Raw genomic sequence first — 115343 nt, forward strand, 5'->3', positions numbered from 1 at the left:
CAGGCCTGTGGTGTTGAAGTCGAGCCGCCCGGCAATATGCAGTTCCTGCTTATCCGGTTCTTGCAGCAGATCCAGGACCGTCGGGTGGTGAGGGTCGGTGGTGGCGCTGACGCAGCCCGGTGGCTTGTGCAGCATGAAATAACGGGCAGATTTGCCCGCTTGCAACACCTCGCCATCGACTGCCACGCGGCTGAATTCGCGCACTTCATGCAGCGGCTCGCGGACGGTGGTCCCGTCGACCGTGACCCGGCCTGCGAGCAGTGCCAAGCGCACGTCTTTGCGGCTGAAACGGGGCAGATTGCTGAGAAAACGGTCGAGGCGCATGGCAGTCAGGTGCAGAAAAGCCGCATGGTACGCCGACGCACCGATCCTTGGAGAGCGAATTCTCACCCGAAAGTCCCCGAGGTTGACGCCGGCGTGAGGCATCGTTGCCTGCGACGAGTGATCCTAACACAGCGTCGGCAGGGAAGAGTGCGCGGTCAGGGGCCAGAGGGCTTTACTTCTTCAACCAGCCCTGCGCAGCGGGGGCACAGGCAGGATTGACCTCGGACGTCATCCGGCAAGTTTGCCAGCACCGCCGGGTCGAGGGTTTCAGTGAAACACCAGCAGGCGCGGTCCGCTGTGCGTGGGTCGGCCAGGGTGCAGTGATTGCGTTGGCCGCACACGGGGCACGTGTCAGGGGTGATCTCAGAGGCGCTCATGCCGGCTCCACGCTTTCAGTGCATACCCGGTTGCGGCCGCTCTGCTTGGCACTGTAAAGCGCCTGGTCCGCGCGGGCGATCAGGCTTTGCAGGGTGTCGCCAGCATGCAGTTCGGTGACGCCGAGGCTGACGGTGACTTGCAGGGCTGCCCCCCCGAACACGTAAGTATGCTGTTCGGCCAGCAGGCGAATCTTCTCGGCGACGCGTCGGGCACCATTTGAATTGGTGTCCTTGAGCAGAATGATGAACTCCTCGCCACCCCAGCGGCAAATGATGTCGCTCTCTCGCAGACAGCGACGGACATCGTCGGCAAAACCGATGAGTACTTCGTCACCTGCCAGATGACCGTAGGTGTCGTTCAACCGCTTGAAGCGGTCAAGGTCCAGCAGCATGGCCGAGAGCGATTTGCGCTCACGACGCATTTCGTCCATGGCACCCAGGGCGATCCGGTCAAAGCCTCGGCGATTGGGCAGGCCGGTCAGGCTGTCGACCATGGCCTGGGTCTCAATGCGTATCTGGAAGCGGCGAACCACGCGGTGCAGCAGGTACAACACCAGCAGCATCACGGCCAGGCAGATCGACAAGTTCAGGTACAGCGAGCGGCGAATGTCTGTCATCGCGCCGTCTTCGCGCTTGTCGACGAACAGATACCAGTTCAACTCAGGGATGTAGCGCACGTTGAGGAAATGCTCGTCACCCAGAGAAGCGTATTGATAGCTGCCGCTTTGAGGCTTGGGCATCTGCTTTTGCAAATCTTTCAGGTTCGGCAGGTCGCGCAGCGCCTGGCCTATGGCCGCGCCTTGCGGGCCGCCCTCTGCACCAGTCAATACCAGGCGCCCGAACGTGTCGACGAAATACACGCTGCGCTGGTAACGCTGTTGGTAACGGTCAATCAGCTTGATGACCGCGTCGACAGTCAGCCCGACGCCGGTCGCACCGATGAAGTTGTCGTTGTAATCGAAGACCTTGTAATTGATGAAGAACGTCAGGTTGTCCTTGTTCGCCAGGTCTGGGTCGACGTTGATTTCATAAGGCTCAGCCATGTCCCGCACTCGGTAATACCAGACATCGCGAGGCTCGTCCGGGCGAATCTTCTTCAATACGCCTTTGGCCTGGTAATAGGTCAGGCTCTGATTGGATACGAAAAAAGAGGTGTAGGCACCGTAGTGATCCATGACCTCCTTCAAGTATCGGGTCATTTGCTGCGGATCTTTTTCGCCAGCCACCACCCAGTCGCGTACGAATGTGTCGCGCGCCATCATCGAGGAAATCAGGACTGGGCGGACCAGGTCTTTCTGTATTTCCGAGTAGACCGTGTCCGACGTCAGCGGTAGCTCGGTATTGACGATGCTGTCGCGAATGGCGTCCCGCGAAGCGAAATAGCTGAGCAGGGAAGTTGCCAGAAAGCCGCTCCCCAACAGGATCACCAACGTCAACAGCAGGGAGCGTTGTGAATGTAGTGTGGAACGAAGGGGCATGACCAGTCCGCTTGAAGAGGTAATCCATCAGCCAGACATGCTAGCCTGCTGCCACCCCGAAGCGCCATGGGCCGCTGCTGTTTAACGTCCGGATTCGATGCGAAATGGGCCGGTCATTGGGCGATGCGTCACGCACACCGCCCTCTCGTCCCGTCAGCCAGCGGTGTCCAGTACCACCACTCGCTGGCCAGCGCGCACGGCCGATCCCGGTTGGACGCGGACGTCCCGAACCACGCCCGCCATGGGGGCCGTCACTGGAATTTCCATCTTCATCGACTCCAGTACCACCAGTGTCTGCCCGGCCTCCACGCGTTGGCCGATGTCCACCTGCACTTGCCACAGGTTGCCTGCGATGTGGCTGTCGATGCTGATCTCCCCGACCTCCAGCGTCGCCTCTTCAGTGATATCGGGGGTGGCCTCCTCGCTGTCGAACGTGGCTTGGCCGTTGGCGATCCATCGCTCGCGTTCCGCGTTGAAGGCCGCCTGCTGCTGGGCGCGGAACGCGGCGATGCTCGGCGCTTCCTCGGCCAGGAAAGCCTGATAATCGGCCAGCTTCAGCGTGCTGTGTTCAATCTGCAACGGATAGCGGCCCAGCGGGAAATCACGACGGATCTTCAGCAGCGCATCGGCGCTGACCGGGTAGAACCGGATCTGGTCGAAGAAACGCAGCAGCCAAGGCTTGCCGTCGAACGCTTCGACCGCGCGGTAACGGTTCCACATCTGCAAGGTGCGCCCGACGAACTGATAGCCGCCAGGCCCCTCCATGCCGTAGACGCACATGTAGGCGCCGCCGATGCCCACCGAGTTTTCGGCCGTCCAGGTGCGCGCCGGGTTGTATTTGGTGGTGACCAGGCGGTGGCGCGGGTCCAGTGGGGTGGCGACCGGCGCGCCGAGGTACACGTCACCCAGGCCCATCACCAGGTAGCTGGCGTCGAACACCGTGCGCTGCACTTCGTCCAGGTTCGGCAGGTCGTTGATGCGACGGATGAACTCAAGGTTGCTTGGACACCAAGGCGCATCCTTGCGGACCGTGGTCATGTATTTTTCGATGGCCAATTGGCACGCCGGGTCCTCCCAGGACAGCGGCAGATGCACAATACGCGAGGGCACTTGCAGGTTGTCGCTGGCGCACACCCCTTGCCACGCTTGCTCTACGATGGCCAGAAGCTCGACGAGGGGCAGCCGTTCGGGTTGGTAATGGACCTGCAACGACCGGATACCGGGGGTGAGGTCGATCACGCCATCCAACTGCCGTCCTTCCAGTGTTTGCATCAACGCGTGCCCGCGGAAGCGCAGCACCAGGTCGAGTTCCGGCGCGCCAATCTCCAGCAGCAGGTGGGTGTCGCCAGACAGGCGGGCGACGAGGCGGGTGTCGTTTTCGCCGATATCCAGAATCACCGGAGATTGGAGGGGCGCGCTTGCCCGCGATTCCGGTGTGTCAGGCGCGACATTTGTGTCAGGCAGCTCGCAATCGCGGGCAAGCGCGCTCCTACGGAAGAGTGTGCGAGCCTGCTCGACGGTGACCGGTGCGAATCGCACCTTGTCCCCCGCTTTCAACTGCCCCAACTGCCACAGGTCAGCCTCGATGATGGTCACTGGGCACACGAACCCGCCCAGGCTCGGCCCGTCAGGTCCGAGGATCACCGGCATGTCGCCGGTAAAGTCCACGGCCCCGATGGCATAGGGGTTGTCGTGAATATTGGAGGGGTGCAAGCCAGCCTCGCCGCCATCGGCGCGCACCCATTCCGGTTTTGGCCCGATCAGGCGAACGCCGGTGCGGCTGGAGTTGAAATGCACTTCCCAGTCAGTTGAAAAGAAGGTCTCGATGTAGGCTTCGGTGAAATATTCCGGCGCGCCATGGGGGCCGTAGATCACACGAATGTTGCGCACGGCGGGCAACTCCGCAACCTGTTCGACAGCCAACGACTGACCGGCATTGCGGTCCGTCAGCGCAGCGACATGCAGCACATCGCCCGCGCGCAAGGCACGACCGCCATGCCCACCAAACTGACCTAGGGTAAAGGTGCTTTTGCTGCCCAGATAATCCGACACATCCAGCCCGCCACGCAGGCACAGGTAACTGCGCGCACCGGCTCCGGCGATGGTTCCCAGGGTCAGCGTCGAGCCTGCTTTGACCAGCAGTGATTGATTCATCGGCTGCGCTTGACCATCGATGCTCAACGGAATCACTGCGCCGGTCACCGCCACCACGGCATCCGTATTGAAGCGCAGCGTCGGCCCCGTCATGGTGATTTCCAGCGCCGCGCTCCCTTCGGGATTACCGAGCAGCCGGTTGCCCAGACGCAGCGAGCGGCTGTCCATCGGTCCCGACGGCGGCACGCCAACGGCCCAATAGCCGAGGCGCCCCGGATAATCCTGCACGCTGGTCTGCGTGCCACCGCTCAACACTTCGAAGGTGTCGGCGTGATACACCAGCCCCTCAAGGCAGCGGGTCCACGGCTCGCCGCTGGCGAAAGGGGCATCGACGATGATTTGCCGCAGGTAATCGCGGTTGGTTTCCACGCCGTACAGACGGCTGGCATAGAGGGCTTGCTCGAGTGCCTGCGCCGCTGAGGCACGGTCAGGCGCCCAGGTGATCACTTTGGCGATCATCGGATCGAAAAAGGGCGGGATCTCGCAACCGGCTTCGACCCATGTGTCGATGCGCAGCGCTTTACCGTCAGCGGCAGGGAATTGCACCGACGTCAGTAGCCCCGGGCTTGGCTGAAAGTCGCGGCCCGGGTCTTCGGCGTATAGCCGCGCCTGAATCGCGTGGCCGTGGGGTTGCAGCCCGGCGCGCAATTGGGCCAGTGGCGGCAGGTCTCCGGCGGCCAGTTGCACCATCCAACTCACCAGATCCACGCCCCAGACCTGCTCGGTGACGCCGTGCTCGACCTGCAGGCGCGTGTTGACCTCAAGAAAGTAGAAGCGCTGGTCGTCGCTGTCGAACACGAACTCCACGGTTCCTGCACTGCGGTAGGCCACGGCCTTGGCCAGCGTGATCGCCGCTTCGCACAACGCTTCGGCCATGCCTGCGGGCAGGTTCGGCGCGGGCGTTTCTTCAAGGACTTTCTGGTTGCGTCGCTGCACCGAACAATCGCGAACGCCGAGGGCGATCACCTCGCCGCGACCGTCGCCGAAGACCTGCACTTCCAGATGACGAGCGCGCTGGATGTATTTTTCGATGAACACGCCCGCGTCGCTGAAGTTATTCTGGCCCAGGCGTTTTACCGCCTCGAACGACTCACTCAATTCGCTGGGGCTGCGGCAGACCCGCATACCGATCCCGCCGCCACCGGCCGTACTCTTGAGCATCACCGGGTAGCCGATGGATGCCGCGGCGTCCAGAGCGGATTCGGCGCTGTCGAGCAGTTCGGTGCCTTCGAGCATCGGCACACCGTGTTGCTTGGCCAAGGCTCGCGCCGTGTGCTTGAGGCCGAACACCCGAAGTTGCTCGGGCGTCGGGCCGACGAACGCGATGCCTGCGTCCTCGCAGGCTTGCGCAAACGCCGCGTTTTCAGACAGGAAGCCGTAACCGGGGTGAATCGCCTTGGCCCCGGACGCTTTAGCGATGGCGAGTAGCTTGTCCACCGCCAGGTAGGTGCCTGCCGCTCCCCCCTCACCCAAGCTGTGGGCCTCATCGGCTTCGAGAATGTGCAGACTGGCGGCGTCGGCTTCGGAATAGACCGCCACGCCTTTGACCTGCAAGGCGCGCAAGGTGCGCAGGATGCGGCAGGCAATGGCGCCGCGGTTGGCGATCAGCAATGTGTCGAACATGTTCTTACCCCTGGGATCGCGCGGGGCGTTCCCCAACCGGGTAGCGGGCCGTCCCGCTGTTGTACGCGTTGCACGAAGGCCGTCCCTCGCGCCAGAACCTCATTTCAGACAGCGCGAGGCGCTCAATCCCACACCAGCAGTTCGGCAGGCGTCGGGTTGTAACCGTTGCAGGGGTTGTTCAATTGCGGGCAGTTGGAGATCAGCACGATCACGTCCATCTCCGCGCGCAGTTCAACGTATTTGCCCGCGCCGGAAATCCCGTCCTCGAACGTCAGCCCACCTTCGGCCGTCACTGGCACGTTCATGAAGAAGTTGATGTTCGGGCTGATGTCGCGCTTACCCAGGCGACCATCGTGGGCACAGGCGCGCAGGTAGTTGTCGCGGCAACTGTGCATATGGCGTTTCTCGAGGGCGTAACGCACGGTATTGCTCTCTTGCGCACAGGCGCCCCCTAAGGTGTCGTGACGCCCGCAGGTGTCTTCGACGATGGTCAGCATGGGGCGCCCAAGGTTGGAATACAGCACGCTGCCTTTACTGAGGTAGACGTTGTTCTGCCGACGCAGTGTGCGTTGCACGTCGTAGCGTTCGCGAGGGTTGGCCAGGCTGTAGAACAGCGTGTCGACGGCCTGATTGCCTTCCAGATCCAGCAGGCGCAAGGTCTGCCCGGCCTTGAGTTCGGTCAGTGAAGGCTCACCGGCCGGAATGCGGGTGATGGACACGGGGGCAAGCGTGTGGTGGTGGGCGGGTGCAGTCGTCATGGCGGGCCTCCTCAGGCGAACAGTCGGTCGGTGTTGATGAAGCCGCGTACGTTTTCTTCGCGGGACGTGCGGCAGTGTTCGGCGACGCTGGCGTCGGCCTTCATCCAACTCAGCTTGACCGGCTGAGGTGCGTACACAGGGTTGGGGTCCATCGGGTGTTGCAAGGCGGTCAACACCACCAGCGTGTCCATGGGGGCGTAGAGCTCGATGTAATCCCCGGCTTGCGAATTATCCGCAGCGAACGCCAGCGTGCCGTTATCGTCGACGTCGACCCGGCTGAACAGGTTGAGGGTCATCAGCAGGTCAGGCAGGCCCAGGCCCCATTTGCCCATTTCCACCAGCAGGTTGTCGGCGCCGTTGCGGAAAAAACCGTTGCGCAGTTCCTGGTAGCGACCCTGGCCATATTTCTGTGCCACTTCATCGGCGCACAACACGCCACCGATGCTGTCGCTCCAGCCACAGGTGTCTGCGGTGATCGCCGCCAGCACCCGGCCCATGTCCGAGTACAGGCAATGGCCACGGGTGAGCTTGGCGGTGTGCTGGCATTTGAGGCTGTCGGGCAGGTTCAAACGCTCGGTTTTCTCGTGGGCGTTGAACATCGTCAGGCTGACGTTGGCGTTGCCGTTGAGGTCGGTGAGGCGCAGCAGCTCCCCGCGCTTGAGCACGAAAGACAAGTGACCGCCGCCAGGTAACACATCTTCAGCGAATACGGGAAATACAGAGGTGGAATCAGTCATGAGGAAATCCTTCAGGCCGTTTGCAGCGATTCAAGGGCCGCACGGGCGGCGCGGCGGTCGCTGTTCAGGGGAATGTCGTAAGTGATGCGGGCGCCGTAAGCACCAGGCGCATGCGGATCGTGGCGGACTTTGTCGAACACCATCAGGCGCGTGCCCAGGTTGAAGCCTTCGGAGAGGTCGTGGGTGACCATGAACACCGTCAATTGCGTCTCGCGCCACAGCTCCAGCAGCAGGGCGTGCATATCCTTGCGAATGCCTGGATCCAGCGCGCCGAACGGTTCGTCGAGCAGCAACACGCGAGGCTGCATGATCAGCGCCTGGGCGATGGCCAGGCGTTGTTGCATGCCGCCAGAAAGCTGGGTGGGGTATTTGTCCAGAGCGTGCCCCAGGCCGACTTTGTGCAGCAGCGCTGCCGCCTGTTCCCGCGCCTCGCGCTTGGCTTTGCCGAACAGGCGGCCGAGGAACGCCGAGCGAGGCAGCTCCAGGCCCAGCGCGACGTTGTTCAGCACGGACAGGTGCGGGAACACCGAATAACGCTGAAACACCACGCCGCGACTGGCATCGGGTTCGTTCGCCAGGGGCTGGCCATCGAGCAGGATCTGGCCCTTGCTGGGTACTTCCTGGCCCAGTAACAGGCGCAGAAAGGTCGATTTACCGCAGCCCGATGCGCCCACCAGCGTGCAGAATTCACCTTCGGCAATGCTCAGGTCCAAGCCTTCCAGGACCACTTGGTCGCCGTATTGCTGCCAGACGTTTTTGACCGAAATGAAGCTCATGGCCGCGCCCCCTCGTACCAGGGAAAGGCTTTGCGGGTCAGCGCCTTGAGGCCCCAATCCATCAGCCAGGCGAGGAGGGTGATCCACACGACGTAGGGGACAATCACGTCCATCGCCAGGTACCGACGAACCAGGAAGATCCGATAACCCAGACCGTCCGTGGACGCGATGGCCTCGGCCGCAATCAGGAACAACCACGCCGACCCCAGCACCAGACGCAGCGAAATCAACAGCCGCGGCAGCAGTTGCGGCAAGACCACCCGAAGAATCAGCGTCCAGGTCGAGGCGCCCAGGGTCTGCGCCTTGATCAGCAACTCAACGGGTATTTCCCGGGCCCGCTGCTCCAGGTCTCGGGCCAGCACGGGGGTGATGCCAATGACGATCAGCATCACTTTCGACAACTCGCCCAGCCCGAAGACGATGAACAGAATGGGCAGGATAGCCAACGGTGGCACCATCGACAGCACCGTCAGCAGCGGTGACAGTGGCGCCCCGAACAACGGCAGCACGCCCGAAGCGATGCCCAGGCAAAGCCCGACGACGGCACTGATGGCCAGGCCGACGCCCAAGCGTTGCAGGCTGGAGGCGGTGTCCTGCCAGAGCAGGTACTCACCGGTGCGTGTATCCGGAACGACCGCCACACGTTTGATCGCTTCCGTCATTTGCACCGCGCTGGGCAGCAGCTTGTCGTTGGGGTTTTCCGTCAGCCGTGTTGCCGAACCCGTGAAGTACGCAAACAGCAACAGGGCGAACGGCAGGATCACCAGGATCAGGCGGCTGGCACCGTCCGGACGGCGGTTAATTAGGCGCATCTGTAAATACCTGTATGAAGCCAATATTTACAACTTGCCGTCAGCAGCCATCTGCACGTAGCTCGGGTCGAAGTGCAACTTGAGGTTGCCCTTGTCGCCCTCGGTCGCGTTATTGGCGAAGGTCATGCCCACGGCGCTGGAATCCTTTGCACCTTCGCCGAGCAGGCCGTGCTCGAACGAGAAGTCCGCGACCTTGCGCATCGTCGTTTGCAGTTCCTTGCTGGTGGCGAAGGTCAGCGCCTCTTGCGGGGTGGCGAACAGTTTGGTGGTGTCCAGTTGCGACTGGAACCCGGCCAGATCGGTCCCTGAAGCTTTCGCCATGTGCTCCAGCGCTTCCTCGGCCTGGGCATTCTTCGCATTCATCAGAGCCACGACTTCGAACCAGGCGCCGGTCAGCGCTTTGCCCAATGCAGGGTTGTCCTTGAGGGTCTGCGTGTTGACCACCATCATGTCCATGATCTCGCCCGGGATCTTGCTGGAGTCGAACACCTCGGTGACGCCAGGCTTGGCTTTGATCTCCGAGAGCATCGGGTTCCAGGTCGTGACGGCCTTGACCTGCGGCGTGTCGAACGCTGCCGCGATATCGGCGTCGGAGGTGTTGACGACTTTCAGGTCTTTTTCGGTCAGGTCCACCGAGTCCAGCGCGCGGGCCAGCAGGTAGTGGGAAACGGACAGCTCTACCAGATTGACGTCCATGCCCTTGAGGTCGGCGACCTTCTTGCCTTCTCCTTTGAGCACGATGCCGTCATTGCCATTGGAGAAATCGCTGACCACCAAGGCCGTGCTTTCTACGCCACCGGCGGCCGGAATGGTCAGCGCGTCCATGTTGGTCATGGTGCAACCATCGAACTGGCCAGCGGTGTACTGGTTGATCGATTCGACGTAGTCGTTGAGCTGGGTGACTTTGACCGTGATGCCGTATTTCTTGGCCCACTTGTCGACGATTCCCTGAGTGCCTGCGTATTCCCACGGCATCCAGCCCGCATAGATAGTCCAGCAGACGTTGAAATCTTTTTTCGGGGCGGCGACGGCCGACAGGCTGATAACAGCAAAGGCGCTCGCGGTGAGCAAACGGACCAGACGGGACTTGTGCATGAATAACCTCCAGTAGCGAAAAGGGCGGGCAGGAGCACGGCGACACCACTGGTGTCCTGTCTCCCGGGCTTTTATCCCGCCGTGTAACCTCTACTGGAGGTCGCCGACTCTCGGACCAGCCACCTGCTCGTTCGAACAGGCCGGAACCCTAGTCGGCTATTGCAAATTGTGGTGCCGCGAACCTGAAATGCTCCTGCACGGCAACTGCCAAGCGAGAGACGTGCCAACCTCGCAGCTCGCCGGTTTTCAAGGGCTGCGTCGCTGATTAGGATGACATCGATTGGCCGTCTGCATTCGACTGGTGCGCTGCGCCTCTTAACAGTGCGTCAGGCGTGCGTCCCATTGCCTCCTCAACTCGCTGGCAGAGCATCGTTAAATCCAATAACTGTGGCATCGTTTGATTTTGTATTGTTTTTTTACAATGTTTTGCTTGATTGATAGTTATATGACACTTCGTCCGATCATTCAGCCAATGAGGCACCCGGTGTTCTTTTTACTGTCTTAAAGTTTGTCCTCTCACTTGTGTTGGAGGACGCCGACCAGCGCCGCTGGTTCGAGCGCCACCGCGGTCCAGGAGGCCGCCATGTATCGACGAAGCTTGCTCACCGTATTGATGACCTTGTCTCTGGCAGGATGTTACGGAGGCTATTACGAATCGGAGACCTATACGCAGCCGGTCTATAGCAGTGGCTACAGCAGCGGATATGTGTACGACGGCTATCGCACCTATGGGGCGCCCGGGGTTTATGGCTCATCGGTCTACTACGCCTCGCCACGCTATTACTCGGCGCCCCGTTACTATTCACCGCCTCGGTATTACGCGCCGCCACCTCGTTATTACGGGCCTCGCCCCGGTTACGGCGGACCTCGTCCGGGCTATGGCGGGCCTCGGCCTGGCTACGGTGGCGGTTATTGGAATGGGGGCGGCTCCGGTTACAGGCCGCCACCCGGGCCAGGTCCTCGCCCTGGTGGCCCCGGTCATGGCTGGAATGGTGGTCCCGGTGGCCGTCCGGGCGGACCCCCGGGCAGACCTCCGGGAGGAAACTTTCGCCAGGACGGCAACTTCGGCCGCGGTGGTCACGGCGGGCCAGGCGGTGGAAATCGCTGACACATGACCGTTCGGCGCTCTGAGGAGCGCCGTTTTCGTTTAGAGCATTTGCCTGGCCTGGACCTGTCCTTTCGCGTTTCATCCGTTTCCGTATCAATACCCCGACAGATCTGCCAGCGGATGTCGGCCTTCCCACACCTTTTCGAAATGGGCCTCGACCACTGCTGATGGAATTTTTGCCACGTCCTGCCAATGCCAGTGGGGGTGATGATCCTTGTCGATCAATCTGGCGCGGACACCTTCGGCAAATTCCGGGTGACGACAGCAATTGAGGCTCATCGTGTATTCCATCTGGAATACCTCGGCCAATGACAGGTGCCGAGCCCGTCGGATCTGCTCCCACACCAGCCTGGCCGTCAGCGGGCAGCCTTCGGTCAGGGTTTTGGCGGCTTTGGCGATCAGCGCGTCCTGCGCGTGCAGTTGCTGCTTGAGTGCCTCCCACGCGTTTGCGGCGTCGGCCACATCCAGCCATTCATCGATCTGTTGACGACGTGGCAACCATTGCGCTGCAGGCATTTTGCTGTGCGCCTCACGGTGCAGCGCCTTGAACAGGCTGTTGAGCTGCACGCCTGTCTGTTCTTGCCAATTCAGCTGCAACAGACGATCGATCATTTCGTCCTGTTGCTCGTCGAGCAGGAAGCGATCGGCCAGGTCGAGGTCCAATGCGTCACGGCCATTGATGTGGGCCCCTGTCAGCCCCAGGAACAACCCCAACTTGCCGGGCAGTCTGGACAGAAACCAGCTGGCACCCACATCGGGATACAGGCCGATGCTGATCTCCGGCATTGCCAGCCGACTGCTCGGCGTGACGACTCGAATACTGGCGCCCTGCAACAGCCCCATACCGCCGCCGAGTACGTAGCCGTGCCCCCAGCAAATGAGCGGTTTGGGGTAGGTGTGCAGTGCGTAGTCCAGCCGGTATTCCGCGGCGAAGAATGGGCCGGCGAGGGGCGGGACCTTCCCCGGTGTGTTGCGTCCCGCCTCCACCAGCGCACGCACATCACCGCCTGCACAAAAAGCCTTCTCGCCGTTGCCTCTGAGCAGCACGCAAACGATCTGTGGGTCGCTGGCCCAGGCATCGAGACGATCCTGCAGAGCCAGAATCATCGGCAGGGACAGCGCGTTCAGTGACTTTTCCGCGTCCAGTGTGGCGATCCCCAAACGCGCTCCGTCGGTTGCAGTCAACTCTTCGAATTGCAAGTTCATCGTGACCTCGTGTGCATGTGGCAGACGTGCAGCAAAGCTGTGAGTCCGAACCTCGGCGGGAAGTTGCACTCCGTCGTGTGCACTGGAGTGTAGGAAAGGCGCCGGGTGCTGCGCTGGAAATAATTCGCCGCAGCCCCTAAAGTCCGCGCATTGTTTTTCCGGATAAGACCATGACCGACGACGACCGCATCAAGCTGGAGCCCAGCTGGAAACAGGCTCTGCGCCAAGAGTTCGAAAAACCCTATATGGGAGAACTGCGTGAGTTTCTGCGCCAGGAACATGCTGCCGGCAAGGAAATTTATCCGCCAGGCCCGCTGATCTTCAACGCATTGAATTCGACGCCACTGGACCACGTGAAAGTCGTCATTCTCGGTCAGGACCCCTATCACGGTCCGGGCCAGGCCCACGGCTTGTGTTTTTCAGTGCAGCCAGGGGTGCCTGCACCGCCATCGCTGGTCAACATCTATAAAGAGTTGAAACGCGACCTCAACATCGACATCCCCCCTCACGGCTACCTGCAATCCTGGGCCGATCAGGGCGTCCTGATGCTCAACACGACCTTGACCGTGCAGCGGGCGAACGCGGCGTCTCACGCAGGGAAGGGGTGGCAGCACTTTACGGACAAGATCATCGAAACCGTCAGCGCCCATCAGCCGCATTTGGTGTTTTTGCTCTGGGGCTCGCATGCCCAAAGCAAAAAGAAGCTCATCGATGCGTCCAAGCACCTGATCTTGACCGCCGTCCATCCATCGCCCTTGTCGGCGTACAAGGGCTTCATCGGGTGTGGGCATTTCGGCATGGCCAACAAGTTTCTGCAACAGAATGGGCTGACGCCGATCGATTGGCGACTGCCGGAGAGCGTTTGAAAGGCATTGACGTGTAGGGAGCGCGTTATAGAACCGGCTTGCGATTCCAATTGACGTGTAGGAGCGCGTTATAGAACCGGCTGGCGATCCCAATTGATGTGTAGGAGCGCGCTTGCCCGCGATTGCGGTGTGTCATGAATGAAGACGTTGGCTGACACCCTGCTGTCGCGGGCAAGCGCGCTCCTACAAGGGTCCCGTCATAGAACCGCCTGGCGATTCCAATTGATGTGTAGGAGCGCGTTATAGAACCGGCTTGCGATTCCAATTGACGTGTAGGGAGCGCGCTTGCCCGCGATTGCGTTGTGTCATGAATGAAGGCGTGGGCTGACACCCTGCTGTGGGCTGACACCCTGCTGTCGCGGGCAAGCGCGCTTCTACAAGGGTTCCGTTATAGAACCGGCTTGCGATTCCAATACCGGAACAGCGGCTCGGCCAGGAACAGCACGAACAGCAACCGCATCACCTGCATGGCCGTCACCAATGGCACCGACAGCTGCAACACCTCTGCCGTCAGGCTCATCTCGGCAATGCCGCCTGGCATCATCCCCAATGTGAGCGAGCGCAGGTCCAGGTGTGTCGCCAGGCTGAGCAGCCAGGCGCACACTGCGGCAATGCTCATCGTCAGCGCGGTGCCCACCAGTGTGCGCGCAAGGAAGGACGGCGCGCGACGAAAGAATGCGCGGTTGAAATGACAGCCCAGTCCGCTCCCGATCAACCACTGGCCGATCTGGCTACCACCATTGGGCAGGCCGATATGCAGGTCGAAACCGATACTCACGATCGCGCTCACCAGCAACGGGCCGAATAACCAGGGGTTGGGTTGCTTCAAGCGCTGCCAACCCCACGCGACGAGCGCGCCGAGCGGGAACAGCACCGCCAGCCATGACCAGTCGACGGAAGTTGCGTGGGTGGCTGGGCTGCCATTGCCCATCAGGTATTTGAAGATCGCCGGGACGCAGAGCACGACCGCCAGGACCCTGAGGCTCTGGCCGGCCGCCACGTTGCTGAGCACAGCGCCGTTGCGGGCCCCCAGATTGACCATCTCACCCGAACCTCCGGGCATGCTGGAGAAAAATGCCGTGGCGCGGTCTTCGCCGGTGCGCAGCATCAGCCATACGCCAACAACGCTGGAAACGCTGGTCACCAGCGCGCCGATGAAGATCAGGCCGAAATGGGAAAGGACTTGTTCGATCACGGTAGGGGTGAAGTGCAGACCGATGCCGATCCCGACCACCCACTGGCCGCATTTGCGACCGCCCGGAATTTCAGCGAGCTGCCATGGGGTCAGGCAGCGAACCAGAATGATGGCGAGTAACGAGCCCACCATCCACGGTAAGGGCCAGCCGACCTGGCTGGCGAGGAATCCCCCCAGCAGGCCGACCAGCGGCGTTCCCCACCACGTTCTGAACGGGCGGTCAGGCATCGGCCAGAGCGCGACGCTGAAGCGAGCGCTTGCGCCAGATGCGCAGCAATGGCAGCACCAGCATGAACAGGGTCACCACCCACACACCCAGGGTAATCGGGCTGGACCACAGGATGTCCATCGAGCCGTTGGAGATGGACAGCGCGCGACGCAGGTTCTGCTCCATCAGTCCGCCCAGGATGAAGCCCAGCAGGATGGGTGACAGTGGGAAATCCAGCTTGCGCAGGATGTAGCCGAAGATGCCGATGCCCACCATCAGGAACAGGTCGAAGGTGGTGGCGTGGACGGCATAGACACCAATCCCCGTAATGATCGCGATGACCGGCACCAGCGCCCAATTCGGCACGGCCAGGATACGGGTGAAGATGCGGATCATCGGAATGTTCAGGATCACCAGCATGATGTTGGCGACGAACAGCGAAGCGATCAGGCCCCAGACGATGTCCGGCTGCTGTTGGAACAGCAACGGGCCGGGCGTGATGTTGTAAAGCGACAGTGCGCCAATCATCACCGCCGTGGTACCCGAACCTGGGACACCCAGGGTCAGCATCGGAACCAGTGCGCCGCATGCCGTTGCACCAATGGCGGTTTCAGGTGCCGCCAGGCCGCGCATGTCGCCTTGTCCGAATTTACCGCTCGCACCGGCGATGCGCTTCTCGGTCATGTAGGTAACCGCGCTGGCCAAGGTTGCACCGGCACCCGGGAGCACACCCATGATGAAGCCCATCAGGCCGCAGCGGATATTGACCACGAAGACCGAGCTGGCTTCCTTGAAGTTGAACAGCATGCGCCCGGTGGCCTTGACCGCTTCCTGACCGCGATGGGTTTTCTCCAGCAACAGCAGGATTTCGCTGATCGAGAACAGGCCCAGGACCAGCACCACGAACTGGATGCCGTCTGCCAGGTGGATGTTGTCCCCGGTGAAGCGATACACGCCGCTGTTGGCATCGATCCCAATGCTCGACAGGAACAGGCCAATCAGCGCCGCGATGAACGTCTTCAGCGGCCGGTCACCCGCCATGCCACCCAGGCAGACGATCGCGAAGACCATCAGGACGAAATATTCGGCGGGCCCGAACGCAATCGCCCATTTGGCCAGAAGTGGGGCGAACATCACCATGCCGCAAGTGGCGATCAGTGCACCGATGAACGAACTCCATGCCGACAACGACAGGGCGACCCCCGCCAGCCCTTGACGGGCCATCGGATAACCGTCCAGCGCCGTCATGACGGTGGAGGCCTCGCCCGGAATATTGAGCAGGATCGAGCTGATGCGCCCGCCGTATTCGCAGCCCAGGTAAACGGCGGCCAGCAGGATCAATGCCGATTCAGGCGGCAGGCCCAGTGCAAACGCGATCGGGATCAGCAGCGCGACGCCGTTGATCGGCCCAAGGCCTGGAAGCAGGCCGACGATGGTGCCGATCAGAGTGCCGGAAAGGGCGGTCACCAGGTTGTACGGGGTCAACGCGACGCCGAAGCCCTGGCCAAGATAACCAAGCGTATCCATATCAGTTCTCCAGAACGTCGAGCAGGCCAAGAGGCAAAGGCACATCCATCACTTTGTCGAAGAGCACGTACAGCAAAATGCTCATCAGCGTGGTGATGACGATGCTTGGCAACCAGCGCCCACCATAAAGCCGGGCCATGGGAATGCCGATCAGGATACTGCTGAGGACGAAGCCCAGCGGCTCGAACAACCCCGCGAACACCAGCAGCAACAGTATGCAAATGCTGATCTTGATCAGCGTCGGACGGTCCAGCGGGGGCTCGTCTTCGGAGTGCTTGATGGGCGTCGGACGGAACAGCAGGTACAGCAGTGAGATGCCCATCAAGCCCAGCATCAGCAGCGGAAACGCACGCGGGCCGACAGGTTCATAGGAAAACGGGGCCTGATAGGGCCAGGCCATGAGTGCCAGGCCAACACAGGCCAACAGCAGCACGAAGGCAAACAGTCGTTGCAAGACCATGGAAAACTCCCGGGTGGCGCCACCGCGCAGGCGGCGCACCCTTCAGTCAGTCAATAGAGAGCCGGTCGTTGAGGTCAATCACTGAATCAGGCCGAATTCCTTGGCCAGCATCTTGTATTGAGCGACTTGCTTCTTCACGTAGGTATCTAGTTCCGGGCCGGTCATGGCGAACGGGAACAACTCGCGTTGATCGCGCAACTTGGCGAAGTCTTCCGAAGCCAGCAGCTTGTCGAACGACGCTTTCCACCATTCGTAGTCTTCATCGGAGACTTTCGGGCCCAGGTAGAAGCCGCGAACCACTGGCCAAACGATGTCGTAACCCTGCTCTTTGGCCGTCGGAATGTTCTTCATTTCCGGCTCGTCCAGGCGCTCCTCGGAGAACACCGCCAACAGGCGCATGTCACCGCTCAGGATGTGCGGCATGGAGTCGGAGATGTCGGTGGAACCCACTTGAATGTGGCCGCCAAGCAAGGCGGTGGCGATTTCGCCGCCGCCTTCGAGGGCCACGTAGCGCAGGTCGCGAGGGTTGATGCCCGCGGCTTTGGCGATCAGGGCCGTTTGCATCCAGTCTTGGCTGCCGACGGTGCCGCCGGAACCGATCACCACCTTGCCTGGGTCGGCTTTCAGTGCCTTGACCAGGTCGTCCAGGGTTTTGTAGGGCGAGTCGGATTTCACGGCGATCGCGCCATAACTGGTGCCGACGGCTGCGAGCCAGCGCACTGCGCTTTCATCGAAGCGACCGAACTTGCCCTGCGCCAGGTTCAGCAACGAACCGCTGGACCAGGCCACTAGCGTGCCGGCGTCCGCAGGGCGCTGAGCGACCACGGCGTTGTAGGCCACGGCACCCACGCCACCCGGCATGTAGGTGACGCGCATCGGTTTAGTCAGGATTTTCTCGTTGACCAGCGCGCTTTGTGCCAGCTTGCACGTCAGGTCGAAACCGCCGCCTGGCGAGGCCGGGGCGATGCATTCGGGACGGTTGGGCTCCGCAGCCCAGAGTTGAGTGGCGACCAGCATGCAGCTGGCAGCGACGCTGAAACGGCGCAACGATAGGTTCATGGTCAGTCTCCGACGGAGTTGTTTTTGTTTAGGCGTTCGGTGGTCGATCAGGCAGAGGGTCGGCAGCGTGAGTCGCTTGCCGGGATCAGGAACGGGGACGTGACGATGCACTGCGCTACGCGGCAGCGAAGTGTACTTAAAACAGAACGGGATTCGGACGGCGCGGTGGCCGAAGATTGCAGTGATGGCATCACTCAGGACTCCGATATTGTTTTTATTGTTGAAAACGCATCGAGGCGTTTTTCGTCACGACCCTGGGGTTAAGAAAGCGGCAGAACGCGCAATCGTAACGAGTCGTAACTGAATGCTAAGCCGTGAAGCTTTCATCAACCTTTCAGCTACCTTTCATGAAGCTTTCATTAACGGTTTTTTGCGCGGCATGGGCTGTTTTCGACGGGTTCCAGGCCTTCACAGACGGCGCCGCGCCTGTAAACTCCGCCACCACCCAAGCCTCAATCGGGAGAAACCGATGCGTGTCCTGCTCGTCGAAGACCATTTGCAACTGGCTGAAAGCGTCGCGCTGGCGCTCAAGAGCAGCGGCCTGAACGTGGATGTTCTGCACGACGGCGTGGCCGCCGATCTGGCGTTGAGCAGCGAGGAATATGCGGTAGCGATTCTCGATGTCGGCCTGCCGCGCATGGACGGTTTCGATGTACTGGCCCGACACCGGGCGCGGGGGAAGAACACCCCCGTGCTGATGCTGACCGCCCGCAGTGACGTGAAGGACCGGGTCCATGGCCTGAACCTGGGCGCCGACGATTACCTGGCCAAGCCGTTCGAGTTGTCCGAGCTGGAAGCGCGGGTCAAGGCGCTGCTGCGTCGCAGTGTGCTCGGGGGGGAGCGTCAGCAGCGTTGTGGTGTGCTGGTCTACGACCTGGACACGCGCCGCTTCACCCTGGGCGAAGAGACCATGGCCCTGACCTCCCGCGAGCAGTCTGTACTGGAGGCGTTGATCGCCCGTCCGGGACGGGTCATGAGCAAGGAGCAACTGGCGTCCCAGGTCTTTGGCCTGGACGAGGAGGCCAGTGCCGACGCCATCGAAATCTACGTTCACCGGCTGCGCAAGAAACTCGACGGCCATCCCATTGCAATCGTGACATTTCGCGGTCTGGGCTACTTGTTGGAAAGTCGTGATGCTTAACCCTTTTCCTTCCGCGGAGAACAGCCTGCGTTGGCGTCTGCTCTGGAACCTGGGGTTGCTGTTGGTGATGCTGATGATCGCCAGCGGGCTGAGCGCCTACTGGAACGGGCGGGAAGCCGCCGACACCGCGTACGACCGCACCTTGCTGGCCTCGGCACGTACCATCGCGGCGGGTTTGTCGGAGCGGGACGGCACCTTGAGTGCCGATGTGCCTTACGTCGCCCTCGATACGTTTGCCTACGACAGTGCCGGGCGGATTTATTACCAGGTCAACGACATCAACCAAAAGTTGATTTCAGGCTACGAGAACATTCCGCCGCCCCCGCCCGGGACACCCCGCACCGATGCTTATCCCGCGTTGGCCAAGTTCTACAGCGCGCGCTATCAAGGTCAGGATGTGCGTGTGGTCAGTTTGCTCAAGGCGGTGAGCGAACCGAACATGAACGGCATCGCCGAGGTTCGTGTGGCCGAGACAGAAGAGCAGCGGGTGAACATGGCGCGCAGCCTGATGGCCGACACGCTGTTGCGCCTGGGCATGTTAGGCAGCGGCGCGTTGTTGTTGGTGTGGTTCACGGTCAGTGCCGCGCTGCGCCCGCTGGATCGCCTGAGCGCGGTGGTGGAAGAACGCCAGCCCGACGATCTGCGCTCCCTGCCCATGGTTCAGGTTCAGCACGAACTGCGTCCCCTGGTGAGTTCGCTCAACCACTTTACCGAACGGTTGCGCCTGCAGTTCGAGCGCCAGGCGCAATTCATTGCTGATGCGGCCCATGAGCTACGCACCCCGTTGGCGGCGCTCAAGGCGCGGCTGGAACTGGGGCTGCGAGATCAGGACCCCGCCATGTGGCGCGCCACGCTGGAGAACGCGGCTACTGGCACCGATAAGCTCACGCACTTGGCCAACCAGTTGCTTTCTCTGGCCCGTATCGAAAACGGCGCTCGCGCCATTGCCGAAGGCGGCGCACAACGGCTGGACCTCAGCCAACTGGCCCGTGAACTGGGCATGGCCATGGCGCCCCTGGCCCACAAACGCGGCGTTGCCCTGGCGCTGGAAGCGGACCAGCCGGTGTGGCTGAAAGGCGAACCGACATTGCTGAACGAACTGCTGAGCAACCTGGTCGACAACGCCCTCGCGCACACACCGCCTGGGGGTAACGTAGTCCTGCGGGTGTATGCGCCTTGCGTGCTGGAGGTGGAGGACGACGGGCCGGGTATTCCGCTGCACGAGCGTGATCGGGTGTTCCAGCGTTTCTACCGGCGCAACCAGCAAAGCCAAGGGGCAGGCTTGGGATTGGCGATCGTGGGCGAAATCTGCCGAGCGCATCTGGCGCAGATCACACTGCACGATGGCGCGCAGCGCGGCCTCATGGTTCGTGTGAGTTTCACTGCCGGGGAGACGGGGGTCACGTAGGCCTGCGGGTGGGCGTTGTCACGGCGGGCGGATGCGTTGGTGGCTAAATGGAAGGCTTGGCCATGCCCTCAGTAGAGCAGCGTCATGGCCTCGTTCATCTGCCCGATCAACCGACCATCCACCATGTCCAAGCCGAGTTGGCTGGCCGCAGGCATCCTGATGACGTCCAGATTGGGATAGGCCCTTCCCGTCGCTTCATGGACATGCACGGTGGCGACCTGCACCAGATCCACATAATCGGCTTGTTCTGAAACACGGTCGAAGTTTTGAAACTGCCTTGGCACGATTGCCAATGCTTCCGGGAAATCCCATGAGTGCAACAGTCGTTCGCCGATGATCGGATGGATGCGCTCGATGACGTGATTGAGGCTGATCGGGTCGGCGAGCAATTCGAAGTTGTCTTCCGCGTAGGTCAGGATCGGTAGCACCCCGATCAGGTGAATCAAACCTGCAAGCGTCGCTTTGTCGGCTTTCAGATGTGGGCGGTGCGCGCTCAGGAAATTGGCGACGCCCGCCACCTGCAGGCTCAGCTTCCAGATGTCGCGCATCTTGGTTTCGACCACCTCCGACTTGGCGTGGAACATCTGTTCCACTACCAGGCCGATCGCCAGGTTGCAGCTGTAATTGACACCCAGCCGACGTACCGCGGTCAGCACGTCGCTGACTTCGAAATTGGGCCGCAGAAGGGGGCTGTTCACCACTTTGATCAGCCGGGCAGACAATGCGGTGTCGCTGCCGATGACCTTGCTCAACTCGGCAATGCTAATTTCCGAGTCTTCCGCCGCAAGGCGGATTTTCATCGCGACTTCTGGAAGCGTTGGCAGAAACAGAGTGTCCTTTTCGATCGCCTTGGTCAGGTCCGTCTGCACCTTGTCAGCCATACTGCTCATATAGGGTCTCTGAAAGTGCGTTCAGGCCAATCCCGCGCCGCAGGGCGGCACAGGGCAGACAAGATGGGGTCAACGCTGCGTTTCAAGCTTTGCGTCCAAGGTATAGGGCAGCTCGTCCAGACGCAGTTTCGGGCCTTGTGCCGTACCGAGGTGGACGTTTCCGTCTTCAACCGCATCCGCCTGCAGCACTGCCAGCAATTCGATGTGCGAGCCTGCCTTGGCCGCCATCACGACGTTGCCGACCGAGCTGCCGTGCACCGGCGAGAACAGCTCGACGCCCGGTTCCGGCACTTCGGTGCCTTCCAGCGACAAGCGGTACTGACGACGCTTGAGCTTGCCCAGGTATTGCATGCGCGCAACGATTTCCTGACCGGTATAACAGCCTTTTTTGAAGCTCACGCCGCCAACGGCTTGAAGGTTGATCATCTGGGGGATGAATTCTTCACGGGTCTGCAGGAACACTTGGCCGATGCCGGCACGGATCTGCCCCAGCAGCCAGTCGTTCAGCGAGCCTTCCGGTACGTCGGCCGCCAGGCGGCCTTGGATGTCGGCAGCCCGCTCGGCAGGGGCCCAGAGCTCGACACGGGAAGGGGAGACGCGAATGGCAATCAGGCCGTCGGCACGCGCTACGGCGTCAGTGTCCGGTGCCAGCGCCAGGCCGAAGCGGGTCAGCGCGGCGTCCGCATCGCTCAGGCCGAAGCGCGCCCAGGCGCTGCTTTCGTCGGTCAGTTTCGATTTGGAAAACACCGCGTATTTGCGTAAGTCGAGCAACTGCGGCTCGATCAGTTCCCGGGCCATGGCCAGCACAACCCCGTCGCCTTCCAACAGGATGCGGAAACTGGACTGCATGCGACCCTTTTGGGTGCAGCGGGCGCCGAGCGAAGCCTTGGCATCACTCAGGTAATCCATGTTGCAGGTCAGTTGGCCTTGAAGAAACTTGCTGGCGTCCGCGCCGCGAACGGCGAGCACACCTTCGTGGGAGAGTGGGCAGAAAAAAGCTGAGTCGGCCATGAGTCATCGCAGGGGATAGAAGTCTGGGGCACCATCATAGTGCCCAGTGGGGGGAAATGGGTATATCCGAATGCTGATATTGGAGCGGCGTAAAAACCTGCGACTAACTGCGAGTACGCCGCGGCACGATGCGCCTGTATACTCGCCGGCACATTTGAGGAGCCTTCCATGGTCGAAGAAATTGAACTCAACCGTCTGTTCTGGCATAGCCGTCGCGGCATGCTGGAACTGGACGTTCTGCTGGTACCGTTCGTCAAAGAAGTCTACCCCTCGCTAAACGATGTCGACCGCGCGCTCTATCGTCGCCTGCTGGAATGTGAAGATCAGGACATGTTCGTCTGGTTCATGCAGCGTGGCGAGTCGGAAGATGCCGAGCTGCAACGCATGGTTCGCATGATTCTGGACCGTGTCCAGCCGAAATGACCGTTTCGAGTGCCATTGGCAGCCTTCCAAGGCGCTGCTGACGGCCTATCTCGCCACCCAGGGGCTGGCATTGGTCTCGCTGGGTTTTCTGGACATTCCGCCATGGGCCAGACTGGTCGGCGTTCTGCTGTGCCTGCTTCACGGCCTGCGAACCTGGCCATCGCTGGTCGCTAGCGAGCAGGCCTTCATGGCCTTGCGTCGCGACGGTGCCGGCTGGCACCTGTGGAGCCGACAGGGGGGGTGGCAGGCGGTTCAGCTGCGTCCCGACAGCGTCGCATTGCCAGGTCTGGTGCTGATCAGGTTTCGCCTGGTCGACCAAGGGTGGCTAGGTCGACGGTGGGTCAGAAGCGTCTGCATTCCGTGGGACGCCATGACGCCGGACGATCACCGACGCCTGCGATTGCGCCTGAAGTTCAGCCGCAGAAGGTGGGCGGTACCAGAATAGTGTCCAGTGCTTCTGGCAGCTGCGCAGGGTAGTCCAACGTGTAATGCAGCCCGCGACTTTCCTTGCGCGCCATGGCCGATGCGATCATCAACTCGGCCACCTGGGCCAGGTTGCGCAACTCGATCAGATCGCGGCTCACCTTGTAGTTGCTGTAAAACTCATCGATTTCATCCAGCAACAAGCGCACGCGGTGCTGCGCTCGCTGCAAACGCTTGTTGGTGCGAACGATACCGACATAGTCCCACATGAAGCGCCGCAACTCGTCCCAGTTATGCGCAATGATCACGTCTTCATCCGAGTCGGTCACCTGGCTGGCGTCCCACAGCGGTAACGCGGGCCGTCGGGTCACGGCGGGCAGGCGGTCAACGATGTCGGCGGCGGCCGATCGGGCGTACACGAAACACTCCAGCAACGAATTGCTGGCCATGCGGTTTGCACCGTGCAGCCCCGTAAAGCTGGTTTCGCCGATCGCGTACAGATTGGGCACATCGGTACGTCCGTGCTGATCGACCACCACACCGCCACAGGTGTAGTGCGCTGCCGGCACCACCGGAATCGGCTGGCGCGTGATGTCGATGCCAAAGGTCAGGCAGCGTTCGTAGACCGTTGGGAAATGCGTCTTTACGAAGGCTTCGGGCTTGTGGCTGATGTCCAGATAGACACAGTCGACGCCCAGTCGCTTCATCTCATGGTCGATGGCCCGCGCGACGATGTCGCGAGGCGCCAGTTCCGCGCGTTCGTCAAAACGCTGCATGAAGCGCTCGCCATTGGGCAGCCTCAGATAGGCTCCTTCACCGCGCAATGCTTCGGTGATCAGAAAGCTCTTGGCTTGGGGGTGATAGAGGCATGTGGGATGGAATTGATTGAATTCCAGGTTGCCCACGCGACAACCGGAGCGCCATGCCATGGCGATGCCATCGCCGCAGGCACCATCGGGGTTGCTGGTATAAAGGTAGACCTTCGCGGCTCCCCCCGAAGCAAGGACAGTGAACCGTGCGCTGTGGGTGTCGACTTCGCCGGTGTTTCGATCCAGCACATAGGCGCCCACGCAACCTGTGCCGTCCAGTCCCAGCCGCCGTTCGGTGATCAGATCCACCGCCACGCGCTGTTCGAGCAACTCGATATTCGGCCTGCCTTTGGCCTGCGCTAGTAACGTGCGGAAAATCGCAGCACCGGTGGCGTCGGCCGCGTGAATGATGCGGCGATGGCTGTGGCCCCCTTCGCGGGTCAGGTGGAATTCGAATCCACCATCCACGACGGCTGACGAATCGTCTCGGGTAAAAGGAACGCCCATGTCGATCAGCCATTGAATGGCCGCTCGGCTGTGCTCGACGGTGAACCTAACGGCCTCTTCATTGCACAGGCCGCCACCGGCGTTGAGGGTATCTTCAACGTGGGACTGCACCGTATCGGCGTTATCGAGGACCGCTGCCACACCGCCTTGTGCCCAAAAGGTCGAGCCGTTGGCCAGGTCGCCTTTGCTCAATACCGCGATGCGCAGATGGTCGGGCAGGGTGAGGGCGAGGCTCAACCCTGCCGCGCCGCTGCCGATGACCAGAACGTCATGCTGAAAATGTCGACTCATTATTGTTTTTCCGGCTGCTTAAAGGCCACTAGTATCCAGAGAGGGAGAACGGCACAATGGCTGGGATTTTATGGCAATTGTGAATCACAGCGGAGGCGGATTGTGCGCTACTCCGCCACCTCGTGCACGCCGTTTGGCGGCGGTTTCGACAACGGAGCCTGCCGCAATCTGGATCCCGTGAATGCGTTGATACGTGTCTTACGCTCTGAATTGAAATGTGGGAACTTTTCTTCAAGCCCCACGTTCAATAGAGGGTTGCCGATAAAGGGACAGCGTCGGCGCTGTGCCGGGGGCGTTCAAACGCCCGGGCATGCGCATTTGACGACAAGATTATTCACGCAGCCGACCTGGTTCGAGCTGCGTTTTTCGTGCGGGCTGACGACGTTCGCCGGAAACTTGCTTGAAGGGGGGAGAACTTTTGCGAAAAGCCCGAGTCTATGGTTGCGAGTCTGTGAAGCAGCCTCTGCAACACTCCTTTGAGCTCTATGAGGAGTGTTCATGCTAACCCAGGAAGAGGATCAGCAACTGGTCGAACGCGTACAGCGCGGCGACAAGCGAGCCTTTGATCTGCTAGTGGTGAAATATCAGCACAAGATTCTTGGGTTGATCGTGAGATTTGTCCACGACACCCATGAAGCCCAGGATGTCGCGCAAGAGGCTTTTATCAAGGCTTACCGTGCACTTGGGAACTTCCGCGGCGACAGTGCGTTTTATACGTGGCTGTACCGGATCGCCATCAACACGGCGAAAAACTATCTGGTGTCGCGAGGTCGGCGGCCGCCGGACAGCGATGTCAGATCTGAAGACGCGGAGTTCTACGACGGCGATCATGGCCTCAAGGACATCGAGTCGCCGGAACGTGCATTGTTGAGGGATGAGATCGAGGGCACTGTCCATCGAACCATTCAGCTACTGCCAGAAGATTTACGTACAGCTTTAACTTTGCGTGAGTTTGACGGTCTGAGTTACGAAGACATTGCGAGCGTGATGCAATGTCCGGTTGGTACCGTGCGCTCTCGCATCTTCCGCGCTCGGGAAGCCATTGATAAAGCCCTGCAGCCTTTGTTGCAGGAAACCTGAGACAGCGGCGATAGCCAAAGAGAGGAACCGCCATGAGTCGTGAAGCCCTGCAGGAATCGCTGTCCGCGGTGATGGATAACGAAGCGGACGAATTGGAATTGCGTCGAGTGCTCAATGCAATCGACGATCCGGAGACACGGGCCACGTGGTCGCGTTATCAAATTGCTCGCGCAGCGATGCATAAAGAACTGGTCATGCCTCACCTGGACATCTCGGCTGCCGTGTCGGCCGCGATTGCCGACGAGGTCAGCCCGCTGAAGGCCGGTCGTGGTCCTTGGCGTACCTTGGGTCGTTTGGCAGTGGCTGCATCGGTGACCGTTGCCGTCCTCGCCGGCGTTCGCTTGTACAATCAAGACGAGATCGCAGGTGCTCAGTTGGCACAGCAGTCGGCGCAGCCTGCCAACATCGCCATGCCTCAGGTGAAAGGGCCGGCAGTACTGGCCGGTTACACCGAGAGCGAGCCGGCGCCTGGCCCAATGGCCAGCGGCGTGCTGCAAAACCAGGCCGGGGACCAGCGTCTGCCAGGGTACCTGCGTCAACATGCTCAGCAAGCTGCGATGAAAGGCACTGAAAGCGCGCTGCCCTACGCACGTGCTGCCAGTCTGGAAAACCGTTAAGGAGGATCATGCGCGCCATCCCTCTAGTGCCGCTTCTGCTTGGTGGATGGCTGGTCCTTCCAGCTCATGCCGATGATGCGCAAGACCATCTCAAACGTCTTGCGCTGGCTGAGCAGAAGCAGAGCTTCCAAGGCACTTTCGTCTACGAACGCAATGGAAGCTTCTCCACTCATCGAATCTGGCATCGCGTCGCCGACGGCAAGGTTCGTGAACATCTTCTTCAACTCGACGGTTCCGCCCTGGAAGTCCTGCGTGTCGATGGGGTGACCCAATGCGTCAGCGGCACCTTGGAAGCGGGCGTCTCCAATCTCCCCGATTCACCTGCCCATGCTTTCGATGCGAGTAAGTTATCGGCTTGGTATGACATCAAGGTCGCCGGCACCTCTCGGGTGGCAGGGCGTCCGGCAACCGTGGTTACGTTGATTCCAAAGGATCAGCATCGCTACGGAATGGAACTGCACCTGGACAAAGACACCGGTCTGCCGCTCAAGTCGCTGTTGCTCAGTGACAAGGGGCAGTTGCTGGAGCGCTTTCAGTTCACTGATCTTCAGACGGATGCCCCCACCGATCAAATGCTCGAGCCTAGCGCTGACTGTAAGCCTGTCTCGGTCGCCAAGGGCAAGTCTGAGCCGCAGAAGCAACAGGTTGCATGGCGTTCCGATTGGTTGCCCCCTGGCTTCGAGCTGAGTAGCGCGGCAGCGCGCCGGGATCCTGATTCCAAAGCGTTGGTGACCAATCTGATGTACGACGATGGTCTTGCCCGTTTCTCTGTGTTCATCGAACCGGTCAGCGGATCGGATGCAACGGATATTCGCACTCAGTTGGGCCCTACGGTGGCGGTGTCCCGTCGTCTTTCGACGCCCAAAGGGGATGCGATGGTGACGGTCGTGGGCGAAATCCCGATCGGTACTGCAGAGCGCGTCGCGCTGTCGATGCGCAACGATGCAGCCGCGCCTGCGGCGAAGAAATAATCGGGTTGCGGAGGGAGCGCTCACTATGAAAAAGGTTTCATATTGGGCGCTTCGGCTTTTCAAGCCAGAGAATGCGGGCCTCGAGCAGAAAATTGAAATGTTTCGTGAGGTTTGCAGGTTGCAAACGCATCCTTTTTTTTCTATAGGTCAGAGCCTCGCACCTCTGGCCTTTATTGTTTTCAGCATTCAGAAAGCTGGATGAGCGTAAAACTGGCCAAGGGCGGTGCAAGCAAACGCAGTATTGCGTTTGATGGATGCTCCTCGAACCTGTCGGTTCGTACCGCTTAAACATGCTCGTTGTGAACGGGAGCCGTATGTCGATACCACGTTTGAAAACTTATTTGTCCTGGATGGCTGCCGTGCTCATGCTCGGTCAGGTCCTCACTGCGCAGGCCGAAGCCCTGCCGGACTTCACGACGCTTGTGGAACAGGCGTCTCCCGCCGTCGTAAACATCAGTACTCGCCAGAAATTGCCAGATCGTTCTGTCGCACAGGGTCAGATGCCCGACCTCGAAGGGTTGCCGCCGATGCTGCGCGAATTCCTCGAACGCAGCATGCCGCCAGGTTCGCGTTCCCCGGGCAAGGGCGATCGCCAGCGTGAAGCGCAGTCTCTGGGCTCGGGTTTCATCATTTCTGCGGATGGCTTCATCCTGACCAACAACCATGTGATCGATGGGGCTGACGAGATCCTCGTACGCCTGTCTGATCGCAGCGAAATGAAAGCCAAGCTCATCGGCACTGATCCGCGCACCGACGTCGCGGTGCTCAAGATCGACGGCAAGGACCTTCCAACCGTCAAGCTTGGCAATTCCGACAAGTTGAAAGTGGGCGAGTGGGTGCTGGCGATCGGCTCGCCGTTCGGTTTTGACCACTCGGTCACCAAAGGCATCGTCAGCGCCAAAGGCCGCAGCCTGCCGAACGATACTTACGTGCCGTTCATTCAGACCGACGTGGCGATCAACCCGGGCAACTCGGGCGGGCCGCTGTTCAACATGGCAGGTGAAGTGGTGGGTATCAACTCGCAGATCTTCACCCGCTCCGGTGGCTTCATGGGCCTGTCGTTCGCTATCCCGATCGATGTGGCCATGGACGTCGCCAATCAACTCAAGGCCAATGGCAAGGTCAATCGTGGCTGGCTAGGCGTCGTCATCCAGGAAGTGAACAAGGATCTGGCCGAGTCGTTCGGGCTCGACAAGCCGGCGGGCGCGCTGGTCGCACAGGTTCTGGAAGACGGTCCGGCAGCCAAGGGCGGCCTGCAGGTCGGTGACGTGATTCTCAGCGCCAACGGCACGCCTATCGTCATGTCTGCCGATCTTCCTCACTTGATCGGCAACCTCAAGGACGGCAGCAAGGCCGAGCTTGAAGTGATCCGTGACGGCAAGCGCCAGAAGCTGACCGTGACCGTGGGGGCGTTGCCCGCAGAGGGCGAAGAAATGGGCGCTACCGACTCGGGTGTCGAGCGCAGCAGCAACCGTCTGGGCGTTTCTGTGACCGACCTCAGCGCAGAGCAAATGAAGTCGCTGGACCTCAAGGGCGGTGTGGTCATCAAGGATGTGCAGGATGGCCCGGCGTCGCTGATCGGCTTGCAGACCGGCGATGTGATCACCCATTTGAACAATCAGGCCATTACCTCGGCCAAACAGTTCACCGAAGTGGCCAAAGGCCTGCCGAAAAACCGTTCGGTCTCTATGCGCGTCCTGCGTCAGGGTCGTGCCACATTCATCACCTTCAAACTCGCGGAATAAGCCGCCAGACGGGAGAGGAGCGGCCAGTCCGCTCCTTTTTTGTGCCGGTCGGACCATCGGTTGCCAGGCCTCGCGCGCGAGCGTGACGCCCCGCTGTTCCTTCAGGTACAATTCCCGGCTATTTTTGGCGGGCAGCCTGCCTGCACCCTTTTTCGAGTGTTGATCCGTGAGTGATTTGAGTCATATCCGCAATTTCTCCATCATCGCCCACATTGACCATGGCAAGTCGACGCTGGCTGACCGTTTCATCCAGATGTGCGGTGGTCTGAGCGAGCGCGAAATGGAAGCCCAAGTGCTTGATTCCATGGACCTGGAACGCGAACGCGGGATCACGATCAAGGCTCACAGCGTCACCCTTCACTACAAGGCGAAGGACGGAAACACCTATCAGCTCAATTTCATCGACACCCCCGGCCACGTAGACTTCACCTATGAAGTCAGCCGTTCGCTGGCTGCCTGCGAAGGTGCGCTGCTGGTGGTGGACGCTGGTCAGGGCGTGGAAGCGCAATCCGTCGCCAACTGCTATACCGCCATCGAGCAGGGTCTGGAGGTCATGCCGGTCCTGAACAAGATGGACCTGCCCCAGGCCGAGCCCGAGCGCGTCAAGGAAGAAATCGAGAAAATCATCGGCATCGACGCGACCGATGCCGTGGCATGCAGCGCGAAAAGCGGAATGGGCGTCGACGAGGTTCTGGAGCGCCTGGTTCATACCATTCCGGCCCCGACCGGCGATATCGAAGCGCCTTTGCAGGCATTGATCATTGACTCCTGGTTCGACAATTACCTGGGCGTCGTGTCTTTGGTGCGTGTGCGCCACGGACGCGTCAAGAAGGGTGACAAGATTCTGGTCAAGTCCACCGGCAAGGTTCACCTGGTCGACAGCGTGGGCGTCTTCACCCCCAAGCACACTGCCACCGCCGACCTGAAGGCGGGCGAAGTGGGCTTCATCATCGCCAGCATCAAGGACATTCATGGCGCGCCAGTGGGGGACACCCTGACCCTGTCTTCGACCCCCGAGGTCGAGGTGCTGCCTGGTTTCAAAAAGATCCAGCCTCAGGTCTACGCAGGCCTGTTCCCGGTCAGCTCCGATGATTTCGAAGATTTCCGTGACGCGCTGCAGAAGCTCACCTTGAACGATTCTTCCCTCCAGTACCTGCCGGAAAGCTCAGACGCACTGGGCTTCGGTTTCCGATGCGGTTTCCTGGGCATGTTGCACATGGAGATCATTCAGGAGCGTCTGGAGCGTGAGTATGATCTGGACCTGATCACCACCGCGCCGACGGTAATCTTCGAGCTGTTGCTCAAAACCGGTGAAACCATCTACGTCGACAACCCGTCCAAGCTGCCGGATATTTCCGCCGTCGAAGACATGCGCGAGCCGATCGTGCGGGCGAACATTCTTGTGCCTCAAGAACACTTGGGTAACGTCATTACCCTGTGCATCGAGAAGCGTGGCGTCCAGCGAGACATGCAGTTCCTGGGTGGCCAGGTGCAGGTCAGCTACGATCTGCCGATGAACGAAGTGGTGTTGGACTTCTTCGATCGACTGAAGTCCACCAGCCGAGGCTACGCCTCGCTGGACTATCATTTCGATCGTTACCAGTCAGCGAATCTGGTGAAGCTGGACGTATTGATCAACGGTGACAAGGTCGACGCCCTGGCGCTGATCGTGCACCGGGATAACGCTGCCTATAAAGGTCGAGCGTTGACCGAGAAGATGAAAGAACTGATTCCTCGTCAGATGTTCGACGTGGCAATCCAGGCTGCCATTGGTGGCCAGATTATCGCGCGTACCACTGTCAAGGCGCTCAGAAAGAACGTACTGGCCAAATGTTACGGCGGTGACGTAAGCCGTAAGAAAAAACTGCTCGAGAAGCAGAAGGCCGGTAAGAAACGCATGAAGCAGGTCGGTAACGTGGAGATTCCACAAGACGCCTTCCTCGCTGTGCTCAGGTTGGAATAAACAGGCCCTATGTCACTCAATTTTCCGCTGTTGTTGGTTATCGCCGTACTCGTGTGCGGCGTGCTGGCGTTGTTCGACCTGATCGTCCTGGCGCCGCGCCGGCGCACCGCGGTCGCGAATTATCAGGGCAGCGTGAGTCAGCCGGATATCGCGGTCGTTGAACAACTCAACAAGGAGCCTTTGCTGGTCGAATACGGCAAATCGTTCTTTCCGGTGTTGTTCATCGTGCTGGTGCTGCGGTCCTTCCTGGTGGAGCCTTTCCAGATCCCGTCCGGTTCGATGAAACCGACGCTGGAGGTGGGTGATTTCATTCTGGTCAACAAGTTCTCCTATGGCATCCGCTTGCCGGTGATCGACCTGAAAGTGATTCCGGTCAGCGATCCCCAGCGAGGCGACGTGATGGTCTTCCGCTATCCAAGCGACCCGAACGTCAACTACATCAAGCGTGTGGTCGGGCTGCCTGGTGATGTCATCCGTTACACCAATGACAAGCAGTTGTTCGTCAACGGACAGTTGGTTGCCAAGCAACTGATCGGCTCGGAGCCGGGAACGCTGGGCAGCGCCGAGTTGTACAACGAAAAGCTGGGCGAGGTTCAGCACCTGATCCGCCAGGAAATGAGCCGCTACCGCGCGCCGCCCGATCATGAATGGACGGTGCCAGCCGGGCACTACTTCATGTTGGGTGACAACCGCGACAACTCAAACGACAGTCGCTACTGGGATGATCCCAGCATTCCCAAGGACGAGCTGGGCATGGTTCCCGACCGAAACATCGTCGGCAAGGCTTTCGCGGTGTGGATGAGCTGGCCGGAGCCCAAGCTCAGTCACTTCCCGAACTTCTCGCGAGTCGGTCTGATCAAGTAACACCGATGCGGCGCTGTCTTATACAGCGCCGTATGTCATTTCTGCAGGCTATGCTGCAAAGCGGACAGGGCACGCAACAGGGAAAGACTGATCTTGAGGGCACACATGACATCTGTCGGTTCGCAAAAGGGCTTGTCGTTCATCGGATGGCTGTTACTGCTGGCCGTGCTGGCCTTCGCAGCCACGACCGCCGCCAAGTTGGTGCCGCATTACCTCGACTACCTGTCGCTGAAGAAAATCATCGAGGCGGCAGGGACTGACCGAACGGCGGATGTCAGTTCGAGTGACGATCTCTACGACTATGTGGCCAAAGGCATGCAGGTCAACAACATTCGGGATGTGGATTTGAAGAAGGCGTTAAGCGTGACGACGGAGAACAACCGGTTCCTCGCTCATTTGAAATATGAACAGCGCGAGCCGCTGATCCAGAACATCGATCTGGTGGTCAAGTTCGACCACGAATTCAGCGTAGGTAAACCGTGAGCGTTTCATTGAGTCGTCTGGAGCGTCAGCTCGGTTACACCTTTCAGAACCAGGAGTTGATGGTTCTGGCCCTGACCCACCGCAGTTTTGCCGGACGCAACAACGAGCGTCTGGAGTTTCTTGGTGACGCCATTCTCAACTTCGTCGCGGGTGAAGCGTTGTTCGAACGTTTTCCTCAGGCGCGTGAGGGGCAGTTGTCACGGCTGCGTGCGCGGCTGGTGAAAGGCGAAACCCTTGCCTTGCTCGCCCGCGGCTTTGATCTGGGCGAATACCTGCGCCTGGGATCGGGGGAGTTGAAAAGTGGCGGGTTCCGTCGCGAGTCCATTCTCGCCGATGCACTGGAAGCGCTCATCGGCGCGATCTATCTGGATTCGGACATGCAAACCGCGCGCGATCGCGTGTTGTCCTGGCTGGCCAGCGAGTTCGACAGTCTGACGCTGGTGGACACCAACAAGGACCCGAAAACCCGGCTGCAAGAGTTTCTGCAGTCCCGCGCCTGCGAGCTGCCACGATACGAAGTGGTGGACATTCAGGGCGAGCCGCATTGCCGAACCTTTTTCGTGGAATGCGAAGTGACTTTATTGAACGAGAAAAGCCGAGGACAGGGCGTCAGCCGCCGCATTGCCGAACAGGTAGCCGCCGCGTCAGCCCTTATCGCCCTCGGTGTGGAGAATGGCAATGACTGATTCATCTGCAACACGCTGTGGCTATGTCGCCATCGTCGGCCGGCCAAACGTGGGCAAGTCGACGCTGTTGAACCACATCCTCGGTCAGAAACTTGCGATCACCTCGCGCAAGCCGCAGACCACACGCCACAACATGTTGGGCATCAAGACCGAAAACGGGGTGCAGGCGATCTACGTCGACACCCCCGGGATGCACAAGGGCAGTGACAAGGCGCTCAACCGCTACATGAACAAGACGGCCTCGGCGGCGTTGAAAGACGTCGACGTGGTGATCTTCGTCGTGGACCGCACCAAATGGACCGATGAAGACCAGATGGTGCTGGAGCGTGTGCAATACGTGACTGGCCCGCTGATCGTCGCGTTGAACAAGACCGATCGCATCGAGGACAAGGCCGAATTGATGCCGCATTTGTCCTGGCTGCAGGAACAGTTGCCCAACGCGCAGATCATTCCGATTTCGGCGCAGCAAGGCTATAACCTGGAGGCTCTGGAAAAGGTCATCGCGGACGAGCTCCCGGAGAACGATCACTTTTTTCCGGAAGACCAGATCACTGACCGCAGCAGCCGTTTCCTCGCTGCCGAACTGGTGCGCGAAAAGATCATGCGCCAGTTGGGGGCGGAGTTGCCTTACCAGATCACGGTCGAGATCGAAGAATTCAAGCAGCAAGGCAAGACGCTGCACATCCACGCGTTGATTCTCGTCGAGCGGGATGGCCAGAAAAAAATCATCATTGGCGACAAGGGCGAGCGCATCAAGCGCATCGGCTCCGACGCCCGGCGTGACATGGAGGTGCTGTTCGACTCCAAAGTCATGCTCAACCTCTGGGTCAAGGTCAAAGGTGGCTGGTCCGACGATGAACGTGCCTTGCGCTCATTGGGTTACGGCGATCTCTGACGCCACGGCGACCTGTCCAGAAACGGGAGCGAGCGCGGCCGCGAACGCCGCGTGACACTGAGTTGCGGCGGGCCGTGACATCGCCCTTTCCCATGGGGCTGGTCCCACCGCCGTTTCCGTTCGACGCCCAGTTGCCGCTCATCGAGAAGCCCATGCCTCAGTCTCCCCCGGTCAGCCAGCCTGCCTATGTGTTGCACAGTAGGCCCTATCGCGAAAACAGTGCGCTGGTGGACTTCATCACACCTGAAGGCCGGTTGCGTGCGGTCTTGCGCAGTGCCAAGGGCAAGGCAGGTTCGCTCGCGCGTCCCTTCGTCCCGTTGGAGGTGGAGTTTCGCGGTCGAGGTGAGTTGAAGAACGTGGGTCGGATGGAGAGTGGAGGCATCGCCGCGTGGCTGGAGGGGGAGGTGCTGTTCAGCGGCCTGTACCTCAATGAATTGCTGATTCGGCTGCTGCCTGCCGAGGACGCGATTCCCGGCATCTTCGATCATTACACCGCAACGCTGGCCGCACTGGCGGCAGGTCGTCCGTTGGAGCCGCTGCTACGATCGTTCGAGTGGCGTCTGCTGAACGACTTGGGTTACGGTTTCGCCCTGGATATGGACGTCAACGGCGACCCTCTGGCGGCGGACGGGATGTATCGTTTGCAAGTGGATGCCGGGCTGGAGCGTGTGCATCTCTTTCAGCCTGGTCTTTTCCAAGGTGCAGAACTGCTCGCCATGTCCCAAGCCGACTGGAGTGCCCCGGGGGCGCTGGCGGCGGCCAAACGGCTGATGCGCCAAGCGCTGGCGGTGCATCTGGGGGGGCGTCCGTTGGTGAGCCGAGAGTTGTTCCGCAAGCCTTGACCACACGAATTTTCAGTCTGCAGCAAGCGGTCGACGCCTGCTTGGACGTTGCTTTCAGGAGACCAAAGTGACTCACAGTACCCGCATTCTGCTCGGCGTTAACATCGACCATGTGGCGACCCTGCGCCAGGCGCGCGGCACTCGCTACCCTGACCCGGTGAAAGCGGCACTGGACGCCGAGGAAGCGGGCGCCGATGGCATTACCGTCCACTTGCGCGAAGATCGTCGGCACATCCAGGAGCGCGATGTCCTGCTGCTCAAGGACGTGCTCCAGACGCGCATGAATTTCGAAATGGGCGTCACGGAAGAAATGATGGCGTTCGCCGAACGCATTCGGCCGGCTCATATTTGCCTGGTCCCCGAGACTCGCCAGGAACTGACCACCGAGGGCGGTCTGGATGTCGCCGGGCAGGAGGCGCGGATCAAGGCGGCGGTAGAGCGTCTGTCGGCGATCGGCAGTGAAGTTTCCCTGTTCATCGACGCCGATGAGCGCCAGATCGAAGCCTCGGCCCGTGTCGGCGCGCCGGCGATCGAACTGCACACCGGGCGATACGCCGATGCGCATACCCCGACTGAGGTGGCCGAGGAGTTGAAGCGGATTGCCGACGGTGTCGCATTGGGCCTGCAGCAAGGGCTGATCGTGAACGCAGGGCACGGGCTGCATTACCACAATGTCGAAGCGGTGGCGGCGATAAAAGGCGTCAACGAGCTCAACATCGGCCATGCACTGGTAGCCCATGCGTTGTTCGTGGGTTTCAAGGCGGCAGTGTCCGAGATGAAGGCACTGATCGTCGCGGCGGCCAAGGGGTAACGCCGCGAGGCTTTTCTAAGCGTGAGGGTGACCGTGATCGGAAGGCGGGATCACGGCTTGCGTGCAACGATGACCGCGCGGCGAGGCGCGGGCAGGCCTTCGACGGTCTTGCTGTGATCCTCCGGATCGAGGAAGTCGCTCAACGATTGGTATTTCATCCATTCGGTACTGCGCTGCTCCTGGACCGTGGTGGTGCTCACGTCCACGCAACGCACGTCCACGAAACCTGCGCGGCGCAGCCACAGTTCCAGTGCGGGCACCGAGGGCAGGAACCACACGTTGCGCATTTGCGAATAACGGTCTTCCGGCACCAGCACCTGATGCACGTCACCTTCGATCACCATGGTTTCCAACACCAGTTCTCCCCCTTTGACCAGGCAGTCCTTCAGCGCCAGAAGATGGTCGATGGGGGATTTTCGGTGATAGAGCACGCCCATCGAGAAAACGGTGTCGAAGCCTTCCAGTCGGGAAGGCAAGTCTTCCAGTGCGAAGGGCAGGTGCCAGGCGGGCAGGTCGGGCAGGTAGCGCTGCATGGCCTGGAACTGGCAGAAGAATAACCAATTGGGGTCCACGCCGATCACGCTGTCTGCCCCGGCACCCAGCATGCGCCACTGGTAGTAGCCGTTGCCGCAGCCCACATCCAGGACACGCTTGCCTACCAGATCCAAGTGAGGCGCGACCCGCGACCATTTCCAGTCCGAGCGCCACTCGGTGTCGACATGCACGCCAAACACGTCGAACGGGCCTTTGCGCCAAGGAGACAGGCCCATCAACGCCGCGCGGGTGCGGTCGCGAGTGGCGTCGTCGCAATCGGCATCGAGTGAGAAGCGGTCCTTGAGGTCGACACGCGTGGCCGCCAGGTCAGGCAAAGCATTCAACGCGCCTTGCCAGCGCTCCAGATCACCGTGGCCTTTTTCCATCTTCGCGTCGAGCTGCGCCTGCAGACCTTGGGCCCAGGTGTACAGCGGGGTGCCCGCCAGGCGGCGGACGAGTGGGGAAAGATCGATCATGGCAGGGCAATCAGAGAGGCAAAATTAAGACATTGGAACCAGGGGACGACGCTGGAGAAACCTGCGGCCAGCAACCGCTCGCGATGTTGTTCGAGGCTGTCGGGTTTCATCACGTTCTCGATGGCGCTGCGTTTCTGCGCGATTTCCAATTCGCTGTAGCCGTTGGCGCGTTTGAACGCCACATGCAAGTCAGTCAGCAGCACCTGCTGGTCATCGTCCTCGAAGCGAAGTTTTTCGGACAGGATCAAGGCACCACCGGGTAGTAAGCACTGGCGGATCCTGGTCAGCAATTCCAGGCGCTGTTCCGGTGCGATGAATTGCAGCGTGAAATTCAATGCCACGACCGAAGCGGGCTGGAAGTCCAGTGCGAGGATATCGCTCTCGATAACCTCTACCGGGAGCAACTCTTGGTGCATCGAGTTCTGCGCATTGAGGTACTCGCGGCAGCGTTCGACCATCGCGGCAGAGTTATCGACGGCGATCACCCGACAGTCGTCGGTGCGCACATGGCGACGCAGCGCTTGGGTAACGGCACCCAGAGAGCTGCCCAAGTCATACAGCACGCTGTGGGGCTGAGCGAACTGCGTTGCGAGGACCCCAAGGTTCTCGACAATGGTCGGGTAGCCCGGCACCGAGCGCTTGATCATGTCCGGGAACACCCGCACCACGTCTTCATTGAAGGCGAAGTCGGGCACCTGGGCCAGTGGCTGGGCGAATAGGCGGTCGGGTTCTTGGCTCACGGTGGTTCCGATGGATGAGGCGAAAAGTGCGGCATTTTAGACAAATGTGCCGGGATGCTGAAACCTCATCTCATCGCAGCATCGCGCATTGGATCAGCACCGGGTGCCAAGGAAACGACAATGACCTTATTTCACCGTGATTTGGCAGTCGAAAGTGCGCTCCGGGCGAACCTCTGGCGCCCAGGGCTGCTGGTAAACCATCATCAGGTGCCCAGTGCCCGGGTTGGCGGCCCTGTAGCGCCACACCGACTGACCCGAGGTCCCCACCATGCCGACATCTTCCGGCGTGTTGAACACCTCCGGGCCGAGCGCATTGAGGATCGACGGCGCAGGGTTCTGCATGAGCCAGCGGTGCCCGGTGGTGGGGTTGCTTGGCAGCATGAGCATGAGGGTCTGACCGGTCGTGAGGGTGATCGGGCAGTCGTTCTGATCTTCAAGGGAAACGATCTGTTTCGGTTGTTGAGCGCAGGCGGCCAGCAGGGCCATGCTCAGAGGGACTAGCAGACGGGCGGCGATCATGAAGGCTCCGGTCGTAGGCGGTTTGAGTCCGAGCATAACCGAAGATTGTTGATCGTTCCCACGCTCTGCGTGGTAACGCCGCTAAGGACGCTTCGCGTCCTCGTGACGCAGCGCGTCACAGGATGCATGCCCACGCAGAGCGTGGGCACGATCACTGCCTCAACTATTAGAACAACACCTTCGACACGTCGGAGAAACGTTTGGCGAAATGCACGGTGAGGCCTTCTTTCAGGTAATCCGGCAGCTCTTCGAAGTTGCCGCGGTTGGCTTCCGGCAGGATCAACTCGTAGATTTTCTGCCGCCGCGCCGCAATGACCTTTTCGCGTACCCCGCCGATAGGGAGCACGTGGCCGGTGAGGGTGAGCTCGCCGGTCATCGCCACGCCTTTTTTCGGTGCCTGATTGCGGGCCAGCGAGAGCAGGGCACTGGCCATGGTCACGCCCGCGCTCGGACCGTCCTTCGGCGTAGCGCCTTCCGGTACATGCAGGTGAACGAAGGCCTCGTCGAAAAAGCCCTTGTCGCCGCCGAATTTCGCCAGGTTCGAACTGATGTAGCTGTAGGCGATTTCGGCAGATTCCTTCATCACGTCGCCCAACTGGCCGGTGAGTTTGAAACCGCGGTTGTGGGTGTGGATGCGTGTCGCTTCGATGGGCAGCGTGGCTCCGCCCATGCTGGTCCACGCCAGGCCAGTGATGACGCCGACACCGGAGAGCACTTGTTCACTGCGGAAGACCGGCATCCCCAGCGAGGCTTCGAGGTCTTTGGGGCCGATTTTCACCACGGTGTCAGGGTTATCAAGCAGCTTGACCACGGCCTTGCGCACCAGTTTGCCCAATTGCTTCTCCAACTGGCGTACGCCCGACTCGCGTGCGTAGCCTTCGATCACGGCGCGCAGCGCGCTGTCGCTGATGGTCAGGCTGGTTTTCGCCACACCGGCCTTGGCCAGTTGTTTCGGCCAAAGGTAACGCTTGGCAATGGCCAGCTTTTCCTCGGTGATATAGCCCGACAGGCGAATCACTTCCATCCGGTCCAACAGCGGGCCGGGGATCGAGTCCAGGGTGTTGGCGGTACAGACGAACAACACTTTCGACAAGTCCAGACGCAGGTCCAGGTAGTGGTCGAGAAACTCGACGTTCTGTTCCGGATCCAGCGTTTCCAGCAGCGCCGAGGCCGGATCGCCCTGGTAGCTCTGGCCCATCTTGTCGATCTCGTCGAGCATGATGACCGGGTTCATCACCTCCATGTCCTTGAGCGCCTGCACCAATTTGCCCGGCTGGGCGCCGATGTAGGTGCGACGATGACCCTTGATTTCCGCTTCGTCGCGCATGCCGCCGACACTGAAGCGGTAGAAGGGGCGTCCCAGGGATTCGGCGATCGACTTGCCCACACTGGTCTTCCCCACCCCTGGCGGGCCGACCAGCAAGACGATGGAACCTGCGATTTCGCCCTTGTAGGCGCCCACCGCGAGAAATTCGAGTATGCGGCTCTTGATGTCATCGAGGCCTGCATGGTGCTGATCGAGCACCTTGCGCGCGTGCTTCAGGTCCAGCTTGTCTTCGCCGTAGACACCCCACGGCACTGAGCTGGCCCAGTCCAGGTAATTGCGGGTGACGGCATATTCCGGCGAGCCGGTTTCCAGCACCGAGAGCTTGTTGATTTCCTCGTCGATTCGCTTGCGCGCCTGCGGGGGCAGGGTCTTGCCCACCAGGCGCTCTTCGAACTGTTCGATGTCTGCGCTGCGATCATCCTTGGTCAGCCCGAGCTCCTGCTGAATGACCTTGAGCTGCTCCTTGAGAAAAAATTCGCGCTGGTGCTCGCCGATCTTACGGTTCACTTCGGCCGAGATTTCCTTCTGCAGCCGCGCAACTTCGACTTCCTTGCGCAGCATCGGCAGAACCTTTTCCATGCGTTTGAGCACGGGCACGCAATCCAGCACTTCCTGCAATTCAATACCGGTCGCCGACGTCAGGGCCGCCGCGAAGTCGGTTAGGGGGGACGGGTCGTTCGGGCTGAAGCGATTGAGGTAGTTCTTCAGTTCTTCGCTGTAAAGCGGATTGAGCGGCAGCAGTTCCTTGATCGCATTGATCAATGCCATGCCATACGCCTTGACTTCGTCGGTCGGCTCGTTGGGCTGATGCGGATACTCGACTTCCACCAGGAAAGGCGGACGGTGGTGCTTGAGCCAGGTTTTGATACGCACTCGGCTCAGGCCTTGGGCGACGAACTGCAACTTGCCGCCTTCGCGGCTGGCATGGTGCACCTTCACCAGCGTGCCGTACTCGGGCAATGCCTTGGTGTCGAAATGCCGCGGGTCTTCCGGGGGCGTGTCCATGAAAAACAGCGCCAGGGAGTGGTGTTCGGATTTACTCACCAACTCGAGCGTTTCGGCCCAGGGTTCCTCATTGACGATGACGGGGAGGACTTGGGCCGGGAAGAATGGACGATTGTGAATCGGGATGATGTAGACCTGATCCGGGAGATTCTGACCCGGCAGCGCCAGGCTTTTACGGTCGGCACCGATGACTTCGTGCTCATGGTCGAAGTCACCGTGCGCGGAATCTGTTTGCTGGTCGCTCATGGGGCACCTGCATCAATGGAGTTGAGGCTTAGATGGGGCAGGCGCACTCAGGTTTCAATAGCAACGGTCGATAGCCTTCAAGAGGGAAGCCGATAGAGATATATAGATCGATCGTGCTTCTCATCGGCTATCATAGTGTGATGGCGTTATGCCTGCTTTTGTCGGAGCGTTGTTCCGTCGGAGCCGTTTCATCGCGAGATGTTTCATCAACATGCCAGGGCTGGCGCTACGCTTTTACTGACCATGCCGTACTGGATGCTTGTATGAACCCTGTCGTTTCCTTGTTGTGGGTAGCCGCAACCGTTCTTTTTGGTTCCGCTGCCAGCGCGGCTTCATTGACGGCCGAATTCTTCGACCCTCAAGGCAAACCCTTGGGTGATGCGGTGTTGACGCTGCAAGGCCCCTCCGGCAAAGCCGACCTTGCTCCCAAAGCCGACATGGACCAGCGCGATCAGCGCTTTGCGCCCCACGTGCTCGCCGTGCGCACGGGCACGCAAATCAGTTTCCCCAACAGCGACAACATCCGCCATCAGGTGTACTCCTTCTCGCCAGCCAAACGCTTCGAACTGCGGCTGTATGGCGGCACACCCTCTGACCCGGTGCTCTTCGACAAGCCGGGTGTGGTCGTGCTGGGTTGCAACATCCATGACTGGATGCTCGGTTACGTGTATGTGACAGACGATCCATGGTTCGGTGTGAGCAGCGACCGAGGCACATTGACCCTCTCGCAACTGCCGCCAGGCCACTACAAAGCGACGCTCTGGCACCCCCAGGCCCCCGACATGCAGCCCGTATCAGCCGGGGAGTTCGACATTCCTCCCGGGGGGCTTCGTCAGCGGTTCACGGTCGCTGTACAGCCCAAGCCTGACGACATGCCCGCTGAGCCGGCACCCAGCGCGTTCGGCGACGCATTTCACAAAGCGGCGCACGAATGAGACGTCAGATCAGCTTTCAGGCGCGTATTGCGGGCGTTCTGATTTTGCTGCTGTTGATCGTGGTCGGCGCGGTGGTTCTTGCCGTCAAGGCCGCGACCCAGGACGCCGTGCGTAAGCAGGCGCAAGCCCAACTGGAAGTGGGCACTCGGGTATTCGAAGGCCTGCTGGAAATGCGCGGTAAACGATTGCGCGATGCGGTGCAGTTGCTGTCCAGTGATTTCGGCTTCCGTGACGCGGTCGCATCGGCTGATTCGGCCACGATCCGCTCGGTCCTGCTCAACCATGGGGCGCGCATCAATGCCAACGACATGTTCCTGTTGGGCATGGACGGTAAAGTGCTGTCCAGCACGCTGGAGCAGATTCCCGAAGGCTCGCCGTTCCCCTATTTCCAGGCCCTGCGCGATTTGAAGTCGCATAACCAGTCGATGCTCATCGTCCCTTTGCAGGGCAAGCCGCACTTGTTGGTAGAAAGTACGGTGTCGGCACCCTTGCCCATGGCGCGGGTGGTGATGGGGTTCAGCATGGACGACGACCTCGCCCAGGAACTGCATTCGCTCAGTGGCTTGCAGGTTTCGTTTCTCTCGATGGTCGATCACCGGCCGGGGGAGATCATCACCACGCAACCGCAAGACCTCAATGACAGCTTGCAGGCGCTGATGATGAGCCCGGCCAGTAACCAGATGCAGATGACCGAGCATGGCAAGCATCGCTTCTTGAGTACGCGCCTGAGCCTGGGGAATACGGGTGACAGCAATGGCGATCAGGTCGTCGCGCTGCTCCAGTGCCCGCTGGATCAAGCCATGCAGGCGTTCGCACCGCTGGATGAGAAGCTGCTCTGGATCACGGCGATCGCCCTCTTCGCGTCGCTGATTGGCACCCTGTTGTTGGCGCGTAGCGTTTCCGGGCCGGTCAGAACGCTGGCGCAGGCGGCCGAGCGGATCGGTGAAGGGGATTACAGTACGCCGGTGACCCTCGAGCGCAGCGATGAATTGGGGCTGTTGGCAGGGGCCATCAACCATATGCAGGCCGGCATCGCCGAACGTGAGAAGCAGTTGGCCCATAACGCGCTGCACGACGGGCTAACAGGCCTGCCCAACCGCGCGTTGGTCATGGAGCGTCTGGGCAGCGCCATCTCGTCTCGACGGCGTGTTGCCCTGTTGTATCTGGGCATCGATAACTTCCGCGCGATAAACGACAGCATTGGCCCGGAAGGTGTCGAGGAGCTGTTGCAGGTCATGGGTGAACAGTTGCAGTTGCCCCTGCGCCCGGGCGACACCGTGGCGCGGTTGTCCGGCAATGAGTTTCTGTTGTTGGTGCACAACGCCGAGATCGACAGCGCGGTGGCAGTGGCAGACCGCTTGCAACGGCTGTTGCTCAAGCCGCAGCACATTGCGGATCACGACATTTCATTGGACGCCTGCATCGGGATCGCTGCCTATCCCGTCCATGGCGATTCACCTTCCGAGCTGCTCAGCCGCGCGTCCATCGCCCGTCAGGATGCCACGCAGTTGCCTGGGCGTTTGCAGGTGTACGAGGACGGTCGCGACGTGGCGCACCAGCGACAGATTCGGCTCATCCGCGACCTGCGCCATGCCGCCCGTAATGGCGAACTGATGCTGCATTACCAGCCCAAGCTGGACATTCGCAACCGTCGGGCACGGCAGGCCGAAGCGCTGCTGCGCTGGCAACACCCGCAGTTCGGCAGTGTGTCCCCTGCGGAGTTCATCGTGCTGGCCGAGCGCACCGGCAGTATTCAGTTGCTGACCAACTGGGTGATCGAGGAGGCCATGCGCCAGTTGGCCGAGTGGAATCGTCGCGGCCTGCGGGTGCAACTGTCGGTGAACATCTCGGCTGACGATCTGCTCGATGGCGATCTGGCGGACCGCGTGTCCGATCTGCTCAAGCTGTACCGAGTGCCCGCCGAGCAGTTGATCTTCGAAATCACCGAAAGCGCGGTGATGCGCGAACCCGAGCACGCGTTGCGGGTACTCAATCGGCTGCGTGAGTGCGGTATCAGCCTGTCCGTGGACGATTTCGGTACCGGTTACTCGTCGTTGGCTCACCTCAAGCGGCTGCCGGTGCAGGAGTTGAAGATCGATCAGTCGTTCGTGCGCAACCTAGATGAAACCAGTGAAGACGCAGTGATCGTCCGCTCGACCATCGAGATGAGCCACAACCTGGGGCTCAAAGTGGTGGCCGAAGGGGTCGAGTACGAGCATAGCCTGCGTCTGCTGGAGCGCTGGCATTGCGATACCGCGCAGGGTTACTTGATCAGTCGGCCGCTCAATGCGGTCGCGTTCGAAGCCTGGATCGCCCAGTCCCCTACGTCCCCTGGCATGATGATTCATTGATTGGTTGAAGTTATGACACGTAGTCTCTCGGCGGTATTAAGCCCTGTGGTGTTGGCGAGTCTGGTGGGGGGAGTGCCTCTGCTCGCCGAAGCCGATCAGGGGCGCCTGATTGCAACCGGCGGCGCCAGCAGCATCGAAGGTGCGGCCGGGGGCGGGATTATCCCGTGGGCCGTGCTGGGCGGGTACGACGAGCAGGGCGAGTGGAGCGCCAACCTGTTCGGCACCCACATCAACCTTCCCGACTACACGCTGGATGTCGCCGGTGCAGGGTTCACCTACGGCAACCGCGTGGAATTTTCATACGCTCACCAGCGATTTGACTTGGGCTCGTTGGTCCACAAATTCAGCTTGCCGGACGACAACCTCACTCAGGACATTTTCGGCGTTAAGCTGCGCCTGTTCGGCGACCTGATCTACGATCAATTGCCACAGGTGTCGGCAGGGCTTGAGTACAAGCATCAAAACGATTTTCTGATTCCGCGCCTGGTGGGCGCCAAGCGCGATGCCGATGTCGAGGGTTACCTCACGGCCAGCCGTTTGTTCATGGGCGCCGCGTTTGGTTACAACGTGGTGGTCAACGGCGGCGTGCGCTATAGCCGCGCCAACGAGACCGGTTTGCTCGGTTTTGGCGGCGATCGTCGAGACGCCCGCAGCGTGCTGAAAGAAGGCTCCGTGGCGTTGCTGTTCAACCCCAAGTGGGCGGTTGGGGTGGAATACCGCGAAAAACCGGACAATCTGTCCTTTGCCGGAGAAAGCGATTGGGCCGACGCCTTCGTCGGTTGGTTTCCCAACAAACATGTCTCAGTGGTGCTGGCCTACGCGCGCCTGGGTGAAATCGCAACGCTCAACAACCAGAACGGCACCTATCTGTCTGTGCAGGGGAGCTTCTGATGCTGCGACCGTTGCGTTGGATGACGTGCTTGAGCCTGGCGCTGCTGACGGCCTGCGCGCAGCAGCCACCACAGGATGACAGCCTGTATCGCGCATTGGGCGAGCGGGCCGGGATTCAGAAAGTCGTCGAAGGGATGTTGCTGCACGTGGCCCGGGACGACCGAATTGTCGAGCACTTCCGCAGAATCGACATCGTTCGTCTGCGCGATAAGCTGGTGGAGCAAATTTGCGTAGAGACGGGCGGGCCCTGTACCTACACGGGCGACAGCATGGCAGAGTCCCACAAGGGCCAGCACCTGACCCGCAGTGATTTCAACGCATTGGTGGAGGATCTGATCGACGCGATGGATGAATTGAACATTCCGGTCCCGACTCAGAACCGGTTGATTGCGCGGCTGGCGCCGATGCGAGGGGAGGTGATCGATAAATAACCTCCCAACACCGACTGAAGGAGCGCGCTTGCCCCCGATTGCGGTGTGTCAGCACTCAATAGTGGATTGACACACCGCAATCGCGGGCAAGCGCGCTCCTACAAAGGTTCATCGTTCAAACACAAAAAAGGCGGTCATCTCTCGATGGCCGCCTTTTCATTTACCGCTCTACCGAATCAGTCCGGCAGCTTGTAGGCGATGATGTAGTCGCCCATGCGGGTGCCCAGCGAACCGTGGCCCCCGGCGACGATCAGCACATACTGCTTGCCGTCTTTACCGGTGTAGGTCATCGGTGTGGCCTGGCCACCTGCAGGCAGACGGCCGGCGAACAGTTCCTTACCGGTTTTCACGTCATACGCGCGCAAGTACTGGTCGAGCGTGCCGGCCAGGAAGCCGACACCGCCAGCAGTCACCATCGAACCGCCCATGCTGGGCACGCCCACTGGCAGACCGATCGGCACAGGGGTGTTGTCACGGCTGGTACCGTTCTTGTGCTTCCAGATGACTTGGTTGGTGGTCAGGTCGACCGCTGCCACGTTACCCCAAGATGGAGCCTGGCAAGGCATGCCGAGCTGGGACATCAACGGGTGCATGATCACTGCATAAGGCGCGCCGGTGTTCGGCTGCACGCCGCTGGTTTCGCTCTCGCGTTTGCTGCCTGCTTCGACCTGGGCACGCGGCACCAGCTTGGAGACGAAGGCCATGTAGTTCGGGCTGGTGAACATCAGTTGGCGGACCGGATCGACCGAAACGGCGCCCCAGTTGAACACGCCCACGTTGCCCGGATAAACGATGGTCCCTTGTTCGGACGGTGGCGTGTACTGACCTTCGTAGCGCAGTTCCTTGAACTGAATGCGGCACAGCATCTGGTCGAATGCGGTGGCGCCCCACATGGCTTTCTCGGTCAGTTCAGGTGGCAGCATGTTCAGCCGCGAGCGGGCCTGAGTCGGCGCAGTGTGGTCGCCTTGTGCAGCACCCGTCGGTGCCGGGACTTCGTCGATCGGTACGATCGGCGTGCCATCGCGGCGGTCCAGCACGTAGAGGCTGCCCTGCTTGGTCGGCTGAATCACGGCTGGCTTGACGCCTTCCGGGGTCTTCAGATTGATCAGCGTGGGCTGGCTCGGCACGTCCATGTCCCACAGGTCGTGGTGAGTGAACTGATAGTTCCAGCGCACCTTGCCGGTGTTGACGTCCAGCGCGACCAGACCGGCGCTGAACTTCTCGGCGCCTGGGGTACGGTCGCCGCCATACTGGTCAGGCATCTGGTTGCCCAGTGGCAGGTAGACCAAGCCCAGCTTCTCATCGACGCTGGCCAGGGACCACATGTTCGGGGCGTTGCGCGAGTAGAACTGATCGGCGGCGATCGGCGCAGTGGCATCAGGGTTGTTGGCATCCCAGTTCCACACCAGCTTGCCATCATGCACGTCATAGGCACGAATCACGCCCGACGGCTCATTGGTCGACTCGTTATCGGTGACGTGGCCACCGATGATCACCAGGTTGCGAGTGATCGCGGCGGGCGAGGTCGAATAGTAGCCGCCCGCCGTAAACGGACCGATGTTGGCACGCAGGTCGACAGCACCTTTGTTGGCGAAATCTTCGCACACCTTGCCGGTGTCAGCGTTCAATGCAATCAGACGGGCATCGGCGGTCGGCAGGTAGAGGCGACGAGGGCAAGCGGTCGCCACGGCCTGGCCGGCGTCTGACAGCGCAGCAGCCGGCGCGCCGACATCGGATTTGGCGTAGGCGTCTTCGTCATAGTACGAAACACCTCGGCAGGTCATGTGTGCCCAACCGGTGAAATTCTTCGCACCTTCCTTGGAGATCTGAGGGTCGTAGGACCAGATCGTCTTGCCCGTGTCAGGGTCCAGCGCAAGCACCTTGCTGTGTGGGGTGCAGGCGTAGATCATGCCGTTGACCTTCAGCGGGGTGTTCTCGTTGGTCAGCTCCACCGGGTCTTCGGCTGTTGGCAAATCGCCGGTGCGAATGCGCCAGGCTTCCTGAAGCTTTCCGACGTTTTCAGGGGTGATCTGCTTCAGTGGCGAGTAGCGGTTGCCATGCTCGGAACGGCCATAGGCTTGCCAGTCGCCTTCCGGCATTGGCTGCGGGTCGTACGCCACGCCTGCATCGTCGCGATCCAGCTTGCCCTTGATCTCGCCAGGGTTGGTGAACTGACTGGCAATCGCGGTGAGGCCAGCCAGCACCACGGCAATGCTCAGCGCTGCCGTTGGCAGACCGCCCGGTTGGCCACGCAGCACCGGTCGGCGGAACCAAGGCAGCAGCATGACGACGCCGAGTACGAACCACAGCGACAGGCGTGGCACCAACTGCCACCAGTCCAGGCCGACTTCCCACAATGCCCAGACCGTGCTGAGGAACAGCACGATGGCAAAGACACCCAGCGCGGCGCGGCTGCCTTTGATCAGCAGTGCACCCGTGAGAATGAAGCCGATACCCGCGAGCAGATAATACAGCGACCCGCCCAGTGTCAGCAGTTTGATACCCCCGGCCAGCAAGGCCAGGCCCATGATAAGAATCACCAGTCCGAGCAGGCTCGGTAACCGGCGGCCCCTACTGAAAGCACCGTCAGTGCTCATAGTTTCGTACTCCGTAACGATTTAGTGGTTGACGCCAATCCCTTTGTCGCGTTCTGGCTTTGAAGCCATCGCCTTTACGCTAGTTCCTCAAAGGGAATACAGAAAGGTTCGTCAGAGCGATCAGAACGAGGACTGGACCTTGAGACCCGCCACCAGTGCATCGTCCACCTGGCTCACGCCGCCGGGATGACGGATGAACTGCAGGTTGGGACGCACGGTGAGCCACTTGGCCACGTGGACCCCGTAATAGAGCTCTGCGTTGTATTCGATGTCCTGCACGGGCAGGTAGGCCGGGTCGCTGTAATCACTGGCGCCACTGACCTGATTTTGCAGGTGGATGTTCTTGCGATAAGCGGGGTTGACGTGAAGGCGGCCGACGGCCAGGCCAAGGTCATCTTTCGGACGAGCGTCGAACGGACCGGTGTAGGTCGCACCCAGCGCAACGTAGTTGTCGATCATGTTGGTTTTCTTGTCGTGCACTGTGCCGTTGGCGAACAGACTCAGGCCTCGGCTGTCATCGCTGGCCTGGCGGGTGACCTGCTGGCGCAAGGTCAGCCACATGCCATGCTTGCTTGACGATGAGGCATAACCTTCACCGCTCAGTGCCGCGTAACGGCCATCGCTGTCTTTGTAGACGTCGCTGCTGTCGGCGGTGCTGTAGTAGTACCCAAACCGGTACTCGCCAGGCAGGTCGTTGATTCTCGGAGACCATACCAGTTCGACCGGCAGCACGGCGCCTTGCGTACCGCTGCCGCTGAGTTTGAAGTGATTGCCGTTTTCCAGGTTCGACGGATTCTGTTCGAAGGCGCCGACCTGCACGAACAGGGCGGGGGTGAGCTGGTATTTCACGCGCATCGCCCACTGGCTGATCGGCCAGTTGTACCAGATGCCGCCACCCCAGTTGCCGACCTGCGAGCCGCAAAACGCGAGGTTCTGGAAGTCGCACGGAAACGTGTTGAAATCCTCCCCCTCGTTGAACCGGCCGACTTTAATGCTCAGCGCCTGATTGAGGAATTTCTGCTGGTACCACAGGTCGGTGAGCCGGGTGACACTGCCTCGCCCCCAGACTTCCTGAGAAGACGAGATCGTGCCGGTGCGCGGGTCAGATACCCGGTCGTTGCTGATGTTGTCGCCGTTGCGGTTGGTCAGCGTCAGTTGGACCTCTGCGTCGTGCCAGCCAAGGATCTTCTGCAGATCCAGGTGTGCGCCAAGGGCGAATTGATCGCTGTAACGGGTGGCTTTGTCATGGTTATAGCCGCCATGCAGATTCGAACCGACTTCGATGACTGTCTCGAGCTTGAAGTCATACCCCTCTTGCGACAGCGCGGTGCGCTTGCCATTCCAGTCGCCCAGCATCCATGGCGATTCAGTGTCGAACGCGGGGGCGGCGTGGGCGCAGGTCGTCAACGCCAGGGTGGCAAGACCAAACAGATGGCGAGGACTCAAGGAGCGGGGCAGGGTGCGACGTATCGAGTTCGAGTGCATGAACGTGTGATTCTTCTGAGGGTGTGAAGACAACGCAGATTGGCCACTGCGTCGATAAGCCGCGAGAGAACGGCTTGACACGTTAGCGAATGAAACGTTTCAGCCAGCGGCCGGGCGCGATGATAGGGTCCTAACGATTTTTAGAAAAGTCGATTTTGCGACATGAATAGTTACGGATGACGCAACAGTCCATTTTTTTGAGACAGCGCTGTCCCTCAATGCTTATTGGATCCAGGCTGGGCGGGCGGCGGGGAAGCTACGGACAAACGTTACGGATGACGTACAGATGAGGGCGCAACTTATGCGTGAGAGCCGGGCGTGGCCGACTCCCACACGATGGCTGCCCTGTGGTGGGCGGCGGATGAACCTAGAACGTTGTGCGTAAGCCGACCTCGACGCTGCGTCCTTGGGCAGGTGCAATGTCACGCAGGATCGAACTGGCATACCGGACGGTCTGGTTGGTCAGGTTCTCGCCATTGACGAACGCCAGCCACTGACTGCCGCCGAGCTTGAACCTATAGCCCGCACTGGCGCCGAGGGTGGTGTAACCGTCGGTGCCGGTTTCGTTGTCTGGTACTCGACCCTGGGACGCGGCATGCTCCACGTCGATGCGGGCTTGCCAGTCATTCAGTTCCCAAAGCAGGCCTGTGTTCAAACGCAGCGGTGCGATGCGAGGGAGTGCTTCACCCGTGTCCAGATTCTTCGCGCGGGTGTAATCACCTGACAGTTCCAGCGCGAATTTCCCATATCGGTTCTCACCCAGTTTCCAGTGATCCTGTGCCTCGAATCCTGCAAAGCGCGCACGCACGCCGGAGTAGGTGTATTCGGGAATGCCGTCAGGGTCTTCTTCTCCGTCTTCATTGAGCGTGCGACCCGTGCCCAATAACCCGATGTAATTGGAGAAATGGCTATAGAACACCCCGAAGCTGCCTTTGTGAGTTCCGTTGTCGAAGCGCAGTGCAAGGTCGCTGGAGACGGCTTTCTCTTTGGACAGGTCCGCATCCCCCACTTCATAAGTGCCGGTGGCGACGTGAGCGCCATTGGCATACAGCTCATAGAACGTCGGCGCGCGCTCCGTGTAACCGAGGGTAGCCGCCAGCGACCAAATCGGTGTCAGCGTGTACACCGCGCCGGATGACAGGCTGCCCGCCGTAAAACTGTTTGAGCGATCCGCATTGGCGAATCGTTCGTTGCCGTCGCCATTCGGGTCCACACGGGTGTGTTCCAGGCGGCCTCCCAAGCTGAATTTCAAACGGTCCGTGGCTTGCAGTTCTTCGAGGATGAACAGCGCACCGGCATCAGTGTCGGTATGCGGGACAAAGGCCTCCTCGCCCAGGGCGGAAAACTCACTGCGGCTTAGCTGTGCCCCGATCACGCCGTTGAGCGGGCCGATTGGCTGATGCCGTGCTTCGACACGGGCCTCGTAGCCCTTGTTCTTGAAGGTCGTGCCGACTTCACCGTCTTCGATCTCCATGTGTTTGTACTCGGTGTAGCCGGCATCGAGCTTCACTGAGGTGAACGGGCCCGACAGGTTGCGGATTTCCGAGGCGAATGCGTAGTGATCCTGCTTCATGCGAATGCGCACATCCTGCTCGGCAGGGGACCCGTAGTTCGAATCGTAATTGCTGTAGGAAAGCCCCGCGTAACCGTCGTCCCACGTGTAGGAGCCACCGATTGCGCCCCCGTCCTGACGGCCATCGCTGTTGCCCAGGCGGTGCTTCTTGTCGTCGCCGTCGGGGTTGCGGGCGCGCTCGTCAGCGGTACGGGCGTAACCGGGTATTTTCAGGTCGTTGAATTCACGGGCGTTGGCGTCCAGGTGCAAGGCGAACGCGCCATTGCCCGCTTCGAGTCGACCGGCGCTACTGCGCGTGGTGTCCGCGCCGCCGTAACGCAACTCCCCTGCGCCCTGAATGCCCTGGATCGCTTCGGTAGGAATACGGTTGTCAAAGGTGTTGACCACGCCGCCAATTGCACTGCCGCCGTACAGCAGGGCTGCCGGACCGCGAACGATTTCAATCCGGTCGACGTTGACCGGGTCCAGCGGCACGGCGTGATCGTAGGACAGCGACGACGCATCCAGCGCGCCGACGCCGTTACGCAACAGTCGGATGCGATCGCCGTCCAGGCCACGGATGATCGGTCGACTCGCGCCGGGTCCGAAATAGGACGAGGACACCCCCGGCTGCTTGTTTAGGGTTTCTCCCAGGCTGCCTTTCTGCTGCAGGGTCAAATCGTCGCCTGTCAGCACGGTACTGGGCGCAGCAACCTGATCACTGCCCAGCGGGTTGGCCGTGATGGTCTGCTGTTGCAGTTCGATGGCATAGGCGGGGGAGGCGACCAGCAACGCGGCGGTCAGAGGCGTCAGGCGCCGGAGTCGGGATATAGAAGGGCGGGACATGCAGCAGTTCCTAGGCAGGGTGTGGCTTAGATGATTGGTCTTTTAGTGTTATAACATAACATTAAAAATGCAATCACTTTGAAACCATCGGTTTGCGCCATTGCGTTGTGCCCGCCATTCAGCGTGCAGCAGGCAGCGATGCGCCACGGGAACGCTTCACAGCGACCCAACGCTCCGTTAAGGTGCGCACCTTGCAAGACCGTCCTTCCACCGACCGTACAAAGGCCAGGCATGACCGCACATGACAACCATCCGCTTCACGGCGTGACGCTGGAGCAGATCCTCAACCGGCTGGTCGAGCATTACGAATGGTCCGGGCTGGCGGAGCGGATCGACATCAGATGCTTCAAAAGCGATCCGAGCATCAAGTCGAGCCTGACGTTTCTGCGCAAGACGCCTTGGGCGCGTGAGAAAGTGGAAGCCTTGTATGTGAAGCTGGCGCGCACCAAGCGCTGGTGAGTCAGACGACGTGAAGGCCCTCCCTGAAACCCCGCTGCACCTGCCCACTGGGCAGCGTCGTTACGCCACAATCGCTGCATTGCTGGGCTGGTTTGCGTTGGCCGTGCAGTTGTATCTGGTGCTATGGGGGCGGTGGAGCGATCAGGCCAGCCTGATGGGAGGGCTGGTCAGGTTCTTCAGTTTTTTCACCGTGCTGACCAACAGCCTAGTGGCAGTCGCATTGAGCTGTGCGGCCTCCTCGCGGAACTCGGCGGGGCATCGTTTTTTCAAGTCGCCGGTGGTCTGCGGCGGTATCACCACCAGTATTGTGCTGGTGAGCATTGCCTACAATCTGCTGTTGCGACACTTGTGGAGCCCCGAGGGCTGGCAGAGGCTTGCCGATGAGCTTTTGCACGACATCATGCCGTTGGCGTTCCTCGTCTACTGGTGGCTGTACGTGCGCAAGGGGCAATTGCGTATGAAGCATTTGCTGCTCTGGATGGCCTATCCCGTTGTGTACTTCGGCTACCTGCTCCTGCGCGGCAGTGCACTGGGGGATTACGTTTACCCGTTTCTGGACATCGGTACGCTGGGCGTGAAGCAGGCGTTGATCAATGCATTCGGGGTCTTGGGGGGATTCATCGGAATCGGCGCGGTGATCGTGTTGATCGATCGCGTTTGGGGCACGCAGCAGTAGCGCTGCGCAGTCATCTCGGGGGCGTCATCGCGGCCCCCGAAATGCTGGCGGGTCATTCCTCGTCCGAGTCGTCCAGCCGCCAGTAACCGGCGGCTTTGACGGCCGCTTCGTCGAGCTTGAGTTCGTCCAGCAGCACACGGCGGACCTTGCGCGACAACGCAGATTCCATCGCGACCCAGGCATACAGGCTGCTTTGCGGCAACGTCAGGTTGCGTGTCACGTCCAACAGGTTTCCTTCACTGCGCAGCACCCAGATCACTTCAACCTGCGCCTCACTGGGCAACGGCTGGCGCTCGGCGGCGTCTTCGATTTCCACCACGACGCACGCACGACGGTTGGCGGGCAGTCCTTCAAGGCGCCTGCCGATGGCGGGAAGGGCGGTCTCATCCCCGATCAGCAGGTAGCTGTCGAACATGTCCGGCACGATCATCGAACCCCGAGGGCCGGCGATGTGCAGGAACTGCCCGGGCGCGGCTTGAGCCGCCCAAGTGGCCGCCGGCCCGTCGCCGTGCAGGACGAAATCGATATCCAGCTCGCCGGTTTCGGGGTCGTATCGACGCGGGGTGTAATCACGCATGGCCGGACGCGGGCCGTCCGACGCTTTAGGGCCGGGGGTGAAGGTTTCCAGCGCGGCCTGTTCTTCGGCGGTTGTCGCGAACAGCAACTTCACATGGTCATCGGTGCCCAGGCTGACGAAGCCCGCCAATTCCGGCCCGTGCAGGGTGATGCGCCGCATCCGTGGGGTCAGATCGGTGACTCGTAGCACCTGCAGTTTGCGGCGTTTGATCTCGTGACTGACGCGGTGGATCGATAGCTGTGAATTCATACGGACTGCTCCTCCGGTACGTTAGGGCCATCGGCAACGGCCTTGGCGGTTTCGTTCAAGAGGTCGCGTACCCGAATGATTTCGTCCGGCGTCCAGCGACCGTGGTGCATCTGCAGGGCATGGCGCAGATTGTGGACGGCCTCGTGAATTTCCGGCGGGCGGTCGTGGCCGCGTAGCGAGCGCTTACTGACCTCGATGCGCATCTTCACGCCGTCCAGTGCCACCGCCTGTTCGGCGAGACTCTGCTGACCGGCTTCGGTAATGGCATAGCGTTTCTTGCCCCCTTCCGCATCGCCGGTGATCAGTTCGCTTTCTTCAAGAAAGGTCAGGGTGGGATAGATCACGCCAGGGCTCGGGCTGTAGGCCCCGTCGAACAGGCCTTCGATTTGGCGGATCAGGTCGTAGCCATGGCAAGGCTGATCGGCGATCAATGCCAGCAGCAGCAATTTCAGGTCGCCGGGTGCGAATACCCGAGGTCCGCGCCCACCGCGTTCACGGCCTGTACGTTTTTCAAAGCCGTCCCGAGCGTCGCCGTGGTCGCCGAAATGTGGACGGTGGTGATGGGGGTGGTGGTGTGAGTGGTCTCTCATCTTTCGTCATCTCTCGTTACGTTTAGATATACCTTAAGATATATCTTAATAGAGCTGCATGAGGCGCTAAGACGAACGGTTCTCTTTCGGCAGTGGCAAACATCTTGGGTGGGAATGGAAACCTGTAGGAGCGCGCTTGCCCGCGATGACCTTCTGCCCTTCAGTACATTTAGCGCAGACGGACTGCAACCGCGGGCAAGCGCGCTTTCACAAAGGTTTGTCTCCGTAGGTATTCGCCACCCGCGCCGCTGTCGGGGCTTTGCACTGGGTATGCGTGCCAGGCTCCAGATAGCGATTGAGGATGGGCGCCATCCCTTTGAGCACCTGCACGGGCAAGGCCGAGGTGAATTTGAACCCTTCGGCGGCGCGGCCTGGCACATACGCCGTCAAGGTGCCGAAGTGGTTGTCGCCGATGTAGAACACGAAGGTCGCGGTGCGGTTGATGGCCTTGGACGCGAGAACCCGGCCGCCTGAGCCGATGCTCTCGATGCGGTTGTCTCCGGTGCCTGTCTTGCCGCCCATCGCCAGCGGTGTACCGTCCAGGGTTTTGAAACTGCCCGACACGCGCCGCGCGGTACCTGCATCGACCACCTGCGACAGTGCCTCACGCATGGCCGCCGCCACTTCCGATGGCATGACCCGTTTACCCAAGTCCGGATTGTTACTGAGCAGGGTTTCATAGGGGGTGTCCGCTGCAAAACGCAGGCTGTCGATGCGCAACGCCGGCACGCGAATACCATCGTTCTGAATGATGCCGATCAGTTCGGCGAGCGCTGCGGGGCGATCACCCGAGCTGCCGATGGCCGTGGCCAGCGAGGGAACGAGATGATCGAACGGATACCCCAGTTTCTGCCAGCGCTGATGGATATCCAGGAATGCCTCGATCTCCAGCATCGTGCGGATCCGGCTGTCGCGGGCGCTTTTGTGTCGACTCTTGAATAGCCAGCTATACACCTCCTGACGTTCGAAGCGGCTGGCGGCGACGGCTTCCTTGAACCGGGCGTCCGGGTTCTGCAGCAGATAGCCGACCAGCCACAGGTCCAGTGGGTGAACGCGCGCAACGTAGCCTTGGTCTGGCAAATCGAACTTGCCCGGCCCATAGGCGTAATACAACTCGTCCAGGCGTTTTTCAGTCAGCGCGGGTTGGCGCTTGTCCGCAACGGTGTGAGCACGAACAAACGCGTTGAACGCGCTCTGGCTGGCATTGGGCAGCAGATAGCGATGCACCGCCGCCAGACGAGGGGGCGATGGATGTACGCCATCCAGAAAGGTGTCGAGCCTGTCCTGGGTGGTCTTGTTCTTGTAGCGCTTCCAGAAGCGCAGCAGGAATGCGGTGCCTTCTCGGTCCGCGAAGTCGGCGAGGTATTCCTGACGTCGAGGGTCGCTGTCGTCCCTGAGCAGGACGGCGCTGTTGTTCGGGCCCTGGTAGGTGACATAGCGCACCACGTCGCGCATCAGCCGAATGAATGGCAGGTTGATCGATTCGCGCAATGACTCACGGAGCGTCGGATTGCGGGCGTTGTCTTCGCGTCGGAAATTATTGAAATGATGCATGCCGCCGCCGGTGAAAAAGTTTTCCCCCGGGCTGGCCGAATAGGTGCGGTCCAATGCCGCCGAAAGCATTTTCGACAGGGCTCGATCAGGGTTCTGAATCAGGTAATCCACGGCCCAGCGGCTTAGGCGATCGGGTTCTTCGACAGGAACTTTTTTCAGTTCGGATGTGCTCATTGCGCCGTATTTGTCGTGCAGTTCGGCGATGATCTGCAAATACGTGGTCAGTACCCGCATTTTGGCCGTGGAGCCCAGTTCCAGCTTGCTGCCTTCATTGATATCGAAGGGCTGATCGGTGCTGTCGGTTTGCACCCGCACCCGCGAACCATCGACGTCACGCTCGAACAGCGTAAAGCTGTAGCGCACGGCCTGTGTGCTGGTAGGAGTCAGCAGGTGCTCACCCAGCAGGCCCAGCTTCGCCGCGAACTCGGGATTGGCCAGATCGCGCAGGTAGTGCCCCACACGGGTTTGCAGATCGTTCTGCAGGGTGCTGGTGGCCGACAGGTCGAGACGGTCCAGGTCGTACAAAGGACGATTGAGCATCGCTGACAGACGAGTGCGTGCAACCGTGATGCCTTTGTTGGTCTCGATGGGCTGGACCGTCGGCTGCTGCACCCAGTCGCGATAGGTCACCGTGGCGCCCAGCGCCGCGTCGGCCAACGACTGATCGATGACGTTGTTTTGAGCCAGCAGGCGGATGTGGCTGTCGGTGAGGTCAGCCAATTCCTTGCGACCCTTGGCCAGATAGTGAGAAGGCCGCCGCTGCGCGATGACCAGCGAAAGCACCTCGCGCAATGCCAGACCTTGGGCGGCGAGGGTCTTGGCGTCCTTCGCCGGAGAGGCCAGCAATTGGTTGGTCTTGTCGAAATCCGCGCCGTACCAAACGCGCAACCCTTCGGCCATGCCATGCACTTCGCCATGCCCCGGTACGGCGGAAAGGGGAACGCTGTTGAGGTAATCACGCACCACCCGCTGACGCGCTTCCAGGGTTTCAGGCCCCGGTTGGTAGGCCCGCACGCTGGCCGAGATCATCTGGCGGATTTTTTCGCCCCCCGACTGCGTCAGTCCATCAGGCGAGTGGCGGTATTTTTCCAGTTGGGTCGCCAGTGTACTGCCGCCTGCCGACTGGCCGGGCATTCCCACCAGCTTCGCCACCTGCGACACAGCGGCTTTCAGAAAGCGTGGCCAGTCCACGGCGGGATTGGCCATTGGCTGGCGCTCGTTGAGTAAGTCGCGGTTTTCGATGAACAGCAGGCTGTTGACCAGCACCGGCGGTATTAACGCGAACGTCGGGTAAAGCTGCTGTGGATAGATGAATTGATACAGCGCATCGCCTCGGCAATCTGCAATGGTCAGGCCCGACTGACTCTTCTCCTGATAGGGCACGAAGAAGCCACGTCTGGCGTATGAAAGCAGTTCAGGAGAGAAGCGAGATTGCTCGGTGATCCGATAGTCCCGCTTGAGCAAACGCGGCAGGAATTCATCCAGTGCCGAATACCCCAGGCGTTTGTCGAACGGGCCATCGCCGGGGTAGAGGATGTCGTCGCTGGGCCCCGGCTCGAGACGGTAGTGGAGGTGGCTGGCGAACTCGCTGAACTCTCGGGCCTGGAGTTTCGAACTGCGAACCTCCGTGGCGATGGCAAATCCCAGGATCACCAACGCGACCAGCACCACCACCAACACGAACCGCCCTGCGTGCAGCCGGAAGCGTGAATGTGCAGGCGACGGCGCCTCCCCCTGACTGTCAGCCTTGACCGCAGCCTTTTTTCCATCGGAATGCCACAAAGCGCCCATATCGTTGGCCCGGTTAAACCTGTTAATCGCACCTGACTAGAAGCTTAGACGCTGGGAGGGGGAGGTGAAAAAATTGTGATCGGACCGGATGGGGTGCGGCCGCGTTGGGGATATTGGGCATCTGTCGATGTCGGCCGATGTCGGCGTTCAAAGACCGCCTTCTTATATTTTTGCTGGGAGGCCTGAGCTCTATCGTTGAAGCCTCGAACTGGCCAATGCAAAGAGCCGTTTTGTAGGCGTTCTCTGTTTATATCGGTCTGGGTTGACCGGTGATGTACATCCTGATTACGTCCAAATTTATGAAGTTTTTAGATTGGGTAAAAACACAGGATGATCAATATGAATAATGAAAAAAGTATGGCCTGGTTTCACTCGGCGTCGCCACGGTCGCTATGTTGGTATGGAGTACAGGGGCGACCACTTCAACGGCATCACAGGCTTCTGCTCCTGAAAGTGTTGCTGCGTCGCTAACCCTTCTTTTCGGTCAGGCCCGGATGCGAATCGCCGACTGCGTGCGACCCTCGTTGTTGGAAGGTTGTGCTCTGATTCTCTCGTGAGCCATTAACTGTGATGGACTTCGGTTGAGAATTGGCACGTTCTCGCCGGAAAGGTCAGTATCTGTTTTTTCAAACAGTTTCATAAGCTCGTCCAATGCTGATGTATAAGTGGCAACCTGTTCTTGCATGAGCGAAGACTCGTTGATCAGTTGGGTGATGTAATTGATTTCTATGCTCGATAGGCTGTTGCCAATGTTCAGAACTTTTACTCGGCTGTTTCCCTCTATCGCGAAGTCAAAGGATTTGTTGGCAAGCCCGGGGTTTTGCGTGGTGAGGCTGAATTTGAATGTTTCTAGCGCGTTTTTCAGCTCATTAAGGGCCCCCTCTGCCAAGAGCTCCTTTCCCCAAACGTCAAAAAGTCTGCATGTCCAGCAGCACTCGCCCTCTTTTAGCGGAATCATCCCGGTTCCCCAGAGATCCTCATCCCTTGAGTAATTACGGTTCAAATCCTCAGCGGTGACGCTGGTTGGAAAGCAGCTTTTCGGGAGGAAGCGGTCGACTACGTAGAGTGTTTGCCTTTGCATCGCGCCCAGGTCTTCAGGGCAACTCCAGGTTTCGGGAAGCTCGCCAGAGGGCATTTCCGTCACCCGGTACTCATTTATCAACAGCTCGGATCTTTTGATTTCCATTTTCATTCCCTCACTGATTTATCCATACCCCTCGCATAACGGTCGTCAGCGAAAAATCTTTGCCTGATAAACCAGTAGGAAATTTCCGAAGTGCATCCCGAGCGTGAACCCGTTCTCAAACCCTCGCCACCTGCGCCGCCTTAGGGCTCCCCAAACGCTTGTTCAACTCCAGCCAGTTCGACAACAGCAGCATCAAACCCAGCCCCAGCAGCGCTGTAATCACGCGCATCTGCCAGGCGTCATTGGCCAGGGCGTTGATACCGTCGGCCAACGGGGCGAGGAGGACGCCCAGGCAGAAGATCTCCAGTGAGTAACGTCCCATGCGGCAGGTTTGCCGGGCGGGCCAGTTCTCCAGCCAGGCGTGGGAGGCGGGCAGCAGCCTGGCGACGACATACACCAGCGCCACGAAGTGCAGGAGACGCAGGGGTGACAGATCGGTCTTGCTGATCGGGTAGATCAGATCAGATAGCGCCGTGGGCATCAGCGCGTCGTGGACGGCGGGAAATTTCCACAGGAAGGTGAGCGTGCCCGCGGCCAGCAGGTACAGGGCTGCAGCGAGAAACAAGGGCTGTCGCCAGACAGGGCGACGCTGAGGCAAAGGGACGCAGGGGCGTTGCGTGTACAGCGCAAAGGCGCCGCCGAACACGAAGATCAGTTGCCACGCCACTGGGTTGAAATACCAGTATCCACCGCCTTCGTACGCCCGCAAGTTCCAGCCGAACAGCGGAACCATCATGTACAGCGCGATCGACAGCGCCACGGCGACCGCCACATTGCGCAGCAGAATCGGCAGGATCAACGGCAGTGCCCCCATGAGCAGGATGTACAGGGGCAGCGGGTCGGTGAGGTTGGGTTTGAAGCGCAGCAGCAATTCGTCGGCCAGTGCCTGCTGAGGATTACCGACGAAGTATTCCAGGCCCATCTCGCGCACCATGTCGCGCGTGTCCACATGGTTGTTGGCCACGAAGACGATGCCCATCAGCAAGGTCAGCAGGAAGATATGCGCGACGTACAGCACCCAGGTCCTGCGCAAGATGCGCAAGCAGGCGACGGTATAGCCATCGCGCTGGGCAACCCGTCCATAGGCGAGCACTGCGGCATAACCGGCGAGGAAAACGAACACCTCGGCGGCATCGCTGAAGCCAAAATTGCGCAAGGTCAGTTGCGCGAAGGGATTTTCCGGTACGTGATCCCAAAAAATGAAGATCAGCGCCAGGCCCCGAAAAAAATCGATGCGAGGGTCGCGTTCGTTCGTCATGACGATGAACTCTACAGTCTGTTTCAAAGAAGAGGGTCTGCCCTGGCCAGGGTTCAATGCGAGGAGGCGGGGCGGATCAGCGGCGCGCAGAGTCGCGCTTTGGCGAGTTAAAAGCAAAGTCGGGGATATTACAGAATGTTGACAGGCCGCTCCGCCCAGCGGCGCTGCGGCCCTGTCACCGTCAGGACTGCGATGGCAATGAGGCAGCCCTCACCGCCATCGTATCCGCTGTCGGACGCACAAGCGGCCCCTTAATCGATTTCGTTTGGCTCGAAGCTGTCAGCCCGTGCCATGCGCCACATCCGCGAGTAGAAACTGTCGTCAACGATCCCGTTGAGTAACTGACCTGGCTGCAGGAAGACGTGGGATTGCGAAAATAGCTTGATCTCGGTCGCTGACTGACGACGCACCAAGTGCTTTGCCTCAAGCTGCGAAGGCGCGTCAAGGCCCGCTGCGGCGATCATTTCGGCCAAGGCATGGAGTGTGCTGCGATGGAAGTTGTACACCCGCTGCGCCTTGTCAGGCACCACTAGGGCACGCTGTCGCAACGGGTCCTGGGTCGCCACGCCGGTGGGGCATTTGTTGGTGTGGCAGGACTGGGACTGAATGCAGCCGATCGCGAACATGAAGCCCCGCGCCGAGTTCGCCCAGTCGGCGCCGATAGCCAGCACGCTGGCAATGTCGAATGCGCTGACAATCTTGCCGCTGGCGCCCAGCTTGATCTTGTCGCGCAGGTTCAGACCCACCAGCGTGTTGTGCACGAACAACAGCCCCTCGCGCATCGGCACACCCATGTGGTCAGTGAATTCCACCGGGGCTGCACCGGTGCCGCCCTCGGTGCCGTCAACGACGATGAAGTCAGGCAGGATGCCGGTATCCAGCATCGCTTTGGCGATCCCCATGAACTCCCAGGGGTGGCCCAGGCAGAGCTTGAAGCCCACGGGTTTGCCGCCCGAGAGCTCGCGCAACCGAGCGATGAACTGAAGCATTTCCATTGGCGTGGAGAACGCGCTGTGACGCGAGGGCGAGATGCAGTCTTCACCCATCGGAATGCCACGGGTTTCTGCGATTTCACGGGTGACCTTGTGCTTCGGCAAAATGCCGCCGTGGCCTGGCTTGGCGCCTTGGCTCATTTTGATTTCGATCATCCGCACCTGAGGATCCTGCGCCTGCTTGGCGAATCGCTCCGGGTCGAAGCGGCCGTCTTCGGTGCGGCACCCGAAATAGCCGCTGCCCAGCTCCCAGGTCAGGTCGCCGCCGTGCTCGCGGTGGTAGGGGCTGATGCTGCCCTCGCCGGTGTCGTGGGCAAAATTGCCGAGTTTCGCGCCTTTGTTCAGGGCGCGGATGGCATTGGCACTGAGGGAACCGAAGCTCATGGCGGAGATGTTGAAGATCGACGCCGAATAGGGCTGTTTGCACTGGGGCCCGCCGACCGTCACACGAAACTGGTTGGGGTCGGCCAGCGGCGCGGGGCGCATCGAGTGGCTGATGAATTCGAACCCGGTCTGGTAGACATCGATCAGCGTGCCGAAGGGCTTGTCAGCCGATTCATTCTTGGCCCGCGCATAGACCAGCGAACGCTGCGCCCGGGAAAAAGGCAGGGCGTCGCTGTCGGCTTCGAGCAGGTACTGGCGGATTTCCGGACGGATGGTTTCCACGGCATAACGGATGTTGCCCAGGATCGGGTAATTGCGACGCACCGAATGCGGGACTTGGATCAGATCGAAAATACCGATCAGGCTGAGGATTGCGGTGGTGAGGGTGAACGGCCATAGCCACTCGTGATGGAGAAACGGAAGGCTCAGCAGGGTAAAAAGCACGCAGCCCACGAAGAAGGCGTAGCGACTGAGAAGCGACAGGTTCATAGGCGATCCTTTAGGTCTTTACACGGTAAATACGGTAGCGCTGTGCCGCGCCTTTGTTTCGGCAAGACGTTTCCGGCTTCAGGCACTCTGCGCCTGAAGGAAAATCGAGAACAGCTCGGACTGCGATTTGATCCCCAATTTGCTGTAGATGTGTTTCTTGTGTACGCGGACGGTCTCGGCGGAGATAGCCAGTTTGCGCGCAATTTCCTTGCTCGAGCAGCCGCTGAGCATCAAACGGCCTACGTCCAGTTCCCGCGCCGTCAACTGCGCTCCGCGGCTCTGCTGCACCGAGGCCTCCAATTGCGCGCGCCAGTCGCTGGCAGGCAGCTGAGGCGCGGTTCGTTCCTGATCGGGCGGGATCTCGCCAGTGGGCTCAGCCAGTTCGAAGGGCAGACGTTGGCGCAGCAGGGCAATGACCCAGGGTTGAATCAGCGACAGCAGCGCTAATTGCTCGGGATCGAAGCCTCGCGTCGAGCCCAGCGACAGGCAGAGCGTGCGGTCGGCATCGAGTTGGCAATTGAACTGGATTTCATCGGCGACCACGTTCAGCCGGAAATAGCGCTGGTAGTACTCAGTCAGTTCGAAGTGCTCCGGCGCGACTTCGGCCAGGCGAAACAGACCGCTTTGCGAACGCTCGCGGCTGGCGATGTAGAACGGGTCGAGCAGGTAAAGGCCTTTGAGATAATCCTGGAACAACTGGTCGGGGCTGCCGTCCTCGCCGGGCGATTCGGCAAACACTTGCGGGCGTTGCCCGGAGCCAAACTGCAGCACCACCCAACTATCGAAGGTGACGTATTGGTGAAGCAGACGCACCAATTGGGCCCAGAAATTCGGTCGGTCCAGCGCTTCGATCAGTTGCGCGACCGAGCGATGCCAGGCGATGTCCTGAAGTGCGATGGTCATGACTCTACCCCTATTGGGTTACTACAGCTGCGTAATACCCCGTAACACGTGCTGATGCGCATACTGCCCGCACAGCCAAGGGTCAGGCCAGCATTTTGTGCCTGATCGGCCACGCCACTCGATAAGGAGAACCCATGAAGGTCGAATTCGCCCAACTGTCGGGCCAGGACAATGGCACGCGCCATAACCTGGAACGGGCGCTGAATGCGATCGCGGCATGCGCCGCAGACACGGCACTGATCGTGTTCCCGGAAACGCACCTGATGGGCTTTCCTTCCCGCGAAACCGTGGCGGCAGTGTCCGAGCCACTGGACGGCCCTACCGTTCGGGCCGTGCAAGAGGCTGCCCGCCAGCGCGACGTGTCGGTGGTGATCGGCATGGCCGAAAACGACAATGGCCATTTCTACAACACCACGCTGCTCATCACTGCGCAGGGCATAGCGCTGCGCTACCGCAAGACCCACCTGTGGGCGTCGGATCGAGGGGTGTTCACGCCGGGTGACCGGTACGCGACGTGCCTGTGGAATGGGGTCCGGGTCGGCCTGTTGATCTGCTACGACATCGAGTTCCCCGAATCGGCCCGTGCCCTGGCGCAACTGGGCGCCGAGCTACTCATCGTCACCAACGGCAATATGGACCCCTACGGCCCGACTCACCGTACCGCGATCATGGCCCGCGCTCAGGAAAACCAGGCGTTCGCGCTCATGGTCAACCGGGTGGGCGAGGGCGATGGCGGGCTGGTGTTCGCCGGGGGCAGTGCGCTGGTCGATCCGTTCGGCACCCTGCTCGTGGAAGCCGGGCGCGATGAGTGCCAGTTCTCTGCCGAGCTAGACCTGCGTCAGCTTCAGGCGGCCCGTCGGGACTACCGCTATCTGGACGACCAGCGCTTGCGCCTGCCGGGCGAAGTGACCGAGCTGGCCAACGGCGTGCGCGAGCTGTTGATTCCCCGATACACCTGAACGCTGTCCCCAATGGGCGCCGCTGCAACGAGCGCCCGTGGGTTGCCATTAAAAGAAAAGCCTTTGTTCTGCCGAACTTTCCTCTGCCATAAAACCTATAAATTCGGAGTAGTCGCTCATGGCTCGTTTGCAACGCACCCTTTCATTAGGGTCGGTGGTGCTCTTTGGCATCGCCTACATGACCCCCATCATCGTGCTCGGGACATTCGGCATCCTTGCACAGTCCACCGGCGGGATGGTTCCCGCGTCTTATCTTGCGGCACTGGTGGCGATGTTCTTCACCGCCATGAGCTATGGTCGCATGGCGGCGGCATTCCCCGTGGCGGGCTCGGCGTACAGCTATGTGCGCAAGGCGATCAGCCCCAAGCTGGGTTTCATCGCCGGTTGGGCGGTGCTGCTCGATTACCTGTTCCTGCCCATGGCCATCTGGCTGATCGGCGCGGCGTACCTCGGTTCGGCGTTCCCCTCGGTGCCGCAACCGGTCTGGGTGCTGGCCTTCATCGTCGTCACCAGTCTGATCAATATCGTCGGCCTGAAACTGGCCAACACCGTCAACGCCTCGCTGATGATCATCCAGTTTCTGGTGCTCGCCGCGTTTGTGGCGCTGTGCATTCACTACGTCGGCGGCGATGCCAGCAAACCGCTGTGGACACTGACCCCGTTCCTCAACGGCGACATGCAGGTGCCGCTGATCATGAGCGGTGCGGCCATTGCCTGCTATTCGTTCCTGGGCTTCGACGCGGTCAGTACCCTGACCGAAGAAACCCGTGACCCAAGTCGTACCATTCCGAAAGCGATTATGCTGATCACCCTGATCGGCGGCCTGATCTTTGTGGGCGTGTCCTATTTCGTGCAGTTGGCCCACCCTTCGGCGCAATTCGAGAACGTCGACTCTGCCGCGTACGAGATCGCCCGCAACATCGGTGGCGACCTGTTCGTGACGATCTTTCTCATCGGGTTGATCGTCGGACAGTTCGCTTCAGGCTTGTCTGCCCAGGCGAGTGGCTCGCGGCTGCTGTATGCGATGGGGCGCGACGGCGTGCTGCCCAAGTCTTTCTTCGCCGGCCTCAGCGAGCGTTTCGGCACGCCGGTCAACAGCATCCTGCTGTGTGCGGCCGTGGCTTTGCTGGCGCTCAAACTGGACGTGACCACCTCGACTTCGTTCATCAACTTCGGGGCTTTCCTGGCGTTCAGCCTGGTCAACCTCTCGGTGATCTTCCATTACTGGATCGCAGGCGACAAACGCGGCGTGCGCGAGCTGGTGCTGTTTTTGGTGTGCCCGCTGATCGGGTTGGTGGCGGACCTGTGGCTGATGATCAGCCTGGACAAACTGGCGATCATGCTCGGTGTCGGCTGGCTGGTGCTCGGTGGCGTCTACCTGGCATGGCTCACCGGTGGGTTCCGCCGTCAGCCGCCTGAAATGGATTTTCAGGAAGCGGCCTGATCTGACGTGACACCTTACCCGTAGGAGCGCGCTTGCCCGCGACAGCGTCGGGTCAGTTGACGCCGCAGTGTCTGGCAGTGCGCAATCGCGGGCAAGCGCGCTCCTACAGTGTCTGCGGTGAGGTTTTTCGCTGCATTTCGTCAAGCAATACGGGGGCAGGACTGGACTAACGGCGCAAATTGCTTTTAGCTCTGCGACCTGAAATCCAGGAGCTTCCCCTTTGAAAAAGTCAGTCGCCATCGTCTTCGGTGGGCAATCCTCCGAACATGAAGTGTCGTTGCAATCGGCGCGCAACGTGATCAATGCGATTGATCGCAACACCTACTACGTCACCCTGATCGGCATCGACAAGCAGGGCCATTGGCTGCGTTTCGATGAACGCGATTATCTGCAGAACGCCAACGATCCAGCGCACATCAGGCTCAGCGATTCCGGTCGTCTGCTGTCGTTGTTGCCGGGCTCGCAGGGGCCGCAGTTCGTTGAAGTCGAGACGGGGCTGGAGGTGCCGCGCATCGATGTGGTGTTCCCGCTGATCCATGGCAGCACCGGCGAAGATGGCGCGCTGCAAGGCCTGCTGCGCTTGCTCGACATCCCTTGCGTCGGCCCTGACGTGTTGGGCTCGGCGGTGTGCATGGACAAGGACGTGACCAAACGCCTGCTGAGGGACGCCGGTATCGCCGTGGCGCCGTTTGCGGTTCTGCATCGGGGCGAGTCGGTGGATTTCCTCAGTGTTTCAGCGCAGCTGGGCCTGCCGCTGTTCGTCAAACCGGCCAGTCAGGGTTCGTCGGTCGGCGTCAGCAAGGTGACCGACGAGGCGAGCTACGCCGCCGCGTTGAAGCTGGCGTTCGACTATGACCACAAGGTTCTGATCGAACAGGGCATCGTCGGGCGTGAAGTCGAATGCGCAGTCCTGGGCAATGCGGCCCCGACGGTCAGTGTGTGCGGTGAAGTGGTCGCCAATGACGAGTTCTATGCTTATGACACTAAATACCTGAACGACAGCCAGGCGCGCATCGCCATCCCCGCCGACTTGCCCCTCGACCTTAGCGATGAAGTGCGTGAAGTGGCGTTGCAGGCCTACCGTGTGCTCGGCTGCGCCGGGCTGTCACGGGTGGACTTCTTCGTCACCGAGGCGCGCGAGATCATCATCAACGAGGTCAATACCTTGCCAGGCTTCACCTCGATCAGCATGTACCCGAAATTGTGGCAGGCCAGCGGTTTGAGCTATCCGGAATTGATCGACCGCTTGATCGGCCTCGCCCTGGAACGGGCTGAGGACATGCGAGCGCTGAAAACCGAGGTAGTACTGTGAAGGTGATACGGATTGCAGCTGCGCTGCTGATCGGTGCCGATGGTCGGACCCTGCTGGTGCGTAAGCGCGGCACCCAGGCGTTCATGCAGCCGGGGGGCAAGATCGACCCCGGCGAGTCGGCGGCCCAAGCGCTGGGCCGGGAGTTGAACGAGGAGTTGGGATTGGTCGTCGATGTCGCGCAAGCGCAATTCCTTGGCGAGTTTTCCGCCGTTGCAGCCAACGAGCCAGGTTTCGAGGTGAACTGTCAGTTGTATCGGCTCGACGTCGATCAGGCGGTCAACCCGGCCGCTGAAATCGAAGAAATCCTCTGGGTCGACGGCGGCAGCCTCGACCATCTGCACTTGGCGCCGCTGACCCGGGACTCGATTCTTCCCTTGTACCGAAGCCTGCAGTTGGCTTGAGCGCTCCCCCCGAACCTGGAGGCGCGACGCGTTATCCCAGGGCGGCGCGGTCACCGTACCGCGCTGACGCCGTCCAGTGTCGAAAACGACGTGTCCTTCGCCGTCAACAGGAAGTCGCGCATGTAGGGTGCATCCAGCATGTCCGCGCGAATCGCCGCATACAGCGTTGCGAACAGGCCTTTGTCCCCCAGCCGCTTGGCCTTCACGTAACCCCGTGAGCTGTATTCATGCAGCGCCCAGTGCGGCATCCCGCATACGCCGCGACCACTGGCGACGAGTTGCATCATCATGACGGTCAGTTCCGACGTGCGTACTTGCGCAGGCTCGATGTCCGCAGGCTCCAGAAAGCGGGTGAAGATATCCAGCCGATCGCGCTCCACCGGGTAGGTGATCAGCGTTTCGCTGGCCAGGTCTTCCGGCAACACGAACGGCTTGCCCGCCAGAGGGTGCTGGTTGGCAACCGCCAGCATGGCTTCGTAGGTGAACAGCGGCACGTAAGTAATGCCGGGCAAGTCCACCGGGTCGGAGGTCACCACCAGATCCAGATCCCCGCGCGCCAAGGCAGGCAGCGGAGCGAAGGCGAAACCGGACGCCAGATCGAGTTCCACCTCGGGCCACGCGTCACGGAATTGATCGATCGTCGGCATCAGCCACTGAAAACAACTGTGGCACTCAATGGCCATGTGCAGACGTCCTGCCACACCACCGGCCAGACGCGAAATGTCGCGTTCGGCATTACGCAATTGCGGCAGCACCGAGTCGGCCAGTTGCAGCAGGCGCAAACCCGCGCTGGTGAAGCGCACGGGTTTGGTCTTGCGCACGAACAACGGCATGCCCATGCGCTCTTCCAATTCCTTGAACTGGTGGGAAAGGGCCGACTGAGTCAGGTGAAGCCGATCGGCGGCATCGACCAGGCTGTCGGCCTCGCGCAGCGCGTGCAGAGTTTTGAGGTGGCGAATTTCAAGCACCGTGGCGCTCCATGAATGAATTTTGTGATCAACGCGAAAACAATGAGTTTGTCTCATGTCCTTCGCGCTGTCGACAATGGCGACCTATTTCGAATGGAGTTGCCATCATGGCTCTGGCCCATAACCTTGGATTCCCCCGCATCGGTGCCGATCGCGAACTGAAAAAAGCCCTGGAAGCCTACTGGAAAGGCGAAGTCGATCAGCCCGCGCTGCAAGCCGTTGGCCGCGATCTGCGTGCCGCCCATTGGCAGGTGCAAAAAGAAGCCGGGATCGAGTTGCTGCCGGTCGGCGATTTCGCCTGGTACGACCAGGTACTGGCTCATTCCCTGACGCTGGGTGCCATACCTGAGCGGTTCGCCGCAACCCGCGACGATAAGGGGTTGCCGACGCTGGACACGCTGTTCGCCATGGCGCGCGGCGCCGCCGGCCAGTGCTGTGGCGCAACCCACGGCGCGGTAGGGTATGCGCAGGAACTGACCAAATGGTTCGATACCAACTACCACTACCTGGTCCCGGAGTTTACTGAAGACCAGCGGTTCAGCCTGAGCTGGACCCAACTGTTCGATGAAGTCGACGAGGCGCTGGCCTTGGGGCATCAGGTCAAGCCGGTGATCATCGGTCCGCTGACGTACCTGTGGCTGGGCAAGGCCAAAGGGGACGGTTTCGACAAGCTCGACCTGCTGGATCGCCTGCTGCCGATTTACGGCGAGATCCTCGGCCGTCTGGCGGGGCAGGGCGTCGAGTGGGTGCAGATCGATGAGCCGATCCTCTGCCTCGACCTGCCTCAGGACTGGAAAACCGCTTTTGAGCGTGCCTATCACAGCCTGCAATACTCGCCACTGAAAAAATTGATCGCCACTTACTTCGGCGGACTGGAAGACAACCTGGGCCTGGCGGTCTCGCTGCCGGTGCACGGCCTGCATGTCGATCTGGTGCGGGCGCCCGAGCAATTGCCCGCATTGTTGGACCGTTTGCCCAGCTACAAGGTGTTGTCATTGGGCGTGGTCAACGGTCGCAACGTCTGGCGTTGTGATCTGGAAGCCGCACTCGAACGCCTGATCGAAGCCCAGTCGCGGTTTGCCGACAACCTGTGGGTCGCCGGCTCCTGTTCGTTACTGCACAGTCCGGTCGATCTGCAGCGTGAGGATCAGCTCGACGCGGAGCTGAAAGGCTGGCTGGCGTTCGCCACGCAAAAGTGCGGGGAAATCGCCATTCTCGGCAAGGCCCTCCATGATGCTCAGGCGCCAGACGTCCAAGCGGCGCTGGCGCAGAGCCGTGCCGTTCAGCTGAGCCGCAAACAATCGCCACGCATCCATAAGGCGCAGGTCCAGGCTCGGCTGTCGGCGATCAAGGCCGACGACTTCCAGCGCCAGTCGACCTTTGCCAAGCGCATCGCCGTACAACGCGCTCGCCTGGCGCTGCCTGCCTTCCCGACAACGACCATCGGCTCTTTCCCACAGACGGCTTCGATCCGTCTGGCCCGCCAGGCTTGGAAGCAGGGGAAACTGTCCGCCAACGATTACCACGACGCCATGCGCGCGGAAATTCGTCACGCGGTGGACATTCAACAGCGTCTCGGGCTGGATGTCCTGGTGCATGGCGAGGCTGAGCGCAACGACATGGTCGAATACTTCGCCGAGCAACTGGACGGCTATGTGTTCACCCGCTTCGGCTGGGTGCAGAGCTATGGTTCGCGATGCGTCAAGCCCGCTGTGATCTACGGCGACCTCAGCCGTCCGCAGGCGATGACCGTCCGCTGGAGCGAGTACGCCCAGAGCCTCACTGACAAGGTGATGAAAGGCATGCTGACCGGGCCTGTGACCATGCTGATGTGGTCTTTCCCGCGTGAGGATGTGTCGCGCAAGGTCCAGGCGCAGCAATTGGCGCTGGCCCTTCGCGATGAAGTTGTCGACCTTGAGCAGGCCGGCATCAAGATCGTGCAGATCGACGAAGCGGCGTTTCGTGAAGGCTTGCCCTTGCGCCGTGCACAATGGGATGAATACCTGGAGTGGGCCGTTCAGGCGTTTCGTCTGTGTGCCTCCGGGGTGCGGGATGAAACACAGATCCACACGCACATGTGCTACAGCGAATTCAACGATGTCATCGAAGCGATCGCCGCCATGGATGCCGATGTGATCACCATCGAAACCTCGCGCTCGGACATGGAACTGCTGGAAGCCTTCAAGGCCTTCGCCTACCCGAACGATATCGGGCCTGGGGTATATGACATTCATTCGCCGCGGGTGCCCGACAAGGAAGAGATGGTCAGGCTGATGAGCAAGGCGGCCCAGCGCATCCCTGCCGAGCGGTTGTGGGTCAACCCGGATTGCGGTCTGAAAACCCGCGCCTGGCCAGAAACCGAGGCTGCGCTGGTGAATATGGTGGCTGCCGCCCGGCAACTGCGCTCGGAACTGGCTCCAGTGCCAAGTGAAAGTTCGTTCGTGGGCAAACGCGCTGCGACCGTGTGAGCGGCGCATCTTTGGCTGTATTCAGGCTGTGACCGTTCCCACGCTCCGTGGGAGCGCGTCCGTTAAAGGATCGGGTTAGCGACCGGCGGCTCCATCAAGCCGCTGCCGCTAAGCCGCCTTCATCAAAATGTCACGCAACTGTGGCAGCGCGCTTTGGAAAACTTCATCAGACTCGCGGCCTACTGGGTTTTGCGTGTCGGGATTTTTTCCATGCGTTTCTTGTGTTTTCTGGCTGCGCTCCTGTGCAGCCTGTCCTCTCTTGCGGCCTCGCGTTGCGACCCCGACGTTCCCACCCAAGTGGCCGAGCTCGATGACGTGCATCTGGCGTACCAGAGCATTGGGCGGGTGAGCGATCCGGCATTGTTGCTGGTCATGGGGCTGGGCGGGCAGTTGATTCACTGGCCGGACGAGGTGGTCGTCGCCTTGTGCGAGCAAGGTTTTCGGGTGATCCGGTATGACAACCGCGATGTCGGGCTGTCGACCTGGGTCCAGGCACCCACGACCGTCAACCTCACCTATGAAGTGCTGCGTTACAAGATCGGGCTGCCGGTGACGGCCCCCTATACGCTGACCGACATGGCGCAGGACGCGTTGGGCCTGATGGATGCGCTGCACATTCAGCGGTTTCACGTCTTGGGTGCCAGCATGGGCGGCATGATTGCGCAGCATCTGGCCGACATGGCGCCTCCTCGCATCGAAAGCCTGACCCTGATCATGAGCAGTTCCGGGGCGCCGGGTTTGCCCATGCCCAGCCCTGCGCTGTTGCACCTGCTGGCGCGGCGAGGCGCAGCGGACCGTCAGGCTGCCTTGGAACAACAGGCCGATCTGCTTGCCGCACTGGGCAGCCCGGCCGTGAAGGACGATCGAAAGAAGCTTCTGCAACAAGTGGCGCTTGCCTACGACCGTGCCTTCAACCCCGAAGGGGTCAAACGGCAGATTCTGGCGATCCTCGCCGAACCCAGCCGCGTGGCGCTGCTCAATCGCCTGCGGGTGCCCACGCTGGTGGTGCATGGCACCGCCGATCCGCTGCTGCCTGTCATGCATGGCGTTCATCTGGCAGCGCATATCCAGGGTAGCCAGTTAAGACTCATTCCTGGACTGGCCCACCGTTTCCAAGAGGCGTTCAAGGCGCCGTTGCTCGCCGCAGTGTTGCCGTATCTGCGACAGCATCGCGAGGACGGCTCGCCTATCGCGCAACTTTGAAAGAACCCCTATCTCCGAAGGCATGCGCGAGTTGGCGACAGCCATCTTTCGGTCATATGAGCCTTGACTGAAGCACCGTGCTCGCGAGCACAGGTTCTCCACGTTTTGTCGTGCAGTGACATGAGCGTATCGTGCACCTTTCCCTCTTTCGCACGAGGCTGTCATGAGCATTCCCCTGAAAATCGACTTCATTTCCGATGTGTCCTGCCCGTGGTGCATCATTGGCTTGCGCGCCCTGGACCAGGCGCTGGAGCACTTGAGCGATGAAGTTCGGGCGCAGATTCATTTTCAGCCATTCGAGCTGAACCCGAAGATGGGCGCGCAAGGGCAGGACATTTTCGAACATATCGCTGAAAAATACGGTTCTACCCGAGAGCAATATCAGGCCAACGCCGAAAACATCCGCGAGCGCGGTGCGGAACTGGGCTTTGTCTTCAAGCAGGGAGAACGTCGTATCTACAACACCTTCGATGCGCATCGCCTGCTGCATTGGGCGGAGCAGGAGGGCAAGCAGAAGGCGCTGAAAGAAGCGCTGTTCACCGCCTATTTCAGCCACCACGCCGAGGTGTCATCTCACAAGGTACTGGCCGATGTCGCGCAAAAGGTGGGGCTTGATAGGGTGCGCGCTGAAGCCGTTCTCACCTCGGGCCAGTACGCCGCAGAAGTCCGCGAGCTCGAACACCTGTGGGTATCCCGAGGCGTCAGTTCGGTGCCGACCATCGTGTTCAACGATCACTATGCGATATCCGGTGGTCAGCCGGTGGACGTGTTCGTCAGCGCCATTCGTCAGATTGTCAGCGAGCAGTCGAGCGTCATCGACCCTGCCCCATGATGCGCTACGCTGAGTGACGCCCTGCGGGCCAGCGCGTTTCTGACAGCGGGCGAACGGTTCTTCGGGGCGGTAATCCGATGTCGCAGACGGAACGAATTTTCTTTTGCGATCAAAAAACTCCTTGCTCCCTTCAACCTTTTTCGGATATCAATTTGTACATGATTAGACAGGTTCGATTCGATAAGAAAAAACGTGTGGTCGATGAGCTCGCGCGCCGTATAGAAACCGGGCAGATGGGATCGGGCGAGCTGTTACCAGGTGAAAACCTGCTGGCTCAGGAATTCAATGTCAGCCGCGGGACGTTGCGAGAAGCGTTGTCCGAGCTCAAGCGTCGCAACTACATCGCGACCCAGACCGGTGTCGGTTCGATCGTCACCTACGATGGCATTTCGCTGGACCAACGCGCCGGGTGGGCGCAAGCGCTGGCCGATACCGGCGCCCGCGTCAGCACCGAAGTCCTGCGGCTGGTGGCAATCGAGCGGCCGGACCTCGAAAGCCGTTTCGGTACGGCGCGTTTCATTGCGTTGGACCGTCGCCGCACGGCGGAGGATGGCAATGTCGTTTCGCTGGAGCGGGTGCTGGTACCGGCGGTCGACGGGTTGGAAAACCTGCCTCAGGAGGGGCTGATCGACGACTCGCTGACCGTCACGATGGCCGCCCATGGCTACATTGGCGATCGCGGTGACCAGTGGATTGGCGCCGAGCCATTGAACGCTGATGACGCTGCGCTGTTGTTGCGTGAGCCTGGCACTGTGTTTCTCAAGGCGATACGAACGACGTTCGATCGCCGGGAGCGTTTCATGGAGCACGTGGAAAGTCTTTTGGACCCCGTGCATTTTCGTCTGCATCTGGCATTTGGATCGAGTACATGACTGCATTGATCGACATTCGCGAACGTGCGCAGGCCGCTTTTTATGGCTTGGCCCTTGGCGATGCCTTGGGCATGCCCACGCAATCGCTCAGCCGCGAGCAGATCAAGCAGCGCTATGGCCGTATCGTTACCCTGACCGCCGCCGATGCGGATCAACCGATTGCCCCTAACATGGCCGCTGGGTCGATCACCGACGACACCGAACAGGCGATCCTGGTTGCCGAGTTGCTGGTGGCTGGACAGGGCCGGATCCAGCCCTCGGACCTGGCCCAGACGCTGATCGATTGGGAAGCCGTCATGCAGGCCAAGGGTTCGCAGGACTTGCTTGGCCCGTCCACCAAGCGTGCCATCGAAATGATTCTGGCAGGCCATACCCCTGAGGAAGCAGGGCGCTTCGGTACCACGAACGGTGCGGCGATGCGTATCACGCCGGTGGGTATCGCAGCCGACGTCACCGAAGAAGCGTCGTTCGTCGAATCGGTCTTGCAGGCGTGCCAAGTCACCCACAACACGACACTGGGTATTTCCAGCGCGGCCGCCGTGGCGGCGGTGGTTTCGGCGGGAATCAACGGGGCCGACCTGAGCGCGGCGCTCGACATCGGCGCGCATCTCGCAGCAAGGGCCGAGCACCATGGGCACTGGGTCGCCGGCGCGCGTATTTCAGCCCGTATCGAATGGGCCCGGCGGTTGAGCGAGGACACGCCCTCTGCGCAATTGCCGGACGTGGTCTACGACGTCATCGGCACGTCGGTGGCCTCGCAGGAATCCGTGATCGCCGCTTTCGCCCTCGCGCAGCACGTTGCGATGGACCGGATATCGGCTTTCGATGCGCTCTGCCTGGCCTCCAGCCTGGGCGGCGACACGGACACCATCGCGGCGATATTGGGGGCGATGACCGGTGCATGCCAGGGCATGACGGCTTGGCCGCAAGCCATGATCGAGCAGATCAAGGCCGTGAACCGCCTCGATCTTGAACCGATGGTCGACCGATTGCTGGCACTGCGCGCGGCCTGACCACCGCCGAACATTGATTTGAATAAGACACACATCGCCCCGCGCTCGGCGGCGATACGGGGCTTCCTCGTCTTCAAGGGCCGTCCCGCACGACAAGGAAGTCCTTTGCTTTACGTACTGCCCACAACCAGAACAAACGGCAACAGGAGCATCCACATGACATCATCCAACGCCAGTCAGGGCGCAGGACAGCTTGAAACACGCGGTATCGAGCCGGTTCCGGAAAATGAGTGCAACGGTCATCCGCTGCAACTGTTCTGGGTCTGGTTCGCGGCGAACATCAGTATTCTTGGCCTTCCACTGGGCGCGACCTTGGTGGCGTTCCGCGGCTTGTCCATCGGGCAGGCCATCGTCGTGGCCATTCTCGGTGCCGCGGGTTCCTTCGCCGTGGTCGGTGTCATTTCGATTGCGGGGCGCCGGGGCCGCGCGCCCAGCCTGACCCTCTCGCGCGCCATCTTCGGTGTACGGGGCAACATCGGCCCGACCATCGTGTCGCTGATGTCGCGCCTGGGCTGGGAGACGGTGAACACCACCACAGCAGCGTTCGTGCTGCTGTCGCTGTGTTCGATCTTGTTCGGCACTGCGGTCGAGGCGAAAAACTCACCCGGCCTGACCCTGCTGTTCATTGCCATCTTTGTGTTGATGACGCTCACTGTGTCCGGGCTTGGGCATGCGACGCTGTTGGTCATTCAGAAATGGGCCACGTACATCTTCGGCGCGCTGAACGTTCTGGTGGGTGGCTTCCTCATCGCCCACATCGATTGGAGCGCGGTGTTCAGCGCGACGCCAGCGCCCCTGAGCGCGATGATCATCGGTGTCGGCACCATGGCCGCGGGCACCGGCATCGGCTGGGCCAACGCGGGCGCCGACATGTCCCGCTATCAGCATCGCAGCGTCAAGGCGACCCGGCTCGTCGCCTCTGCAGCCTTCGGGGCTGGCATTCCGCTGGTCTTGTTGATCACCCTGGGCGGCTTGCTGTCGGTGGGCAACGACCACCTGGCTTCGGCGACCGATCCGATCATTGCGATCCGCGAACTGCTGCCGACTTGGATGGCCGTGCCCTACCTGATCACCGCCTTCGGCGGCCTGCTGCTGTCCAACAACCTTTCGGTGTATTCGGCGGGTCTGACCACCTTGACCCTCGGTTTGAAGATCAAACGCGTTCATGCGGTGATCGTCGACATCGTGGCCATCTTCGCCGGTTCGATCTACTTCATGCTGATCGCCGACAGTTTTTATGGTCCATTCATCACCTTCATTTCACTGCTGGCGGTGCCGATCACGGCCTGGGTGGGGATCTTCGTGGTGGACCTGATTCACCGTCACCTGTACTCGGCCAAGGACTTGATGGATGTCTCGCCTACCAGCGCCTATTGGTACAGCGGCGGTGTGGAGTGGCGTGCGGTGGGTGCCTGGGCGCTGGCCATCGTGCTCGGTTTCAGTTTCACCACCGTGGCGACCACGCCGGAAAACGTACTGTTCAAAGGTTTCCTTTCCGACTCCTGGTTCGGGCATAACGGGCTGGGCTGGATCGTGACCTTTGTGGTCGCTGGCGGCCTTTACGCCATCCTCGGCGGTTCTCGCGACCGCCGCGTCGCCCCTGAAGAGGCTGCTCATGCCCGCTAGATTGTTCTACACCGGCCAGGTCGTAGTCGACCTGGTCATGGCCCTCGACGCGCTGCCCCGTTCGGGCGGCGATGTACTTGCCCGTTCGGCCAATTTCGAAACTGGGGGCGGGTTCAACGTAATGGCTGCGGCCTGTCGCAACGGCCTGCAGACGATATACCTCGGGCGGCACGGTCATGGCCGCTTCGGTGATCTGGCGCGCCAGGCCATGGCCGCGGAAGGCATCGAGGTGGCGACTGCCGCCTCGACCGATCAGGACACCGGTTTGTCGGTGGCGTTGATCGAGCCGTCTGCGGAGCGTTCGTTCATCTCCTATGTGGGCGCCGAGGGCGGGTTGTCCGATTCGGACCTGAACAGCCAGGTCGTGCAGGCGGAGGACTTCGTGTTTGTCAGCGGCTACAGCCTGCTGCACAAACACAAAGTGTCGACGCTGCTGAACTGGTTGGGTCAATTACCGCGAGAGGCACGTGTGGTATTCGATCCGGGCCCGTTGGTGAACTCACCCGACAGCACAGAAATGCAGGCGATGCTGCCCTTGATCGATCTGTGGACCAGCAACTGCGAAGAAGCGTTGCGCTTCACCGGTCGCCAGACCATCGCGGACGCGTTGGCACAACTGGCGCAATGGTTGAAGGGTGACGCGATGATCGTCGTGCGGGACGGCCCGAATGGCTGCTGGATTCGGCGAGACAACGCAACGCTGTCTGTCCCTGGCTTTCCGGTCAAGGCCATCGACACCAATGGCGCGGGTGATGCCCATGCCGGTGTGTTGCTGGCCGGATTGGCAGCGGGGCTTGGCGCGGAGCAAGCGGCGTTGCGGGCCAATGCGGCGGCGGCCATCGCGGTGACCCGTTGGGGTCCGGCGACCGCGCCAGTGGCGGCCGAGGTCGATCAATTGATTGGCGCATCGCCGTGAGAATGAACGGGCTCGCGAACGATTAGGTTCAGGCCCTTTGATCGGGCTGAATCAAGGTAGTCGCGAGCCAGCGTTCAGTCGGGCCTTACCCCAACCCATACTTCTTTACCTTGTCGAACAGCGTGGTCTTGGCCATGCCCAACTCCTGGCTGGCCTGGCTCAGGTTGCCGCCGCTGCGTTGTAGCGCCTCGCTGAGCAGGTTGCGTTCGAAGGCTTCCACCGCCTCTGAAAAACCCAGGCTTTGTGCCTGGGTCGCCAACCCTGATTTTTTGAATGCCGGCAGGCCTAGCGCATATCGCTCGGCCACGTTGCGCAGTTCACGCACATTTCCCGGCCAGTCGTGGGTCATCAGTGCCGTCATCGTCTGCGGGTCCAATTGCGGGGGCTCGCGATCGAAGCGCAGCGATGACTGCTGGAGAAAGTGTTCGAACAATTGCAGGATGTCTTCGCGACGTTCGCGCAGGGGCGGCAGTTCAAGCGTCACGACATTGAGGCGGTAATACAGGTCGCTGCGAAACTGGTTTGCCTTGCTCAAGTCGGCAAGATCCGCCTTGGTGGCGGCGATGACGCGACAGTCCACCGCCACGCTCTGGTTCGACCCCAGCCGCTCAAGGGTGCGCTCCTGCAAGACCCGCAGCAATTTGATTTGCAGGTTGATCGGCATGCTTTCCACTTCGTCGAGGAACAGCGTGCCATTGTGGGCGTGCTCGATCTTGCCGATTCGTCGCTTGCCCGCACCGGTGAAGGCGTTGGCCTCGTGGCCGAAGATTTCGCTCTCGAAGAGGTTTTCCGGCAGCCCTCCGCAGTTCAACGCGACGAATGGGTGCGCGTGACGACGACTGAAATCATGCAGGCAGCGGGCGACGAGCTCTTTGCCGGTGCCGGTCTCACCCTCGATCAGCACGTTGGCCGAGGTGTCGGCGACATTGGCGATCAACGCGCGCAGGTTCTGCATCGCGGCCGATCGCCCGATGATTTTGCCTTCCAGCGAGTCGCGCTCGGCCAGTTGCCGGCGCAGCGACCAGACTTCCCGCGCCAGCCCGCGTTGTTCGAGCGCACGCCGGGCGACCTCGACCAGGCGCTCGGGGGAAAAGGGCTTTTCTATGAAGTCATAGGCGCCGTCACGCATGGCGCCCACTGCCATCGACACGTCGCCGTGACCGGTGATCAATACGACGGGGAGGGTGCGATCCCGCTCCTTCAGATGCCTGAGCAGCGTCAGTCCGTCCATGCCTGGCAGGCGGATATCGCTGATGACGATGCCGGCGAAATGTTCGCCCACGATCGCCAGCGCCTCTTCGGCACTGCCCACACCCTGGCTGTGGATGTCCTCCAGCGTCAGCGCCTGCTGGCACCCGAGCAGCACATGGGGGTCATCTTCGACGATGAGGACGGTCAGTTCAGTGTTCAATTTCATGCCTCATCGGTATGTGTAAGAGCGCGCGTGCCTGCGATGAACGATAACGCGGTACATCCCACAGACCGCGTTATGGTTCATCGCGGGCAAGCGCGCTCCTACAGGATTGGTAACAGCCAGCGGATTCATGACACCACCAACGGCAGAATCAACACGAACATCGTTCCACCCTCGGACGGGTGTTCGGCGTTCAGGCTGCCCCCGGCGGCCGCAGCCAGGCTGGCCGAGAGCGTCAACCCCAGGCCCAAGCCTTGTTCGCCAGGCTTGGTGGTGAAGAACGGCTCAAACAAATGCTTGCGCGCTTCGACGTCAATACCATGGCCGTTGTCCCGCACCTGCAGGCGATAGCGGCCTTCGAACGCGTCGCCCTGTAACCACAACACGGGCAGGGGCTGGGCCTGCATGGCGTCCAGCGCGTTGCCGATCAGGTTGACCAGAATCTGCTCCAACCGGGTCTGGTCGATGGCCAGTTCCACTTCATCGAAATGCTGGTTGAGCTCCAGTGGGCTGCTTTCCAGGCGTCCGGCCAACAACTGCAGCGCCGCCTCGACGGCTTTGCTCAACGACGCCTGGCCTTTGTCTTCGCCGCGTCGGGCGAAGGCGCGCAGGCTGGCGGTGATGCGCCCCATGCGATCGATCAGGTCATTGATCGTGCGCAAGTTGGTGGTGGCTGTGTCCAGTGCCCCGCGCTCGATGAAGCGGACAGTGTTGCCCGACAACGTTCGCAATGCGGCGAGGGGCTGGTTGAGTTCGTGGGCGATGCTGGTCGACATCTGACCGATGGCCGCCAGTTTGCCCGCTTGCACCAGTTCATCCTGTGCCTGACGCAGGGTTTCCTCGGCTTGGCGCCGTTCGCGAATCTGCCCCTTGAGGCGTTCGTTGCTGGCCCGCAAATCCGCCGTGCGCTCGGTGATGCGCCGCTCCAGTTCATTGTTGGCCTGTTCCAGCGCTTCGCGTGCCGCCAGACGTGTGGCGATGACTTTGCGTCGCTCGTTCCAGGCAATCAGCAGAAACGCCACGAGGGCACAGGCCACCGCTACCAGCATGCCTTGGTTGGCGGCCTCCCGACGCAGATCTTCCAGCGGCGAGAGCAGGGTCAAGTGCCAGGGGGTGTCCGCCAGATCGCGGGTCTGTGCCAGGTAGCTCACCACCGTGTGTTCGTGGTCGACGCTGCTGTTGGCGGGGAAGGTGAGTTTCTCGACGCCGTCGGCGATGAGCTCGCGCTCCAGTGGCACCAGCTCGTTCAGCGGCCACCAGTAATATTGCAGGCTGCGGGCCAGGCGCTCTTTGATTTGCGGCGTGAGCGGGCGAACCGACTTTAACCGTCGTGCCGGGTCGCTGGAGAGAATGATGATTCCGTTTTCGTCACTGACGAAGGCCTCCAGGCGCGCCCGTTGCCAGCGCTCCTCCAGGGCCTCGAGGCGGACCTTGATCACAGCCACGCCGATGATCTTGCCTTTTTCTTCCAGCCCGTGGGCCAGATAGTAGCCCGGCTCGCCGGTGGTGCTGCCGATGCCGTAGAACCGACCCGGCTGCCCGCGAATGGCGTCCTGGTAATAGGCGCGGAAGGAGAGGTCCTCACCCAAATAGCTGTCGGCGTCGCGCCAGTTGCTGGTCGCCAGCACACGGCCGGTGGTGTCCAGCACGTAGATCGCACGGCTGCGGCTTCGACGGTTCAACCCTTCGAGGTAATCGTTGACCTTGCCCCGCAGTTCCGGAGATGGGTCGTTGAGCAGGCTCGATACATTGGACTCCAGCTCGAGCACGCTGGGGAGGTAGTTGTATTTGTTGATTTCGCTTTCGACGGTGCGGGCATGCAATTCGAGCTGGCGCTCGCCATTCTCGCTAAGCGACTTGATGCCGTTCTTTTCGCTGTACAGGTACGTGAAGTAACCCAGTGCAATCATCAGCAGGATGATCAGCGGCGGCAGGAACAGTTGGCGAATCAGGCGGGGTTTCACAGTCAGTGATGGCGGCGTACTAAGAGGTGGATCGCATTTCATCACAGTCGTCCTGGACCGACCAGCCGCTCGTGTCATGGATGTCGACACGAACGGCCAGCGGGTTTTGCGCCCTTGTGAGGCTTGAATCAATCAGTGCTGCAGGATTTTGTTCAGGAAGTGCTGCGCGCGCTCGGAACGGGCGTTGATGTCGCCGAAGAACTCTTCCTTGGCACAGTCTTCGATGATCTGGCCCTTGTCCATGAAGATCACGCGGTCAGCCACTTTGCGGGCGAAGCCCATTTCGTGGGTCACGCACATCATGGTCATGCCCTCGTGGGCGAGCTGCACCATCACGTCGAGTACTTCGTTGACCATTTCAGGGTCAAGCGCGGAGGTCGGTTCGTCGAACAGCATGACGATCGGGTCCATCGCCAATGCGCGGGCAATCGCCACACGTTGCTGCTGCCCGCCGGACAACTGGCCCGGATGCTTGTGCGCATGCGCCGACAGGCCCACGCGCTCCAGCAGCGCAAGGCCTTTCTGGGTGGCCTCTTCTTTGCTGCGGCCCAGGACCTTGATCTGCGCGATGGTCAGGTTTTCCGTGATGGTCAGGTGCGGAAACAACTCGAAGTGTTGGAACACCATACCGACGCGGGAGCGAAGTTTAGGCAGATTGGTCTTGGGGTCGGCGATAGACGTGCCATCGACCACGATGTCGCCTTTCTGAAAAGGCTCCAGTGCGTTGACGCACTTGATCAGGGTGGATTTCCCCGAGCCCGAAGGGCCGCAGACGACGATCACTTCGCCTTTCTTGACCTCGGTGCTGCAATCGGTCAGCACCTGGAAGTCCCCATACCACTTGTTGATATTTTTGATGGAAATCATACGGCTAACCTTTTTTGCATGAGCTTGACCAGACGCGAGGCCACGAAGCTGATGATGAAATACACGAGACCGGCAACGATGAGGAACTCGTTGGAGCGACCGATGATGTCGCCGTTGGAGCGGGCCGAATTGAGGAAGTCCACCAGGCCGACGGTGTACACCAGCGAGGTGTCCTGGAACAGAATGATGCTCTGTTGCAGCAACAGCGGGGTCATCTTGCGGAACGCCTGAGGCAGGATGATCAAGCGCATCATCTGGCCGTAGGTCATGCCCAGAGCCTGCGCGGCGCCCATTTGGCCTCGGGAAATCGACTGCACGCCGGCGCGGACGATTTCACAGAAATAAGCGGCCTCGAACATCATGAATGCCACGACGCAAGAGGTGAACGCACCCACAGGCGTGTCTTGGCCGGTGATCCAGCGCAAAACGAAGGGCACCGCCAAGTAGAACCAGGTGATGACCAGCAGAAGCGGGATCGAACGGAAATAGTTGACGTAGGCGCCGGCGAGGTTCGATAGCACCTTGTTGTGGGACAAACGCATCAGCGCCAGAAGCGTACCGATGACGATGCCGCCGATCACGCCCATGACCATCAATTGGAGGGTCATCAGCATGCCGTTCCACAGGCCCGGAATGGCCGGAATGACGCCAGAGAAGTCCATCATTTACCTCCCACGGAAATCAGGCCCGGCACCGCGACTTTCTTCTCGACCAGACGCATGAGCAGCATCAGGCTCATGTTCAGGGTGAAGTAGATCAAGGTGGCGAGGGTGAAGGCTTCGAACAGGTTCGCGGAAAACTCGGCGGTCTGCTTGGTTTGAGCCAGCAACTCCATCAGGCCGATCAGCGACGCCACCGACGAGTTCTTGAACACGTTGAGGAATTCGGAAGTCAGCGGCGGGATGATGATCCGGTACGCTTGCGGCAGCAGTACGTTCCAGTAGATCTGCGGCAGTTTGAACCCCATGGCGCGCGCGGCGGATTCCTGGCCGCGAGGCAACGCCTGAATACCGGTGCGCACCTGCTCGCACACCCGTGCGGCCGTGAAAAGCCCCAGGCACACGACAACACTCAGGAAGGCCGAGGTGGTCGGATTCAGGTCTTGCTTGTACCACTCCTGCAGGTTCTCGGGCAGCAGGTCCGGCACCAGGAAGTACCAGATGAACAGCTGCACCAGCAGTGGCACATTACGGAAAATTTCCACGTAAACCGTGGCAATAGACGACACGATGCGGTTGGGCACCGTACGCATGACACCGAGCACCGAGCCCAGCACCAACGCGATGATCCAGGCGACGATGGAGATGCCGATGGTCCAGCCCAGACCGGAAATGTACCAGTCCAAGTAGGTCTCGCTGCCCACGCCGGTGGACTTGAAGAACACGCTCCAGTCCCAGTTGTAATTCATCAGGGTCTCCCCTCTGATCGATCGTTATGCACGCACACCGCTATGCAGCGGCTTCCGGAGCCGCACTGCAGCTCCGGGAGTCAGGCTTTCACTTTTGTCGCGTGTGAAGAGAAGGACTTATGCCTTCTTCTCAGGAGCAGGCTTGTCGTTCGGGCTCTCGATCAGCTTCTGCAGCTCAGGGCTCATCGGGAATTCCAGGTTCAGGCCTTTTGGCGGAATCGGCTGGGTGAACCATTTGTCGTAGATCTTCTTGATCTCGCCCGACTTGTAGAGGCCAACGATCGCGTCATCCACAGCCTTCTTGAAGGCAGCGTCGTCCTTGCGAACCATGCAGCCGTAGATTTCATAGGATTGCGGGGTGCCGGTCACGTGCCAGTCAGTTGGCTTCTTGGCCTTGGCCATTTCGCCGGCCAGCAGGGCGTCGTCCATCATGAAGGCAACCGCGCGGCCCGATTCCAGCATCTGGAAGGATTCACCGTGGTCCTTGGCGGAAATGACGTTCATGCCCATCTGCTTGTCGGCGTTCATCGCTTTGATGATGCGCTCGGAGGTGGTGCCTGCAGTGGTGACGACATTCTTGCCTTTCAGGTCATCGAAATCGTTGTAAGGCGAGCCGACTTTGGTCAGCAGGCGAGTACCGATTTCGAAGATGCCGACCGAGAAGTCGACTTGCTGGGCGCGCTCGGCGTTGTTGGTGGTCGAACCGCACTCAACGTCGACCGTGCCGTTCTGAACCAGCGGGATGCGGGTTTGTGAAGTGACCAGGTTGTAGTTGACCTTCAGGTCTGGCTTGTTCAGGTCTTTCTTGATCGCCTCGACGATAGCCAGTTGGATGTCATGGGAGTAGCCGCCGGGCTTGCCCGAGGCGTCCGCGATGTAAGAGAACGGAATCGACGAGTCGCGGTGACCGAGGGTAATGGTGCCCGAATCATTGATTTTCTTCAGGGTGCCGGTCAGTTCCGCGGCAGACAGCGGGGTGCTGATCAAAGCGGCTGCTGCAACGGCCACGCCTAGAATGTGGGGAACGATACGCATCTGTTAATCCTCGACTTTGTTTTTCTTATGGGTCCGGTGTTGGGTCGGCCCTATCGTTTCAGAACGCTACAACGGCGGCCCAATCAGGCGGCACGCTACATCGGAGCAATCGTGATGGAGTGTAGAGCATGAGTCATGCCAAAGCCGTGACAGGAGGCAACCTGCTGATTAGAAAGGAAAATATTTCGTTATCTGGAAGCGGGGCGGGCTTGAACGTCCGGTACGCCGAATGGGCGAGGGGGAGGTGTTCGGAAATCCGAATGTTCGGTGTCGGGTAGCGTTAAACCTGCGAAGCAAGCCTGCGAGGTATAACGCACGATGCGGCGGTTCTGAAAATGACCTATTCGCTCATCCGCCCCGCGCGATGGGCGGGGCCGATGCTGATCACCGGGAAAACAGCACGGTTATGCCTGAGTTGCCCTTGTGCTTGGCAGGATGCCTCAGGCAGCCGCTGTAGTGCTTTTGCGGTGAGCCACCTTGTCGAGGTATGCCTGAACGTTCTGCTGTTCCTCGGCAGTGGTGAACAGTCCCAGCTTGGTCCGACGCCAGAGCACGTCGTCCGCTTGAGTGACCCACTCAGCCCTGCACAAGTAGTCCACTTCGGCGCTGTACAGATCTGCGCCAAGATGCTCACCCAAGTCGCCCACGTCATGCAGGCCGTCCACGATCTGCCAACTGCGCGATCCATAGGTAATTGCCCAGCGTTTGGCGAGACCGGAGGGCAGCCATGGGCAGCGCTTTTCCAACTCGCTCGCGAGGGCGGCAGGAGTGGTCATGTTCTCGCCACCTGGCAGGCTGGCCCTGGCCGTCCAGCTCGGTTTCATCTGGGGAAAGAACGGCGCCAGTTGTTGCATGGCCGATTCGGCGAGCTTGCGATAGGTCGTCAGCTTGCCCCCAAACACCGACAGAATCGGCGCTTCTTCGGTGCTGCCCGACAATGACAGCGTGTAGTCGCGGGTGATGGCTGACGGATTGTCGGATTCATCGTTGCAGAGCGGGCGCACGCCCGAGTAGGTGCGAATGATGTCGCCCCGCGTCAGTTGCTTCTTGAAGTGTTCGTTGACGATTTTCAGCAGGTAGTCGGTTTCGCCCTCGGTGATCGCCACCTTGGCAGGGTCGCCGGTGTATTCGCGGTCGGTGGTACCGATAATGGTGAACTGGTCCAGATACGGAATCGCGAAGACGATGCGCTGGTCTTCGTTTTGCAGAATGAACGCGTTCTCGCCTTCATACAGCTTTGGCACGATCAAGTGGCTGCCCTGGATCAGACGGATGCCATACTGAGATTCGAGCTTCAAATCCTCGCGGATGAATTTGGCCACCCAAGGTCCAGCCGCATTGACCAGCGCTTTGGCGCGAATGGAAAACAGACTGCCATCCGCACGTTCCATGTTCAGGTGCCACAGACCATTGCTGCGGCGGGCGTTGAGGCAGCGGGTCTGGGTATGGATGTGCGCGCCCTTTTCACGGGCGGCCATGGCATTGAGCACCACCAGACGGGCGTCATCGACCCAGCAATCCGAGTATTCGAAGCCGCGGGTAATCGTACTCTTGAGCGGGCTGCTGGCGCCGAAACGCAGGTTTTTCGATCCGGGAAGCTTTTCACGCTTGCCCAGATGGTCGTAGAGAAAAAGACCCGCGCGGATCATCCAGGCTGGTCGCAGATGGGGACGATGAGGAAGGACGAAACGCATCGGCTTGACGATGTGGGGGGCTTTTTCCAGCAGCACCTCCCGCTCGGCCAATGCCTCACGCACCAAGCGAAACTCGTAATGCTCCAAGTAGCGCAGGCCGCCATGAATGAGCTTGCTGCTGGCGGACGACGTGTGGCTGGCCAGGTCATCCTTTTCGCACAAAAACACCGACAGGCCGCGCCCTGATGCGTCTGCTGCGATACCGACACCGTTGATGCCACCGCCAATCACGGCAATATCGTAGACCTCGGAAAGGGGTGGGATAGGCAAGGCGGAATCGGCCATCGGGGCCTCCTGTCTGGGATTCGATCCAGTTCGTTTTTGGCGAATTCGAACATTTGCGTTCATTTTCGAAAATACTAGCGCAATAAGGCGCCACTCACCACCTGTGATTGATTGAAAATACTGATTAGGGGGACAGGAAAGGAACAAAATCGAACATGGGTATGTTCGTTCGAAAGGAGTGACAGTACGCGTTTTCGTACCAACGACGTAGGAGCGCGCTTGCCCGCGACCTGGCGCGAAGCGGCAGCAAACACTGAAAGCGCGACATTCCTGTCACAGCACATACGTCGAGATGGACTGCCGCTCCGCGCCAGATCGCGGGCGAGCGCGCTCCTACAAGTACGCGTTCGTTAGACGACTTCCAACCGGATCTTGTTTTGCGTCAGCAGTTGAGCGAGCGCCGGCACAGGGGCCTGATCGGTCACCAGGCAATCGATCAGGGTGATCGGGCCCAGCCGCACCATGGCGTTGCGGCCGAACTTGCTGGAGTCCGCTGCCAGGATCACTTGGCGTGCATTGGCGATGATCGCCTGGGAAACACGCACTTCCTGGTAATCGAAGTCCAGGAGGCTGCCATCCTCATCGATGCCGCTGATGCCCACGAGCGCGAAATCGACCTTGAACTGGGTAATGAAATCGACACTGGCCTGACCCACGACTCCGCCGTCCCGGCGTACGTTGCCTCCGGCGAGCAGCACTTCGAAGTCATCCTTGCCACTGAGAATCGACGCCACATGCAGGTTATTGGTGATGACCTTCAAATGGTTATGGTTGAGCAGGGCGCGGGCGATGGATTCGGTGGTCGTGCCGATATTGATAAACAGCGAAGCGTGATCGGGGATCTGCGCCGCAATGGCTTCGGCGATGCGCTGTTTCTCATCGCGCATCTGATCGGCGCGCATGGCGTAGGCGGTGTTTTCGATACTGGAGTCGTAGGCTGCGCCGCCGTGATAGCGGCGCAGAAGATTCATTTCCGCCAACTGGTTGATGTCGCGTCGGATGGTTTGCGGGGTCACGACGAACAATTGGGCCATTTCCTCGATGCTGACGTAGCCGCGTTCACGGACCAGCTCGAGGATCTGCTGTTGACGGGGTGGCAGATTCATTTTTCTTCCTTCGGGCAAGGGCGTCCATGATGCCGCAGGGAGCCATTATCTGTCAGCCGGAAAAAGTGCCGGAGCCGATCGAAGTGAGCGTGCCCGCAGTGACGCTGCGTCAGATGAGCGATCTTTCACAGAAGCGAGTCATCCGCGCGAGCAAGCTCGATCCTACAACGGGTTGTCAGATTACTCGGCGTCTTCGTGTGGCTCCCAGTCCCGCGTGCGGTCCACCGCTTTGCGCCAGCCCGCATACAGCTTTTCTTTTTCAGTCGCATCACATTGCGGCTCGAACTTGCGCTCGATCACCGCCTTGTCTTTCAACTCGTCCAGCCCGCTCCAGAAGCCAATGGCCAGCCCAGCCAGGTAGGCAGCGCCGAGCGCGGTAGTCTCGCGCATCTTCGGACGCTCCACCTCGGTGCCCAGAATGTCAGCCTGGAATTGCATGAGAAAGTTGTTGGCCACGGCGCCCCCGTCGACGCGCAACGCCTTGAGTGGCTCGCCGGCGTCCTGCTGCATGGCATCGAGCACGTCACGTGTCTGATAGGCGATCGATTCCAGGGCCGCGCGAATGATGTGATCGACTTTCACGCCCCGGGTCAGGCCGAACAATGCGCCACGGGCGTAAGGGTCCCAGTAAGGCGCACCGAGCCCGGTGAACGCCGGGACCAGGTACACGCCGTTGCTGTTCTTTACTTTGGTTGCGAAGTACTCGGTGTCCATGGAGTCGTTGACGATCTTCAGCTCATCGCGCAGCCATTGCACCGTCGAGCCACCGTTGAACACCGCGCCCTCCAGCGCGTATGCCACTTCTCCACGCGGCCCGCAGCCAATGGTGGTCAACAGCCCGTGGTGGGATTTCACAGCTTTTTTGCCGGTGTTCATCAGCAGGAAACAGCCGGTGCCGTAGGTGTTCTTGGCCTGGCCAGGTTCGACGCACATCTGCCCGAACAACGCCGACTGCTGGTCCCCCGCGATGCCGGCGATGGCAATACCGCTTTTGCTGTGGCCGTAGACCTCGGACGAGGACTTCACCTGCGGCAGCATCTCCCGGGGCACGTCGAGCACTTCGAGCATCCGTTCATCCCACTCGAGTGTGTGAATGTTGAACATCATGGTGCGCGAGGCATTGGTGTAATCGGTCACGTGGACCTTGCCCCCCGTAAATTTCCAGATCAGCCAACTGTCGACGGTGCCGAACAGCAGCTCGCCACGACGGGCTCGCTCACGGCTGCCTTCGACATGGTCGAGTATCCATTTCAGCTTGCTGCCGGAAAAATAAGGGTCGATCACCAGCCCGGTGGTTTCTTTGATGTAGTCCTCCAGCCCGTCGCGCTTGAGCTGCTGACAGATCTCGGTACTGCGACGGCATTGCCACACCACCGCGTTGTAGATCGGGCGGCCGCTTTCCTTTTCCCAGACCACCGTGGTTTCACGCTGGTTGGTGATGCCAATGGCAGCGATCTGATTGTGATGCAGGTTGGCCTGAGCCAGCACTTTGGTCATGCAGGCGGTCTGCGTCGCAAAGATTTCCATCGGGTCGTGTTCGACCCAGCCAGGCTGCGGGTAATGCTGCACGAACTCGCTCTGGGCGGTGCTCACCACGTTGGCGTCGCGGTCGAAAATGATGGCTCGCGAGCTGGTCGTGCCTTGATCGAGGGCGATGATGTAGTTCTTGTTGTCGTTGTCGGTCATGTCGATTGCCTGGTGATGAAGCGGAAGGCTGCAGGTCTGCCATCAGTGTACGTGGGGAAGCGCGTGCTTCGCTCGGACAGATGATTGATGGCGAACTCAATATTCGTATTCGAAAAAATATAGACGTAAACGAACCTTGTCAAAGACCTTAAACGAATGCCCGCTGCGTTGGAAACCGCCCCCGTTTTTGTTGCGCCACGCCGCTTTAGATGGAGGCGTTTTGAAGGCAGATGGCCTAAAGTTAGGGCAGCCAACCTTGTCACAGCCCCGGCCTTCTGGAGCCCTGCATGACCCCCGCATTGGAATTGCTGAAAAAAGTTCGAGCCGAACATCGCGTGCACAGTTATGAACATGATCCCAAGGCCGCCTCATATGGTCTGGAAGCCGCGGAAAAATTGAAACTGCAACCTGCCCAAGTGTTCAAGACGTTACTGGCCAGTACCGAGAAAGGTGAACTGCTGGTGGCGGTGGTTCCCGTGGTGGGCTCACTCGACCTCAAGGCACTGGCTCACGCAGCAGGGGCGAAGAAAGCGGAAATGGCCGATCCCGCCGCAGCGCAGCGTGCTACGGGTTACCTCCTCGGTGGCATCAGCCCCTTAGGGCAGAAAAAGAGGCTGCGCACCTTCATCGACGAATCCGCCCAACCGTTTGAAACGATCTTTGTCAGTGCAGGACGGCGCGGGCTGGAGGTGGAGTTGTCGGCGGCCGTACTGGCCCAGCATACCGGTGCTCGTTTTGCGCACATCGGCCGCGACTGAGTCATCCGTTGAAAGCGGTACTGGCGGGCAGGAGGCTCGCCTTCAAACAATAACGATGGGGGATCTTTGCCATGCAGCTGGAATTTCATCAGGTCGACGCATTCAGCGACCATGCTTTCGCGGGCAATCCAGCGATGGTCTATCGCCTCGATACTTGGCTGGCCGATGAGCTCATGCAGCGAATCGCGGCGGAGCACAACCTTTCCGAGACCGCCTTCGTGGTCCGGGAGGCGCAAGGCTGGCACGTTCGGTGGTTCACGCCGAGTCACGAAGTCCCGTTGTGTGGGCACGCCACGCTGGCCGCGGCGCACGTGCTGCTGGAAAAGTACGGCGAGGCGTCTGAAGCCATCGCCTTCACCAGCCGATCCGGGGTGCTGAGTGTCACGCGGGAGAATGGCCGCCTGCTGCTGGACTTTCCCTCGATGCCGCCCAGCGAACTGGGCGTCACCGTCGACATCGAACGGGCGCTGAACGCGGCCGTGGTGGACGTACTGGGGGCCGGGCAATTGCTGGTGGTTCTGGAATCGGAACAGGCGGTACGCGATTGCAAGCCCGATCTGGCTGCCATCGCCCGGCTGCCTTGGCCGGGAGTGATCGTGACAGCCAAAGGGGATGGGGAACGCTATGACTTCGTGTCTCGGTATTTCGCGCCAGCGATTGGCATTCCTGAAGATCCTGTCACCGGGGCGACCCATTGCAGCTTGATCCCCTATTGGTCTGCCCGGTTGAACAAATTCACGCTGAACGCCCATCAGGTGTCGGCAAGAGGCGGCGAGCTATTCTGTCGATTAGAGGGGGATCGGGTGAAGATCGGCGGGCATGCGACGCTGGTGGCCAGCGGCGTATTGACGCTGGGGTAACCCGTTCTGGGTTTGACGAACGCGCCCTTCATTTCCTGGAGGGCGGATTCACGCGGCAGGGAACAGGACCAGATGTTCCGCCGCCACGCGAATGCCGACGCAATCGCCTGTACGTAAATCGATGTGGCTGGGAAACAGGGCTTCCAAAGGGGAGCCGCTTGGCAGTTCCAGGCGATACAGCGTGGCCGCGCCCTGAAACGTCTTGCTCGTGACCATGGCTTTCAGCGCGCTGTCAGGCGCGTAGACGATGTCGTCCGGGCGCAGGAGTACGTCCATCGATGAGCCACGGGCCCCTCGGTAGGCTCGGTTGCCCCGCAGGACGCCCAGCTCGGTCTGTACCGATTCGGCGTCGATCAACTGGCCGCGTACGAAATAACCCTGACCCACAAAACTGGCGACATAAGGCGTCGCCGGCTCGTGATAAAGGTTGTAGGGCGTATCCCACTGTTCAAGGCGGCCGTCCTTGAAGACGCCCACATGATCGCTGACGGCGAAGGCTTCTTCCTGGTCGTGAGTGACCAGAATGGCACTGGTGCCACGGGTTTTGAGGATGTCACGCACCTCATGGCTCAAGCGGCGACGCAACGCGCCATCGAGGTTGGAGAACGGTTCGTCGAGCAAGAGCAATTGCGGTTCGGGGGCCAATGCGCGAGCCAGCGCGACGCGCTGCTGCTGGCCTCCGGACAGCTCGTGAGGATGGCGATCGCCCAAGGCGCTCAGGTTGACCAGTCCCAGCATCTCTTGGACCACCTGCGCCTGGCGCGGGTGATTGCGTATACCGAATGCGATGTTCTCGGCGACGCTGAGGTGTGGAAACAGTGCGTAATCCTGGAACACCATGCCGATGCGACGCTTTTCCGGGGCGAGGGTGAAACCGGGCCGGGAAATGACCTCGCCCGCCAACACGATTTCCCCTGTATGCACCGGCTCGAACCCGGCGATGGCGCGGAGCGTGGTGGTCTTGCCACAGCCCGAGGAGCCCAGCAGGCAACCGATGTCGCCCGCATCGAGATGCAGATCGAGGTTCTGCACCACACGCTGGTTCGCGTAGCCGCAGGCAAGGTCGCGCAGTTTCAGCAGCATCACGTCACTCAGGCGGGGGTGTAGGCGGGCGCCACGAGAAATTCCAGCAGCGCCTTCTGCGCATGCAGACGGTTTTCAGCCTGATCCCATGCCACCGAGCGCTTGTCATCGAGCAGGTCTTCGCTGATTTCCTCGCCACGGTGTGCCGGCAGGCAGTGCATGAACAGTACGTCGTCGGCGGCCAGGTCGAGCAATTCTCGCGTCACCTGAAAGGGCTTGAAGAGCGCATTGCGCTTGGCTGTTTCGTCTTCCTGCCCCATGGAGGTCCAAACATCGGTGCTGATCAGATGGGCGCCCGCCACGGCTTCACGCGGGTCGCGGGTCACGGTCACACGGTCGCCGGCCAGTGCCAGGAATTCGGGGTTCGGCTCATAGCCCTCTGGGCAGGCAACCCGCAGTTCGAAGTCGAACTGGATCGCCGCTTCTATATAGCTGTTGCACATGTTGTTACCGTCGCCGATCCAGGCCACCGTCTTGCCCCTGATCGGGCCGCGGTGCTCGACGAAGGTTTGCATATCGGCCAGCAACTGGCACGGATGCAAGTCGTCGGACAGGCCGTTGATCACCGGTACGCGAGAATGTGCGGCAAATTCAGTGAGGTTGCTGTGGGCGAAGGTGCGGATCATGACCGCATCGACCATGCGCGACATCACCCGTGCGCTGTCGCAGATCGGCTCGCCACGGCCCAGTTGGGTGTCGCGCGGGGACAGAAAAATGGCTTGGCCGCCGAGCTGAATCATGCCGGCCTCGAACGAAACCCGCGTCCGAGTCGAAGATTTCTCGAAGATCATGGCCAGCACACGACCCCTCAGCGGCTCGAAGAGCACGCCTCGATTTCGCAGGTCCTTCAGCTCAATGCCGCGACGGATCAACGCGCCCAGCTCGTCCGGCGTGTAATCCATCATCGAGAGAAAGTGCCTGGTGTTCATCATTAACTACCTTGTCTGCAACAGACCGCAGATCCTCAATGCCGGGTTTTATCGGGAAAACGGGCTAGACCTGCGGCAAAAGTCGCACGGGGCGACGAATAGGGAAGGCGCGAGGGTATAAGAAAATGTCGCCTCGTGCCAAGGGCCGACGTGTTCGAAAACTGCCGTCAGACGTCCGGTCGCTTTAAAACCGCTTCTTCAGGACGCTTTTCGTGCATCAAAGTGCTAGAGTTGCACGGAGCGCGAAGGCAAAATGCCATTGCTTTACGACGGCCGGGTTGAGGTTGTACCCCGAGGCTCGCCGGACGTGCAATTGATACTGTTTGCGCAACAGTTTCAAAATGCTGCAAAACCTTTGCGACATGCTTCACGCCGCGCAAACCCGGACGTTTCATAAACCGCTGGCGTGGGTTATAAAGGCTGCTTATGTCCTCCAGAAGAGGTGGGGAATGGATTCAAAAGAGAAACAACTGACGGAACTGCTCGGGCTCACCGCCCGCACCCTTACGCACCTCACGGCATCCATGACTTCGATGTCTTTCGAGCTGATGCGCAGCGAGGATGAGGTCACTCGCTCCGCGGGTCGCCGTATGATCGACCGCATGGCCACGATCAGTGCCGGGCTCGACGATCACTGGCGCCTGATCGGTGAACTGACGGGCGTCCAAGTCTCGCAGGAACAGGTCGAGACCGTTCACGAGATTCAAATGCAGCGCAAGGTTGTCACGCCCATTGGCGGTTCCGCTTCCTGATTGCCCCTTCTTCGGCCAGGTGAGCCATCGGCTCACCTGATGCTGTGCGATTCACGGCGCTGACGTTTCTGGCGAACGTCGGCGACTGGCGCCATAGTCTTGGTTCCCGCGACGTTTCGATCGCGCTACAAGAACGTGAGACTGGCGATGACCAAGACTCTCCACCACCGAGCCTGCCATCTGTGTGAAGCGATTTGCGGCCTGACCATTGAAACGACCGTCGAAAACGATGCTCCGATGCGCATCACCTCGATCAAGGGCGACGCGCTGGACACGTTCAGCCGCGGTCATATCTGTCCCAAAGCCGTGGCCTTGCAGGATATCCAGGATGACCCGAACCGGCTGCGCCAGCCCATGCGCCGCGTTGGGCAGGACTGGCATCCTATCGGCTGGCAGGAGGCGTTCGACCTGGTGGCTGAGCGTCTCGCCGATATACAGCAACGTCATGGCCAGAACGCGGTGGCGGTTTATCAGGGCAATCCTAGCGTGCACAACTATGGGTTGATGACGCATAGCAATTATTTCCTCGGCCTGCTGAAGACCCGGAACCGCTTTTCAGCGACATCGGTGGATCAACTGCCCCATCACCTGACCAGCTACCTGATGTACGGTCACGGGCTGCTGTTGCCGATCGCTGACATCGATCACACCGATTTTATGCTCATTCTCGGCGGCAACCCACTGGCGTCGAACGGGAGCATCATGACGGTGCCGGATGTGGAGAAACGCCTGCGAGCGATTCAAACACGCGGCGGCAAGGTGGTGGTCGTCGATCCGCGGCGAAGTGAAACGGCCGCGATGGCTGATCAGCATTTATTCATCCGGCCGGGTGGCGACGCCGCACTGCTCCTTGGCGTATTGAACACGCTGTTCGTCGAAGGGCTGACACGCGCAACGCACCTTCCGGTCGATGGGCTGGAGGAGGTGAGAGCGGCCATCGCCTCGCTCGATGCCGATGCGATGAGTGTGCGCTGCGGCATCCCTGCCGAGCAGATTCGTCAACTTGCCCGGGATTTTGCGGGGGCGGAGCGGGCGGTATGTTACGGGCGCATGGGCATCTCCACGCAAGCTTACGGCACGCTGTGCCATTGGCTGGTGCAACTGATCAATCTGGTGACGGGAAACCTGGACCGTGTCGGTGGGGCGCTGTGCACCGAACCTGCGCTCGACCTGGTGGCCTCGACCTCGGGCGGCAGCTTCAATCGCTGGCAAAGCCGCGTCTCGAGGCTCCCGGAATACGGTGGCGAGTTGCCGGTCTCGGCGCTGGCCGAAGAAATGCTCACTCCCGGTGAGGGGCAGGTGAGGGCATTGGTGACGGTGGCCGGCAATCCCGTGTTGTCGACCCCCAACGGGCGCCGATTGGACGAGGCGTTGGAAGGGCTGGCGTTCATGGTCAGCGTTGACCTCTATATCAACGAAACCACACGCCATGCCGATCTGATCCTGCCGTCCACGTCTGCGCTGGAGAATGACCACTACGACACCACTTTCAACCTGTTCGCCGTGCGCAACGTTACCCGTTTCAACCGCGCGATACTGGCCAAGCCTGAAGGCGCGTTGCATGACTGGGAAATATTCGTTGGGCTGGCCAAGGCATTCGCTCACAGGACCGGTCGCGAGCTGAAACCGACCCTGCCGCCTGCGCAGATGGTGGATCGCGGTCTGCGGGCAGGCTTATATGGCGAGGCGTCAGGGTTCAAGCTGTCGCTGGACACCCTTAACGACTATCCGCACGGGCTGGACCTGGGGGCTCTGAAACCCAACCTGGCGCCACGCTTGAAGACGGGCAATCAACGGGTGCAGGCGGCGCCCGAGGTGATCCTCGCCGATCTGGTGCGATTCGCCACCGCTCAGCAGCCACCCGCCGATACGCTGCTTCTCATCGGTCGACGTCATGTACGCAGCAACAATTCCTGGATGCATAACTACCATCGCTTGGTAAAAGGCAAACCCCGTCATCACTTGTTGATGAACCCTGAAGACATGGCTCGTCACGGTTTGACGGACGGCCAGCGGGTACGGGTGGCCTCGCGGGTGGGTGGCATTGAGGTCGAAGTCATGGGCAGCGTCGACATGATGCGCGGAGTGGTCAGCCTGCCGCATGGCTGGGGGCACCGCCGCCCCGGGGTGCAGATGGACATCGCCAGGGAGCAGCCCGGCGCGAGTGCGAACGATCTGACGGACGAGCGGCATCTGGACGCGGTCTCGGGAAACGCAGCGCTCAACGGGGTTCCAGTGACGGTGACCGCGGCATGACGCTCATCATATTTATCGGCTCGATTGAGGCCAAGACCGAGCGTGCCGCTGGGTAATCGGTTAGAATGCGGCACCGTGTCGACTCATACAGTCGTAAAGTTCAGCCGAGGTGCTCCATGGATATCATCGAAACGATCAAAGACCAGATTGCCAAAAACACCGTTCTGCTCTACATGAAAGGCGCGCCGAACGCTCCGCAGTGCGGCTTCTCGGCCAAGGCTTCCCAGGCGCTGATGGCGTGTGGCGAAAAATTTGCCTACGTCGATATCCTGCAGAACCCAGAGATCCGCGCCAATCTGCCTAAATACGCCAATTGGCCGACCTTTCCTCAGCTGTGGGTCGATGGTGAGTTGGTGGGCGGCAGTGACATCATCGTTGAAATGCATGCCAATGGTGAACTGCAGCCGTTGATCAAGGCGGCAGTCGAGAAAAACGCGACGGCGTGATTCAAGTGCCCATGAAAAAGCCCCGGTCTCTCGCGAGATACGGGGCTTTTTCGTATTGAAGGCTTGACTCAGTCTTCTTCGCCCATCTGCGACTGCAGGTAGTTTTCGATGCCGACTTTGTCGATCAGGCCCAACTGGGTTTCAAGCCAGTCGATGTGCTCTTCTTCGGATTCGAGAATGTCTTCGAGCAGTTCGCGGCTGCCGAAATCGCCTACGGTTTCACAGTGTGCGATCGCAGCTTTCAAGTCCGCATGGCCTTTACGCTCGATCTTGAGGTCACACTCCAGCATTTCCTTGGTGTGTTCGCCGATCAGAATCTTGCCCAGGTCTTGCAGGTTCGGCAGGCCTTCCAGAAACAGGATGCGCTTGATCAGTTTGTCAGCGTGCTTCATCTCATCGATGGATTCTTTGTATTCGTGCTTGCCGAGCTTGTTCAGACCCCAATCTTCGTACATGCGGGCGTGCAGGAAGTACTGGTTGATCGCGACCAGCTCGTTTCCGAGGATCTTGTTGAGATGCTGGATGACGGTAATGTCGCCTTTCATGATCGAGGTCCTGTCGAAGATGTTTTATACAGGCCGCAAGTTTGAGCTTCGAACTTTCCGCTGTCAAACCTAAGTTATTGAATAATAAGTGAAAATAAATAGGAATAAGAATGTTTGTGTTCCGCATCTTATCGCTAAGCGATTGAATTCCCGGCATAAAAAAACCGGACACAGGGTCCGGTTCTTTGAAATATGTTTTTCAAGCAGCAGAAAATTCTGCGGGATAGGCCAGCGCCGCCTGTGTGGTTTGCAGTTCGGTCAGGGTTTCGCGAACCACTTCCTTCGCAAGGCAGGCACATTTCCCACATTTGGTTGCGACTCCGAGGGTTTCGCGTACTTCACGATAGCTGCAGCATCCTTCCATGATCGCTTCGCGGATTTGTCCGTCGGTGACACCTTGGCAGAGGCAGACATACATAAAAATAGGACCGTCGCAGAGTGATGGGCTTATGTGCAACGGATACTAATGTTAATGAGAATGCTTGTCAAAACTACTCGCTTGAACAGGTAGGGGCGCCCGATCAGTGGTCAATGTGATGAGCGCGGGATTGGGCACCGCGAGGTTTGCGCGCTTTGGCGCAATAAAAAACCGGCCACGAGGACCGGTTCGAGTGGGGTGTCGATCCGCTTCAGTGATCGAAGTCGTGCCAGCCGCCCATTTCTTTCCACCGGTTGACGATACCGCAGAACAGCTCGGCGGTCTTTTCGGTGTCGTAGCGCGCTGAGTGAGCTTCCCGGCCATCGAAGTCGATATCTGCCGACTGGCAGGCTTTCGCCAACACTGTCTGGCCATAAGCCAAGCCGGCGAGGGTGGCCGTGTCGAAGCTAGAGAAGGGGTGGAACGGGTTGCGCTTCATGTCCAGCCGTGCCACTGCTGCGTTCAGGAAGCCCAAGTCAAAACTGGCATTATGGCCCACCAGAATCGCGCGTTTGCAGCCGTTCGCCTTCAGCGCCTTGCGTACGCCCCGAAAGATATCGGTCAACGCAGCTTCTTCGCTCACGGCCATTCGCAGCGGGTGATCGAGCTTGATGCCGGTGAATTCCAGGGCCGCCGCTTCGATATTGGCACCCTCGAATGGCTCGACCCGGAAGAAGTAGGTGTGCTCAGGGAATACGAACCCTTTTTCGTCCATGCCGATGGTGGTCGCGGCAATTTCAAGCAAGGCATCGGTCGCCGCATTGAAACCGCCGGTCTCCACATCGACGACGACCGGCAGGTAGCCACGAAAGCGCGCTGCCATTGGATGTCGTGCGCCGATGCCGCCGCCAGCGCTGTCCTGATCGTCGTCGTAAAGGTCTTCACTCACGCGTTGTCCTCCAGCAGGCGCCAGCGCAATGTCTCGCCGGCGCGCAGCGGAATCACCGACAGCTCACCGAAGGGAAGGCTGGTCGGGGCAGTCCATTCGTCACGCACCAGCGTGATGGTGTCGGTATTGGCAGGCAAGCCGTAAAACGCTGGCCCGTTAAGGCTGGCAAAACCTTCCAGCTTGTCCAGCGCATTGCGCTGTTCAAAGGCTTCGGCGTACAGCTCGATGGCAGCATAAGCGGTGTAGCAACCGGCGCAGCCGCATGCAGCTTCCTTGGCGTGCTGAGCATGGGGTGCAGAATCGGTGCCCAGGAAGAACTTGGGGCTGCCGCTGGTCGCTGCGTCCAACAAGGCCACTTGATGCGTGTTGCGCTTGAGGATTGGCAGGCAATAGAAGTGCGGACGAATGCCCCCCACCAACATATGGTTGCGGTTATACAAAAGGTGATGCGCGGTGATGGTGGCGCCGACGTTGGCCGACGCCTCATTGACGAACTGCACCGCGTCGCCAGTGGTGATGTGTTCGAAGACCACCTTCAACGTCGGGAAACGTTCGACGACACGGCGCATGTGCTCATCGATGAAGATCTTCTCGCGGTCGAACACGTCGATGTCACCGCGGGTCACCTCGCCGTGGATCAGCAGGGGCATGCCGACTTCGGCCATTGCCTCCAGCACCGGGAAGATCTTGTCGACACTGGTCACGCCTGAATCGGAGTTGGTGGTGGCTCCGGCCGGGTACAGCTTGGCAGCGTAGACAAAGCCACTGGCCTTGGCGGCGCGGATGTCGTCAGGCTGGGTCAGGTCGGTGAGGTAGAGCACCATCAGCGGCTCGAAACGGCTGCCGTGCGGGCGGGCAGCCAGAATGCGCTGGCGATAGGCCTGCGCCTGGTCCGCCGTACGAACGGGAGGAACGAGGTTTGGCATGATGATGGCGCGGCCAAAGGTGCGCGCCACGTCAGCGACGGTATGGGGCAAAACGGCGCCATCACGAAGATGGATATGCCAGTCGTCGGGGCGCAGGAGGGTCAGGCGGTCGGACATGGGGGAATTCCAGGCGGGCAAACTCGCGGGGAATGCTACCGGAAAAGACTCGTCCAGGCACCCGCTATCAAGTTTTGTAGGAACTTACCGATAGACACGTGTAAGCGATAAATTTGTTTCGCGTGAAATTTTCCAGTGGAGCCTCCCGTGCGCCAGCGATATCTAGCCCTGCTCAGCGTGTTTGCCAGCCTTCCGGCCATGGCTCTCACTTTCCAGACCCGTCTGGAGAATATCGAGTGGAAGGTAGAAGGCGATCAGTTCGAGTGCCGTCTGAGCCAGCCGATCGCCGATTTCGGTGCGGGTGAGTTCGTGCGTCGCGCAGGCGAGCAGGCGACGTTCCGGCTCAAGGCGACCGGCTACAGCCTGGCGTCGGGTTCCGCGACCCTCATTGCTGCAGCCGCCCCTTGGCAACCGGGGCGCGGGGATCTCAATCTGGGGGCAGTGAAAATCAGCGGCGGCGACATTCCGTTCAACACCAGCCAGGCCCAGGCGGGGCGCTTGATTGCAGGCTTGATGGATGGGCGTACGCCCGTCATCCGCCATGCGCTGCGCGAGGGTGGGGCAATGGAAGTCCGTCTGTTGCCGGTCAGGTTCAGCAAGGCTTACTCGGATTTCCAGGTGTGCACCGCCAAGTTGCTACCCATGAACTTCGACCAGGTGCGCCAGACCGAAGTCGGCTTCCCAGGTGGTGGTATCGACCTGGATGCTTCGGCCAAGCGCCGTCTCGACACCGTCTTGGCCTACATGAAGGCCGATCCTACGGTCAACCGTGTGGAACTGGATGGGCATTCCGATAACAGTGGCAACCGGCTGACCAACCGTGACCTTTCCCGTCGTCGTGCCCTGGCAGTCATGGACTACCTCAAGGCCCAGGGCGTTCCTGAAGAGCAGATCATCGTCCGGTTTCATGGCGAGCAATATCCGTTGGTGCCGAACACCAATAACGCCAACCGCGCGCGCAACCGGCGAGTCAACATTCATCTGGACCGCGTCGCCGAGCAGAAACCATTCGTTCCGCCCGTCACCGCACCCGCCCCGGCGACGACGCCAGCCCCCGCAGCGCCAGCGGCACCTGCTACGGCAGCTGGCGCAGCGAGCGCCAAGGTTTCCTGACCCGATCACGCCGTGGAGCGACAGCGTCTGTCGCTTCGTCGTCACAAGCTGTCGCGACACTGTAAATCCAAGCGTATGAGCGGTAGAATCACCGGTTTTCCGTACAACGCGTTGGAGTGATGGCATGGCGGACGTTAACAAGGTAGTTCTCGCGTATTCCGGTGGCCTGGATACTTCGGTAATCCTCAAATGGCTGCAGGATACGTACAACTGCGAAGTGGTGACTTTTACCGCTGACCTGGGTCAGGGGGAAGAGGTCGAACCCGCACGCGCCAAGGCGCAAGCCATGGGCGTGAAAGAAATCTACATTGACGATCTGCGCGAAGAGTTCGTGCGTGATTTCGTGTACCCGATGTTCCGCGCCAACACCGTCTATGAAGGTGAGTACCTGTTGGGTACTTCCATCGCTCGTCCGCTGATTGCCAAGCGTCTGATCGAAATCGCCAACGAAACCGGCGCCGACGCGATTTCCCACGGCGCGACGGGCAAAGGCAACGACCAGGTCCGTTTCGAGCTGGGCGCCTACGCGCTCAAACCCGGCGTGAAAGTCATTGCGCCATGGCGTGAATGGGACTTGTTATCCCGTGAGAAACTCATGGACTATGCCGAAAAGCACGGCATCCCAATCGAGCGTCACGGCAAGAAGAAGTCCCCGTATTCCATGGACGCCAACCTGCTGCACATCTCCTATGAAGGTGGCGTGCTGGAAGACACCTGGACTGAGCATGAAGAGGACATGTGGCGCTGGACCAAGTCTCCGGAAACCGCCCCGAACACCCCGACATACATCGAGCTGACCTACCGCAACGGCGATATCGTCGCCATCGACGGCGTCGAGATGACTCCGGCCACTGTCTTGGCCACGCTCAACCGCATCGGCGGCGAGAACGGCATCGGCCGGCTGGACATCGTTGAGAACCGCTATGTCGGCATGAAGTCCCGCGGATGCTACGAGACCCCTGGCGGCACCATCATGCTGAAGGCACACCGGGCCATTGAGTCGATTACTCTGGACCGCGAAGTCGCTCACTTGAAAGACGAGCTGATGCCCAAATACGCCAGCCTGATCTACACCGGCTACTGGTGGAGCCCTGAGCGTCTGATGCTGCAGCAAATGATCGACGCGTCTCAGGTTCATGTGAACGGCGTCGTGCGTCTGAAGTTGTACAAGGGCAATGTGATCGTGACAGGTCGCAAGTCGGATGAGTCCCTGTTCGACGCCAACATCGCTACTTTCGAAGAGGACGGTGGCGCGTACAACCAGGCCGACGCTGCAGGTTTCATCAAGCTCAATGCGCTGCGCATGCGCATCGCCGCGAACAAAAATCGCAAGCTGTTCTGATCGTCACACGTCTGCCGGGGTGCAGCCCTTCACCGGGTTGCACCCACTCCCCGACATCACCTTCGCTTACGCTGACGCCAGGCTTAACGGCTGCGATTCGTGCTTGGAATCTATGTGTTCCGCTCCTCGCGATCATCTTCCTGGGTTGGTGACGCTGCTTCAATGTCACCTGTGTCTGACGCCGTGGCACTGCTGAGCTCGAATCGGTAGGCCTTGCCGATGTTCCACACGTCGCGCACGCCAATGTCCAGAAGTTGCGCGATTTCCTGCACGGTGTAACCCAGCGTCGAGTAATGCATCGCGTGCCCGGCGGTCACATCGTCGATGGTGACAGGGTCTCGGCTGCGTGGAAGTCTGGCGCCCCGCACCGGCCGACTGTGATGAATCTTGACGCCGTTCTCGCTGGCCAACCGTTTGATATCCTTTCGATTCATCCGCAGCGAATATTGGAGTGCCGTCACGCCAGCGCCTTTGGCGACGAGGCCTTTCAATTGTTCGAGTCGTGCATCTGGCTGCGCGGTCGTGCTGATTTGTGAGGTAGTCTCCTTGGGGTCTTTACTGGCATGCCGGGTTTCTCCCTCTGGCACAATGTTGATGACGCCTCCTTGCGCGACGTAGGCTTCTATTGCCTCTGCCAATTCAAGGGGGCGGTTGGCCTCTACTGAAGTTAAATAGATTTTCTGAGTCATTGAAGGGTTCCTTCGAGCAGGATGCTACGGTCAATTCGATGCCGTAAAAGTCTGTGATCGAATAAGTCGTCAAACGGCATTGGAGCAGGTTGGCGCAGTGGAATGTCGCTCGCTAACTCGATAATGGCATTGAAGATAAGTGCATGCGCGTTAACGCGGTGGTAGTAGTTACTTTTCGCCAAGTTTTCCCGGTTGTGCAATGCGTTTTGAATAAAAAAGTAACGACTGGTCTTGGGTTTGGCAAGTAAAAAAATACGTTTTCCCTGGCAGTGGTAAGTTGTAATCGCGAACGCGTGCGCGTTGAAGAGTTTGGTCTGTTAGTTATGTAGTATTTTTCTTATTTATGGAAGTGTCAGTGGCGATGTAGGAAGATATGGTATTACGTAGACGCCGGGGCGCCTGGCGATTGCTTATCGGGACATTATTAAGTTCATTTAATTCTTTATGGTCAGAAGGGGTCCGCTGGTGGGGGGCAGATTCGAGCCGGCTTGGAGCGCCTTCCAGGTCAGTCTCGACGTAGGACGGGACTTTCAACAAGATCCGAAAATTTTGTAGGAAGGTTCTTTGAATAAATATGTATTGAAAATATATTTTTTGAGTGTGTATTTTTCAGCGCGATGCTATCAAGACGTTGCGGGTTGTAATTGGCAATATTTTATGATTGAACATGTGTGGCATGTTCGGGATATCGGCTTATCCTGAGCGTCAATGTGTGGAGCAGGAGTAACAATCAATCCATGGCCCAAGACTGTGCTGAGATGAGAACCGCTTCATCTGTCGGTAATGAACGCTTTCTCTGTGTCGGTTTTCACACTCTGGAATAAATGGTCATCCAAAAATTGAACACGGTCAGGATTTTCGTGGAGCATGGCGCAGCGGGCGGACTTCAGAATCGCACCACTTGCGTACGGGCGTTCGTAAATGTTTCTTTCAAATGATAGGAGGGAATTAAGTGACAGACGACAGCAGGCGATTCGATCGAAATGAAGATGAGTGAGTCTAGTTTTGTAGGACCTTTCTGTTGCTTGAGTAGGAAACGTCTTTGCCTGCTAGTCCAAAGGGAGGAGTCCCATGCAAAGCAGTAAACGACTAAGCTATTGTGCGGGCTCCAGAATATCGAACTGCAAAAAAATGGACTGCACATGAATAAAGTGTTGATCGTGGACGATCACCCCGTCATTCGGCTCGCCGTGCGCATGCTGATGGAGCGGCATGGCTACGAAGTCATCGCGGAAACGGACAATGGCGTGGATGCGCTGCAACTGGCCAGGGAGCATTTGCCTGATATCGTCATCTTGGACATCGGCATACCGAAACTGGACGGCCTCGAGGTTATCGCGCGGCTGACAGCCATGACGCTGCCTTTCAAGGTCCTGATCCTGACGTCGCAGTCCCCCGGGCATTTTTCGATGCGGTGCATGCAGGCCGGAGCAGCGGGGTATGTCTGCAAGCAGCAGGATCTGACCGAGCTGCTTAGCGCCATCAAGGCGGTCTTGTCGGGGTACAGTTATTTCCCCAATCAGGCGCTGCACACGGTACGTTCGAGCCTGGGCAATGCCAGCGAGGCCGAGATGGTCGACCGACTTTCAGGCAGGGAGATGATGGTGCTCCAGCAATTGGCCAGAGGTAAAACCAATAAGGAGATTGCTGATGGCATGTTTCTGAGCAATAAGACCGTCAGCACCTACAAGACTCGCCTGCTGCTCAAGCTGAATGCGCATTCGCTGGTTGATCTTATCGAGCTTGCCCAACGAAACGGGCTGGTCTAACCCGGCTCAGGGCGCGCTCTTGAGCAGGAACGGAGTGAGGGCGATTCAAGCGCATCGACGGCGCTCTGCCAGAAGGAAAAAGCCTCTCGGCCTGAGAGGCTTTGAGCATCAGGCTCGTCAGAAATCGAAATCGTAGTCCGCGAGCTGTTTCTGCAAACGCCGTTCTTCCAGAAGATTATCGATGGTGCGACGTTTACTGAGATTGGTTTTGGCGGCTTCCACAGGTACCTGAACGACTTCGTCGGCGTCTTCTGCCACGAAGTCGTCATCTACATCCATCTGCTCTTTGTCAGTGCTCATGAAAGTTGACTCCAGCTTAGACTGTCATTGGCGCACCTTATAGCGACAAATACGAAGCGGGTAAAAAAGATTTTTTCAATCGATTATCCTACGAAGCGCCTATTGCTCAATCGTCTGAAGTCTTCTGCTTGAATTCGCACAAATCCTCGATCCGGCAGCTGCCGCAGCGTGGCTTTCGCGCTATGCAGACATAGCGGCCATGCAGGATCAGCCAATGATGAGCGTCGAGAAGATAGTCTTTCGGTACGAACTTCATCAATTTGTTTTCGACTTCCACAACGTTTTTACCCGGCGCGATGCCAGTCCGATTGCTGACGCGGAAGATATGGGTGTCGACGGCCATCGCCAGTTGGCGGAAAGCGGTGTTGAGCACGACATTGGCCGTCTTGCGGCCTACGCCCGGCAGCGCTTCGAGCGCTTCACGCGTTTGCGGGACTTGGCCGCCGTGGAGCTCGATCAGAAGGCGGCAGGTCTCGATGACGTTTTTCGCTTTACTGTTATAGAGACCGATGGTCTTGATGCACTCCGAAAGACCTTCGACACCGAGTGCGTAGATGGCTGCTGGGGTGTTCGCTACTGGATACAAACGCGCAGTGGCCTTGTTGACGCTCACATCAGTGGCTTGTGCGGAAAGAATCACCGCAATCAGCAATTCGAACGGAGAGCTGTACGACAACTCGGTTTTTGGGTCCGGATTGTCTTCCTGGAGGCGGCGAAAGATTTCCAGGCGTTTTGCTGCGTTCATGGCGTGAAGGGTCCCAGGCAAATCAGTGGCATCGTTAAGGTCTCATTGAGCGCAGGTTCTACGTCGACATGGCTTCCAATGCGTGGAGCGCTTGCTCTGCGTCCGACACCTCACTGTTCAGTGCTGCCAGCTGTTCTGCCGGCGCAGCATTGGTTTGGGCCTTCTTGAGCGCAGCGCGTCGCGTCGCCAACTGGATCTTCGCCCGATTGATTGCCGCTTTGTCTGGCTGCCCTGCGCTCGATGCGCTAACTGGTGGTGGAGAAGGGGGATTGTCTGGAGTGATCTCACTCAGCAGTAATGCGAGCGCTCGCTCTGCCTCTTCGAACTGCCGTTGCAACGTCACCAGTTGAGCAGCTTGTTCGGCGGTGGGCGGGTGCCCAAACGCCTTCAGTGATCTGTTCAATTGGGCGCGGCTCATGTTGACGTCGACGCGAGCCTGCTTCAACGCTGCGTCGTCCGCAGCGTTGTGCACGCGCACCCGTCCCAACGCGGCTTGCACCGGATCGCTGGTGTTCGCGCTGGTCTTTGAAGCCTGTTGGCGCGCCAGCCGCTCGGACTGCCGCTGTAGCTCTTCGCGGTGTAGCCGCACGTTACGCGCTTCGAAGCGCTGGCGCGCCTGTCCCCGTCTGGCCGCTCTTGCAACGCGTTGGGCGTCGTCGAATGCCAGCCCGCCGACAATCGGTATGAGTGTGGGTGATGACAGGGGCAGCATGTCGATGCAGTCGACCGGGCAGGGCGCGACGCACAAGTCGCACCCGGTGCACTCCGAGGCGATGACGGTATGCATCCACTTAGCGGCACCCACGATAGCGTCAACGGGGCAGGCCTGGATGCATTTGGTGCAGCCGATGCACTCCTCCTCGCGAATGAACGCGACCTGTGACGGAGCGTGACCGCGTTCTGTGTCAAGGGGGAGGGCAGGCACATTGAGCAGGTCCGCCAACGCGGCGATAGTTTCGTCGCCGCCCGGGGGGCACTTGTTGATGGCTTCGCCGCTGGCGATTCCTTCCGCGTAAGGCTTGCAGCCGGGGTGGCCACATTTGCCACACTGGGTCTGTGGCAACAGGGCGTCGATACGCTGAATCAGGTTCATGCTTGGTCAGGCCGACGCTTTCGAGACGTCGGCCCCTCATGCTTATTTAATGCGTTGACCGGGTTTGGCGCCGCTGTCGGGGCTCAGCAGGTAAATGTCTTCACCGCCAGGGCCCGCTGCCATCACCATGCCTTCGGAGACCCCGAAACGCATTTTTCGCGGTTTGAGGTTCGCGACCATCATGGTCAGACGCCCTTCCAGTTCGGCGGGGTTCGGGTAAGCACTCTTGATCCCGGAGAACACATTGCGTTTCTCGTCGCCGATGTCGAGGGTCAGGCGAAGCAGCTTGTCCGCACCTTCGACATGCTCGGCCTTTTCTATAAGAGCGACCCGCAGGTCCACTGCGGCGAACGTATCGAATTCGATTTCCGGAGACAGCGGGTCCTTGGTCAGTTCGCCATTGCCTTCTGCGGGGCCGGTGTCGGTCGCGCTCACTGTGAGGTCTTCTTTGGAGGCACGGGTCATGGCTTCCACTTTGGCCGGGTCGATGCGAGTCATCAGCGCCTGGAATGGCTTGAGTGGGTGCTCGCTGAGCAGCGTCAGGTGGTCGTCCCAGGTCAAGGGAGCGACGTTGAGGAACTGCTCGGCATCGGCGGCCAGGTTAGGCAAGACCGGCTTGAGAAAGATAACCAGTTGACGGAACAGGTTCACACCCAGTGCGCAAATCGCCTGGACTTCGTCCTGCTTGCCTTCCTGCTTGGCCAGCGACCAAGGCGCCTTGTCGGCGATCCAGGCGTTGGCGCGATCGGCCAGGGCCATGATTTCACGCATGGCACGGGCAAAGTCGCGGGCCTCGTAGGCTTCTGCGATGCTCGGCGCAGCGGCTCGGAATGCATCGGTCAATTCAGGTGCGGCGTTGCCGGCCGCCAACACGCCAGCGTTGCCTTTGTGAATGAAGCCCGCGCAGCGGCTGGCAATGTTGACCACCTTGCCAATCAGGTCGGAGTTGACCTTCTGCACGAAGTCTTCGAGGTTGAGGTCCAGGTCATCGACGCCACGGCCCAACTTGGCCGCGTAATAGTAGCGCAGGTACTCCGGGGACAGATGTTCCAGGTACGTCCGCGCCTTGATGAAAGTGCCGCGGGATTTCGACATTTTCTGGCCATTGACGGTGAGGTAGCCGTGAACGTTGATGCCGCTGGGCTTGCGGAAACCCGCGCCCTCGAGCATGGCAGGCCAGAACAGGGCGTGGAAGTTGACGATGTCCTTGCCGATGAAGTGGTAGAGCTCGGCGGTCGAGTCTTTCTTCCAGAAGGTGTCGAAGTCCAGACCCGGCGTTCGGTCGCACAGGTTCTTGAAGCTGGCCATGTAACCGATGGGCGCGTCCAGCCAGACGTAGAAGTACTTGCCCGGCTCATCGGGAATCTCGAACCCGAAATAGGGTGCATCGCGAGAAATGTCCCATTGCTGCAGGCCAGCATCCAGCCATTCGGCAAGCTTGTTGGCCACTGCATCCTGAAGTGTGCCGCTGCGTGTCCATTCTTTGAGCATGGCGTCGAAGGCGGGCAGGTCGAAGAAGAAATGCTTCGAATCCTTGAGCACGGGCGTGGCGCCGGAAATTGCCGATTTGGGGTCTTTCAGGTCGGTGGGCGCGTAGGTGGCCCCGCACTTTTCGCAGTTATCGCCGTACTGGTCCTCGGTGCCGCATTTCGGGCAGGTGCCCTTGATGAAGCGGTCGGCCAGGAACATTTTCTTTTCCGGGTCGAAATACTGGGTGACCGAACGCGTAGCGATGTGCCCGGCGTCACGCAGACGGGTGTAGATCAGGCTCGACAGCTCACGGTTCTCTTCGGCGTGAGTGGAGTGGAAATTGTCGAAATTCACCAGAAAGTCGGCAAAGTCCGCGCTGTGTTCGGCCTGAACATTGGCGATCAGTTGTTCCGGTGTGATGCCTTCTTTCTCGGCACGCAGCATGATGGCCGAGCCATGGGCGTCGTCGGCGCACACATAGATGCACTGGTTGCCGCGGTGCTTCTGGAAACGCACCCACATGTCGGTCTGGATGTACTCGAGCATGTGGCCAAGGTGAATGGAACCATTGGCATAGGGCAGGGCGCTGGTGACGAGAATCTTGCGTGGCTCGGACATGGGGCTCGGCTACTTGAAGTGAAACGGAGGTCGGCCACTATAAAGCGCCGGGCTTTTTTTTTCATCCCGCAGATAGGGTATGTGCGGCGTTTCGCGGTGTCGGATTGGGTTACGGTTTGCGTAGGAGCACGCTTGCCCGCGATGGCGGTGTGCCAGATCGCATCGATGAGCCGGATCAATGTCCTCCGCGGCCAAGCGCGCGCCCACACGCGTGATCTGCAAAACCCCGCCCGGCTATCCGACAGACGCGGTAGGATAGCCGCCTGTTTTGCTCAGTCTTTTTCGGGAGTGACCCATGAGCGCTGTCAACCGCGCGACGGTGGAGGCTGTTCTTCGCCAGTACACCGATCCTTATTTGAACCAAGACCCGGTCAGCGCCGGCTGCGTGCAGGCCATCGACATTGACGGCGGGCGCGTCACCGTGCAGCTGGAACTGGGGTATGCCGCCGACCTGTTCAAGAACGGCTGGGCGCAGATGCTGCAAATGGCGATTGAGGGCCTGGACGGCGTTACAGCGGCAAGCGTTCGCGTCAGTACGCACATCACCGCGCACAAGGCTCAGGGGCAGATTCCGGGCCTGGCCAATGTTAAGAACATCATTGCCGTGGCCTCTGGCAAGGGGGGGGTGGGCAAATCCACCACGGCTGCGAACCTGGCGCTGGCCTTGTCCCGAGAGGGGGCGCGGGTCGGCATTCTCGATGCTGATATCTATGGCCCGAGTCAGGGCGTCATGTTCGGCATTCCCGAGGGGACTCGGCCTAAAGTCAAGGAACAGAAATGGTTCGTGCCGATCGAGGCTCATGGTGTGGAAGTGATGTCGATGGCCTTTCTGACCGACGACAACACGCCCATGGTCTGGCGCGGGCCGATGGTGTCCGGGGCGTTGTTGCAACTGATTACTCAGACCGCCTGGAATGATCTGGATTATTTGGTTATCGATATGCCGCCGGGGACGGGGGATATTCAGTTGACCTTGGCGCAGAAGGTGCCGGTGGCCGGGTCGGTCATCGTCACCACGCCTCAGGATCTGGCCTTGCTGGACGCCAAGAAAGGCGTCGAAATGTTCCGCAAGGTCAACATCCCGGTGTTGGGCGTCGTGGAAAACATGGCAGTGCATATTTGCTCGAACTGCGGCCATGCCGAGCATCTTTTTGGCGAGGGCGGTGGTGAGAAGCTGGCGTCTCAATACGGCGTCGAACTGCTGGCGTCTTTGCCTTTGTCGATGTTGATCCGTGAGCAGGCCGATGGGGGCAAGCCGACCGCCATTGCAGAACCTGAAAGCCAGATTGCCATGATTTACCAGGAACTCGCGCGCCATGTGGGGGCCAGGATCGTGCTGCAGGCGGCCGCAACCCCTGCAATGCCTAACATTTCGATCAGCGACGACTGATCATTCTGCGGGGCTGGCGGGTATTGCGCGCCGGGGGCGAAGCTTGACCGCCTCGCCCCCGGGAAGCGGGCTCGCGGCAATAGGTTCACGGCGCGTCAGGCGTCTGCCCAGGAAAATCGACAGGCATAAAAAAACCCCGCTTTTCAGGGCGGGGTCTTTCAAGCGATTCAGCGCAAGTTAGATAACTTGAACTTCTTCAGCTTGCATGCCTTTCTGGCCGCGGGTAGCGACGAAAGAAACCTGTTGGCCTTCTTTCAGGGTTTTGAAGCCGTCAGCCTGGATGGCTTTGAAGTGTACGAACAGGTCGTCACCGGATTGTGGAGTGATGAAGCCGAAGCCTTTCTCATCGTTGAACCACTTGACGGTACCGGTTTGGCGATTGGACATGGTGTATCTCCTTGGACAAAGTTAACTGCGGCTCGGGAAAAGCCCTGACCGAGACTGAGTGCAAAGAGCAGGAAAATTCATGGAGATGGTTGGATCGAAATTCAACATCGTGTAGAGATTCTCAGTGACACAAGCAACACAGTGGCGTCACCTTAACCCTTTTTCCAGAGTGTGCCAATGGTTCGGCCACGTTTATTTCGGTGGATGACAAACGGTTTGCGCGCCCCGTCGTGCGCAGTCTTTGAACCGGGCGCTCATGCCCGGTAAGATGCCGGACATCTTTTTCACCTCGCTATTCAGGACACCGCCATGAGCATCAAATCGGACAAGTGGATTCGCCGCATGGCGCAAGAGCACGGCATGATCGAGCCGTTCGTGGAGCGCCAGATGCGCGGTGAAGGTGCCGATCGTCTGATTTCCTTCGGGGTGTCCAGCTACGGCTACGATGTGCGCTGCGCCGATGAATTCAAGGTGTTCACCAACATCAATTCGGCCACCGTCGATCCGAAGAATTTCGACGCCGGCAGCTTCGTCGACATCAAGAGCGACGTGTGCATCATCCCGCCCAACTCGTTCGCGCTGGCCCGCACCGTCGAATATTTCCGCATTCCGCGCAATGTGCTGACCATCTGCTTGGGCAAGAGCACTTACGCCCGCTGCGGCATCATCGTCAACGTGACGCCTCTGGAACCGGAGTGGGAAGGCCACGTGACGCTGGAGTTTTCCAACACCACCACGCTGCCTGCGAAGATTTACGCCAATGAAGGCGTTGCGCAGATGCTTTTCCTCGAGTCCGACGAAGAATGTGAAGTGTCCTACAAAGACCGCGGTGGCAAGTACCAGGGCCAGCGTGGCGTTACGCTGCCTCGCGCTTAAGTGCACCGTTGGTCATTTCCAAACTGAATTAGTCGCGAAATGCGCACTCTATGTATTGAACTGTTCTCATCCGCACCATGCGGATGGGACCAACGCTCAGGAGTGCCCTATGAAGAGACAAGTGAAGACCAGCAGTGGTATTGGCGACCCCGGAGGTAATCAGGTCGGGCTGCTGGCATGGTCGCTGTTAGCGCATCCGCATTTGGTCAACATGGTCGCCGGAGGCATCCCTGGCCAGCCTACCCCCGACACTCCCAACGAATACCCCCAACCTGAAGAGCCCGGTGAGCCCACGTTGCCCGACGAACCGCCCCCCGCTCCTGTCGCCTGACCCCCGCCCCCTGGCCGTGCAATCGCACGGCCAGGGGTTTTTCTTCCGGGTCGTTTCCCCCTCACACTCCTTTCACTGCGCTTGCCAGACAGCGCCGTCGCCGACGACGAACACTCGACTGTGTTCGGTGTGCTCGATGTTCATCCCGCCGGTAAACGCTCCGAACGCGGGTAACAGGCTGACGGTAGGCTGGATGAGAAAGCAGGGCAGGCGCAGTCGCTGTCGACCTCGGCCGTACAATCTGTAAGCAGGGTGCACGTGGCCGGCCAGCACGGGAAGGGTCGGGTGGGGGGCCGGCTCATGCTGCAGCGCGAACGGGCCCAGCAGCAGCGGTTCCGGAACCACCTCGATGCGCAGGTCGGTGGGGGGATCGCCTGCACGTTTATCGTGGTTGCCGCGAATCAGCGTCACGATCAAGTCTTCATGCCGTTCCCGCCAGGCGTACAACGCGGCAAGCGTACCCGCCGCGTGGGACTCGGGGGCGTGGAGGAAGTCGCCGAGGAAGATCAGATGTCGGCACTCGTAGGCCGCCAGCAAGTGGTCCAGCCGCTGCAGGTTGCCGTCGGTGGTGCCGTGAGGGACCGGTTGGCCAAGCTTCCGATAGGCGGCAGCCTTGCCAAAGTGGGCATCGGCGATCAACAGGGCGCGTTCCGCCGGGTAGTAGATGGCCTTTTCTGCTAACAGCCATAATTCCGCGCCAGCCAGTTGAATCGACAGGTAGGGCCTCATGCACTGACCTCAGGGCCGGCGGCTTTCTCAAGATCCCCCACCATGCGCGCGATGCGGTCGGACAGCTTTTCCGTGCTCAGACTTTCACGCATGCGCTCGACCAACAAAGGAAACGCCATCGGCGTCGGACGCTTGATCACGTGCAGGTCAAGGGTACGCTGATGAATGCGGCGCAACGTGTGCTTAAGGCGATCGAGGTCCAACTCCTGACGCAGCACCTCTTCTTCGGCCTGGGTCAGCAGCAGATTGTCTGCATCGTATTGCTTGAAGACTTCGAAGAACAGGCCGCTTGACGCCTGTAACTGGCGATTGCTTTTCTGGGCGCCGGGGTACCCGGAAAACACCAGCCCGGCGATGCGGGCAATCTCGCGAAAGCGGCGCAAGGCCAGTTCTCCAGCGTTGAGGCTGGCGAGAATGTCCGCCAGCAGGTCGCTGTCGCTGAAAAGCCCCGCGTTCAGATGGGTGGCCCAATCGACTTCCGTGGCGCTGAGCAATTCGAAACCGTAATCGTTGACCGCAATCGAAAAGGTCAGCGGCGTGTCCCGGCTCAGGCGCCATGCCAGCAGGCTGGCCAGTCCAAGATGCACGTGACGACCGGCGAAGGGGTAAAGAAACAGGTGCCAACCTTCACGGGATTTGAGTATTTCTGCCAATAACGTGTCTTTGCGGGGCAGCGCCGACCACTGCCGTTGAACATCGAGCAAGGGGCTGACCGTGTGCATCTCGGGGCCGTCATAGACGTCGTGCGCCGCAGCGTCGAATTTTGCCACCACCGCGTCGGCCAGCTCGCTGGACAAGGGCATGCGTCCGCCGTTCCAGCGTGGGACGGCGGCTTTCTTGGTGGTCGCCCGCTTCACGTAAGCCGTCATGTTTTCCACGCGGACCAGCTCCAGCAAGCGACCACTGAACAGAAAGCCGTCCCCGGGCTTGAGGCGCGCAATGAAACCTTCCTCGACGCTCCCCAGCGAGCCGCCACCGCCCCCCTTACTCCAATATTTCACATTGACACTGGCGTCGCTGACGATGGTGCCAACGCTCATGCGGTGACGCCGTGCCAAGCGCGCGTCCGGGACGCGCCAGATGCCGTCCTCATCGGGCTCCACCCGCCGATAATCGGGGTACGCCGTCAGCGAAAGGCCCCCATGGCGCACGAACGCCAACGCCCATTGCCACTCGGCTTCGGTGAGGTCCTTGTAAGCCCATGCGGTACGGACTTCGGCTAACAGATCGTCAGGGTTGAAGCCCCCTCCCAGCGCCATGCTGACCAAATGCTGCACCAGGACATCCAACGGCTTGTGAGGCGACTCCCTGGGTTCGATCAAGCGAGCATTCACGGCATCCCGTGCCGCGGCAGCCTCTACCAATTCGAGGCTGTGCGTCGGCACCAGCGTCACGCGGGACGGGCGGCCGGGTGCATGGCCGGAGCGACCGGCGCGCTGCATCAGCCGCGCAACGCCTTTTGCCGAACCGATCTGCAGCACCCGTTCGACCGGCAGAAAGTCCACCCCCAAGTCCAGGCTGGACGTGCAAACCACGGCCTTCAGGTGTCCTTCCTTCAGCGCGCGTTCGACCCAGTCCCTGACTTCCCGGGACAGTGATCCATGGTGCAGCGCGATCAGCCCTGCCCAGTCCGGTCGAGCGTCGAGCAAGGCCTGATACCACAGTTCCGACTGCGCGCGGGTATTGGTGAACAGCAGGCAACTGGTGCTGCTTTCCACTTCGGCAAGCACCTGCGGCAACATCTTCAGTCCCATGTGCCCAGCCCACGGGAAGCGCTCGATGCTGTTTGGAATCAAGGTGTCGATGATCAACTCCTTGACCACTTTGCCCTGTACTGCCGTGCCCTCGGCCCCCAACAGCACCTGTTGTGCATGGGTCTGATTGCCCAGCGTTGCAGAAAGGCCCCACACGATCAGCCCCGGATTCCATTTGCGCAGGCGGGCGATCGCCAATTGCAGCTGCACTCCGCGCTTGTTGCCGATCAACTCGTGCCATTCGTCGACTACGATCATCTTCAGGGTCGAGAACGTCACCTCGGCGCTCCCATGGGTCAGGAGCAGCGTCAGGCTTTCCGGCGTGGTGATCAATGCAGAGGGCAGTCTTCGGCTCTGCCTGGCCCGTTCGCTACTGCTGGTGTCCCCGGTACGCAGGCCGACCGTCCAGGGGATCTGCAAGTCGATTAAAGGGGCTTCCAGCGCGCGGGCAGTGTCGGCGGCGAGCGCGCGCATGGGGGTGATCCATAGCACGCTGAGCGGCGCCGCCGTCGGCTTGCGTTTGCGGGGCTTGCCTTCATCGGCCGCCGGCAAGGCCGTGGCGAAGCGGTTGAGCGCGCCGAACCAGACCGAATAGGTTTTACCCGCGCCTGTGCTGGCATGCAGCAGACCGGATTCGCCTCGGGCCACGGCATCCCACACCGCTTTCTGAAAAGGGAAGGGCTTCCAGCCGCGCGCGGAGAACCAGCGCTTGGCAAAGGGAACGGTTTTGGGCATGCGCGGCCTCTGACGGGGTTTAAACCACAGACCGTTGGCAGCGCTAAATAGTTTGGTCAACGTGCCGTCGAGCACGAAGCTGGGCCAGGCTCACTGTCGCGGGTGAGCCCTATCCGGACCTGAACCGCCCCGTATGGAGGGCCGGGACGGTGCCCGGCTCCTTGCGAACGGTATTACAGCGCGCCGAAGACTTTCTTCGCCAGACTGGTGGCGGCGCCAGCCGGGTTGGCGCGGATGCTCTCTTCCTGTTTGGCGATCATTTCGAACAAGCCGTCCAGAGCCTTTTCGGTGACGTAACCTTCGATGTTGGCATCCTTCTGGTCGACGACGCCCAGGCTCGCGGCCTTGCCCGCGAAGCTGTTGTACTGCTGGGCCAGGCCGACTTTGTCGGTGGCCTGCTTGACGATCGGCAGGAACCGGGCACGGATTTGTTCGCGGCTGGATGTGTTGAGGTACTGGGTTGCCGAATCCTTGCCGCCGGTCAAAATGCCTTTGGCATCGGTTACGCTCATCTTCTTCACCGCATCGACCAGAATCGCCTGAGCCTGCGGCACCGCTGCTTCGGCTGCGCGGTTCATGCTGGTTTCCAACTGATCGACCTGGGCGCCCATGCCCAGCAGTTTCATCTTGCTTGCCACTTTACCCAGCTTGCCGGGCAGTTCGATGCGCACATCCTTGTTGTTGCTGAAACCGCCAGGCACGCCCAATTGCTTCACGGCAATCTGCGCGCCTTGGGTCAACGCGTCTTTCAGCCCGGCCGAGGCGTCCGATTGCGAAAGATCGCCCAAGGAAAGCGCGAGGGCGTTGGTCGACAGGAGCAGGCCGGCGAATAGGCCAGTGAATGAGAGGGGGCGAAGCAGCATGAGGGCGTCCTTTGTATGAAGTATCGGCGTTTTAGTTGGCAGGGTTGACGCGGATCCTGACCGGCGGTTTCTCATCCAGCGTGAGATCGACCGCGTACCGTTCGGTGCTGATCAACAGCAGCTTACCGTCAACCTCAATCCGCGCGCTGACCGCATAGGTGTGGCCCGGTTTGACCAGTTTCTGATCGTAAGTCAGGTGAAACGGCAGAGGAACCTGGCCTTTGATCGGGCCGCTTTGGCTGGCCAGGGTCTGCGCCGGTGCATCGGCCAACGAGACGTCGTGCAGGCTGACCTTGAGGGTCGCGGTGGGCGGCAGCGCCATCCGTTGCAGGTAGAAGACTTCGCCGTCGACCGTCCCGGGCTGGTTGTCAGGGGCGTGACCGGCGCAAGCTGTCAGCAGTGAGGCAGTCAGGGCGAGGAAAAGCGATTTCATCGGGTCGTCTCCGGGGCGCTGGAGGCCAGCGGTTATCAGGAAAGTTTAGCGGTGGGCGTGAGCCTGCGCGGGTTCAACAACACGCAGGCTCAGGTTCACCCCTTATCAAGGTCAGATGCTCACACCTGCCGCCAAGGATTCTTCTTCGCGGTGCAGTGCCACCTGGCGGATCGACAGGCGGATTTCCGCTGGCAATACCCGTTTGGCCGCGCCTTCGGCGAGTTCGCCCAACAATTCGTGGTAACCCAGCCGACCGTTCTCGTCCTTGCGCAAGACGTCCTGCTCCAGCAGCGTCTGGATGAAGTGCCGGAAGAGGCTCTTGTCGAAGAACTCTGGCGCGTTCAGACCATGAAGGATGGACAGGCGCTGGGCCATGATCGTGCACAGGTCCTCCAGCTCCTCGGCGGTCAGGGTGTGCTGGCCGCTGTTGAGAAGCAGCGAAATGGCCATGTAGAAACGCTGCAGCGTTTGCGCCACTGAGCGTGACAACAGCGTGAGCAACACAAAGTGTCGCGAGCTTGGTGCAGGGCGCAGATAAACGCCGTTTTCGAAGCGTAGCAGGCCCTGTTCGACGAACGCGGCCAGCCA

At 60.2% G+C, this 115343-nt stretch carries 103 protein-coding genes and 1 riboswitch (2 of these 104 only partly in view); of the genes, 45 read left to right on the forward strand and 58 right to left on the reverse strand.

From position 1 onward, the window contains the following. From N5D61_RS19545 to N5D61_RS19585, 9 genes are all read right to left on the reverse strand, one after another. Positions 1-324, reverse strand: the beginning of a protein-coding gene (locus N5D61_RS19545; protein WP_279893964.1) for a pseudouridine synthase. The gene continues 369 nt to the left of window position 1, outside the view; 324 of the gene's 693 nt are visible here — the first part of the coding sequence; its start codon is at positions 322-324; the stop codon falls past the left edge of the window. A 155-nt stretch (positions 325-479) separates the two neighbouring features. Further along, a complete protein-coding gene (locus tag N5D61_RS19550; protein ID WP_279893896.1) occupies positions 480-701 on the reverse strand; it encodes a cysteine-rich CWC family protein in 222 nt (73 codons plus the stop codon). Continuing rightward, the gene (locus N5D61_RS19555; RefSeq protein WP_279893897.1) at positions 698-2179 is read right to left on the reverse strand and encodes a sensor domain-containing diguanylate cyclase; all 1482 of its coding nucleotides are present in this window, start codon (positions 2177-2179) and stop codon (positions 698-700) included. Before N5D61_RS19555 ends, N5D61_RS19550 begins: the two co-directional genes overlap by 4 nt. A gap of 153 nt (positions 2180-2332) precedes the next feature. Further along, the gene (uca, locus tag N5D61_RS19560) at positions 2333-5956 is read right to left on the reverse strand and encodes an urea carboxylase (RefSeq protein WP_279893898.1); all 3624 of its coding nucleotides are present in this window, start codon (positions 5954-5956) and stop codon (positions 2333-2335) included. A 122-nt stretch (positions 5957-6078) separates the two neighbouring features. Then, on the reverse strand, positions 6079-6714 hold the full coding sequence (locus tag N5D61_RS19565; RefSeq protein WP_279893899.1) for an urea amidolyase associated protein UAAP2: 636 nt from the start codon (positions 6712-6714) through the stop codon (positions 6079-6081). 11 nt (positions 6715-6725) lie between these two features. Continuing rightward, complete coding sequence (locus tag N5D61_RS19570; protein ID WP_279893900.1) at positions 6726-7451, reverse strand: urea amidolyase associated protein UAAP1; 726 nt, start codon at positions 7449-7451, stop codon at positions 6726-6728. Positions 7452-7462: 11 nt separating this feature from the next. Then, positions 7463-8227 (reverse strand): ABC transporter ATP-binding protein, encoded by a 765-nt coding sequence (locus N5D61_RS19575; protein WP_279893901.1) that lies wholly within the window; start codon positions 8225-8227, stop codon positions 7463-7465. Next, on the reverse strand, positions 8224-9039 hold the full coding sequence (locus N5D61_RS19580) for an ABC transporter permease (RefSeq protein ID WP_108239317.1): 816 nt from the start codon (positions 9037-9039) through the stop codon (positions 8224-8226). Before N5D61_RS19580 ends, N5D61_RS19575 begins: the two co-directional genes overlap by 4 nt. 27 nt (positions 9040-9066) lie before the next feature. Then, on the reverse strand, positions 9067-10134 hold the full coding sequence (locus N5D61_RS19585) for a putative urea ABC transporter substrate-binding protein (protein ID WP_279893902.1): 1068 nt from the start codon (positions 10132-10134) through the stop codon (positions 9067-9069). A gap of 58 nt (positions 10135-10192) precedes the next feature. Further along, positions 10193-10297, reverse strand: a riboswitch (guanidine-I (ykkC/yxkD leader). A 420-nt stretch (positions 10298-10717) separates the two neighbouring features. Between N5D61_RS19585 and N5D61_RS19590 the strand changes: the two genes are divergently transcribed. After that, positions 10718-11242: a hypothetical protein gene (locus N5D61_RS19590; protein WP_108239319.1), complete on the forward strand. Its 525-nt coding sequence runs from the start codon at positions 10718-10720 to the stop codon at positions 11240-11242. Positions 11243-11335: 93 nt separating this feature from the next. Here the strand turns inward: N5D61_RS19590 and N5D61_RS19595 are convergent, their stop codons facing one another. Continuing rightward, a complete protein-coding gene (locus N5D61_RS19595) occupies positions 11336-12448 on the reverse strand; it encodes an enoyl-CoA hydratase/isomerase family protein (protein WP_279893903.1) in 1113 nt (370 codons plus the stop codon). Positions 12449-12618: 170 nt separating this feature from the next. On the opposite strand from N5D61_RS19595, the gene ung reads away from it, so the two are divergent. Then, complete coding sequence (gene ung / locus N5D61_RS19600) at positions 12619-13314, forward strand: uracil-DNA glycosylase (RefSeq protein WP_108239321.1); 696 nt, start codon at positions 12619-12621, stop codon at positions 13312-13314. A gap of 388 nt (positions 13315-13702) precedes the next feature. Here ung and N5D61_RS19605 read toward each other — a convergent pair whose 3' ends face one another. From N5D61_RS19605 to N5D61_RS19620, 4 genes are all read right to left on the reverse strand, one after another. Next, positions 13703-14737, reverse strand: a complete 1035-nt coding sequence (locus N5D61_RS19605) for an AbrB family transcriptional regulator (RefSeq protein WP_279893904.1) — start codon at positions 14735-14737, stop codon at positions 13703-13705. Further along, positions 14730-16244, reverse strand: coding sequence for a tripartite tricarboxylate transporter permease (locus tag N5D61_RS19610; RefSeq protein WP_108239323.1), 1515 nt, complete (start codon positions 16242-16244; stop codon positions 14730-14732). The genes N5D61_RS19605 and N5D61_RS19610 overlap by 8 nt, the downstream gene beginning before the upstream one ends. A 1-nt stretch (position 16245) precedes the next feature. Continuing rightward, positions 16246-16704, reverse strand: coding sequence for a tripartite tricarboxylate transporter TctB family protein (locus N5D61_RS19615; protein ID WP_108239324.1), 459 nt, complete (start codon positions 16702-16704; stop codon positions 16246-16248). Positions 16705-16782: 78 nt separating this feature from the next. Beyond that, on the reverse strand, positions 16783-17769 hold the full coding sequence (locus N5D61_RS19620; protein ID WP_177411098.1) for a tripartite tricarboxylate transporter substrate binding protein: 987 nt from the start codon (positions 17767-17769) through the stop codon (positions 16783-16785). A gap of 463 nt (positions 17770-18232) precedes the next feature. On the opposite strand from N5D61_RS19620, the gene N5D61_RS19625 reads away from it, so the two are divergent. Next, on the forward strand, positions 18233-18904 hold the full coding sequence (locus N5D61_RS19625; protein WP_108239326.1) for a response regulator: 672 nt from the start codon (positions 18233-18235) through the stop codon (positions 18902-18904). Further along, the gene (locus N5D61_RS19630) at positions 18897-20312 is read left to right on the forward strand and encodes a sensor histidine kinase (protein ID WP_279893905.1); all 1416 of its coding nucleotides are present in this window, start codon (positions 18897-18899) and stop codon (positions 20310-20312) included. Before N5D61_RS19625 ends, N5D61_RS19630 begins: the two co-directional genes overlap by 8 nt. Positions 20313-20380: 68 nt before the next feature. Here the strand turns inward: N5D61_RS19630 and N5D61_RS19635 are convergent, their stop codons facing one another. Together N5D61_RS19635 and N5D61_RS19640 are read right to left on the reverse strand one after the other, a co-directional pair. After that, positions 20381-21202: an HDOD domain-containing protein gene (locus N5D61_RS19635; RefSeq protein WP_279893906.1), complete on the reverse strand. Its 822-nt coding sequence runs from the start codon at positions 21200-21202 to the stop codon at positions 20381-20383. A gap of 69 nt (positions 21203-21271) precedes the next feature. Then, the gene (locus N5D61_RS19640) at positions 21272-22213 is read right to left on the reverse strand and encodes a folate-binding protein YgfZ (RefSeq protein WP_279893907.1); all 942 of its coding nucleotides are present in this window, start codon (positions 22211-22213) and stop codon (positions 21272-21274) included. Between the two features lie 168 nt (positions 22214-22381). On the opposite strand from N5D61_RS19640, the gene N5D61_RS19645 reads away from it, so the two are divergent. After that, positions 22382-22636 (forward strand): succinate dehydrogenase assembly factor 2, encoded by a 255-nt coding sequence (locus N5D61_RS19645; protein WP_108239330.1) that lies wholly within the window; start codon positions 22382-22384, stop codon positions 22634-22636. Then, positions 22620-23081, forward strand: a complete 462-nt coding sequence (locus tag N5D61_RS19650; protein ID WP_279893908.1) for a protein YgfX — start codon at positions 22620-22622, stop codon at positions 23079-23081. Before N5D61_RS19645 ends, N5D61_RS19650 begins: the two co-directional genes overlap by 17 nt. Here N5D61_RS19650 and nadB read toward each other — a convergent pair. Continuing rightward, complete coding sequence (gene nadB, locus N5D61_RS19655; RefSeq protein WP_108239332.1) at positions 23050-24666, reverse strand: L-aspartate oxidase; 1617 nt, start codon at positions 24664-24666, stop codon at positions 23050-23052. The two genes, N5D61_RS19650 and nadB, sit on opposite strands and share 32 nt — an antisense overlap. Positions 24667-25164: 498 nt before the next feature. Between nadB and rpoE the strand changes: the two genes are divergently transcribed. The 11 genes from rpoE to pdxJ all read left to right on the forward strand — a co-directional run bounded on the left by rpoE (position 25165) and on the right by pdxJ (position 35623). Further along, entirely contained in the window at positions 25165-25746 is a 582-nt protein-coding gene (gene rpoE / locus N5D61_RS19660; protein ID WP_037014368.1) for an RNA polymerase sigma factor RpoE, read from the forward strand. Positions 25747-25778: 32 nt separating this feature from the next. Next, positions 25779-26363: an RseA family anti-sigma factor gene (locus N5D61_RS19665; protein ID WP_108239333.1), complete on the forward strand. Its 585-nt coding sequence runs from the start codon at positions 25779-25781 to the stop codon at positions 26361-26363. 8 nt (positions 26364-26371) lie between these two features. Further along, positions 26372-27334, forward strand: a complete 963-nt coding sequence (locus N5D61_RS19670) for a MucB/RseB C-terminal domain-containing protein (protein ID WP_279893909.1) — start codon at positions 26372-26374, stop codon at positions 27332-27334. A gap of 320 nt (positions 27335-27654) precedes the next feature. Continuing rightward, positions 27655-29079, forward strand: a complete 1425-nt coding sequence (locus N5D61_RS19675) for a DegQ family serine endoprotease (protein WP_177411099.1) — start codon at positions 27655-27657, stop codon at positions 29077-29079. Positions 29080-29245: 166 nt separating this feature from the next. After that, on the forward strand, positions 29246-31042 hold the full coding sequence (lepA, locus tag N5D61_RS19680; protein WP_108239336.1) for a translation elongation factor 4: 1797 nt from the start codon (positions 29246-29248) through the stop codon (positions 31040-31042). A 9-nt stretch (positions 31043-31051) separates the two neighbouring features. After that, positions 31052-31906, forward strand: a complete 855-nt coding sequence (gene lepB / locus N5D61_RS19685) for a signal peptidase I (protein ID WP_279893910.1) — start codon at positions 31052-31054, stop codon at positions 31904-31906. Positions 31907-32011: 105 nt separating this feature from the next. Beyond that, positions 32012-32389: a DUF4845 domain-containing protein gene (locus N5D61_RS19690; protein WP_108239338.1), complete on the forward strand. Its 378-nt coding sequence runs from the start codon at positions 32012-32014 to the stop codon at positions 32387-32389. Continuing rightward, entirely contained in the window at positions 32386-33075 is a 690-nt protein-coding gene (rnc, locus tag N5D61_RS19695) for a ribonuclease III (protein ID WP_108239339.1), read from the forward strand. The genes N5D61_RS19690 and rnc overlap by 4 nt, the downstream gene beginning before the upstream one ends. Beyond that, a complete protein-coding gene (era, locus tag N5D61_RS19700; RefSeq protein WP_279893911.1) occupies positions 33068-33970 on the forward strand; it encodes a GTPase Era in 903 nt (300 codons plus the stop codon). The genes rnc and era overlap by 8 nt, the downstream gene beginning before the upstream one ends. A gap of 152 nt (positions 33971-34122) precedes the next feature. Beyond that, positions 34123-34812 carry a DNA repair protein RecO gene (recO, locus tag N5D61_RS19705; protein WP_108239401.1) on the forward strand — a complete coding sequence of 230 codons (690 nt, stop codon included), beginning with the start codon at positions 34123-34125 and terminating at the stop codon, positions 34810-34812. 67 nt (positions 34813-34879) lie between these two features. Then, positions 34880-35623, forward strand: a complete 744-nt coding sequence (gene pdxJ, locus N5D61_RS19710; protein WP_279893912.1) for a pyridoxine 5'-phosphate synthase — start codon at positions 34880-34882, stop codon at positions 35621-35623. Between the two features lie 50 nt (positions 35624-35673). Here pdxJ and cmoB read toward each other — a convergent pair whose 3' ends face one another. From cmoB to lon, 4 genes are all read right to left on the reverse strand, one after another. Then, positions 35674-36633: a tRNA 5-methoxyuridine(34)/uridine 5-oxyacetic acid(34) synthase CmoB gene (gene cmoB / locus N5D61_RS19715; protein ID WP_279893914.1), complete on the reverse strand. Its 960-nt coding sequence runs from the start codon at positions 36631-36633 to the stop codon at positions 35674-35676. Continuing rightward, positions 36630-37373, reverse strand: coding sequence for a carboxy-S-adenosyl-L-methionine synthase CmoA (cmoA, locus tag N5D61_RS19720; RefSeq protein ID WP_279893915.1), 744 nt, complete (start codon positions 37371-37373; stop codon positions 36630-36632). Before cmoA ends, cmoB begins: the two co-directional genes overlap by 4 nt. A gap of 126 nt (positions 37374-37499) precedes the next feature. Next, positions 37500-37892 (reverse strand): protease inhibitor I42 family protein, encoded by a 393-nt coding sequence (locus N5D61_RS19725; RefSeq protein WP_279893917.1) that lies wholly within the window; start codon positions 37890-37892, stop codon positions 37500-37502. Between the two features lie 166 nt (positions 37893-38058). Further along, entirely contained in the window at positions 38059-40470 is a 2412-nt protein-coding gene (gene lon / locus N5D61_RS19730) for an endopeptidase La (protein ID WP_279893918.1), read from the reverse strand. Between the two features lie 263 nt (positions 40471-40733). On the opposite strand from lon, the gene N5D61_RS19735 reads away from it, so the two are divergent. The 4 genes from N5D61_RS19735 to N5D61_RS19750 are packed head-to-tail and all read left to right on the forward strand — an operon-like array spanning position 40734 to position 45078. After that, positions 40734-41405 (forward strand): methylamine utilization protein, encoded by a 672-nt coding sequence (locus tag N5D61_RS19735; RefSeq protein ID WP_279893919.1) that lies wholly within the window; start codon positions 40734-40736, stop codon positions 41403-41405. Continuing rightward, positions 41402-43756, forward strand: coding sequence for a bifunctional diguanylate cyclase/phosphodiesterase (locus tag N5D61_RS19740; RefSeq protein ID WP_279893920.1), 2355 nt, complete (start codon positions 41402-41404; stop codon positions 43754-43756). Before N5D61_RS19735 ends, N5D61_RS19740 begins: the two co-directional genes overlap by 4 nt. A 12-nt stretch (positions 43757-43768) precedes the next feature. Next, positions 43769-44647 (forward strand): DUF3034 family protein, encoded by an 879-nt coding sequence (locus N5D61_RS19745; protein ID WP_279893921.1) that lies wholly within the window; start codon positions 43769-43771, stop codon positions 44645-44647. Further along, positions 44647-45078, forward strand: a complete 432-nt coding sequence (locus N5D61_RS19750) for a group 1 truncated hemoglobin (RefSeq protein ID WP_279893922.1) — start codon at positions 44647-44649, stop codon at positions 45076-45078. Before N5D61_RS19745 ends, N5D61_RS19750 begins: the two co-directional genes overlap by 1 nt. A gap of 176 nt (positions 45079-45254) precedes the next feature. Here N5D61_RS19750 and N5D61_RS19755 read toward each other — a convergent pair whose 3' ends face one another. The 3 genes from N5D61_RS19755 to N5D61_RS19765 all read right to left on the reverse strand — a co-directional run bounded on the left by N5D61_RS19755 (position 45255) and on the right by N5D61_RS19765 (position 51558). Then, on the reverse strand, positions 45255-47675 hold the full coding sequence (locus N5D61_RS19755; protein ID WP_279893923.1) for a glucose/quinate/shikimate family membrane-bound PQQ-dependent dehydrogenase: 2421 nt from the start codon (positions 47673-47675) through the stop codon (positions 45255-45257). 120 nt (positions 47676-47795) lie between these two features. Continuing rightward, on the reverse strand, positions 47796-49160 hold the full coding sequence (locus N5D61_RS19760) for a carbohydrate porin (protein WP_279893924.1): 1365 nt from the start codon (positions 49158-49160) through the stop codon (positions 47796-47798). Between the two features lie 367 nt (positions 49161-49527). Continuing rightward, positions 49528-51558: a TonB-dependent receptor gene (locus N5D61_RS19765; protein WP_279893925.1), complete on the reverse strand. Its 2031-nt coding sequence runs from the start codon at positions 51556-51558 to the stop codon at positions 49528-49530. 231 nt (positions 51559-51789) lie between these two features. Here N5D61_RS19765 and N5D61_RS19770 point away from each other — a divergent pair, with 231 nt between their 5' ends. Together N5D61_RS19770 and N5D61_RS19775 are read left to right on the forward strand one after the other, a co-directional pair. Further along, a complete protein-coding gene (locus tag N5D61_RS19770) occupies positions 51790-52017 on the forward strand; it encodes a VF530 family protein (protein ID WP_279893926.1) in 228 nt (75 codons plus the stop codon). A 10-nt stretch (positions 52018-52027) separates the two neighbouring features. Beyond that, a complete protein-coding gene (locus N5D61_RS19775) occupies positions 52028-52693 on the forward strand; it encodes a Pr6Pr family membrane protein (protein ID WP_279893927.1) in 666 nt (221 codons plus the stop codon). Between the two features lie 52 nt (positions 52694-52745). Here N5D61_RS19775 and N5D61_RS19780 read toward each other — a convergent pair whose 3' ends face one another. The 7 genes from N5D61_RS19780 to N5D61_RS19810 all read right to left on the reverse strand — a co-directional run bounded on the left by N5D61_RS19780 (position 52746) and on the right by N5D61_RS19810 (position 62666). Beyond that, the gene (locus tag N5D61_RS19780; protein ID WP_279893928.1) at positions 52746-53519 is read right to left on the reverse strand and encodes a siderophore-interacting protein; all 774 of its coding nucleotides are present in this window, start codon (positions 53517-53519) and stop codon (positions 52746-52748) included. Next, on the reverse strand, positions 53516-54109 hold the full coding sequence (locus N5D61_RS19785; RefSeq protein ID WP_279893929.1) for a PadR family transcriptional regulator: 594 nt from the start codon (positions 54107-54109) through the stop codon (positions 53516-53518). Before N5D61_RS19785 ends, N5D61_RS19780 begins: the two co-directional genes overlap by 4 nt. Positions 54110-54316: 207 nt before the next feature. After that, complete coding sequence (locus N5D61_RS19790; protein ID WP_279893930.1) at positions 54317-57454, reverse strand: transglycosylase domain-containing protein; 3138 nt, start codon at positions 57452-57454, stop codon at positions 54317-54319. 484 nt (positions 57455-57938) lie between these two features. Beyond that, positions 57939-58640: a hypothetical protein gene (locus N5D61_RS19795; protein WP_279893931.1), complete on the reverse strand. Its 702-nt coding sequence runs from the start codon at positions 58638-58640 to the stop codon at positions 57939-57941. A gap of 115 nt (positions 58641-58755) precedes the next feature. Next, positions 58756-59898: an OpgC domain-containing protein gene (locus tag N5D61_RS19800; RefSeq protein WP_279893932.1), complete on the reverse strand. Its 1143-nt coding sequence runs from the start codon at positions 59896-59898 to the stop codon at positions 58756-58758. A 251-nt stretch (positions 59899-60149) separates the two neighbouring features. Next, complete coding sequence (locus N5D61_RS19805) at positions 60150-61763, reverse strand: FMN-binding glutamate synthase family protein (RefSeq protein WP_279893933.1); 1614 nt, start codon at positions 61761-61763, stop codon at positions 60150-60152. A gap of 78 nt (positions 61764-61841) precedes the next feature. Continuing rightward, on the reverse strand, positions 61842-62666 hold the full coding sequence (locus tag N5D61_RS19810; protein WP_279893934.1) for a helix-turn-helix transcriptional regulator: 825 nt from the start codon (positions 62664-62666) through the stop codon (positions 61842-61844). Positions 62667-62800: 134 nt separating this feature from the next. Between N5D61_RS19810 and N5D61_RS19815 the strand changes: the two genes are divergently transcribed. The 4 genes from N5D61_RS19815 (at position 62801) to N5D61_RS19830 (ending at position 66782) form a co-directional block, all read left to right on the forward strand. After that, positions 62801-63625, forward strand: coding sequence for a carbon-nitrogen hydrolase family protein (locus N5D61_RS19815; protein WP_108239360.1), 825 nt, complete (start codon positions 62801-62803; stop codon positions 63623-63625). A gap of 118 nt (positions 63626-63743) precedes the next feature. Further along, the gene (locus tag N5D61_RS19820) at positions 63744-65069 is read left to right on the forward strand and encodes an APC family permease (RefSeq protein WP_279893935.1); all 1326 of its coding nucleotides are present in this window, start codon (positions 63744-63746) and stop codon (positions 65067-65069) included. A 220-nt stretch (positions 65070-65289) separates the two neighbouring features. Continuing rightward, positions 65290-66381, forward strand: a complete 1092-nt coding sequence (ddlA, locus tag N5D61_RS19825) for a D-alanine--D-alanine ligase (protein WP_279893936.1) — start codon at positions 65290-65292, stop codon at positions 66379-66381. Next, complete coding sequence (locus N5D61_RS19830) at positions 66378-66782, forward strand: NUDIX domain-containing protein (RefSeq protein ID WP_279893937.1); 405 nt, start codon at positions 66378-66380, stop codon at positions 66780-66782. Before ddlA ends, N5D61_RS19830 begins: the two co-directional genes overlap by 4 nt. Positions 66783-66832: 50 nt before the next feature. On the opposite strand, the gene metR is transcribed toward N5D61_RS19830, so the two are convergent. Then, entirely contained in the window at positions 66833-67750 is a 918-nt protein-coding gene (gene metR / locus N5D61_RS19835; RefSeq protein WP_279893938.1) for a transcriptional regulator MetR, read from the reverse strand. 107 nt (positions 67751-67857) lie between these two features. Here metR and metE point away from each other — a divergent pair, with 107 nt between their 5' ends. From metE to N5D61_RS19870, 7 genes are all read left to right on the forward strand, one after another. Continuing rightward, positions 67858-70218 (forward strand): 5-methyltetrahydropteroyltriglutamate--homocysteine S-methyltransferase, encoded by a 2361-nt coding sequence (metE, locus tag N5D61_RS19840; protein WP_279893939.1) that lies wholly within the window; start codon positions 67858-67860, stop codon positions 70216-70218. 210 nt (positions 70219-70428) lie between these two features. After that, on the forward strand, positions 70429-71421 hold the full coding sequence (locus N5D61_RS19845; protein ID WP_279893940.1) for an alpha/beta hydrolase: 993 nt from the start codon (positions 70429-70431) through the stop codon (positions 71419-71421). Between the two features lie 163 nt (positions 71422-71584). Beyond that, positions 71585-72253, forward strand: a complete 669-nt coding sequence (locus tag N5D61_RS19850) for a DsbA family oxidoreductase (RefSeq protein WP_279893941.1) — start codon at positions 71585-71587, stop codon at positions 72251-72253. A 158-nt stretch (positions 72254-72411) separates the two neighbouring features. Further along, positions 72412-73125 carry a GntR family transcriptional regulator gene (locus N5D61_RS19855; protein ID WP_177411095.1) on the forward strand — a complete coding sequence of 238 codons (714 nt, stop codon included), beginning with the start codon at positions 72412-72414 and terminating at the stop codon, positions 73123-73125. Beyond that, complete coding sequence (locus N5D61_RS19860; protein WP_108239368.1) at positions 73122-74138, forward strand: ADP-ribosylglycohydrolase family protein; 1017 nt, start codon at positions 73122-73124, stop codon at positions 74136-74138. The genes N5D61_RS19855 and N5D61_RS19860 overlap by 4 nt, the downstream gene beginning before the upstream one ends. Positions 74139-74294: 156 nt before the next feature. Next, on the forward strand, positions 74295-75764 hold the full coding sequence (locus tag N5D61_RS19865; protein WP_108239369.1) for a cytosine permease: 1470 nt from the start codon (positions 74295-74297) through the stop codon (positions 75762-75764). Continuing rightward, entirely contained in the window at positions 75754-76680 is a 927-nt protein-coding gene (locus N5D61_RS19870) for a PfkB family carbohydrate kinase (protein ID WP_279893942.1), read from the forward strand. The genes N5D61_RS19865 and N5D61_RS19870 overlap by 11 nt, the downstream gene beginning before the upstream one ends. 85 nt (positions 76681-76765) lie before the next feature. Here the strand turns inward: N5D61_RS19870 and N5D61_RS19875 are convergent, their stop codons facing one another. The 9 genes from N5D61_RS19875 to glpK form a co-directional block, all read right to left on the reverse strand. Further along, a complete protein-coding gene (locus tag N5D61_RS19875; RefSeq protein ID WP_279893943.1) occupies positions 76766-78097 on the reverse strand; it encodes a sigma-54 dependent transcriptional regulator in 1332 nt (443 codons plus the stop codon). Positions 78098-78222: 125 nt separating this feature from the next. Beyond that, entirely contained in the window at positions 78223-80100 is a 1878-nt protein-coding gene (locus N5D61_RS19880) for an ATP-binding protein (RefSeq protein ID WP_108239372.1), read from the reverse strand. Between the two features lie 90 nt (positions 80101-80190). Further along, complete coding sequence (locus N5D61_RS19885; protein WP_108239373.1) at positions 80191-80925, reverse strand: amino acid ABC transporter ATP-binding protein; 735 nt, start codon at positions 80923-80925, stop codon at positions 80191-80193. Then, positions 80922-81590, reverse strand: coding sequence for an ABC transporter permease subunit (locus tag N5D61_RS19890; protein WP_177411096.1), 669 nt, complete (start codon positions 81588-81590; stop codon positions 80922-80924). The genes N5D61_RS19885 and N5D61_RS19890 overlap by 4 nt, the downstream gene beginning before the upstream one ends. Then, the gene (locus N5D61_RS19895; RefSeq protein ID WP_279893944.1) at positions 81587-82333 is read right to left on the reverse strand and encodes an amino acid ABC transporter permease; all 747 of its coding nucleotides are present in this window, start codon (positions 82331-82333) and stop codon (positions 81587-81589) included. The genes N5D61_RS19890 and N5D61_RS19895 overlap by 4 nt, the downstream gene beginning before the upstream one ends. 117 nt (positions 82334-82450) lie before the next feature. Further along, positions 82451-83368, reverse strand: a complete 918-nt coding sequence (locus N5D61_RS19900; protein ID WP_279893945.1) for a glutamate/aspartate ABC transporter substrate-binding protein — start codon at positions 83366-83368, stop codon at positions 82451-82453. 440 nt (positions 83369-83808) lie between these two features. After that, the gene (gene glpD, locus N5D61_RS19905; protein WP_108239377.1) at positions 83809-85347 is read right to left on the reverse strand and encodes a glycerol-3-phosphate dehydrogenase; all 1539 of its coding nucleotides are present in this window, start codon (positions 85345-85347) and stop codon (positions 83809-83811) included. A 350-nt stretch (positions 85348-85697) separates the two neighbouring features. Beyond that, positions 85698-86453 carry a DeoR/GlpR family transcriptional regulator gene (locus N5D61_RS19910; RefSeq protein ID WP_108239378.1) on the reverse strand — a complete coding sequence of 252 codons (756 nt, stop codon included), beginning with the start codon at positions 86451-86453 and terminating at the stop codon, positions 85698-85700. Positions 86454-86633: 180 nt separating this feature from the next. Next, positions 86634-88139, reverse strand: a complete 1506-nt coding sequence (glpK, locus tag N5D61_RS19915) for a glycerol kinase GlpK (RefSeq protein WP_108239379.1) — start codon at positions 88137-88139, stop codon at positions 86634-86636. Positions 88140-88426: 287 nt separating this feature from the next. Here glpK and ybaK point away from each other — a divergent pair, with 287 nt between their 5' ends. Both ybaK and N5D61_RS19925 read left to right on the forward strand, forming a co-directional pair. Next, the gene (ybaK, locus tag N5D61_RS19920; protein WP_108239380.1) at positions 88427-88897 is read left to right on the forward strand and encodes a Cys-tRNA(Pro) deacylase; all 471 of its coding nucleotides are present in this window, start codon (positions 88427-88429) and stop codon (positions 88895-88897) included. Positions 88898-88968: 71 nt separating this feature from the next. After that, the gene (locus N5D61_RS19925) at positions 88969-89757 is read left to right on the forward strand and encodes a PhzF family phenazine biosynthesis protein (protein ID WP_108239381.1); all 789 of its coding nucleotides are present in this window, start codon (positions 88969-88971) and stop codon (positions 89755-89757) included. A 48-nt stretch (positions 89758-89805) separates the two neighbouring features. On the opposite strand, the gene N5D61_RS19930 is transcribed toward N5D61_RS19925, so the two are convergent. Beyond that, on the reverse strand, positions 89806-90852 hold the full coding sequence (locus tag N5D61_RS19930; RefSeq protein WP_279893965.1) for an ABC transporter ATP-binding protein: 1047 nt from the start codon (positions 90850-90852) through the stop codon (positions 89806-89808). Continuing rightward, positions 90849-91769, reverse strand: coding sequence for an ornithine carbamoyltransferase (argF, locus tag N5D61_RS19935; RefSeq protein WP_108239383.1), 921 nt, complete (start codon positions 91767-91769; stop codon positions 90849-90851). Before argF ends, N5D61_RS19930 begins: the two co-directional genes overlap by 4 nt. 449 nt (positions 91770-92218) lie before the next feature. On the opposite strand from argF, the gene N5D61_RS19940 reads away from it, so the two are divergent. The 3 genes from N5D61_RS19940 to grxD all read left to right on the forward strand — a co-directional run bounded on the left by N5D61_RS19940 (position 92219) and on the right by grxD (position 95223). Further along, entirely contained in the window at positions 92219-92521 is a 303-nt protein-coding gene (locus N5D61_RS19940) for a hypothetical protein (RefSeq protein WP_062387999.1), read from the forward strand. A 147-nt stretch (positions 92522-92668) separates the two neighbouring features. Continuing rightward, a complete protein-coding gene (locus N5D61_RS19945) occupies positions 92669-94777 on the forward strand; it encodes a molybdopterin oxidoreductase family protein (RefSeq protein ID WP_108239384.1) in 2109 nt (702 codons plus the stop codon). 116 nt (positions 94778-94893) lie between these two features. Next, entirely contained in the window at positions 94894-95223 is a 330-nt protein-coding gene (grxD, locus tag N5D61_RS19950) for a Grx4 family monothiol glutaredoxin (protein WP_108239385.1), read from the forward strand. 68 nt (positions 95224-95291) lie between these two features. Here the strand turns inward: grxD and bfr are convergent, their stop codons facing one another. The 4 genes from bfr to pyrC form a co-directional block, all read right to left on the reverse strand. Further along, positions 95292-95768: a bacterioferritin gene (gene bfr, locus N5D61_RS19955; protein WP_279893946.1), complete on the reverse strand. Its 477-nt coding sequence runs from the start codon at positions 95766-95768 to the stop codon at positions 95292-95294. 199 nt (positions 95769-95967) lie between these two features. Then, positions 95968-96186 carry a bacterioferritin-associated ferredoxin gene (locus tag N5D61_RS19960; protein WP_108239387.1) on the reverse strand — a complete coding sequence of 73 codons (219 nt, stop codon included), beginning with the start codon at positions 96184-96186 and terminating at the stop codon, positions 95968-95970. Positions 96187-96397: 211 nt separating this feature from the next. Then, positions 96398-97075 (reverse strand): ribonuclease T, encoded by a 678-nt coding sequence (rnt, locus tag N5D61_RS19965; protein WP_108239388.1) that lies wholly within the window; start codon positions 97073-97075, stop codon positions 96398-96400. After that, a complete protein-coding gene (gene pyrC / locus N5D61_RS19970) occupies positions 97072-98118 on the reverse strand; it encodes a dihydroorotase (RefSeq protein ID WP_108239389.1) in 1047 nt (348 codons plus the stop codon). Before pyrC ends, rnt begins: the two co-directional genes overlap by 4 nt. A gap of 147 nt (positions 98119-98265) precedes the next feature. On the opposite strand from pyrC, the gene N5D61_RS19975 reads away from it, so the two are divergent. Both N5D61_RS19975 and N5D61_RS19980 read left to right on the forward strand, forming a co-directional pair. Continuing rightward, complete coding sequence (locus N5D61_RS19975) at positions 98266-99231, forward strand: OmpA family protein (protein WP_279893948.1); 966 nt, start codon at positions 98266-98268, stop codon at positions 99229-99231. A gap of 124 nt (positions 99232-99355) precedes the next feature. Beyond that, entirely contained in the window at positions 99356-100573 is a 1218-nt protein-coding gene (locus tag N5D61_RS19980) for an argininosuccinate synthase (RefSeq protein WP_108239391.1), read from the forward strand. A 110-nt stretch (positions 100574-100683) separates the two neighbouring features. Here the strand turns inward: N5D61_RS19980 and N5D61_RS19985 are convergent, their stop codons facing one another. After that, positions 100684-101262, reverse strand: a complete 579-nt coding sequence (locus N5D61_RS19985; RefSeq protein WP_279893949.1) for a hypothetical protein — start codon at positions 101260-101262, stop codon at positions 100684-100686. 1142 nt (positions 101263-102404) lie between these two features. Between N5D61_RS19985 and N5D61_RS19990 the strand changes: the two genes are divergently transcribed. Then, positions 102405-103031, forward strand: coding sequence for a response regulator transcription factor (locus tag N5D61_RS19990; protein ID WP_108239392.1), 627 nt, complete (start codon positions 102405-102407; stop codon positions 103029-103031). 117 nt (positions 103032-103148) lie between these two features. Here N5D61_RS19990 and N5D61_RS19995 read toward each other — a convergent pair whose 3' ends face one another. From N5D61_RS19995 to metG, 4 genes are all read right to left on the reverse strand, one after another. Next, positions 103149-103331, reverse strand: coding sequence for a hypothetical protein (locus N5D61_RS19995; RefSeq protein WP_108239393.1), 183 nt, complete (start codon positions 103329-103331; stop codon positions 103149-103151). Between the two features lie 106 nt (positions 103332-103437). Beyond that, positions 103438-104076, reverse strand: a complete 639-nt coding sequence (nth, locus tag N5D61_RS20000) for an endonuclease III (protein WP_279893950.1) — start codon at positions 104074-104076, stop codon at positions 103438-103440. A gap of 58 nt (positions 104077-104134) precedes the next feature. Beyond that, positions 104135-105169 (reverse strand): electron transport complex subunit RsxB, encoded by a 1035-nt coding sequence (gene rsxB / locus N5D61_RS20005; protein WP_108239395.1) that lies wholly within the window; start codon positions 105167-105169, stop codon positions 104135-104137. A 42-nt stretch (positions 105170-105211) separates the two neighbouring features. Beyond that, complete coding sequence (gene metG / locus N5D61_RS20010) at positions 105212-107257, reverse strand: methionine--tRNA ligase (protein ID WP_279893951.1); 2046 nt, start codon at positions 107255-107257, stop codon at positions 105212-105214. Positions 107258-107552: 295 nt separating this feature from the next. Here metG and apbC point away from each other — a divergent pair, with 295 nt between their 5' ends. Then, on the forward strand, positions 107553-108647 hold the full coding sequence (apbC, locus tag N5D61_RS20015) for an iron-sulfur cluster carrier protein ApbC (RefSeq protein WP_108239397.1): 1095 nt from the start codon (positions 107553-107555) through the stop codon (positions 108645-108647). Positions 108648-108824: 177 nt separating this feature from the next. On the opposite strand, the gene N5D61_RS20020 is transcribed toward apbC, so the two are convergent. After that, entirely contained in the window at positions 108825-109034 is a 210-nt protein-coding gene (locus N5D61_RS20020; protein WP_010445013.1) for a cold-shock protein, read from the reverse strand. 309 nt (positions 109035-109343) lie between these two features. Between N5D61_RS20020 and dcd the strand changes: the two genes are divergently transcribed. Beyond that, positions 109344-109910, forward strand: a complete 567-nt coding sequence (gene dcd, locus N5D61_RS20025) for a dCTP deaminase (protein WP_065760448.1) — start codon at positions 109344-109346, stop codon at positions 109908-109910. Positions 109911-110019: 109 nt separating this feature from the next. Continuing rightward, complete coding sequence (locus N5D61_RS20030; RefSeq protein ID WP_279893952.1) at positions 110020-110241, forward strand: hypothetical protein; 222 nt, start codon at positions 110020-110022, stop codon at positions 110239-110241. Positions 110242-110313: 72 nt separating this feature from the next. Here N5D61_RS20030 and pdeM read toward each other — a convergent pair whose 3' ends face one another. The 5 genes from pdeM to plsB form a co-directional block, all read right to left on the reverse strand. Then, on the reverse strand, positions 110314-110970 hold the full coding sequence (gene pdeM / locus N5D61_RS20035; protein ID WP_279893953.1) for a ligase-associated DNA damage response endonuclease PdeM: 657 nt from the start codon (positions 110968-110970) through the stop codon (positions 110314-110316). Then, positions 110967-113459, reverse strand: a complete 2493-nt coding sequence (locus tag N5D61_RS20040) for a ligase-associated DNA damage response DEXH box helicase (protein ID WP_279893954.1) — start codon at positions 113457-113459, stop codon at positions 110967-110969. The genes pdeM and N5D61_RS20040 overlap by 4 nt, the downstream gene beginning before the upstream one ends. 173 nt (positions 113460-113632) lie before the next feature. Then, complete coding sequence (locus N5D61_RS20045) at positions 113633-114322, reverse strand: DUF4197 domain-containing protein (protein WP_279893955.1); 690 nt, start codon at positions 114320-114322, stop codon at positions 113633-113635. Positions 114323-114353: 31 nt separating this feature from the next. Then, positions 114354-114755 (reverse strand): YbaY family lipoprotein, encoded by a 402-nt coding sequence (locus N5D61_RS20050; protein ID WP_108240582.1) that lies wholly within the window; start codon positions 114753-114755, stop codon positions 114354-114356. A gap of 111 nt (positions 114756-114866) precedes the next feature. Continuing rightward, positions 114867-115343: the end of a glycerol-3-phosphate 1-O-acyltransferase PlsB gene (plsB, locus tag N5D61_RS20055; protein WP_279893956.1), read on the reverse strand. Its footprint extends 2016 nt past the window's final position; the window shows 477 of its 2493 coding nt (coding positions 2017-2493); the start codon falls outside the window, past its right edge; the stop codon is at positions 114867-114869.

The organism is Pseudomonas sp. GD03842 (assembly GCF_029841165.1).
Taxonomy (GTDB): Bacteria; Pseudomonadota; Gammaproteobacteria; order Pseudomonadales; family Pseudomonadaceae; genus Aquipseudomonas.

Bases quoted from the DNA above. Each gene is read 5' to 3' on its own strand.
- N5D61_RS19690 (WP_108239338.1), top strand. From the start codon at position 32,012: ATGACATCTGTCGGTTCGCAAAAGGGCTTGTCGTTCATCGGATGGCTG.
- N5D61_RS19590 (WP_108239319.1), top strand. From the start codon at position 10,718: ATGTATCGACGAAGCTTGCTCACCGTATTGATGACCTTGTCTCTGGCA.
- recO (WP_108239401.1), top strand. From the start codon at position 34,123: ATGCCTCAGTCTCCCCCGGTCAGCCAGCCTGCCTATGTGTTGCACAGT.
- lon (WP_279893918.1), bottom strand. From the start codon at position 40,470: ATGAGCGACCAGCAAACAGATTCCGCGCACGGTGACTTCGACCATGAG.
- N5D61_RS19640 (WP_279893907.1), bottom strand. From the start codon at position 22,213: ATGGCCGACTCAGCTTTTTTCTGCCCACTCTCCCACGAAGGTGTGCTC.
- N5D61_RS19805 (WP_279893933.1), bottom strand. From the start codon at position 61,763: ATGAACCTGTCGCTTCTCAGTCGCTACGCCTTCTTCGTGGGCTGCGTG.
- N5D61_RS19790 (WP_279893930.1), bottom strand. From the start codon at position 57,454: ATGGGCGCTTTGTGGCATTCCGATGGAAAAAAGGCTGCGGTCAAGGCT.
- pyrC (WP_108239389.1), bottom strand. From the start codon at position 98,118: ATGTCCGACCGCCTGACCCTCCTGCGCCCCGACGACTGGCATATCCAT.
- N5D61_RS20050 (WP_108240582.1), bottom strand. From the start codon at position 114,755: ATGAAATCGCTTTTCCTCGCCCTGACTGCCTCACTGCTGACAGCTTGC.
- N5D61_RS20045 (WP_279893955.1), bottom strand. From the start codon at position 114,322: ATGCTGCTTCGCCCCCTCTCATTCACTGGCCTATTCGCCGGCCTGCTC.
- N5D61_RS19555 (WP_279893897.1), bottom strand. From the start codon at position 2,179: ATGCCCCTTCGTTCCACACTACATTCACAACGCTCCCTGCTGTTGACG.
- N5D61_RS19605 (WP_279893904.1), bottom strand. From the start codon at position 14,737: ATGCCTGACCGCCCGTTCAGAACGTGGTGGGGAACGCCGCTGGTCGGC.
- N5D61_RS19820 (WP_279893935.1), top strand. From the start codon at position 63,744: ATGGCTCGTTTGCAACGCACCCTTTCATTAGGGTCGGTGGTGCTCTTT.
- uca (WP_279893898.1), bottom strand. From the start codon at position 5,956: ATGTTCGACACATTGCTGATCGCCAACCGCGGCGCCATTGCCTGCCGC.
- N5D61_RS19880 (WP_108239372.1), bottom strand. From the start codon at position 80,100: ATGAAATGCGATCCACCTCTTAGTACGCCGCCATCACTGACTGTGAAA.
- N5D61_RS19815 (WP_108239360.1), top strand. From the start codon at position 62,801: ATGAAGGTCGAATTCGCCCAACTGTCGGGCCAGGACAATGGCACGCGC.
- N5D61_RS19645 (WP_108239330.1), top strand. From the start codon at position 22,382: ATGGTCGAAGAAATTGAACTCAACCGTCTGTTCTGGCATAGCCGTCGC.
- N5D61_RS20020 (WP_010445013.1), bottom strand. From the start codon at position 109,034: ATGTCCAATCGCCAAACCGGTACCGTCAAGTGGTTCAACGATGAGAAA.
- N5D61_RS19885 (WP_108239373.1), bottom strand. From the start codon at position 80,925: ATGATTTCCATCAAAAATATCAACAAGTGGTATGGGGACTTCCAGGTG.
- N5D61_RS20040 (WP_279893954.1), bottom strand. From the start codon at position 113,459: ATGCCCAAAACCGTTCCCTTTGCCAAGCGCTGGTTCTCCGCGCGCGGC.
- N5D61_RS19795 (WP_279893931.1), bottom strand. From the start codon at position 58,640: ATGGAAATCAAAAGATCCGAGCTGTTGATAAATGAGTACCGGGTGACG.
- ybaK (WP_108239380.1), top strand. From the start codon at position 88,427: ATGACCCCCGCATTGGAATTGCTGAAAAAAGTTCGAGCCGAACATCGC.
- grxD (WP_108239385.1), top strand. From the start codon at position 94,894: ATGGATATCATCGAAACGATCAAAGACCAGATTGCCAAAAACACCGTT.
- N5D61_RS19760 (WP_279893924.1), bottom strand. From the start codon at position 49,160: ATGCACTCGAACTCGATACGTCGCACCCTGCCCCGCTCCTTGAGTCCT.
- rpoE (WP_037014368.1), top strand. From the start codon at position 25,165: ATGCTAACCCAGGAAGAGGATCAGCAACTGGTCGAACGCGTACAGCGC.
- N5D61_RS19595 (WP_279893903.1), bottom strand. From the start codon at position 12,448: ATGAACTTGCAATTCGAAGAGTTGACTGCAACCGACGGAGCGCGTTTG.
- N5D61_RS19850 (WP_279893941.1), top strand. From the start codon at position 71,585: ATGAGCATTCCCCTGAAAATCGACTTCATTTCCGATGTGTCCTGCCCG.
- N5D61_RS19780 (WP_279893928.1), bottom strand. From the start codon at position 53,519: ATGAATTCACAGCTATCGATCCACCGCGTCAGTCACGAGATCAAACGC.
- era (WP_279893911.1), top strand. From the start codon at position 33,068: ATGACTGATTCATCTGCAACACGCTGTGGCTATGTCGCCATCGTCGGC.
- N5D61_RS19625 (WP_108239326.1), top strand. From the start codon at position 18,233: ATGCGTGTCCTGCTCGTCGAAGACCATTTGCAACTGGCTGAAAGCGTC.
- N5D61_RS19980 (WP_108239391.1), top strand. From the start codon at position 99,356: ATGGCGGACGTTAACAAGGTAGTTCTCGCGTATTCCGGTGGCCTGGAT.
- N5D61_RS19945 (WP_108239384.1), top strand. From the start codon at position 92,669: ATGACCAAGACTCTCCACCACCGAGCCTGCCATCTGTGTGAAGCGATT.
- N5D61_RS19565 (WP_279893899.1), bottom strand. From the start codon at position 6,714: ATGACGACTGCACCCGCCCACCACCACACGCTTGCCCCCGTGTCCATC.
- argF (WP_108239383.1), bottom strand. From the start codon at position 91,769: ATGAACACCAGGCACTTTCTCTCGATGATGGATTACACGCCGGACGAG.
- N5D61_RS19960 (WP_108239387.1), bottom strand. From the start codon at position 96,186: ATGTATGTCTGCCTCTGCCAAGGTGTCACCGACGGACAAATCCGCGAA.
- N5D61_RS19575 (WP_279893901.1), bottom strand. From the start codon at position 8,227: ATGAGCTTCATTTCGGTCAAAAACGTCTGGCAGCAATACGGCGACCAA.
- N5D61_RS19995 (WP_108239393.1), bottom strand. From the start codon at position 103,331: ATGAGCACTGACAAAGAGCAGATGGATGTAGATGACGACTTCGTGGCA.
- N5D61_RS19755 (WP_279893923.1), bottom strand. From the start codon at position 47,675: ATGAGCACTGACGGTGCTTTCAGTAGGGGCCGCCGGTTACCGAGCCTG.
- N5D61_RS19750 (WP_279893922.1), top strand. From the start codon at position 44,647: ATGCTGCGACCGTTGCGTTGGATGACGTGCTTGAGCCTGGCGCTGCTG.
- N5D61_RS19940 (WP_062387999.1), top strand. From the start codon at position 92,219: ATGGATTCAAAAGAGAAACAACTGACGGAACTGCTCGGGCTCACCGCC.
- apbC (WP_108239397.1), top strand. From the start codon at position 107,553: ATGAGCGCTGTCAACCGCGCGACGGTGGAGGCTGTTCTTCGCCAGTAC.
- N5D61_RS19770 (WP_279893926.1), top strand. From the start codon at position 51,790: ATGACCGCACATGACAACCATCCGCTTCACGGCGTGACGCTGGAGCAG.
- rsxB (WP_108239395.1), bottom strand. From the start codon at position 105,169: ATGAACCTGATTCAGCGTATCGACGCCCTGTTGCCACAGACCCAGTGT.
- N5D61_RS19985 (WP_279893949.1), bottom strand. From the start codon at position 101,262: ATGACTCAGAAAATCTATTTAACTTCAGTAGAGGCCAACCGCCCCCTT.
- N5D61_RS19860 (WP_108239368.1), top strand. From the start codon at position 73,122: ATGACTGCATTGATCGACATTCGCGAACGTGCGCAGGCCGCTTTTTAT.
- N5D61_RS19865 (WP_108239369.1), top strand. From the start codon at position 74,295: ATGACATCATCCAACGCCAGTCAGGGCGCAGGACAGCTTGAAACACGC.
- glpD (WP_108239377.1), bottom strand. From the start codon at position 85,347: ATGGCCGATTCCGCCTTGCCTATCCCACCCCTTTCCGAGGTCTACGAT.
- N5D61_RS19845 (WP_279893940.1), top strand. From the start codon at position 70,429: ATGCGTTTCTTGTGTTTTCTGGCTGCGCTCCTGTGCAGCCTGTCCTCT.
- lepB (WP_279893910.1), top strand. From the start codon at position 31,052: ATGTCACTCAATTTTCCGCTGTTGTTGGTTATCGCCGTACTCGTGTGC.
- metG (WP_279893951.1), bottom strand. From the start codon at position 107,257: ATGTCCGAGCCACGCAAGATTCTCGTCACCAGCGCCCTGCCCTATGCC.
- N5D61_RS19745 (WP_279893921.1), top strand. From the start codon at position 43,769: ATGACACGTAGTCTCTCGGCGGTATTAAGCCCTGTGGTGTTGGCGAGT.
- N5D61_RS19910 (WP_108239378.1), bottom strand. From the start codon at position 86,453: ATGAATCTGCCACCCCGTCAACAGCAGATCCTCGAGCTGGTCCGTGAA.
- N5D61_RS19870 (WP_279893942.1), top strand. From the start codon at position 75,754: ATGCCCGCTAGATTGTTCTACACCGGCCAGGTCGTAGTCGACCTGGTC.
- N5D61_RS19765 (WP_279893925.1), bottom strand. From the start codon at position 51,558: ATGTCCCGCCCTTCTATATCCCGACTCCGGCGCCTGACGCCTCTGACC.
- glpK (WP_108239379.1), bottom strand. From the start codon at position 88,139: ATGACCGACAACGACAACAAGAACTACATCATCGCCCTCGATCAAGGC.
- N5D61_RS19925 (WP_108239381.1), top strand. From the start codon at position 88,969: ATGCAGCTGGAATTTCATCAGGTCGACGCATTCAGCGACCATGCTTTC.
- N5D61_RS19740 (WP_279893920.1), top strand. From the start codon at position 41,402: ATGAGACGTCAGATCAGCTTTCAGGCGCGTATTGCGGGCGTTCTGATT.
- N5D61_RS19630 (WP_279893905.1), top strand. From the start codon at position 18,897: ATGCTTAACCCTTTTCCTTCCGCGGAGAACAGCCTGCGTTGGCGTCTG.
- N5D61_RS19895 (WP_279893944.1), bottom strand. From the start codon at position 82,333: ATGAATTACAACTGGGACTGGAGCGTGTTCTTCAAGTCCACCGGCGTG.
- N5D61_RS19610 (WP_108239323.1), bottom strand. From the start codon at position 16,244: ATGGATACGCTTGGTTATCTTGGCCAGGGCTTCGGCGTCGCGTTGACC.
- N5D61_RS19725 (WP_279893917.1), bottom strand. From the start codon at position 37,892: ATGATCGCCGCCCGTCTGCTAGTCCCTCTGAGCATGGCCCTGCTGGCC.
- N5D61_RS19580 (WP_108239317.1), bottom strand. From the start codon at position 9,039: ATGCGCCTAATTAACCGCCGTCCGGACGGTGCCAGCCGCCTGATCCTG.
- N5D61_RS19550 (WP_279893896.1), bottom strand. From the start codon at position 701: ATGAGCGCCTCTGAGATCACCCCTGACACGTGCCCCGTGTGCGGCCAA.
- nth (WP_279893950.1), bottom strand. From the start codon at position 104,076: ATGAACGCAGCAAAACGCCTGGAAATCTTTCGCCGCCTCCAGGAAGAC.
- nadB (WP_108239332.1), bottom strand. From the start codon at position 24,666: ATGAGTCGACATTTTCAGCATGACGTTCTGGTCATCGGCAGCGGCGCG.
- cmoB (WP_279893914.1), bottom strand. From the start codon at position 36,633: ATGATCGATCTTTCCCCACTCGTCCGCCGCCTGGCGGGCACCCCGCTG.
- N5D61_RS19810 (WP_279893934.1), bottom strand. From the start codon at position 62,666: ATGACCATCGCACTTCAGGACATCGCCTGGCATCGCTCGGTCGCGCAA.
- N5D61_RS19800 (WP_279893932.1), bottom strand. From the start codon at position 59,898: ATGACGAACGAACGCGACCCTCGCATCGATTTTTTTCGGGGCCTGGCG.
- N5D61_RS19665 (WP_108239333.1), top strand. From the start codon at position 25,779: ATGAGTCGTGAAGCCCTGCAGGAATCGCTGTCCGCGGTGATGGATAAC.
- metE (WP_279893939.1), top strand. From the start codon at position 67,858: ATGGCTCTGGCCCATAACCTTGGATTCCCCCGCATCGGTGCCGATCGC.
- N5D61_RS19990 (WP_108239392.1), top strand. From the start codon at position 102,405: ATGAATAAAGTGTTGATCGTGGACGATCACCCCGTCATTCGGCTCGCC.
- N5D61_RS19670 (WP_279893909.1), top strand. From the start codon at position 26,372: ATGCGCGCCATCCCTCTAGTGCCGCTTCTGCTTGGTGGATGGCTGGTC.
- ung (WP_108239321.1), top strand. From the start codon at position 12,619: ATGACCGACGACGACCGCATCAAGCTGGAGCCCAGCTGGAAACAGGCT.
- N5D61_RS19570 (WP_279893900.1), bottom strand. From the start codon at position 7,451: ATGACTGATTCCACCTCTGTATTTCCCGTATTCGCTGAAGATGTGTTA.
- N5D61_RS19615 (WP_108239324.1), bottom strand. From the start codon at position 16,704: ATGGTCTTGCAACGACTGTTTGCCTTCGTGCTGCTGTTGGCCTGTGTT.
- dcd (WP_065760448.1), top strand. From the start codon at position 109,344: ATGAGCATCAAATCGGACAAGTGGATTCGCCGCATGGCGCAAGAGCAC.
- N5D61_RS19585 (WP_279893902.1), bottom strand. From the start codon at position 10,134: ATGCACAAGTCCCGTCTGGTCCGTTTGCTCACCGCGAGCGCCTTTGCT.
- N5D61_RS20030 (WP_279893952.1), top strand. From the start codon at position 110,020: ATGAAGAGACAAGTGAAGACCAGCAGTGGTATTGGCGACCCCGGAGGT.
- N5D61_RS19785 (WP_279893929.1), bottom strand. From the start codon at position 54,109: ATGAGAGACCACTCACACCACCACCCCCATCACCACCGTCCACATTTC.
- N5D61_RS19735 (WP_279893919.1), top strand. From the start codon at position 40,734: ATGAACCCTGTCGTTTCCTTGTTGTGGGTAGCCGCAACCGTTCTTTTT.
- N5D61_RS19875 (WP_279893943.1), bottom strand. From the start codon at position 78,097: ATGAAATTGAACACTGAACTGACCGTCCTCATCGTCGAAGATGACCCC.
- N5D61_RS19855 (WP_177411095.1), top strand. From the start codon at position 72,412: ATGATTAGACAGGTTCGATTCGATAAGAAAAAACGTGTGGTCGATGAG.
- N5D61_RS19890 (WP_177411096.1), bottom strand. From the start codon at position 81,590: ATGATGGACTTCTCTGGCGTCATTCCGGCCATTCCGGGCCTGTGGAAC.
- pdeM (WP_279893953.1), bottom strand. From the start codon at position 110,970: ATGAGGCCCTACCTGTCGATTCAACTGGCTGGCGCGGAATTATGGCTG.
- N5D61_RS19635 (WP_279893906.1), bottom strand. From the start codon at position 21,202: ATGAGCAGTATGGCTGACAAGGTGCAGACGGACCTGACCAAGGCGATC.
- bfr (WP_279893946.1), bottom strand. From the start codon at position 95,768: ATGAAAGGCGACATTACCGTCATCCAGCATCTCAACAAGATCCTCGGA.
- N5D61_RS19900 (WP_279893945.1), bottom strand. From the start codon at position 83,368: ATGCGTATCGTTCCCCACATTCTAGGCGTGGCCGTTGCAGCAGCCGCT.